Origin of the sequence: Gordonia caeni (assembly GCF_039537105.1) — a bacterium.
Lineage (GTDB): Bacteria > Actinomycetota > Actinomycetes > Mycobacteriales > Mycobacteriaceae > Gordonia > Gordonia caeni.
In genome coordinates, this window is sequence record NZ_BAAAZW010000004.1 from 111,716 (window position 1) to 225,247 (window position 113,532).

General features: G+C 70.3%; 108 protein-coding genes and 2 tRNA genes (2 of these 110 only partly in view). 42 read left to right on the forward strand and 68 right to left on the reverse strand.

Annotated features, from left to right (window positions below):
* Positions 1–280 carry the final stretch of a thiamine-phosphate kinase gene (locus ABD732_RS07590; RefSeq protein ID WP_344782241.1) on the forward strand. The gene continues 716 nt to the left of window position 1, outside the view, so the window shows 280 of its 996 coding nt (coding positions 717–996); its start codon lies off the left edge, out of view; the stop codon is at positions 278–280.
* A 15-nt stretch (positions 281–295) separates the two neighbouring features.
* Here the strand turns inward: ABD732_RS07590 and ABD732_RS07595 are convergent, their stop codons facing one another.
* Entirely contained in the window at positions 296–1,309 is a 1,014-nt protein-coding gene (locus tag ABD732_RS07595; RefSeq protein ID WP_344782243.1) for an NAD(P)H-dependent glycerol-3-phosphate dehydrogenase, read from the reverse strand.
* Between the two features lie 144 nt (positions 1,310–1,453).
* Here ABD732_RS07595 and cofC point away from each other — a divergent pair, with 144 nt between their 5' ends.
* From cofC to ABD732_RS07610, 3 genes are read left to right on the forward strand one after another with little or no spacing between them, the layout of a single operon-like run.
* Entirely contained in the window at positions 1,454–2,125 is a 672-nt protein-coding gene (gene cofC, locus ABD732_RS07600; RefSeq protein ID WP_344782245.1) for a 2-phospho-L-lactate guanylyltransferase, read from the forward strand.
* Positions 2,126–2,139: 14 nt separating this feature from the next.
* The gene (locus ABD732_RS07605; protein ID WP_344782247.1) at positions 2,140–4,332 is read left to right on the forward strand and encodes an RNA degradosome polyphosphate kinase; all 2,193 of its coding nucleotides are present in this window, start codon (positions 2,140–2,142) and stop codon (positions 4,330–4,332) included.
* On the forward strand, positions 4,329–5,264 hold the full coding sequence (locus tag ABD732_RS07610) for an NUDIX hydrolase (protein ID WP_344782249.1): 936 nt from the start codon (positions 4,329–4,331) through the stop codon (positions 5,262–5,264). Before ABD732_RS07605 ends, ABD732_RS07610 begins: the two co-directional genes overlap by 4 nt.
* Positions 5,265–5,303: 39 nt before the next feature.
* Here ABD732_RS07610 and ABD732_RS07615 read toward each other — a convergent pair whose 3' ends face one another.
* The 3 genes from ABD732_RS07615 to leuC form a co-directional block, all read right to left on the reverse strand.
* The gene (locus tag ABD732_RS07615; protein ID WP_344782251.1) at positions 5,304–6,149 is read right to left on the reverse strand and encodes an HU family DNA-binding protein; all 846 of its coding nucleotides are present in this window, start codon (positions 6,147–6,149) and stop codon (positions 5,304–5,306) included.
* Positions 6,150–6,357: 208 nt separating this feature from the next.
* Entirely contained in the window at positions 6,358–6,948 is a 591-nt protein-coding gene (gene leuD / locus ABD732_RS07620; RefSeq protein WP_344782253.1) for a 3-isopropylmalate dehydratase small subunit, read from the reverse strand.
* A 30-nt stretch (positions 6,949–6,978) separates the two neighbouring features.
* On the reverse strand, positions 6,979–8,421 hold the full coding sequence (gene leuC / locus ABD732_RS07625) for a 3-isopropylmalate dehydratase large subunit (RefSeq protein ID WP_344782255.1): 1,443 nt from the start codon (positions 8,419–8,421) through the stop codon (positions 6,979–6,981).
* A 99-nt stretch (positions 8,422–8,520) separates the two neighbouring features.
* On the opposite strand from leuC, the gene ABD732_RS07630 reads away from it, so the two are divergent.
* Both ABD732_RS07630 and ABD732_RS07635 read left to right on the forward strand, forming a co-directional pair.
* Entirely contained in the window at positions 8,521–9,222 is a 702-nt protein-coding gene (locus ABD732_RS07630) for an IclR family transcriptional regulator (protein WP_344782257.1), read from the forward strand.
* A gap of 10 nt (positions 9,223–9,232) precedes the next feature.
* A complete protein-coding gene (locus tag ABD732_RS07635; protein WP_344782258.1) occupies positions 9,233–9,757 on the forward strand; it encodes a PPOX class F420-dependent oxidoreductase in 525 nt (174 codons plus the stop codon).
* A gap of 66 nt (positions 9,758–9,823) precedes the next feature.
* Here ABD732_RS07635 and ABD732_RS07640 read toward each other — a convergent pair.
* From ABD732_RS07640 to ABD732_RS07660, 5 genes are all read right to left on the reverse strand, one after another.
* Positions 9,824–9,899 (reverse strand) — tRNA-Glu (locus ABD732_RS07640).
* 63 nt (positions 9,900–9,962) lie between these two features.
* Positions 9,963–10,034 (reverse strand) — tRNA-Gln (locus ABD732_RS07645).
* 133 nt (positions 10,035–10,167) lie between these two features.
* Complete coding sequence (gene gltX, locus ABD732_RS07650; RefSeq protein WP_344782260.1) at positions 10,168–11,655, reverse strand: glutamate--tRNA ligase; 1,488 nt, start codon at positions 11,653–11,655, stop codon at positions 10,168–10,170.
* 56 nt (positions 11,656–11,711) lie between these two features.
* The gene (locus ABD732_RS07655; protein WP_344782262.1) at positions 11,712–12,563 is read right to left on the reverse strand and encodes an alpha/beta fold hydrolase; all 852 of its coding nucleotides are present in this window, start codon (positions 12,561–12,563) and stop codon (positions 11,712–11,714) included.
* Positions 12,560–13,336, reverse strand: a complete 777-nt coding sequence (locus ABD732_RS07660) for a fumarylacetoacetate hydrolase family protein (protein ID WP_344782264.1) — start codon at positions 13,334–13,336, stop codon at positions 12,560–12,562. The genes ABD732_RS07655 and ABD732_RS07660 overlap by 4 nt, the downstream gene beginning before the upstream one ends.
* 100 nt (positions 13,337–13,436) lie before the next feature.
* Here ABD732_RS07660 and ABD732_RS07665 point away from each other — a divergent pair, with 100 nt between their 5' ends.
* Positions 13,437–14,690, forward strand: a complete 1,254-nt coding sequence (locus ABD732_RS07665) for an MFS transporter (RefSeq protein ID WP_344782266.1) — start codon at positions 13,437–13,439, stop codon at positions 14,688–14,690.
* Here ABD732_RS07665 and ABD732_RS07670 read toward each other — a convergent pair.
* Genes ABD732_RS07670 through serA form a run of 3 tightly spaced genes read right to left on the reverse strand, consistent with a single transcriptional unit; the run spans position 14,665 to position 18,297 of the window.
* A complete protein-coding gene (locus ABD732_RS07670; protein ID WP_344782268.1) occupies positions 14,665–15,678 on the reverse strand; it encodes a DUF1648 domain-containing protein in 1,014 nt (337 codons plus the stop codon). The genes ABD732_RS07665 and ABD732_RS07670 overlap by 26 nt on opposite strands.
* A gap of 16 nt (positions 15,679–15,694) precedes the next feature.
* Positions 15,695–16,705: a 3-isopropylmalate dehydrogenase gene (locus tag ABD732_RS07675; protein WP_344782270.1), complete on the reverse strand. Its 1,011-nt coding sequence runs from the start codon at positions 16,703–16,705 to the stop codon at positions 15,695–15,697.
* Complete coding sequence (serA, locus tag ABD732_RS07680) at positions 16,702–18,297, reverse strand: phosphoglycerate dehydrogenase (RefSeq protein WP_344782272.1); 1,596 nt, start codon at positions 18,295–18,297, stop codon at positions 16,702–16,704. Before serA ends, ABD732_RS07675 begins: the two co-directional genes overlap by 4 nt.
* 274 nt (positions 18,298–18,571) lie before the next feature.
* On the opposite strand from serA, the gene ABD732_RS07685 reads away from it, so the two are divergent.
* Complete coding sequence (locus ABD732_RS07685; protein WP_344782274.1) at positions 18,572–19,246, forward strand: chymotrypsin family serine protease; 675 nt, start codon at positions 18,572–18,574, stop codon at positions 19,244–19,246.
* 66 nt (positions 19,247–19,312) lie between these two features.
* On the opposite strand, the gene ABD732_RS07690 is transcribed toward ABD732_RS07685, so the two are convergent.
* The 6 genes from ABD732_RS07690 to ABD732_RS07715 form a co-directional block, all read right to left on the reverse strand.
* A complete protein-coding gene (locus ABD732_RS07690; protein ID WP_344782276.1) occupies positions 19,313–19,921 on the reverse strand; it encodes an MBL fold metallo-hydrolase in 609 nt (202 codons plus the stop codon).
* The gene (locus ABD732_RS07695; protein WP_344782278.1) at positions 19,921–21,036 is read right to left on the reverse strand and encodes an S-(hydroxymethyl)mycothiol dehydrogenase; all 1,116 of its coding nucleotides are present in this window, start codon (positions 21,034–21,036) and stop codon (positions 19,921–19,923) included. The genes ABD732_RS07690 and ABD732_RS07695 overlap by 1 nt, the downstream gene beginning before the upstream one ends.
* Before the next feature lie 117 nt (positions 21,037–21,153).
* The gene (locus ABD732_RS07700; RefSeq protein WP_344782280.1) at positions 21,154–21,594 is read right to left on the reverse strand and encodes an SRPBCC family protein; all 441 of its coding nucleotides are present in this window, start codon (positions 21,592–21,594) and stop codon (positions 21,154–21,156) included.
* Positions 21,595–21,750: 156 nt separating this feature from the next.
* Positions 21,751–22,764 carry a ketol-acid reductoisomerase gene (gene ilvC / locus ABD732_RS07705; protein ID WP_344782282.1) on the reverse strand — a complete coding sequence of 338 codons (1,014 nt, stop codon included), beginning with the start codon at positions 22,762–22,764 and terminating at the stop codon, positions 21,751–21,753.
* A gap of 75 nt (positions 22,765–22,839) precedes the next feature.
* Positions 22,840–23,340 (reverse strand): acetolactate synthase small subunit, encoded by a 501-nt coding sequence (ilvN, locus tag ABD732_RS07710; RefSeq protein ID WP_344782284.1) that lies wholly within the window; start codon positions 23,338–23,340, stop codon positions 22,840–22,842.
* A complete protein-coding gene (locus ABD732_RS07715) occupies positions 23,337–25,247 on the reverse strand; it encodes an acetolactate synthase large subunit (protein WP_344782286.1) in 1,911 nt (636 codons plus the stop codon). The genes ilvN and ABD732_RS07715 overlap by 4 nt, the downstream gene beginning before the upstream one ends.
* Before the next feature lie 218 nt (positions 25,248–25,465).
* Here ABD732_RS07715 and ABD732_RS07720 point away from each other — a divergent pair, with 218 nt between their 5' ends.
* The 3 genes from ABD732_RS07720 (at position 25,466) to ilvD (ending at position 29,286) form a co-directional block, all read left to right on the forward strand.
* Positions 25,466–25,927 carry a PH domain-containing protein gene (locus ABD732_RS07720; RefSeq protein WP_344782288.1) on the forward strand — a complete coding sequence of 154 codons (462 nt, stop codon included), beginning with the start codon at positions 25,466–25,468 and terminating at the stop codon, positions 25,925–25,927.
* Between the two features lie 45 nt (positions 25,928–25,972).
* Positions 25,973–27,310, forward strand: a complete 1,338-nt coding sequence (gene mgtE, locus ABD732_RS07725) for a magnesium transporter (RefSeq protein WP_344782290.1) — start codon at positions 25,973–25,975, stop codon at positions 27,308–27,310.
* A 131-nt stretch (positions 27,311–27,441) separates the two neighbouring features.
* Positions 27,442–29,286, forward strand: coding sequence for a dihydroxy-acid dehydratase (ilvD, locus tag ABD732_RS07730; RefSeq protein ID WP_344782292.1), 1,845 nt, complete (start codon positions 27,442–27,444; stop codon positions 29,284–29,286).
* A 77-nt stretch (positions 29,287–29,363) separates the two neighbouring features.
* Here ilvD and ABD732_RS07735 read toward each other — a convergent pair whose 3' ends face one another.
* Positions 29,364–30,491, reverse strand: a complete 1,128-nt coding sequence (locus ABD732_RS07735) for a DoxX family protein (RefSeq protein ID WP_344782294.1) — start codon at positions 30,489–30,491, stop codon at positions 29,364–29,366.
* A gap of 81 nt (positions 30,492–30,572) precedes the next feature.
* On the opposite strand from ABD732_RS07735, the gene ABD732_RS07740 reads away from it, so the two are divergent.
* A complete protein-coding gene (locus ABD732_RS07740) occupies positions 30,573–31,721 on the forward strand; it encodes a PQQ-dependent sugar dehydrogenase (RefSeq protein WP_344782296.1) in 1,149 nt (382 codons plus the stop codon).
* 24 nt (positions 31,722–31,745) lie between these two features.
* On the opposite strand, the gene gatB is transcribed toward ABD732_RS07740, so the two are convergent.
* A complete protein-coding gene (gatB, locus tag ABD732_RS07745; protein WP_344782298.1) occupies positions 31,746–33,251 on the reverse strand; it encodes an Asp-tRNA(Asn)/Glu-tRNA(Gln) amidotransferase subunit GatB in 1,506 nt (501 codons plus the stop codon).
* A 131-nt stretch (positions 33,252–33,382) separates the two neighbouring features.
* Here gatB and ABD732_RS18750 point away from each other — a divergent pair, with 131 nt between their 5' ends.
* On the forward strand, positions 33,383–33,655 hold the full coding sequence (locus ABD732_RS18750; RefSeq protein ID WP_425553014.1) for a PspC domain-containing protein: 273 nt from the start codon (positions 33,383–33,385) through the stop codon (positions 33,653–33,655).
* Between the two features lie 34 nt (positions 33,656–33,689).
* Here the strand turns inward: ABD732_RS18750 and ABD732_RS07755 are convergent, their stop codons facing one another.
* The 4 genes from ABD732_RS07755 to ABD732_RS07770 all read right to left on the reverse strand — a co-directional run bounded on the left by ABD732_RS07755 (position 33,690) and on the right by ABD732_RS07770 (position 37,549).
* Entirely contained in the window at positions 33,690–34,367 is a 678-nt protein-coding gene (locus tag ABD732_RS07755) for a DUF5701 family protein (RefSeq protein ID WP_344782299.1), read from the reverse strand.
* 2 nt (positions 34,368–34,369) lie between these two features.
* Positions 34,370–35,401: an ATP-dependent 6-phosphofructokinase gene (locus ABD732_RS07760; protein ID WP_344782301.1), complete on the reverse strand. Its 1,032-nt coding sequence runs from the start codon at positions 35,399–35,401 to the stop codon at positions 34,370–34,372.
* Positions 35,402–35,542: 141 nt separating this feature from the next.
* Positions 35,543–36,184: a response regulator gene (locus ABD732_RS07765; RefSeq protein WP_344782303.1), complete on the reverse strand. Its 642-nt coding sequence runs from the start codon at positions 36,182–36,184 to the stop codon at positions 35,543–35,545.
* Positions 36,185–36,193: 9 nt separating this feature from the next.
* The gene (locus ABD732_RS07770; protein ID WP_344782305.1) at positions 36,194–37,549 is read right to left on the reverse strand and encodes a sensor histidine kinase; all 1,356 of its coding nucleotides are present in this window, start codon (positions 37,547–37,549) and stop codon (positions 36,194–36,196) included.
* Between the two features lie 165 nt (positions 37,550–37,714).
* On the opposite strand from ABD732_RS07770, the gene ABD732_RS07775 reads away from it, so the two are divergent.
* A complete protein-coding gene (locus ABD732_RS07775; RefSeq protein ID WP_344782307.1) occupies positions 37,715–38,260 on the forward strand; it encodes a hypothetical protein in 546 nt (181 codons plus the stop codon).
* Positions 38,257–39,558, forward strand: a complete 1,302-nt coding sequence (locus ABD732_RS07780; RefSeq protein WP_344782309.1) for an alpha/beta-hydrolase family protein — start codon at positions 38,257–38,259, stop codon at positions 39,556–39,558. The genes ABD732_RS07775 and ABD732_RS07780 overlap by 4 nt, the downstream gene beginning before the upstream one ends.
* Here ABD732_RS07780 and gatA read toward each other — a convergent pair.
* Both gatA and gatC read right to left on the reverse strand, forming a co-directional pair.
* On the reverse strand, positions 39,525–41,012 hold the full coding sequence (gatA, locus tag ABD732_RS07785; RefSeq protein ID WP_425553007.1) for an Asp-tRNA(Asn)/Glu-tRNA(Gln) amidotransferase subunit GatA: 1,488 nt from the start codon (positions 41,010–41,012) through the stop codon (positions 39,525–39,527). The two genes, ABD732_RS07780 and gatA, sit on opposite strands and share 34 nt — an antisense overlap.
* A 5-nt stretch (positions 41,013–41,017) precedes the next feature.
* Positions 41,018–41,329, reverse strand: a complete 312-nt coding sequence (gene gatC, locus ABD732_RS07790) for an Asp-tRNA(Asn)/Glu-tRNA(Gln) amidotransferase subunit GatC (RefSeq protein WP_344782313.1) — start codon at positions 41,327–41,329, stop codon at positions 41,018–41,020.
* A gap of 92 nt (positions 41,330–41,421) precedes the next feature.
* Between gatC and ABD732_RS07795 the strand changes: the two genes are divergently transcribed.
* On the forward strand, positions 41,422–41,775 hold the full coding sequence (locus ABD732_RS07795; RefSeq protein ID WP_344782315.1) for a heavy metal-binding domain-containing protein: 354 nt from the start codon (positions 41,422–41,424) through the stop codon (positions 41,773–41,775).
* Between the two features lie 25 nt (positions 41,776–41,800).
* Entirely contained in the window at positions 41,801–42,466 is a 666-nt protein-coding gene (locus ABD732_RS07800) for an ACT domain-containing protein (RefSeq protein ID WP_344782317.1), read from the forward strand.
* Between the two features lie 5 nt (positions 42,467–42,471).
* On the opposite strand, the gene ligA is transcribed toward ABD732_RS07800, so the two are convergent.
* Positions 42,472–44,511 carry an NAD-dependent DNA ligase LigA gene (gene ligA, locus ABD732_RS07805; RefSeq protein WP_344782780.1) on the reverse strand — a complete coding sequence of 680 codons (2,040 nt, stop codon included), beginning with the start codon at positions 44,509–44,511 and terminating at the stop codon, positions 42,472–42,474.
* Positions 44,512–44,592: 81 nt separating this feature from the next.
* On the opposite strand from ligA, the gene ABD732_RS07810 reads away from it, so the two are divergent.
* On the forward strand, positions 44,593–44,994 hold the full coding sequence (locus ABD732_RS07810; protein ID WP_344782319.1) for an MmcQ/YjbR family DNA-binding protein: 402 nt from the start codon (positions 44,593–44,595) through the stop codon (positions 44,992–44,994).
* Positions 44,995–45,024: 30 nt separating this feature from the next.
* On the opposite strand, the gene ABD732_RS07815 is transcribed toward ABD732_RS07810, so the two are convergent.
* The 10 genes from ABD732_RS07815 to ABD732_RS07860 form a co-directional block, all read right to left on the reverse strand.
* Positions 45,025–45,879 (reverse strand): cytochrome c biogenesis CcdA family protein, encoded by an 855-nt coding sequence (locus ABD732_RS07815; RefSeq protein ID WP_344782321.1) that lies wholly within the window; start codon positions 45,877–45,879, stop codon positions 45,025–45,027.
* Between the two features lie 3 nt (positions 45,880–45,882).
* Positions 45,883–46,689 (reverse strand): DsbA family protein, encoded by an 807-nt coding sequence (locus ABD732_RS07820; protein WP_344782323.1) that lies wholly within the window; start codon positions 46,687–46,689, stop codon positions 45,883–45,885.
* Positions 46,690–46,793: 104 nt separating this feature from the next.
* On the reverse strand, positions 46,794–47,834 hold the full coding sequence (locus tag ABD732_RS07825) for a uroporphyrinogen decarboxylase/cobalamine-independent methonine synthase family protein (protein WP_344782325.1): 1,041 nt from the start codon (positions 47,832–47,834) through the stop codon (positions 46,794–46,796).
* A 68-nt stretch (positions 47,835–47,902) separates the two neighbouring features.
* Positions 47,903–49,801: an N-6 DNA methylase gene (locus ABD732_RS07830; protein WP_344782327.1), complete on the reverse strand. Its 1,899-nt coding sequence runs from the start codon at positions 49,799–49,801 to the stop codon at positions 47,903–47,905.
* Positions 49,802–49,847: 46 nt separating this feature from the next.
* Entirely contained in the window at positions 49,848–50,930 is a 1,083-nt protein-coding gene (mnmA, locus tag ABD732_RS07835) for a tRNA 2-thiouridine(34) synthase MnmA (RefSeq protein WP_344782782.1), read from the reverse strand.
* Positions 50,931–51,025: 95 nt separating this feature from the next.
* Positions 51,026–52,195 (reverse strand): cysteine desulfurase family protein, encoded by a 1,170-nt coding sequence (locus ABD732_RS07840; RefSeq protein ID WP_344782329.1) that lies wholly within the window; start codon positions 52,193–52,195, stop codon positions 51,026–51,028.
* Complete coding sequence (locus ABD732_RS07845; protein ID WP_344782331.1) at positions 52,132–53,052, reverse strand: lysophospholipid acyltransferase family protein; 921 nt, start codon at positions 53,050–53,052, stop codon at positions 52,132–52,134. The genes ABD732_RS07840 and ABD732_RS07845 overlap by 64 nt, the downstream gene beginning before the upstream one ends.
* A 2-nt stretch (positions 53,053–53,054) precedes the next feature.
* Positions 53,055–53,897 carry a GNAT family N-acetyltransferase gene (locus tag ABD732_RS07850; RefSeq protein WP_344782333.1) on the reverse strand — a complete coding sequence of 281 codons (843 nt, stop codon included), beginning with the start codon at positions 53,895–53,897 and terminating at the stop codon, positions 53,055–53,057.
* A 201-nt stretch (positions 53,898–54,098) separates the two neighbouring features.
* Positions 54,099–55,055 carry an electron transfer flavoprotein subunit alpha/FixB family protein gene (locus ABD732_RS07855; protein WP_344782335.1) on the reverse strand — a complete coding sequence of 319 codons (957 nt, stop codon included), beginning with the start codon at positions 55,053–55,055 and terminating at the stop codon, positions 54,099–54,101.
* Positions 55,056–55,110: 55 nt separating this feature from the next.
* Positions 55,111–55,896 (reverse strand): electron transfer flavoprotein subunit beta/FixA family protein, encoded by a 786-nt coding sequence (locus tag ABD732_RS07860; RefSeq protein WP_344782336.1) that lies wholly within the window; start codon positions 55,894–55,896, stop codon positions 55,111–55,113.
* Between the two features lie 198 nt (positions 55,897–56,094).
* On the opposite strand from ABD732_RS07860, the gene ABD732_RS07865 reads away from it, so the two are divergent.
* Genes ABD732_RS07865 through ABD732_RS07875 form a run of 3 tightly spaced genes read left to right on the forward strand, consistent with a single transcriptional unit; the run spans position 56,095 to position 59,665 of the window.
* Positions 56,095–56,895: a class I SAM-dependent methyltransferase gene (locus tag ABD732_RS07865; protein WP_344782338.1), complete on the forward strand. Its 801-nt coding sequence runs from the start codon at positions 56,095–56,097 to the stop codon at positions 56,893–56,895.
* Positions 56,892–58,424, forward strand: a complete 1,533-nt coding sequence (locus ABD732_RS07870; protein WP_344782340.1) for a 1,4-alpha-glucan branching protein domain-containing protein — start codon at positions 56,892–56,894, stop codon at positions 58,422–58,424. The genes ABD732_RS07865 and ABD732_RS07870 overlap by 4 nt, the downstream gene beginning before the upstream one ends.
* Entirely contained in the window at positions 58,421–59,665 is a 1,245-nt protein-coding gene (locus tag ABD732_RS07875; RefSeq protein ID WP_344782342.1) for a glycosyltransferase family 4 protein, read from the forward strand. The genes ABD732_RS07870 and ABD732_RS07875 overlap by 4 nt, the downstream gene beginning before the upstream one ends.
* 23 nt (positions 59,666–59,688) lie before the next feature.
* Here ABD732_RS07875 and ABD732_RS07880 read toward each other — a convergent pair whose 3' ends face one another.
* Positions 59,689–60,450: an acyltransferase gene (locus ABD732_RS07880; RefSeq protein WP_344782344.1), complete on the reverse strand. Its 762-nt coding sequence runs from the start codon at positions 60,448–60,450 to the stop codon at positions 59,689–59,691.
* A gap of 95 nt (positions 60,451–60,545) precedes the next feature.
* Here ABD732_RS07880 and ABD732_RS07885 point away from each other — a divergent pair, with 95 nt between their 5' ends.
* On the forward strand, positions 60,546–61,892 hold the full coding sequence (locus ABD732_RS07885; protein WP_344782346.1) for an outer membrane protein assembly factor BamB family protein: 1,347 nt from the start codon (positions 60,546–60,548) through the stop codon (positions 61,890–61,892).
* A 29-nt stretch (positions 61,893–61,921) separates the two neighbouring features.
* On the opposite strand, the gene ABD732_RS07890 is transcribed toward ABD732_RS07885, so the two are convergent.
* The 3 genes from ABD732_RS07890 to ABD732_RS07900 are packed head-to-tail and all read right to left on the reverse strand — an operon-like array spanning position 61,922 to position 64,964.
* Entirely contained in the window at positions 61,922–63,166 is a 1,245-nt protein-coding gene (locus tag ABD732_RS07890; RefSeq protein ID WP_344782348.1) for a THUMP-like domain-containing protein, read from the reverse strand.
* A 21-nt stretch (positions 63,167–63,187) separates the two neighbouring features.
* Entirely contained in the window at positions 63,188–64,162 is a 975-nt protein-coding gene (locus ABD732_RS07895) for a class I SAM-dependent methyltransferase (protein WP_344782350.1), read from the reverse strand.
* A 13-nt stretch (positions 64,163–64,175) separates the two neighbouring features.
* On the reverse strand, positions 64,176–64,964 hold the full coding sequence (locus ABD732_RS07900; protein WP_344782352.1) for an enoyl-CoA hydratase/isomerase family protein: 789 nt from the start codon (positions 64,962–64,964) through the stop codon (positions 64,176–64,178).
* Positions 64,965–65,042: 78 nt separating this feature from the next.
* Here ABD732_RS07900 and ligD point away from each other — a divergent pair, with 78 nt between their 5' ends.
* Positions 65,043–66,014, forward strand: coding sequence for a non-homologous end-joining DNA ligase (ligD, locus tag ABD732_RS07905; RefSeq protein WP_344782354.1), 972 nt, complete (start codon positions 65,043–65,045; stop codon positions 66,012–66,014).
* Between the two features lie 13 nt (positions 66,015–66,027).
* Here the strand turns inward: ligD and ABD732_RS07910 are convergent, their stop codons facing one another.
* The 3 genes from ABD732_RS07910 to ABD732_RS07920 all read right to left on the reverse strand — a co-directional run bounded on the left by ABD732_RS07910 (position 66,028) and on the right by ABD732_RS07920 (position 69,018).
* Complete coding sequence (locus ABD732_RS07910) at positions 66,028–67,182, reverse strand: phosphatase PAP2 family protein (RefSeq protein WP_344782356.1); 1,155 nt, start codon at positions 67,180–67,182, stop codon at positions 66,028–66,030.
* 103 nt (positions 67,183–67,285) lie between these two features.
* Entirely contained in the window at positions 67,286–68,113 is an 828-nt protein-coding gene (locus tag ABD732_RS07915; protein WP_344782358.1) for an NUDIX hydrolase, read from the reverse strand.
* Between the two features lie 65 nt (positions 68,114–68,178).
* Positions 68,179–69,018 (reverse strand): ABC transporter ATP-binding protein, encoded by an 840-nt coding sequence (locus ABD732_RS07920; RefSeq protein ID WP_344782360.1) that lies wholly within the window; start codon positions 69,016–69,018, stop codon positions 68,179–68,181.
* A gap of 82 nt (positions 69,019–69,100) precedes the next feature.
* Between ABD732_RS07920 and ABD732_RS07925 the strand changes: the two genes are divergently transcribed.
* Positions 69,101–70,114: an LLM class flavin-dependent oxidoreductase gene (locus ABD732_RS07925; RefSeq protein WP_344782362.1), complete on the forward strand. Its 1,014-nt coding sequence runs from the start codon at positions 69,101–69,103 to the stop codon at positions 70,112–70,114.
* Here the strand turns inward: ABD732_RS07925 and ABD732_RS07930 are convergent.
* Positions 70,077–70,814: a peptidyl-tRNA hydrolase gene (locus tag ABD732_RS07930; protein WP_344782364.1), complete on the reverse strand. Its 738-nt coding sequence runs from the start codon at positions 70,812–70,814 to the stop codon at positions 70,077–70,079. The genes ABD732_RS07925 and ABD732_RS07930 overlap by 38 nt on opposite strands.
* Before the next feature lie 35 nt (positions 70,815–70,849).
* Here ABD732_RS07930 and ABD732_RS07935 point away from each other — a divergent pair, with 35 nt between their 5' ends.
* Entirely contained in the window at positions 70,850–72,022 is a 1,173-nt protein-coding gene (locus ABD732_RS07935; RefSeq protein ID WP_344782366.1) for a polysaccharide deacetylase family protein, read from the forward strand.
* 4 nt (positions 72,023–72,026) lie between these two features.
* Here the strand turns inward: ABD732_RS07935 and serB are convergent, their stop codons facing one another.
* Together serB and ctaD are read right to left on the reverse strand one after the other, a co-directional pair.
* A complete protein-coding gene (serB, locus tag ABD732_RS07940) occupies positions 72,027–73,253 on the reverse strand; it encodes a phosphoserine phosphatase SerB (protein WP_344782368.1) in 1,227 nt (408 codons plus the stop codon).
* Positions 73,254–73,388: 135 nt separating this feature from the next.
* Positions 73,389–75,104 (reverse strand): aa3-type cytochrome oxidase subunit I, encoded by a 1,716-nt coding sequence (gene ctaD, locus ABD732_RS07945; protein ID WP_344782370.1) that lies wholly within the window; start codon positions 75,102–75,104, stop codon positions 73,389–73,391.
* Positions 75,105–75,340: 236 nt separating this feature from the next.
* Between ctaD and ABD732_RS07950 the strand changes: the two genes are divergently transcribed.
* From ABD732_RS07950 to ABD732_RS07985, 8 genes are all read left to right on the forward strand, one after another.
* Positions 75,341–76,387, forward strand: coding sequence for an ABC transporter substrate-binding protein (locus ABD732_RS07950; protein ID WP_344782372.1), 1,047 nt, complete (start codon positions 75,341–75,343; stop codon positions 76,385–76,387).
* 5 nt (positions 76,388–76,392) lie between these two features.
* Entirely contained in the window at positions 76,393–79,269 is a 2,877-nt protein-coding gene (locus ABD732_RS07955; RefSeq protein ID WP_344782374.1) for a DEAD/DEAH box helicase, read from the forward strand.
* A complete protein-coding gene (locus ABD732_RS07960; protein ID WP_344782376.1) occupies positions 79,269–80,063 on the forward strand; it encodes an SWIM zinc finger family protein in 795 nt (264 codons plus the stop codon). Before ABD732_RS07955 ends, ABD732_RS07960 begins: the two co-directional genes overlap by 1 nt.
* A gap of 102 nt (positions 80,064–80,165) precedes the next feature.
* Positions 80,166–80,714: a TetR/AcrR family transcriptional regulator gene (locus ABD732_RS07965; RefSeq protein ID WP_344782378.1), complete on the forward strand. Its 549-nt coding sequence runs from the start codon at positions 80,166–80,168 to the stop codon at positions 80,712–80,714.
* An 87-nt stretch (positions 80,715–80,801) separates the two neighbouring features.
* Positions 80,802–81,695 (forward strand): alpha/beta hydrolase, encoded by an 894-nt coding sequence (locus ABD732_RS07970; protein WP_344782380.1) that lies wholly within the window; start codon positions 80,802–80,804, stop codon positions 81,693–81,695.
* Between the two features lie 4 nt (positions 81,696–81,699).
* Positions 81,700–81,942: an SRPBCC family protein gene (locus ABD732_RS07975; protein WP_344782382.1), complete on the forward strand. Its 243-nt coding sequence runs from the start codon at positions 81,700–81,702 to the stop codon at positions 81,940–81,942.
* Positions 81,943–82,062: 120 nt separating this feature from the next.
* Positions 82,063–83,001 (forward strand): AurF N-oxygenase family protein, encoded by a 939-nt coding sequence (locus ABD732_RS07980; RefSeq protein WP_344782384.1) that lies wholly within the window; start codon positions 82,063–82,065, stop codon positions 82,999–83,001.
* Positions 82,998–83,678 carry a DUF4873 domain-containing protein gene (locus tag ABD732_RS07985; RefSeq protein ID WP_344782386.1) on the forward strand — a complete coding sequence of 227 codons (681 nt, stop codon included), beginning with the start codon at positions 82,998–83,000 and terminating at the stop codon, positions 83,676–83,678. Before ABD732_RS07980 ends, ABD732_RS07985 begins: the two co-directional genes overlap by 4 nt.
* 28 nt (positions 83,679–83,706) lie before the next feature.
* Here the strand turns inward: ABD732_RS07985 and ribA are convergent, their stop codons facing one another.
* The 3 genes from ribA to ABD732_RS08000 are packed head-to-tail and all read right to left on the reverse strand — an operon-like array spanning position 83,707 to position 86,615.
* Entirely contained in the window at positions 83,707–84,924 is a 1,218-nt protein-coding gene (ribA, locus tag ABD732_RS07990; RefSeq protein WP_344782388.1) for a GTP cyclohydrolase II, read from the reverse strand.
* On the reverse strand, positions 84,921–85,391 hold the full coding sequence (locus ABD732_RS07995) for a flavin reductase family protein (RefSeq protein WP_344782784.1): 471 nt from the start codon (positions 85,389–85,391) through the stop codon (positions 84,921–84,923). Before ABD732_RS07995 ends, ribA begins: the two co-directional genes overlap by 4 nt.
* 57 nt (positions 85,392–85,448) lie before the next feature.
* Positions 85,449–86,615 carry an LLM class flavin-dependent oxidoreductase gene (locus tag ABD732_RS08000; RefSeq protein WP_344782390.1) on the reverse strand — a complete coding sequence of 389 codons (1,167 nt, stop codon included), beginning with the start codon at positions 86,613–86,615 and terminating at the stop codon, positions 85,449–85,451.
* A 183-nt stretch (positions 86,616–86,798) separates the two neighbouring features.
* On the opposite strand from ABD732_RS08000, the gene ABD732_RS08005 reads away from it, so the two are divergent.
* A complete protein-coding gene (locus ABD732_RS08005; RefSeq protein ID WP_344782392.1) occupies positions 86,799–87,563 on the forward strand; it encodes a helix-turn-helix transcriptional regulator in 765 nt (254 codons plus the stop codon).
* A 106-nt stretch (positions 87,564–87,669) separates the two neighbouring features.
* Here the strand turns inward: ABD732_RS08005 and nrdF are convergent, their stop codons facing one another.
* Complete coding sequence (nrdF, locus tag ABD732_RS08010; protein WP_344782394.1) at positions 87,670–88,671, reverse strand: class 1b ribonucleoside-diphosphate reductase subunit beta; 1,002 nt, start codon at positions 88,669–88,671, stop codon at positions 87,670–87,672.
* Between the two features lie 300 nt (positions 88,672–88,971).
* Between nrdF and ABD732_RS08015 the strand changes: the two genes are divergently transcribed.
* Complete coding sequence (locus ABD732_RS08015; RefSeq protein WP_344782396.1) at positions 88,972–89,601, forward strand: LON peptidase substrate-binding domain-containing protein; 630 nt, start codon at positions 88,972–88,974, stop codon at positions 89,599–89,601.
* 31 nt (positions 89,602–89,632) lie between these two features.
* On the opposite strand, the gene ABD732_RS08020 is transcribed toward ABD732_RS08015, so the two are convergent.
* A complete protein-coding gene (locus tag ABD732_RS08020) occupies positions 89,633–91,681 on the reverse strand; it encodes a PhoX family protein (RefSeq protein ID WP_344782398.1) in 2,049 nt (682 codons plus the stop codon).
* A 238-nt stretch (positions 91,682–91,919) separates the two neighbouring features.
* Between ABD732_RS08020 and ABD732_RS08025 the strand changes: the two genes are divergently transcribed.
* Positions 91,920–92,444 carry a DUF6790 family protein gene (locus ABD732_RS08025; protein WP_344782400.1) on the forward strand — a complete coding sequence of 175 codons (525 nt, stop codon included), beginning with the start codon at positions 91,920–91,922 and terminating at the stop codon, positions 92,442–92,444.
* Between the two features lie 116 nt (positions 92,445–92,560).
* Here ABD732_RS08025 and nrdE read toward each other — a convergent pair whose 3' ends face one another.
* From nrdE to ABD732_RS08045, 4 genes are all read right to left on the reverse strand, one after another.
* Positions 92,561–94,807 carry a class 1b ribonucleoside-diphosphate reductase subunit alpha gene (gene nrdE, locus ABD732_RS08030; protein ID WP_344782402.1) on the reverse strand — a complete coding sequence of 749 codons (2,247 nt, stop codon included), beginning with the start codon at positions 94,805–94,807 and terminating at the stop codon, positions 92,561–92,563.
* 69 nt (positions 94,808–94,876) lie between these two features.
* Positions 94,877–95,323: a class Ib ribonucleoside-diphosphate reductase assembly flavoprotein NrdI gene (gene nrdI / locus ABD732_RS08035; RefSeq protein WP_344782786.1), complete on the reverse strand. Its 447-nt coding sequence runs from the start codon at positions 95,321–95,323 to the stop codon at positions 94,877–94,879.
* A gap of 94 nt (positions 95,324–95,417) precedes the next feature.
* Entirely contained in the window at positions 95,418–95,651 is a 234-nt protein-coding gene (locus ABD732_RS08040) for a redoxin NrdH (protein ID WP_344782404.1), read from the reverse strand.
* Positions 95,652–95,997: 346 nt separating this feature from the next.
* Positions 95,998–96,555, reverse strand: coding sequence for an NAD(P)H-dependent oxidoreductase (locus tag ABD732_RS08045; protein WP_344782406.1), 558 nt, complete (start codon positions 96,553–96,555; stop codon positions 95,998–96,000).
* A gap of 165 nt (positions 96,556–96,720) precedes the next feature.
* Between ABD732_RS08045 and ABD732_RS08050 the strand changes: the two genes are divergently transcribed.
* Positions 96,721–97,347 carry a TetR/AcrR family transcriptional regulator gene (locus tag ABD732_RS08050; protein ID WP_344782408.1) on the forward strand — a complete coding sequence of 209 codons (627 nt, stop codon included), beginning with the start codon at positions 96,721–96,723 and terminating at the stop codon, positions 97,345–97,347.
* A 45-nt stretch (positions 97,348–97,392) separates the two neighbouring features.
* Here the strand turns inward: ABD732_RS08050 and eccB are convergent, their stop codons facing one another.
* Positions 97,393–98,760 (reverse strand): type VII secretion protein EccB, encoded by a 1,368-nt coding sequence (gene eccB, locus ABD732_RS08055; protein ID WP_344782410.1) that lies wholly within the window; start codon positions 98,758–98,760, stop codon positions 97,393–97,395.
* 107 nt (positions 98,761–98,867) lie between these two features.
* Between eccB and ABD732_RS08060 the strand changes: the two genes are divergently transcribed.
* Positions 98,868–100,238 carry a type VII secretion protein EccE gene (locus ABD732_RS08060; protein ID WP_344782412.1) on the forward strand — a complete coding sequence of 457 codons (1,371 nt, stop codon included), beginning with the start codon at positions 98,868–98,870 and terminating at the stop codon, positions 100,236–100,238.
* Here ABD732_RS08060 and manA read toward each other — a convergent pair.
* Genes manA through ABD732_RS08075 form a run of 3 tightly spaced genes read right to left on the reverse strand, consistent with a single transcriptional unit; the run spans position 100,225 to position 103,136 of the window.
* Positions 100,225–101,478, reverse strand: a complete 1,254-nt coding sequence (manA, locus tag ABD732_RS08065) for a mannose-6-phosphate isomerase, class I (protein WP_344782414.1) — start codon at positions 101,476–101,478, stop codon at positions 100,225–100,227. The genes ABD732_RS08060 and manA overlap by 14 nt on opposite strands.
* 54 nt (positions 101,479–101,532) lie before the next feature.
* The gene (locus ABD732_RS08070) at positions 101,533–102,663 is read right to left on the reverse strand and encodes a hypothetical protein (protein WP_344782416.1); all 1,131 of its coding nucleotides are present in this window, start codon (positions 102,661–102,663) and stop codon (positions 101,533–101,535) included.
* A 29-nt stretch (positions 102,664–102,692) separates the two neighbouring features.
* Positions 102,693–103,136 (reverse strand): DUF3499 domain-containing protein, encoded by a 444-nt coding sequence (locus ABD732_RS08075; RefSeq protein ID WP_344782418.1) that lies wholly within the window; start codon positions 103,134–103,136, stop codon positions 102,693–102,695.
* An 86-nt stretch (positions 103,137–103,222) separates the two neighbouring features.
* Between ABD732_RS08075 and ABD732_RS08080 the strand changes: the two genes are divergently transcribed.
* Positions 103,223–103,717 carry a metallopeptidase family protein gene (locus tag ABD732_RS08080; protein WP_344782420.1) on the forward strand — a complete coding sequence of 165 codons (495 nt, stop codon included), beginning with the start codon at positions 103,223–103,225 and terminating at the stop codon, positions 103,715–103,717.
* A 42-nt stretch (positions 103,718–103,759) separates the two neighbouring features.
* On the opposite strand, the gene ABD732_RS08085 is transcribed toward ABD732_RS08080, so the two are convergent.
* The gene (locus ABD732_RS08085) at positions 103,760–104,047 is read right to left on the reverse strand and encodes a WhiB family transcriptional regulator (protein WP_344782422.1); all 288 of its coding nucleotides are present in this window, start codon (positions 104,045–104,047) and stop codon (positions 103,760–103,762) included.
* A 328-nt stretch (positions 104,048–104,375) separates the two neighbouring features.
* Between ABD732_RS08085 and cofD the strand changes: the two genes are divergently transcribed.
* Genes cofD through ABD732_RS08100 form a run of 3 tightly spaced genes read left to right on the forward strand, consistent with a single transcriptional unit; the run spans position 104,376 to position 107,319 of the window.
* Positions 104,376–105,383, forward strand: a complete 1,008-nt coding sequence (cofD, locus tag ABD732_RS08090) for a 2-phospho-L-lactate transferase (RefSeq protein WP_344782424.1) — start codon at positions 104,376–104,378, stop codon at positions 105,381–105,383.
* The gene (locus ABD732_RS08095) at positions 105,380–106,747 is read left to right on the forward strand and encodes a coenzyme F420-0:L-glutamate ligase (protein ID WP_344782426.1); all 1,368 of its coding nucleotides are present in this window, start codon (positions 105,380–105,382) and stop codon (positions 106,745–106,747) included. Before cofD ends, ABD732_RS08095 begins: the two co-directional genes overlap by 4 nt.
* On the forward strand, positions 106,747–107,319 hold the full coding sequence (locus ABD732_RS08100) for an NUDIX hydrolase (RefSeq protein WP_344782428.1): 573 nt from the start codon (positions 106,747–106,749) through the stop codon (positions 107,317–107,319). Before ABD732_RS08095 ends, ABD732_RS08100 begins: the two co-directional genes overlap by 1 nt.
* 34 nt (positions 107,320–107,353) lie before the next feature.
* On the opposite strand, the gene glgC is transcribed toward ABD732_RS08100, so the two are convergent.
* From glgC to ABD732_RS08135, 7 genes are all read right to left on the reverse strand, one after another.
* Positions 107,354–108,568 carry a glucose-1-phosphate adenylyltransferase gene (gene glgC / locus ABD732_RS08105; RefSeq protein ID WP_344782430.1) on the reverse strand — a complete coding sequence of 405 codons (1,215 nt, stop codon included), beginning with the start codon at positions 108,566–108,568 and terminating at the stop codon, positions 107,354–107,356.
* 115 nt (positions 108,569–108,683) lie between these two features.
* Positions 108,684–109,562, reverse strand: a complete 879-nt coding sequence (locus tag ABD732_RS08110; protein WP_344782788.1) for a methyltransferase domain-containing protein — start codon at positions 109,560–109,562, stop codon at positions 108,684–108,686.
* A complete protein-coding gene (locus tag ABD732_RS08115; protein WP_246991403.1) occupies positions 109,559–109,726 on the reverse strand; it encodes a DUF3117 domain-containing protein in 168 nt (55 codons plus the stop codon). Before ABD732_RS08115 ends, ABD732_RS08110 begins: the two co-directional genes overlap by 4 nt.
* 60 nt (positions 109,727–109,786) lie before the next feature.
* Positions 109,787–110,116 carry a DivIVA domain-containing protein gene (locus ABD732_RS08120; RefSeq protein ID WP_344782434.1) on the reverse strand — a complete coding sequence of 110 codons (330 nt, stop codon included), beginning with the start codon at positions 110,114–110,116 and terminating at the stop codon, positions 109,787–109,789.
* The gene (locus ABD732_RS08125; RefSeq protein WP_344782436.1) at positions 110,110–111,087 is read right to left on the reverse strand and encodes a glucosyl-3-phosphoglycerate synthase; all 978 of its coding nucleotides are present in this window, start codon (positions 111,085–111,087) and stop codon (positions 110,110–110,112) included. Before ABD732_RS08125 ends, ABD732_RS08120 begins: the two co-directional genes overlap by 7 nt.
* Positions 111,084–111,977, reverse strand: a complete 894-nt coding sequence (folP, locus tag ABD732_RS08130; RefSeq protein WP_344782438.1) for a dihydropteroate synthase — start codon at positions 111,975–111,977, stop codon at positions 111,084–111,086. Before folP ends, ABD732_RS08125 begins: the two co-directional genes overlap by 4 nt.
* A gap of 14 nt (positions 111,978–111,991) precedes the next feature.
* Positions 111,992–113,532, reverse strand: the 3' portion of a protein-coding gene (locus ABD732_RS08135; protein ID WP_344782440.1) for a long-chain-acyl-CoA synthetase. The gene runs 253 nt beyond the window's last position; the window shows 1,541 of its 1,794 coding nt (coding positions 254–1,794); its start codon lies off the right edge, out of view — the gene reads right to left on this strand; its stop codon occupies positions 111,992–111,994.

Here is a 113,532-nt window from a genome sequence, read left to right on the forward strand (position 1 = left end):
CACGATGGCCGGTGCGTCCGAGCTGGGCGTGGACGTGACATCGGCCGCCGTACCGCGCCCGGACGGGCTCGACGCGCTCGCCGCCGAACTCGGCGTCGACCCGGTGCGGTGGGCGCTGACCGGCGGCGAGGATCACGAACTGCTGGCCGTCTTCGCCCCGGGCGGGGTGCCGGACGGCTGGACCGTCGTCGGAGCGGTGACGCCGGGCCCGGGTGGTCCGACCGTCGACTCCGAGCCGGTGACCGATCTGCGCGGCTGGCAGTCGTTCAGCGAGGCCTGACCGCAGCTGCCGGGGTCAGCGGGCGGCGCCGTAGACCTCGGGCTTGGTGGTGCGGCCCAGGAGCATGCCGACCATGTCCTGCACGGGCAGACCCTCATGGCACACCTGGTACACGGCTTCGGTGAGCGGCATCTCGACCTCGTGCTGCTGGGCGAGGGCCCGCACCGATCGGCACGACTTCACGCCCTCGGCCACCTGGCCGTTGGTCGCCGCCTGCGCCTCTTCCAGCGATGCCCCCTCCCCCATGCGCGCGCCGAAGGTCCGGTTGCGCGAGAGCGGCGACGAGCAGGTGGCCACCAGGTCCCCGACGCCGGCGAGGCCGGCGAGGGTGGTGATGTCTGCGCCGAGGGCCACGCCCAGCCGGATGGTCTCGGCCAGGCCGCGGGTGATCAGGGTCGCGAGGGTGTTCTCCCCGAAGCCCATGCCCGAGGCCATGCCGCAGGCCAGCGCGATGACGTTCTTGGCCGCGCCGCCGATCTCGGTGCCGACCACGTCGGTATTGGTGTAGGGGCGGAAGTACGGGGCGGCGAACGCCTCCTGCACGCGCTGAGCGACGGCCTCGTCGGTGCAGGCGATCACCGTCGCCGCCGGCTGCTCCATCGCGATCTCGCGGGCCAGGTTCGGGCCGGAGAGCACCGCGACCTGGCTGTCCCCGAAACCGGTCACCTCCTTGATCACCTGGCTCATCCGCTCACCGCTGCTGATCTCCACGCCTTTGGCCAGCGACAGCAGCACCGCATCGGCGGGCAGGTGGTCGCGCCAGCCGTCCAGATTCGCGCGCAGCGACTGCGAGGGCACCGCGCAGACCACCAGTTCCTTGCCGTCGAGGGCCTCGGCGACCGACGAGACCGCCGTCAGCCCTGCCGGGAGCGTGATCCCGGGCAGGTAGTCCTGGTTCTCGTGGAGCGTGTTGATCTGTTCTGCGAGTTCGGGGCGGCGCGCCCACATCGTCACCTCGTTGCCGGCGTCGACGAGGATCTTCGCGACCGCCGTGCCCCATGACCCCGATCCCATCACTACTGCTCGCACCAGAGAACTCCTCGTCCCGACCGCCGTTGGATGGCCTCAGCCTAGTGCGCCCGGCGGCCCGGAGCAGTCGAATGGTCTGCCGGATCGCCGTGTTCGGCGATCCCCTCCCGGCGCCTCCGGGACGAGGGGTGCACCATGGTTCACATGTCCGACGGGATTCCCGTGTGCGAACCGATCACAGTGGTGCTGGCGCTCAAGGAGCTGCAGCACGCCAAGAGCCGTCTTGCCGCCGAGCCGGCCGCGCTCGGCGACCGGGCTGCTCTGGTCGCCGCGATGTTCGCCGACACCGTCGACGCGGTGCGCGCGGCCGGGGCGCAAACGATCGTCGTCGTGAGCCCGGACCCGCAGGTGCATCGCACCGCACGCGCCCTCGGAGCGCTCGCCCTGGACGAACCCGCCGGAGCCTCCGGGCTCAATGCGGCCCTGCGGCACGGCGCCGCCGCGGCGACGGGCGGGGTGGTCTATCTCCAGGCCGATCTTCCGGCGCTTCGCGCGGAGACCTTCGGCGCCGCGCTCGCCGCCGCGGCGGCGTATCCGGCGGCCTTCGTGGCCGACCGGCACCGGACCGGGACAGCGCTGCTGGCCGTCGGCGCCGGCATCGGCGTCCGCCCCGCCTTCGGCCCGGACTCGGCAGCGGCCCACCGGGCGGCCGGCGCCGTGGAACTGGATCCGCAGCAGCGGTGGTGGCCCGATCTGCGCTGCGATGTGGATACTCCCGGCGACCTGCGCATCGCGTCCGACCTGGGCGTGGGGCCGCGGACCAGGGCCGTGCTGTCGGTCCCCGCCTGCGACGCCGCGCACGATCGGGGCCGATAGGGAAGAATAAACTCGTGACCGCCACGGACGAGACCACCGAACACCCCACCCCGGCGCTGCCCGCCGCTCTTCCGGCCGAGACCGTCGATCCCGACGAGTCCGCCGACCTGCCCGCCGAACGCTATTTCAACCGTGAACTCGGCTGGCTCGACTTCAATTCCCGGGTCCTGGCGCTGGCCGAGGACACCTCGCTGCCGCTGCTCGAACGTGCCAAGTTCCTGGCGATCTTCGCCTCGAACCTCGACGAGTTCTTCATGGTCCGGGTCGCCGGTCTCAAACGACGCGACGAGACCGGCCTGTCGGTGCGCTCGGCCGACGGCCGTTCCCCGCGCGAGCAGCTGCAGATGATCGCCGCGCGCACCCAGAAGATCGCGGCCCGGCACGCCCGGGTGTTCATCGACTCGGTGCAGCCGGCCCTCGACGAGGTGAACGTGCGCATCGTCGGCTGGGACGATCTGTCGCAGATCCAGCAGGTGCGGTTGCGCGAGTACTTCCACAACGAGCTGTTCCCGGTCCTGACGCCGCTGGCGGTGGATCCGGCGCATCCGTTCCCCTACATCAGCGGTCTGTCCCTGAATCTGGCGGTGACCGTGCGCGACGTCGGCGAGGGCGGCGAGCACTTCGCCCGCGTCAAGGTGCCCAACAACATCAACCGCTTCATCCGCGTGGACCGTCTGATCCCGGACACCGATCCGCCCGGACCCGACGGCCATCACCCGGCGATCTTCCTTCCCCTGGAGAAGCTGATCGGCGCCAACCTGGAGTTCCTGTTCCCCGGCATGCAGGTGGTGGAGCAGCACGTCTTCCGCATCACCCGCAACGCCGACTTCGAAGTGGACGAGGACCGCGACGAGGATCTGCTGCAGGCCCTGGAGCGCGAGCTGGCGCGCCGCCGTTTCGGCTCGCCGGTCCGCCTGGAAGTGGGCGACGACATGAGCGAGCACATGCTCGAGCTGTTGCTGCGCGAACTCGACGTGAATCCGGCCGATGTGATCCAGGTGCCCGGGCTGCTCGACCTGACCGCCCTGTTCGAGGTGCACGCCATCGACCGGCCCGGCCTCAAGGAGCGCCCCTTCGTCCCGAAGACCCACCCGGCGTTCGGTGAGCGGGAGACTCCCAAGAGCATCTTCACCACCCTGCGCGAGGGTGACGTGCTGGTGCATCACCCGTACGACAGCTTCTCCACGAGCGTGCAGCGCTTCATCGAGCAGGCCGCCGCCGACCCGCAGGTGCTGGCGATCAAGCAGACGCTGTACCGCACGTCGGGTGACTCCCCGATCGTCGACGCCCTGATCGATGCGGCCGCCGCCGGGAAGCAGGTGGTGGCGCTGGTGGAACTGAAGGCGCGGTTCGACGAGCAGGCGAACATCCGCTGGGCCCGCAAGCTGGAGCAGGCCGGGGTGCACGTGGTGTACGGGCTGGTCGGCCTCAAGACCCACTGCAAGACGTGCCTGGTGGTGCGCCGCGAGGGTTCCACGATCCGCCGCTACTGCCACATCGGCACCGGCAACTACAACCCGAAGACCGCCCGACTGTACGAGGACGTGGGCCTGCTGACGGCCGCCCCGGAGATCGGCGCGGACCTGACCGACCTGTTCAACACGCTGACCGGTTACTCCCGGAAGAGCGAGTACCGGAATCTGTTGGTCGCTCCGCACGGCATCCGGACCGGGATCATCGAGCGGATCGAGGGCGAGGTGGCCGCGCTGCGCGCCGGGAACACCAGTGCCCGAATCCAACTCAAGGCCAACGCGCTGGTCGACGAGCAGGTGATCGACGCGCTGTACCGCGCCTCGCAGGCCGGGGTGCCGGTGGACATCTTCGTCCGCGGCATCTGTGCGCTCCGCCCGGGTGTGCCGGGCCTCAGCGAGAACATCACCGTCCGTTCCATTCTCGGCCAGTTCCTGGAGCACTCGCGGATCATGGTCTTCGGCGCTGCGCAGGAGTACTGGATCGGCAGTGCCGACATGATGCACCGCAACCTGGACCGCCGCGTCGAGGTGATGGTGCAGGTGCGGGACCGGCGGCTGGCCGCCGATCTGCAGGACATCTTCGACTCCGCGTTCGACCCGCGCACCCGCTGCTGGGAACTGCGCCCCGACGGCGGGTGGACGGCGTCGCCCGCGGCCGGTGAGGAGGTCCGCGACCATCAACGGAAGATGGTGACCCGCCGGCGGCGCCATTCGGATCCGGGATCGGGCACGTGACGTCGTCTTCTCGGACGGTCTGGGCGGCCGGCGGTGTCCTGTGGCGCACGAGGGCCCCGGGCTCTGATCACAAGCCCGGCAAGGTCGAGGTGGCCGTAGTCCACCGCAAGCGGTACGACGACTGGTCGCTGCCTAAGGGCAAGGCGCACGACGGCGAGCTGCTGGTGGCCACCGCCGCGCGGGAGATGTCCGAGGAGACCGGCTACGACAGCCGCATCGGCCGGCGGCTGGGCACGGTCAGCTACGACCTCAGACCGGGCGTTCGCAAGAAGGTCACCTACTGGTCGATGCAGGCGGACGGCGGACGTTTCGTCACCAATCACGAGACCGACGACATCCAGTGGCTGTCGGTGTCCGGGGCCGAGCGCACCGTTTCGTACGACGCCGACCGCAAGATCCTGAAGCGCTTTGCCGCGCAACCGGTTCGCGAACTGCACGAGCTCATCGTGATTCGACACGCCAAAGCCGGACGTCGTTCGCGGTTCACCGGCGACGACACGCAGCGGCCCCTGGACGCGGCGGGCACCGCCCAGGCCGAAGCGCTGGTGCCGCTGCTCGGACTGTACGGCGTGCGGCATCTGCACGCCGCCGACCGGCTGCGCTGCGTGGAGACGTTGGTGCCGATGTCACAGGAGTTGCGCACCGACATCGTGAACGAACCCGCGCTCACCGAGGAGGCCTACGCCGCCGACCCGGAAACCGCGTTCGCGCGCCTGACCGAGCTCGCCGCCCCGGTGCCCGGTGTACGAGCGGTCTGCAGCCAAGGCAGAGCCATCGCTCCCCTGCTGGAGCGTTGGGCGGGTGAGGCCGGCATCGACCTGCCCTCGTCGCGGTACCGCAAGGGCAGCGTCTGGATCCTCACCCTCCACGGGGACGCACTGGTGCAGATCGACCATCTGTCCAGCCCGTTGCCGGGCAAGAACGGCCACTGACCCGCCGCGAACGACGCGGCGGGTCAGTGGGGGTTCGGGCTACTTCGCGGTCTTCTTGGCCGCAGACTTCTTGGCCGGAGCCTTCTTGGCCGCAGTCTTCTTTGCCGGAGTCTTCTTGGCCGCAGTCTTCGTCGCCGCAGTCTTTTTGGCCGCAGTCTTTTTGGCCGCGGTCTTCTTCGCGGGGGTGGCCTTGGCGGCGGTCTTCTTGGCCGGAGTGGCCTTCTTGGCCGCCGTGGCCTTCTTGGCCGGAGCCGACTTCTTAGCCGCCGTGGCCTTCGTCGCAGCCGTGGTCTTCTTGGCGGCCGTGGTCTTCTTCGCCGGAGCCGACTTCTTCGCGGCGGTCGTCTTCTTGGCGGCCGTGGTCTTCTTCGCGGCCGTGGTCTTCTTGGCCGGAGTGGCCTTCTTGGCCGCCGTGGCCTTCTTCGCCGCCGTGGTCTTCTTCGCCGCCGTCGTCTTCTTGGCGGCTGTGGTCTTCGCGGCGGTCTTCTTGGCGGCGGTCTTCTTGGCGGCGGTCTTCTTGGCGGCAGTCTTCTTGGCGGCGGTCTTCTTGGCCGGTTCAGCCTTCTCGGCCGTTCGTTTGACCGCGGGCTCACCCGCCTTCAGCTTGCGGCGGCCCGCGACGATCTCCTTGAACTGCGCTCCGGGCCGGAATGCCGGGATCGAGGTGGCGCGCACCTTCACGGTCTCCCCGGTGCGCGGATTCCGGGCTACTCGCGGTGCGCGACGGCGCTTCTCGAAGACACCGAAGCCGGTGATGGTGACGCTCTCACCCTTGTTCACCGCCCGGACGATGGTGTCGATGAGGGTCTCCACCGCCTCGGTAGCGGTCTTGCGGTCGGCATCGAGGCGCTTGGTCAGCTCTTCGATGAGTTGGGCCTTGTTCATCGGTTCCTCCGCGTTTGTGTGGTTTCGCCAGCGGGGCCAGCTATTTCACACGGTAAACGGCGAAAGCAGAAATCGTGGGCGCAACACCGAATTCCTTACCACCCGAATCGGCACGGGCGGTAAGGAGTTCGATGAGCGTTTGTTCACATTCGGGTCGGTCGGACCCGATCGGCCGGGCCGTTCCCGGTCGCGACGAGACGCCCGCGGGTCACGGGAGGGTGACCGGCAAAAAGCCCGGGCGCTCCTTCTCGAACTCGCCGATGGCGTCCACTTCACGCAGCGTCAGGCCGATGTCGTCGAGGCCTTCCATCAGGCGCCAGCGGGTGTAGTCGTCGATCTGCAGCGGCACCACCAGGTCGCCCGCGGTGACCGTCCGGCTATCCAGATCCACGGTCAGCTCCAGGCCGGGCTCAGCCTCGAGCCGCTTCCAGATCAGCTCGACGTCGTTCTGATCCACCTGTGCCGCAACGAGTCCGGCTTTGCCGGAGTTGCCGCGGAAGATGTCGGCGAAACGCGCGGAGATCACCACGCGGAAACCGAAGTCCATCAGTGCCCAGACCGCGTGCTCACGAGAAGAGCCGGTGCCGAAGTCGGGGCCGGCCACCAGGACCGAACCCGAACTCCACGGCTCGTTGTTGAGGATGAAGTCGGGGTCGCCGCGCCAGGCCGCGAACAGGCCGTCCTCGAAGCCGGTGCGGGTGACGCGCTTGAGGTAGACGGCGGGGATGATCTGGTCGGTGTCGACGTTGCTGCGCTGCAACGGAACTCCGATGCCGGTGTGCGTGATGAAGGGTTCCATGATCGTTTCTCTCGCTGGGAGTCTCGCTGGTCAGTCCAGATCGGCGGGTGCGGCCAGCCGGCCGCGCACCGCGGTCGCCGCGGCGACGGCCGGCGACACCAGGTGGGTGCGGCCGCCCTTGCCTTGGCGCCCTTCGAAATTGCGGTTGGAGGTGGACGCGCACCGGTCGCCCGGTGACAACTGGTCGGGGTTCATGCCCAGGCACATCGAGCAGCCGGCCATCCGCCACTCAGCTCCGGCACCGGTGAAGATCTCGCCGAGACCTTCGGCTTCGGCCTGCGCGCGCACCTTCATCGAGCCGGGCACCACGAGCATGCGGACCCCGTCGGCCACCTTGCGGTCCTTGAGAACGTCGGCGACCGCCCGCAGGTCTTCGATGCGGCCGTTGGTGCACGAGCCGACGAAGACGGTGTTCACTTCCACCTCGCGCAGCGGGGTACCCGGGGTGAGGTCCATGTACTCCAGCGCACGCTCGGCGGCCAGGGCCTGCGTCTCGTCCAGGATGTCGGCCGGGTTCGGAACGTCCGCCCCCAGGGGCAGCCCCTGCCCGGGGTTGGTGCCCCAGGTGACGAACGGGGTCAGCGCGGAGGCGTCGATGTGGACCTCACGGTCGTAGACCGCTCCGGGATCGGTCTGCAGGCTGTCCCAGTACTGGACGGCCGCATCCCAGTCGTCGCCCTGCGGGGCGTGCGGACGGCCCTTCAGGAAGTCGTAGGTGATCTGGTCGGGGGCGATCATGCCGGCGCGGGCACCGGCTTCGATCGACATGTTGCAGATGGTCATGCGTGCTTCCATCGACAGCTTCTCGATCGCCGGGCCGCGGTACTCCAGGACGTGCCCCTGTCCGCCGCCGGTGCCGATCTCGGCGATGATCGCCAGAATCAGATCCTTGGCGGTGACGCCCGGCGGCAGTTCGCCGTCGACGTTGATGGCCATGGTCTTGAACGGGCGCAGCGACAGCGTCTGGGTGGCCATCACGTGCTCCACCTCGGAGGTGCCGATGCCCATCGCGATGGCACCGAAGGCGCCGTGCGTGGAGGTGTGGCTGTCGCCGCAGACCACCGTCATGCCGGGCTGGGTCAGCCCCAGCTGCGGGCCGACCACGTGGACGATGCCCTGCTCGTCGTCGCCCATCGGGTACAGACGCACACCGAACTCGGCACAGTTGCGGCGCAGCGTCTCCACCTGCAGCGCCGAGACCTGGTCGGCGATCGGGCTGAAGATGTCGGTGGTGGGGACGTTGTGGTCCTCGGTCGCGATCGTCAGGTCGGGACGGCGCAGCTTGCGGCCGGCCACCCGGAGGCCGTCGAAGGCCTGCGGACTGGTCACCTCGTGGACCAGGTGCAGGTCGATGTAGATCAGGTCGGGACCGGTCTCGCCGTTCTCGTCGACCCGGCCGGGGACCACCACGTGGTCGTCCCAGACCTTCTCCGCCAGCGTGCGGGGCGCGCTGGTTGCTGGTGACTGAGTCATGAGCACACTCGACTTTCGCGTCTTGCCGCCTCCACCGGCTTCGGGGCTGTCGCCTGCGTGGACTGGCAATCTCAATATATGGACAGTTAATATCGTCGTATGGGAAATTCTAGCGGAATCGGTGTCCTAGACAAATCGGTGCTGGTCCTGCAGACGGTCGCGCAGCGGCCGTGCAATCTCGCCGAGCTCACCGAGGCGACCGGACTCCCCCGCGCGACCGCCCACCGCCTGGCCGTGGGCCTGGAGGCCCATCTGCTGGTGGCCCGCGACGGCACCGGGCGCTGGATCCCCGGTCCGGGCCTACGACGGCTCGCCGCCGCCGCGCCGGACGCCGTCCGGGAAGCGGCACTGCACGTCTTGCCCGGCCTGCAGGAGGCCACCGGCGAGTCGGTGCAGCTGTACCGGCGCGAGGGCGCCGAACGGGTGTGCATCGCCGCCGTCGAGCCGCCCACGGGTCTGCGCAACACCGTGCCGGTCGGCATGCGGCTGCCGATGACGGCGGGCTCGGCCGCCCGCGTCCTGGCCGCGTTCGCCGACACCGAGACCCGGGAGTCGCTGTTCGGCGCGGCCGGCTTCACCGAGCGCGCTCTGGCCGAGATCCGCCGGCGCGGCTGGGCGCAGAGCGCCGGCGAACGCGCCGACGGCGTCGCAAGCGTCTCCGCCCCGGTCTACGACGGCGGTGGCGAGGTGGTGGCCGCGGTCTCGGTGTCCGGCCCGATCGAGCGCATGGGCCGCCGCCCGGGGGAACGATGGGCCGACGACCTTCTCACTGCCGCCCAGCGGATCGGCGCTCGGCTGTAGCGTCGGATCCATGGGAACCAACCAGCGCAATCAGATCGTCATGTCGGACACCGAGATCGCCGACTTCATCCGCCACAGCCGTACCGCCACCCTCGCCACCGTCGGCGCCGACGGCCAGCCGCACCTGGTCGCCATGTGGTACGGCGTCGTCGAACCCGCCGCCGATGCCGCCTCCCCGATTCCCGAGGTCTGGTTCGAGACCAAGGTGAAGTCGCAGAAGGCGGTGAACATGCTCCGCGATCCGCGCATCACCGTGATGATCGAGGACGGGCACACCTACGACACCCTCCGCGGAGTCGCCATCGAGGGCACGGCGGAGGTGCTCGACGACCCGGACAGCTGCCTGCAGACCGGGATCAGCGTCTGGGAGCGCTACAACGGCCCGTACAGCGAAGAACTGCGTCCGGCCGTGGACGCGATGATGCACAAGCGCGTGGCGGTGCGGGTGGTGCCCGGGCGGATCCGCTCGTGGGACCACCGCAAGCTGAACCTGCCCGAGATGCCGGTCGCCGGCTCCACCGCCCAGTACCTCTGACGCGACCAGTACCGCAGAATCCGAAGACGAAGCAGGCCCGCACCGGGAACGGTGCGGGCCTGCTTCTGGTAGCCCCGACGGGATTCGAACCCGCGCTACCGCCTTGAGAGGGCGGCGTCCTAGGCCGCTAGACGACGGGGCCCTAGAACTGCTCGGCAAGCGAGCTATTCGGTTTTGAGAGACACGGGTGACCCCGTATGACTCGCTGGGGTACCAGGACTCGAACCTAGAATGGCGGTACCAGAAACCGCTGTGTTGCCAATTACACCATACCCCAAGGGTTTTCCCGGATCTCGGCGGCGAGCTCATTCTCCGCTTCGTTCCGAACCGGAAGAAAGATTACCAAGACACCACCCCCAAACTACAAATCGCCTGGTCACAGGGCCGTAGGCCGCCGGGAAGCGGGGCCCCTAGCCCGCGGCTGCGGCCACTTCGCGGGCCTGCGCCAGCCGGCGCAGCGTGGTCTCGCGGCCCAGGATCTCCATGGATTCGAACAGCGGAGGGCTCACCGCGGCACCGGTGACACCCACGCGGACCGGCCCGTACGCCTTGCGCGGCTTCAGCTCGAGACCGTCGATCAGGGCGGCCTTGAGAGCCTCCTCCAGGACCGCGGTCTCCCACGTGTCGACCCCCTCGCACGCGGCGATCGCGGCGTCGAGGACTCCCGCCGCGTCGGCGCCCAGATTCTTGGCGGCCGACTTCTCGTCGAAGGTGAAGTCCTCGTCGGCGACGTAGGCGAACTTGATCAGGTCCCAGGCGTCACCGAGCACCTGGATGCGGGTCTGCACCAGGTCGGCGAGCGGTCCGAAGACGGCGTCGTCGACGGGCTCGGTGAGGTGACCGCGCTCCACCAGGTAGTGGCGCAGCCGGCCGGCGAAGTCGGCCGGGGTGAGCCGGCGGATGTGCTCGGCGTTGATCGCGTCGGCCTTGCGCTGGTCGAAGCGCGCCGGGTTGGAGTTCACATTGCGCACGTCGAAGGCGGCGATCATCTCGTCGAGCGTGAAGACGTCGTTGTCGCCGGACAGCCCCCAGCCGAGCAGGGCCAGATAGTTCAGCAGCCCCTCCGGCAGGAAGCCGCGGTCGCGATGGTGGAACAGATTCGACGCCGGATCCCGCTTGGACAGCTTCTTGTTGCCGTCGCCCATCACGAAGGGCAGGTGTCCGAACTCGGGCACCCCGTCGGCGATGCCGAGCTCGGTCAGCGCGCGGTACAGCGCGATCTGCCGCGGTGTCGACGGCAGCAGGTCCTCGCCGCGCAGCACGTGGGTGATCTTCATCATGGCGTCGTCGACCGGGTTCACCAGCGTGTACAACGGGTCGCCCGCCTCCCCCGGTGCGCCGGAGCGAGTGAGGGCGAAGTCGGGAACCGTCCCGGCCTTGATGGTGGTGGTGCCGCGGACGAGGTCGTCCCAGGTGATGTCCTCGTCGGGCATCCGCAACCGGATCACGGCGCCCCGGCCGGCGGCGGCGAACTCCGCGCGCTGCTCGTCGGTCAGGTCGCGATCGAAGTTGTCGTAGCCGAGCTTGGGGTCGCGGCCGGCGGCCTTGTGCCGGGCTTCGACCTCGTCGGGGGTCGAGTAGGCCGGGTAGGCGTAGCCCGCCTCCACCAGGCGGTCGACCACGTCGCGGTGCAGCTGCTTGCGCTCGGACTGCCGGTACGGCCCGTACGGGCCGCCCACCTCGGGCCCCTCGTCCCAGTCCAGCCCCAGCCAGCGCAGGGCGTCGAGGATGGCCTCGTAGCTCTCCTCGCTGTCGCGGGCGGCGTCGGTGTCTTCGATGCGGAAGACGAAGGTACCGCTGTCGTGACGGGCCTGAGCGAAGTTGAACAGCGCGGTGCGGGCCAGGCCGACGTGCGGGGTTCCGGTGGGTGACGGGCAGAAGCGAACGCGGACGGTCATGCAGGTCAGCGTAATGGGTCAGCGCCGGGCCCGATCAGCCAGGAGAGGCGCGGCGCTCACTCGCCCGCGACACCGCGCAGGAAGTCGATCAGCAGCTCGTTGACGGTCTCCGGGTGCTCCAGGTAGCCGAAGTGCCCGGCACGCTCCACCTCGGCGTAGCGCGACCCCGGAACCGCCTCGGCGACCTCCCGCGCCAGCTGCACCGGCAACGTCTGGTCGTCGGCGAAACCGACCACCAGGCAGGGCCGGTCGATGCCGGCGTAGGCGGCCAGCCGGTTCTCCTCGCGCTCGGGCAGGCTCAGCTGGGCACGCAGACCCGCCGACCGGGTCTGGCCGCCGAAGCCGATCACGTCGAGCCAGTCACGGGCGGCGCGGTCGTCGGCCAGGGTGTGCGGCGACAGATTCTGTTTCGCGGTGATCGCGGCGTGATAGTCGCCGGGCAGTTCGATGCCTGCGTCGATGAGGGCGAGCTCGCCCGCCGAGAACGCCGACACCAGCGGCGTCACCCGCCCGTAGGTGCCCAGCAGCGCCACACCGCGGACCAAGTCGGGCCGGCTCAGGGTCAACTCCTGCGCGATGCGCGCACCCAGCGAGGTGCCGACCACCAGCGCCGGCGCCCCCAGATGCTCGATCAGCGCGGCGGTGTCGTCCACCATGTCGGCCAGGGTGAAGCCGTCGGGGCACTCGCTGGTCGGCGGGATGCCGCGGTTGTCGAAGGTGACCACCCGGAAGCCCGCGCGGACCAGCGCGGGCACCTGGTGGGCCTGCCACACCCGCCCCGGGCTGCCGGTGCCCATGATCATCAGCACCAACGGCCCCTCGCCGGATTCGGCGTACGAGACGGTGATGCCGTTCAGTTCCGCGGTCGCCGGGCGCGGCGGAGCGGGGCGGCGGCCGGCGGCGGTCACTTGTCGACGACGGGATTGGCGAGGGTGCCGATCCCCTCGACGGTCACCGAGACGGTCTGGCCTGCGGTCATCGGCCCCACGCCCGCGGGGGTTCCCGTGAGGATCACGTCGCCGGGCATCAGCGTCATCACGCCGGAGACCCATTCGACGATGTCGCCGACGCTGTGGATCAGCTTGGAGGTTCGACTGGACTGCTTCACCTCGCCGTCCAGTTCGGTGCGGATGGCCAGATCGGACGGGTCGATCGCGGTCTCGATCCACGGTCCGAGCGGGCAGAAGCTGTCGTAGCTCTTGGCACGGGTCCACTGGCCGTCGTGGCGCTGCTGATCGCGGGCGGTGACGTCGTTGGCGATGGTGTAACCGAGGATCACACCCGCCGCCTGCGCGGCCTTCACGTCCTTGCACGGGCGGCCGATCACCACCGCCAGCTCTCCCTCGTAGTCGACGCGCTCGGAGGACGGCGGCCGCACGATGGGCACCCCGGGCCCGATGATGGAGGTGCTCGGCTTCATGAAGATCACCGGATCGGACGGAGCCTCGCCCTCGGGAGCCATCTCGGCGGCGTGCTCCGCATAGTTCTTGCCGATGGCGACGATCTTGCTGGCGAGGATCGGAGCGAGCAACCGGGTCTGATTCAGCGGCCAGCTGCGACCGGTGAAGGTCGGCTCCCCGAAGGGGTGCTCGGCGATCTCCCGCGCGACCTGTCCACCCTCGTCACCCTCGACGGCCACGAAGGCCATCCCGTCCGGCGTTGCGACACGAGCGAGTTTCATGCCGCCAGATTAGCGCAGCACCGCCCGGGGCCGCCGCGCACGGGTGTACTACACTCTGATACTTGAATATCACTATATGAGACAAGGCGGTGGGTAGAGCGTGAAACGGAGAACGGCGGCGGCGTTGCACGACCACCCCGCGGCCCCGACGCGGGCACGCCGCTGGGGCATTCTGGTCTGCTCGCTGATCGCCGCGATGACGGCCACCGCCGCCACCAGCGGATTCGCCTACGTGATCCCGGCTCTGCACGACGACGGCATGTCGCTGGGCACCGCAGCTCTGCTCGCCGCCGTGCCGACCGTGGGCATCACGGTGGCGATCCTCGCTTGGGGCTGGGCCCTGGACCGGTTCGGGGAGCGCCGGGTCCTGCTGATCTCCCTGCTGATCACGCTGGTCGGCACCACCGGAGCTGCCGCGGCCGCCGGAATCGGCGCGTCCGAGTGGGTACTCGGTGCCGCACTGCTGGTCGGCGGGGTGGGCTCGGGCGCCGCCAATGGGGCCAGCGGCCGGATCGTCATCGGCTTCTTCCCCGCCGACCAGCGGGGCACCGCGATGGGCATCCGGCAGATGGCGCAGCCGCTGGGCATCGCCGTCCTCGCGCTGTCGATGCCGGTGCTGGCCTCCACGGCCGGAGTGGCCGCGGCGCTGGCCGTCCCGGCCGCCGTGACGGCTCTCGGCCTGCTGACGGTGTACCTGGGCATCGTCGATCCGCCGCTGCCGGCGTCGGTGCTCGCCGCACAGCCGGACGGCAATCCGTATCGGTCGAGCACCTACCTGTGGCGGATCCACGCGTTCAGCGTGCTCCTGGTGATCGGCCAGAACATGTTGTGGACCTTCGTTCCGGCGTGGCTGATCATCGCCCAGGGGTGGACCCCCCTGGGCGCCGGCGTGCTCGTGACGGTGACGCAGGTGCTGGGTGCACTCGGCCGGATCGCCGCGGGACGGGTGTCCGACGTGTGGGGTTCGCGCATGCGGCCGGTCCGGGTGATCGCGGTGGCCGCCGCGGTGACGATGGCGGCGCTGGCACTGACCGATCAGTTCGACAGCGCCCTGGCACCGGCCATGATGGTGCTGGCCTCCATCGCCACCGTGGCCGACAACGGTCTGGCGTTCACGGCCATCGCCGAATCGGCGGGCCCGTTCTGGAGCGGCCGAGCCCTGGGGGTCCAGAACACCGCACAGTTCGTCACCATGGCGGCGGCGACTCCGATCCTGGGTGCGGCGATCGAGCGCCTCGGCTATCCGGCCGTCTTCGCGATCGTCGCGGCCGCTCCGGTCCTGGCACTGCCGCTGATCCCCGGTGACCCGCGTCCCCGGGAGGAAGAGGTCATTCCTCGATCAGGAGCGAGTTGATGGTCGCCGCGGCCGTCGCCGCGTCGTCGACCACCACCACGTCGCGGCGGAACGGCTTCGGCGCGTCGCCGGTGCGTACCACCACCAGGCCGGGCCCGGAGCGGAGGACGAAACCCGCCGCGCCCTTCAGCTTCGCGGAGAAGCCGATCCGGAGGCCCCAGCCGCCGAAGTCCTTCAGTGCACTGACCGGAACCACTTCTGCGCGCTCGATCTCGGCGAGCGGGATCAGCACGCGCGGCCGGCCCAGCGGACCGGCGAAACGCACCTGCTGGGCGGAGACGGTGACTCGCACCAGACCGGTGGCCACGGTCGCCACGGCGATCACCAGTGCCACCGGGAGCAGGATCGCCCACATCCCGACCACGACCGCGACGCCAAGCAGGGCCAGCACCGACGACGCCAGCACGATCATCGCGGTGGGCGCGTACGTGGTGCGGCCGGACCAGAGGACGCCGACGCCGGCCGGCGGCGCGGACACCGGGACCTCCCCCACCACCTGCGGCGAGTCGCCATCACCGGTGGCGGCGGGCAGTACGTAACCGGCCGCGACGCCGGTCAGCACACCGCCGGCGGCGGCGAGCAGGAACGCCCAGCCCGACAGCGGTGCGGCCGCCGAATGGGCCAGGTCCAGCTGCGCGCCGGTGAGGGCGACGATCAGCACGATGACGAAAACGGCGGTGCCGCAGAAAGTTCCGGCCAGGATACGGCGGGTGGTCGCCTCCACCCGCCGGACGAAGGTCACCAGACACAGCGCGGCCCCGACCGCGGCTGTGACCGCCACCGAGACCACTACGCCGTCGACGGACGTGAATCCGTCCGGCGTGCCGCCCGAGCCCCAGTGCGTGGCGACCGGATCGGGCAGCCGGACCCGCCAGCCGTCGACGAGCAGCGCACCGACCAGTCCGGCGAGCGCGACGATCAGCGCCGGCACGGCGCGCAACAGCGTGGCGCCGCGGTCGGACCGCCCGGGGTTCTCCGGATCGGTCACCACCGCACCGGCTCGGTCACAGCGATTCCAGGATCCGGTCCCCGACCTCGGTGGTGGATCCGCGCTGGTCTCCGCGCGCGGCCACGTCGGCCGCCACGGCCGCCTCGATGCGGGCGGCTCCGGCGTCGTCGCCCAGGTGACGCAGCAACAGCGCGGCCGACAGGATCGCGGCCGTCGGATCGGCCAGCCGGCGGCCCGCGATGTCCGGGGCGCTGCCGTGGACCGGCTCGAACATCGACGGGTTGGTGCCGGTGGCGTCGATGTTGCCTGACGCCGCCAGGCCGATACCGCCGGAGACCGCGGCCGCCAGGTCGGTGACGATGTCGCCGAACAGGTTGTCGGTGACGATCACGTCGAACCGGCTCGGGTCGGTCACCAGGTAGATCATCGCGGCGTCCACGTGGCAGTAGTCCACGCTCACCTCGGGGAACTCCGTGGCCACCTCGTCGACGGTGCGCGCCCACATGGAACCGGCGAAGGTCAGGACGTTGGTCTTGTGCACCAGGGTGAGCTTCTTCGAGCGCTGCTGGGCGCGGGCGAAGGCGTCGCGCACCACCCGCTCGATGCCGTACCGGGTGTTCACGCTGACCTCGGTGGCGACCTCGTGCGGGGTGCCCACCCGGATCGCACCGCCGTTGCCGGTGTACGGCCCCTCGGTGCCCTCGCGGACCACCACGAAGTCGATGTCCTGCTCGCCCGCCAGCGGCGAGGCGACGCCGTCGTACAGGACCGACGGCCGGAGGTTCACGTGATGATCGAGGAGGAACCGCAGCTTCAGCAGGAAACCGCGTTCGAGCACACCGGACGGCACCGACGGATCACCGATCGCGCCGAGCAGGATCGCATCGTGCTCGCGCAGGGCGGCCACGTCGTCGTCGGTGAGGAGTTCACCGGTCGAGTGGTAGCGGCGGGCGCCGAAGTCGAACTCGGTGGTCTCGACGTCGGGGTGCAGCTTCTCCAGCACGCGCAGCGCCTGCTCCACCACCTCGGGCCCGATGCCGTCACCGGGGATCACGGCCAGCTTCATGAGAAGTCCACCTGCTTGATCAGGGTGGCCGAGACTGCCTCGGCCACGGCGTCGAGGACGTCGTCGTCCACGGCGCGGTCGACGCGCAGGATGGTGGTGGCGCCCGGCCCCTCCAGGTCCTGCGCCAGGCCGGCGGCGACGATGTCGACGCCGACGTTGCCCAGCAGCGTGCCGATCTTGCCCAGGGTGCCCGGCTGGTCGGAGTAGCTGATGATCAGGTTCTTGCCCTCGGCGCGCAGGTCGAAGTTGCGTCCGTTGACGTTGACGATCTTCTCCACCTCGCGCGGCTCGGTGAGGGTGCCGGCGACGTTCACGTGGGAGCCGTCGGCGAACACCGCGCGCACGTCGATCATGCTGCGGTGGTTGGGGCTCTCGCTGGCGGTGACGACGTCGTAGCTGACGCCGCGCTCTTCGGCGACGCTCGGGGCGTTGACGAAGGTGACCGGCTCGTCCACGACGGCCGAGAACAGGCCGCGCACCGCCGACAGGCCGAGGACGTCGGCCGGGCGGGCGGCGAGCTCGCCGCGGATCTCGACGGTGACCCCGGTCGGCTGCGCCTCGGAGATCACGCCGACCAGCTGGCCGAGCTTGCGGGACAGGTCGAGCCACGGGGCGACCTCGTCGTCGACCGGTCCGCCGGTGATGTTGACCGCGTCCGGGACGAACTGTCCGGCCAAGGCCAGCTGCACGCTCTTGGCCACGTCGGTGCCGGCCCGGTCCTGGGCCTCGGCGGTGGAGGCGCCCAGGTGCGGGGTCACCACCACTTCGTCTAGGTCGAACAGCGGCGAATCGGTGCACGGCTCGGTGGCGTAGACGTCCAGGCCGGCGGCACGCACATGGCCGGACTTGATCGATTCGGCCAGTGCCGCCTCGTCGATCAGGCCGCCGCGGGCGGCGTTGACGATGATGGCGCCCTGCTTGGTGCGGGCGAGCTCGTCGGCGCCGATCAGGCCGGCCGTCTCCTTGGTCTTGGGCAGGTGCACGGTGATGAAGTCGGCGCGCTCGAGGAGCTCGTCCAGGCTCACCAGCTCGATGCCCAACTGGGCGGCGCGGGCCGCCGACACGTAGGGGTCATACGCGATCAGGTGGGTCTCGAAGGCGCCGAGGCGGGCGGCCACCAGCTGACCGATGCGGCCGAGTCCGACCACACCGACGGTCTTGTCGAACAGCTCGACACCGTTGAACGACGACCGCTTCCAGGTCTTGTCCTTCAGGGTGGTGTCGGCGGCGGGCACCTGGCGCGCGGCCGCCATGAGCAGCGCGATGGCGTGCTCGGCCGCCGAATGGATGTTGGAGGTCGGGGCGTTGACCACCATCACGCCGCGTTCGGTGGCCGCGGGGACGTCGACGTTGTCCAGGCCGACGCCGGCGCGCGCGATGATCTTCAGGTTCTTACCGGCGTCGAGGACCTCGGCGTCGACCGTCGTGGCCGAGCGGACCAGCAGCGCGTCGGCGCCGGCGACGGCCTCGAGCAGCTTGGGACGATCCGGCCCGTCGACCCACCGGACCTCGACGTCGCCGCCGAGCGCTTCGACGGTGGACGGAGCGAGCTTGTCGGCGATCAGGACAACAGGACGGCCGGATGCGGTCACTAGGGTTTCTCCAGATTTCATCGGTGCAGCATGCGAGGACACACGCGTCTGACGCGACTACCTTAAGCTCCGCCGGGCCCCCGGGCACACCCGGCTACCTGGCTATGTGGTGCGCGCCACGTGAGACCGGGTACATTCTTCCGAGGTGTCTCGTTTCTGTCACAGCTTGACCAGGCTGTGCCCTCCGCCCGCGGAGATCCATCGGGATCAGAATAGAGTGAGGCACGTCCACGGTTCGCGTGCGAGCCGAGAACAACACGAGCGGAGTTTGTACATGAAGAAGACCGCACTGGTCTTCGCGGCGGTGGTCGCCGCGATCCTGGCCCTGAGTGGAATCGGTGTGGGAACCTCCCAGGCCGCACCGAGCGTTTCCCTCGGCGGCGGATCGGGAATCCTGGTTCTCAAGGGCGGCAATTCTGCCGCCGCCTGCACCGTGACCACGGTCGGCCGACCGACCGCCGGCCCGAACCGCGGCAAGCTGATCGCCCTCACCGCCGGACACTGCGGCAAGCCGGGGCAGCGAGTCCTGTCCGAGCGCGCCCAGAACCGCGGCCCCATCGGCACCATCACTCAGAGCTACTCCGACATCGACCTCGCCATCATCGAACTGGATGCGGCCAAGGTCCGTCCGGTCAGCACCGTCGGCGGCGTCACCATCAAGCGGATCAGCAACAAGCCGGTCTCCTTCCCGACCGTCATCTGCAAGGAGGGCCGCACCACCGGTCACACCTGCGGCGTCACCTGGTTCTCCGACGGCGCTGCGCACTTCTCGCAGATGTGCGTGATCGAAGGCGATTCGGGCAGCCCCGTGGTGGTCGGCAACACGCTGGTCGGCATGGTGAACGCCTACTACTTCGTCTCGTGCATCGGACCGGAGACGGGCACCAACATGGGCACCATCACCAAGCGTCTCAACCGGGCCGGCTACAACAACTTCCGCCCGGTGTAAGCGGAAACCGATCGACAACGGCGAGGGCGCCCGGGGATCTCCCCGGGCGCCCTCGCCGTGTGTGGGTCAGCCCAGAGCGGCCTTCTCGGCGCCGATGGTGGTGTCGTCGCCGTGGCCGGTGTGCACCACGGTGTTCTCGGGCAGATCGTAGAGGCGGGCCCGGATGGAGTCCTCGAGCACCTCGCGGCTGGAGAACGACCGCCCGGTGGCGCCCGGTCCGCCCTGGAACAGGGTGTCTCCGGTGAAGACGCACCCCAGATCCGGCGCGTAGAGGCAGATCCCGCCGGGCGCGTGACCCGGCGTGTGGATCACCGTCAGGGCGATGCCACCGACCTCGATCTGCGCGCCGTCGGCCAGATCCTCGTCCCAGGCGCGCCCGGGGTGCGTCAGCTCCCACAGCTGGGCGTCGTCCGGGTGCAGCCAGATCGGGGCGCCGGTGGCCTCGGCCAGCTCGGGCGCATACCGGACGTGGTCGTCGTGCGCGTGCGTGCAGACGATCGCGGTCACGGTGCGACCGCCGACCAGGTCGAGGATCTTCTCGACCGAGTGCGGGGCGTCGATGACGATGCACTCGGCATCGTCGCCGACCACCCACACGTTGTTGTCGACGTCGAAGGTCTCGCCGTCGAGGCTGAACGTTCCGGAGGTGACGGTGTGATCGACCCGCGCGGTCATCAGATCACCACCACCGAACGCAGCACGTCACCGTGGTGCATCTTGTCGAAGGCCCCCTCGACGTCGTCGATCCCGATCTCCTCGGTGACGAAGGCGTCCAGATCCAGCCGGCCGTCACGGTAGAGGTCCACCAGCATCGGGAAGTCGCGGCTGGGCAGGCAGTCGCCGTACCAGCTCGACTTGAGCGCGCCGCCGCGTCCGAAGACGTCGGCCAGCGGGATCTCCGGGATCGTCATGTCCGGGTTGGGGACGCCCACCAGCACCACGGTGCCGGCCAGGTCGCGGGCGTAGAAGGCCTGCTTCCAGGTCTCCGGCCGCCCGACGGCGTCGACCACCACGTCGGCGCCCTCGGCGCCCGGGTGGTACTCGTCGCAGATCCTGGCGATCTCCTCGACCGGATCCACCTTGGACGAGTCGATGGTGTGCGTGGCCCCGAGCTTCTCGGCGGCCGCCAGCTTCTTCGGGTCGATGTCGACGGCGATGATCGGCATCGAGCCGGCCAGCGCGCCGCCGGCGATGGCCGCCACACCCACTCCGCCGCAACCGATCACGGCGAGCGACTTGCCGCGGCCGGCGCCGCCGGTGTTGATGGCCGCACCCAGTCCGGCCATCACGCCGCAGCCGAGCAGGCCGGCCGCAGCCGGCCGGGTCTCCGGGTTCACCTTGGTGCACTGGCCGGCCGCGACGAGGGTCTTCTCCGCGAAGGCGCCGATGCCCAGGGCCGGGCTCAGCTCCGTGCCCGCTCCCTCACCGTCGGCGATGGTCATCTTCTGCGTGGCGTTCCTGGAATCGAAGCAGTACTGGTGCTCGCCGCGCAGACAGGCGCGGCACTGACCGCACACCGCGCGCCAGTTGAGGATCACGAAGTCGCCCGGCGCCACCTCGGAGACGTCGTCGCCGACCGACTCCACGATGCCGGCGGCTTCGTGCCCGAGGAGGAACGGGAACTCGTCGTTGATCCCGCCTTCCCGGTAGTGCAGGTCGGTGTGGCAGACACCGCAGGTGAGGATCTTCACCACCGCCTCGCCGGGACCGGGATCGGGGATCGTGATGTTGACCGTCTCGACGGGCGCACCCTTGGCGCGCGCGATGACACCCTTGACGACCTGACTCATGAATTCTCTCCTTGGTATCGGATAGTTCCGCGGTGAACCGGGCTCTCGCCCGTCGATCATGCCGTGCCGCCGCGCTCGGAGCCAGTCTGTCCGGCGGCCGCGGGCCCGGACGGCAGATCAGCCTTCGACTGCGGCCTTGACCTTGGATTCGGTGTGCTTGACGGCCTGGTCGACGAACGGGCCCATCACTCCGCCGAGGACCTTGCCGGTCAGTCCGCCGGGCAGCACGTAGTTGAACTGCACGGACAGCTTGGTGGTGCCGGGCTCGTCGCCGTCGGCGAATCCCCAGCTGGTGTTGGCGCCGAATCCGGAGGTCGACTCGAGCCGGATCACCTCGTTCTCGGTCCACTCCACGCACTCGACCGTCGACTTGAGGTCCTTCGGGCCGATCTTGATCACGGTCTCGAAGATCGATCCCAGTCCGGAGGTGACGTCGGTGGTCGGCGTGAACTTGTGGACGCCGAACATGTACTCGGGGACGTTCTGATAGTCGTTGATGTACTCGAAGACCCGCTCTCGCGGAGCGTTGACGACTGCCTCGTGCCGGACTTCACCCATTGATCGATCTCTCCTCGTTCTCGCGGACGGTCTCGCTGCGCACAGCGCATCTCGCCGAATCGTATCGGAGTGGCCGCGCCCGGCGAGCCGGGATGCCGACGACCCCGCGTCCACCAGTGAACGCGGGGTCGTCGGAGATCAGCGAAGTGAGTGCGATCAGGCGGTTTCGGTGATCGGGCGATCCACCCAGCTCATCAGGTCGCGCAGCTTCTTGCCGGTCACCTCGATCGGGTGCTCGGCGTTCTCCTTGCGGAGGGCTTCGAGCTCGGCGTTGCCGTTCTCGACGTTGGCGACCAGGCGCTTGACGAAGGTGCCGTCCTGGATGTCGGACAGGATGTCACGCATGCGCTGCTTGGTGTCGGCGTCGATGACGCGCGGGCCCGACAGGTAGCCGCCGAACTCAGCGGTGTCGGAGACCGAGTAGTTCATGCGGGCGATGCCGCCCTCGTACATCAGGTCGACGATCAGCTTCAGCTCGTGCAGGCACTCGAAGTAGGCCATCTCCGGCTCGTAGCCGGCCTCCACGAGGACGTCGAAACCGGTCTTGACCAGTTCCTCGGTGCCGCCGCACAGCACGGCCTGCTCACCGAAGAGGTCGGTCTCGGTCTCTTCCTTGAAGTCGGTCTTGAGCACGCCGGCGCGGGTGCCGCCGATGCCCTTGGCGTAGCTCAGCGCCAGCGCCTGGCCCTCGCCCGTCGGATCCTGGTGCACGGCGATGAGCGCGGGAACGCCCTTGCCGTCGACGAACTGGCGGCGGACCAGGTGGCCCGGGCCCTTCGGCGCGACCATCGCCACGGTGACGTTGGCCGGCGGCTTGATCAGCCCGAAGTGGATGTTGAGGCCGTGGCCGAAGAACAGCGCGTCGCCGTCCTTGAGGTGCGGCTCGATGTCCTCGGTGAAGATCTTGGCCTGGCTGGTGTCGGGCGCCAGCAGCATGATGACGTCGGCCCACTCGGCGGCCTCGGCCGCGGTCATGACCTTCAGTCCCTGCTCGGCGGCCTTCTCGCGCGAGGCGCTGCCCTCACGCAGGCCGATGGCCACGTCGACGCCGGAGTCGCGCAGCGACAGCGAGTGGGCATGGCCCTGGCTGCCGTAGCCGATCACGGCGACCTTCTTGCCCTGGATGATCGACAGGTCTGCGTCGTCGTCGTAGAACTTCTCGACTGCCACGGTGAATTCCCTTCGTGTGCCCCACCGGAGCGGTGCGGCGTGGTGTGTTGTGTTGTCGGTTACTTGATTGTTGCGTCAGCGGTGGGCCGACATGCTCTTGGGTCCCCGGCCCAGGGTGACCCCGCCCGATTGGGCGATCTCCCGGATACCGTACTGGTCGAGCATCCGCAGGAGTGCCTCGAGCTTGTCGGAGGTGCCGGTGGCCTCGACGGTCACCGACTCCGGCGCGACGTCGATCACCTTGGCGCGGAAGAGGTTCACCACGTCGACGATCTCGGCGCGGTTGGTCGCATCGGTCCGCACCTTGATCAGCATCAGCTCGCGGGACACCGAGTTCTCCGGGTCCTGCTCGACGATCTTGATCACGTTCACCAGCTTGTTGAGCTGCTTGGTGACCTGCTCCAGGGGGAAGTCGTCCACGGAAACCATGATGGTCATCCGGGACATGCCCTTGAGTTCGGTGGGGCCGACGGCCAGCGACTCGATGTTGAATCCGCGGCGCGAGAACAGGCCGCTCACGCGGGCCAGCACGCCCGGGCGGTCCTCCACCAGGACGCTCAGCGTATGGGTGCTCACAGCGAGTCACTCCCTTCCGGTGCCTCGTCGCGCGGACGCAGCAGGGTTTCTGCGAGCTCGGGCGGGGTGTCGCCGGCCGACTCGTCGTCGTCGAACAGCGGCCGGATGTCCCGGGCCGCCATGATCTCGTCGTTGCCGCAGCCGGCGGCGACCATCGGCCACACCTGGGCGTCCTTGCCGACGATGAAGTCGATCACCACGGGGCGGTCGTTGATCTCGCGCGCCTTGGCGATGGCCTCGGCCACGTCCTCCTCGCGGTCCACCCGCATGGCGACGCAGCCCAGCGCCTCGGACAGCTTGACGAAGTCCGGGATCATCCGGGAATGGGTCGACAAGTCGGTGCTCGAGTAGCGCTGGTCGTAGAACAGGGTCTGCCACTGGCGGACCATGCCCAGGTTGCCGTTGTTGATCAGGGCCACCTTGATCGGGATGCCCTCGATGGCGCAGGTGGCCAGCTCCTGATTGGTCATCTGGAAGCAGCCGTCGCCGTCGATGGCCCAGACCTCGGCCTCCGGCGCGGCGGCCTTGGCCCCCATCGCCGCGGGAACCGAGTAGCCCATGGTGCCCAGGCCACCGGAGTTCAGCCAGGTGCGCGGCTTCTCGTACTTGACGAACTGTGCGGCCCACATCTGGTGCTGGCCGACACCGGCGCAGTACACCGCGTCCGGACCGGCGGCCTTGCCGAGCTCCTCGATGACGAACTCCGGCGACAGCGAGCCGTCGGACTGCTTGTCGTAGCTCAGCGGGTAGGTCTTGCGGATCCCGTCGAGGTACGTCCACCACGCGGACAGGTCGGCACGCCGGCCGCCGGTGGACTCGTCGTTGCGCAGTTCTTCGATCAGGTCGACGATCACGTTGCCGACGTCGCCGACGATCGGCACGTCCACCTCGCGGTTCTTGCCGATCTCGGCGGGGTCGATGTCGGCGTGGATCACCTTGGCACCGATGGCGAAGGAGTCCAGCCGGCCGGTCACCCGGTCGTCGAACCGCGCGCCCAGCGTGATCAGCAGGTCACTGCCCTGCAGCGCGGCGACGGCACCGACGCTGCCGTGCATGCCGGGCATGCCCATGTGCAGGTCGTGGCTGTCGGGGAAGGCGCCGCGCGCCATCAGGGTTGTGACGACCGGGATCCCGGTCAGCTCGGCGAGCTCACGCAGTTCCTCGGACGCCTCGGCCCGGATGACGCCGCCGCCGACGTACAGCACCGGCTTCTCGGCCTGCGCGATCAGGCGGGCCGCTTCGCGGACCTGCTTGCCGTGCGGCTTGGTGACCGGACGGTAGCCGGGCAGCTCGAACTGCGGCGGCCAGGAGAACGTGGTCTGCGCCTGCAGGATGTCCTTCGGGATGTCGACCAGGACGGCGCCCGGACGGCCGCTCTCGGCGATGTAGAACGCCTCGGCGATGACCCGCGGGATGTCCGCGGCAGTGCTCACCAGGAAGTTGTGCTTGGTGATCGGCATGGTGATGCCGGAGATGTCGGCCTCCTGGAAGGCATCGGTACCGATGAGGGCGCGCCCCACCTGACCGGTGATCGCGACCACCGGGACCGAGTCCATCTGGGCGTCGGCCAGCGGCGTCACCAGGTTGGTGGCGCCCGGACCGGAGGTGGCCATCATGACGCCTGCCTTGCCGGCGACCTGCGCGTAGCCGGTCGCGGCGTGGCCGGCGCCCTGCTCGTGCCGGACCAGCACGTGGCGGACCTTCGACGAGTCCAGGAGGGGGTCGTAGACCGGGAGTACAGCACCGCCGGGAATCCCGAAGACGACCTCGACGCCGAGCTCTTCGAGAGTTCGCACGACGGACTGAGCGCCGGTGACCCGTTCCGGGGGAACGATGGCGCCCGAGCGCAGAGATTCGGTGGACGGCGACTGCGGCCGAGCCGACCCGCGGGCTGTTGGAGTGCTCACTGCACGATCCTCATCCTGGTAGTCCTGACAAGAAAAAACCCCCGACAGCAAAGGCTGTGCGAGGGGCGCGTCGATGAAGTTCGAAAGGTCTGCGAAGTGACCGATCAGGCGTTGACGCGCCGACCGATTACTACGAGAAGATTCTGATTCATCACCGTCACAAGGTAAGGCAGCGGTCCGAGCCACGTCAAATCCGGTCCGGGTGCCACAATGGTGCCGTGTCCGAACCCACCCCCACCCGTGCCGAGCAACCGGAGTCCGCGACCTTCGTGATCTCGCGGCTGGCCTACCTGACCGTTCTGGTGACCCTGATCGTCGCCGTGATGATGATGGGCGTGTCGATCACCTGGTTCAGCTGGACGCTGATCCTGCCGATCGTGCAGATCTGGTGGATCCACCGGGTGCGGACCGTCGCCGACGCCGACGGGCTGACCGCGGTGGACACGTTCGGCACCACCACGCTGTCGTGGGACGAGGTGGCCGGCCTGCGCTTCCCGAAGTGGTCTGCGGTGCGCGCCGTGCGCACCGACGGCACGTCGGTGCGGCTTCGCGCGGTGGCCTTCGCCGATCTGCCGGTGCTGTCGGCGATCTCCGGCGGCCGGGTGCCCGATCCGTACGCCGCCGCCCGCGAAGCCGAAGCGGCCGCGCAGAGCACCGGATCGGCCGCCGACGACGACTGACCCGCCGGGCGCGACAACCCCGGACCGGTGGTCCACAATCGAGCCATGCCCGCAACCCCCACTCGCGCCCTGGATTCGGCCCTGCGCGAGAAGAATCTGACTGAGGCCTCGGCGATCCTGACGGCCCTCGCCCCGCAAGAGGCGGCGGCGCTACTGGAAGCGATGCCACCGCACCTGCGCACCATCGGCTTCCGGCTGCTGCACAAGGACCAGGCGGTCGAGGTCTTCGACGACTTCGACGCCGCCGCCCAGGCCGAACTGATCCACGAGCTCGGCACCGCCGACGTGGCCGAGGCCTTCGACAACCTGGAGCCCGAAGACCGCGCCGAACTGCTCGACGAACTGCCCGCGACGATCGCCAAGCAACTGGTGCGCAGCCTCTCGAGGGAGGAACGCGAGCTGACCGCCGTGGTGCTCGGATTCCCGCGCGGCTCGGTCGGCCGCCGGATGAGCCCGGAGTTCATTCACGCTTTCACCGACGAGAACGCCGAGCAGGTGCTCGACCGGGTGAAGGCGCGCGGCCACCAGGTCTCATCGATCTACATCGTGCCGGTGGTGGACCACTCCCGCCGGCTCGTCGGCGTCGTGAGTCTGCGCGACCTCCTCCTGGCCGGGACGGACGAGACGATCGGGCCGATCGCGAAGACCCCGATTTTCGCGCACGCCCTCGACGACGCGGAGACCACCGCCGAACGCTGCGTCGACCGCGGCATCTCGGCGATGCCCGTCGTCGATGCCGAGGACCGGTTGGTCGGTGTGCTCACCCTCGACGATGCGATCGAGATCGTCGACGCCGCGCGCGACGTCGACGAGGCGCGCGCCGGTGCCCGCGAACCGCTGCGCGAGTCGTACCTGTACGCGTCGATCTTCGCGATCACCCGGTCGCGCGTGGTCTGGCTGTTCGTCCTGGCGGTCTCGGCGATCCTGACGGTGAACGTCCTGGAGATCTTCGAGGGCACCCTGGAGCAGAAGGTGGCGCTGGCGCTGTTCATCCCGCTGCTGACCGGCATCGGCGGCAACACCGGGTCGCAGGCCGCCACCACCGTCACCCGCGCGCTGGCCACCGGCGAGGTGAGTCCGCGCGATGCCGGCCGGGTGGCCGGTAAGGAGATCCGCGTCGGCTTCACCATGGGCACCGCGCTCGGGGTGGTGGGGCTCGCAGTCGCCTCGGCGATCTACGGCCTGGACATCGGTGTGGTGATCGGTCTCACCATCGTCTCGGTGTGCACCATGGCCGCCACGGTCGGCGGCCTGATGCCGTTGCTGGCCAAGACCGTTCGCGTCGACCCGGCCGTCTTCTCCACCCCGTTCATCTCCACGTTCTGTGATGCCACCGGTCTGATCATCTACTTCATGATCGCCAAGACCGTCCTCGGTATCTGACCGGCGCACTCCCCGGACCCGCCGCCCGTGGGTCGCGCTGCCGGCCGCGCGTAAACTCGGGCCCGGTACCGATCTTTCGGTCCCAGCCCATCACTGCAAGCAGCCCCTTCACTGCGATTAGCGAGGTAACGATGCCAGCCCTGCGGTCTCGCACCACCACCGTCGGCCGGGAAGCCGCCGGCGCGCGCTCCCTGTGGCGCGCCACCGGCATGACCGACGACGACTTCGGCAAGCCGATCATTGCGATCGCGAACTCCTACACCCAGTTCGTGCCGGGCCACGTGCATCTCAAGAATGTCGGCGAGATCGTGGCCGAGGCGATCACGGAGGCCGGTGGCGTCGCCCGCGAGTTCCACACGATCGCCGTCGACGACGGCATCGCCATGGGCCACGGCGGCATGCTGTACTCGCTGCCGTCTCGCGAGATCATCGCCGACTCGGTGGAGTACATGGTCAATGCGCACACCGCCGACGCCCTGGTGTGCATCTCCAACTGCGACAAGATCACTCCGGGAATGGTGAACGCGGCCCTGCGCCTGAACATCCCCACCGTCTTCGTCTCCGGCGGCCCGATGGAGGCCGGCACCTCGGTGGTGATCAACGGCGTCGTCCATCCGGGCACCGACCTGGTGGATGCGATCATCGCGTCGGCCGACAGCTCCGTCAACGACGAGGAACTCCTCGAGGTGGAGCGGTCTGCCTGCCCCACCTGCGGTTCCTGTTCGGGCATGTTCACCGCCAACTCGATGAACTGCCTCACCGAAGCCCTCGGACTGTCGCTGCCCGGCAACGGCTCCACCCTGGCCACCCAGGTCGCGCGCCGCGAGCTGTTCCAGAAGGCCGGACGAGTGGTCGTCGAACTCGCCGAGCAGTACTACACCCACGACGACGAGTCGGTCCTGCCGCGCAACATCGCCAAGCGGGAGGCGTTCGAGAACGCGATGGCCCTCGACGTGGCGATGGGCGGATCGACCAACACCGTGCTGCACATCCTGGCCGCGGCGCAGGAGGCCGAGATCGACTTCGGCCTCGCCGACATCGACCGCATCTCCCGCAACGTTCCGTGCCTGGCGAAGGTCGCACCCAACTCCCCGGACTACTACATGGAGCACGTCCACCGGGCCGGCGGCATCCCCGCCATCCTCGGTGAGCTGAACCGTGCCGGCCTGCTGAACACCGATGTGCGCTCGGTGCATTCGGAGTCCCTCGCCCGGCATCTCGCCGACTGGGACATCCGCGGCGGCACCGCCACCGACGAGGCGATCGAACTGTTCCACGCCGCCCCCGGCGGCGTGCGGACCACCGAGCCGTTCTCCACGTCCAACCGGTGGGATTCGCTGGACACCGACGCCGCCGGCGGCTGCATCCGAGACCTCGAGCACGCCTACACGGTCGAAGGCGGCCTGTGTGTGCTGCACGGCAACATCGCCGAGGACGGCGCGGTGCTCAAGACCGCCGGTATCAGCGAGGACCTGTTCCACTTCCAGGGGCCAGCGCGCGTGGTGGAGAGCCAGGAGGACGCGGTCCACGCGATCCTGTCGAAGGAACTGCAGGCCGGCGAGGTGCTGGTGATCCGCTACGAGGGGCCCGCGGGCGGTCCGGGCATGCAGGAGATGCTGCACCCGACCGCGTTCATGAAGGGCACCGGCATGGGCAAGGTGTGCGGTCTGGTGACCGACGGCCGATTCTCCGGCGGCTCGTCCGGCCTGGTGATCGGGCACGCCTCCCCGGAGGCCGCGGCCGGCGGCGCCATCGGCTTGATCGAGGACGGCGACGAGATCCTGATCGACGTCGCCAGCCGTACCCTCAAGGTGCTGGTCGATGATCAGACGCTGGCCGACCGGCGCGCCAAGATGGAGGCCTCCGAGCATCCGTGGCAGCCGAAGGATCGGCAGCGCACGGTGTCGAAGGCGCTGCGCGCCTACGCCAAACTCGCCTCCTCCGCCGACAAGGGCGCTGTCCGCCTGGTCGAGTAGCCCCGCGGGCACCTGCGAACGCACTGCGCCCGCCCGGACCTGATGGTCTGGGCGGGCGCAACGCATCGCGGGTGCGGTCAGGTGGCGGCCAACGGGTTGGCCCCGTTGAAGACGATCCAGATCGCGATCGCGGCGGCGACGGCGATGATCAGCCAGGCGGCCGAGCCCCAGGCGGGCCGGCGAGACCAGCCCCACTGGCGGTCGATCGAGTAGGTGCCCGGTCCGCAGAGGATCAGCGCGATGGCCGCGGCGGCGAGCACGATCTCGAACTCGATGCCGCCACCGCCCTGCGCGGTGAAGAACCAGACGCCCCCGGCGAGGGTGGCCTTATAGGTCATAGCGACGATGATGACGCCGAGCACCGCCGAGCCCGCGATCGGCGTCAGCAGGCCGAGTATCAGCAGCGCACCGCCGACGGTTTCGGAGATGCCGCCCACGATGGCCAGCGTGCGGGTGACGTCGGGGTCGAAGCCCAGCGCGGCGTCGGCGCCGGCGGCGTTGTTGGCCAGGAACGCGGAGAACCCGTCGATTCCGGAGCCGTCGATCCACGACCAGGTGGTCAGCTTCTGCAGACCGTGGAAAAAGAAGACCAGGCCCACCACCACGCGGAGGATCAGCAGGCCCAGGTCGACGGTGCCGCGGCGGGCGGATTCGGCGACCGCCACGGCGGTGGCCGGCTCGTCGTCGTAGTGGTGCACGCCGCCGGGCACCTCCGAGTACGCCGCGGCCGGCTCGGACGGGAGGATCTCCTCGTCGGCGGCGAAGGGCGCGGTGTGCTGCCCGGTGTATTGCGGCTCGATGTAGGGCAGCGGGTCGGCGGTCAGATGCTCGGCCGCCCGCCGCTTCTGGGCCGCGGCCGTCTCGTCGGTGGCGTCCTCGTCCACGTCGACGAACGGCTCGGTCACCACGGCGTCGGAGCCCGAGCGCACGTCGGTGCGGGTGGCGCTCGACCTCGGCGCCTTGGCTTCGGCCTTCGCCGCCGGCTCGGGTTCGGGCTCGCCCTGATTGATCTGGACGGTCGGCAGTGCGTCGCCGTCGGACAGGATGACCGTCTCGGGCAGCACCGTCTCGTCGTTCTCGGCGCCCGCCTTCTCGCCGGCCTTGTCCCCGGTGACCGGCGCGGGGTTGCGCGCATGCTGGTCGTAGAAGGAATCCCGGTCGGGCTGCGGGCGCCGCGGCGGACGGGTGTCGTCTGTACTACTCACGTCTCCGACTGTAGGTGCGCCCGATCCCCGGTCGGGACATCGCCACCCGACGATTTGGTAACGATCGCATACTGTTGGGTCATGCCTCTGCCGTTCTCCCGGCCCGCTTCCGGCCGCGCACTCCTGGCCGCCGCCGTGGGCGCCCTGACCGTGCTGTCCGCGGCCGGCTGCGCCGATTTCAGTGACCAGGACCGCGCGGCGCGCGCCGGAACCTTCAGTTCGGTTCCCGATCGCGGAGGCATGCAGCAACCTCCCGCGCCACCTCCGACCAGCGAGGAAGACGAGCAGACGCCGCCCACCGGTCCGTGCGTCGATCCCAATCCGGCGGTGATCGCCACCTGCCTGGCCACCACCAGCGGGGTGCGTCCCGCCGATCCCGAGGGCAAGACCACCTATGTCGCCGAACGCACCACCGGCAAGATCATCATCTCCAAGCGGTACGGCCCGCAGCGCGTGGTGGCCACGGTGCCCGTCGACGGTGGCGGCGACGGCGGTCTGATCGACTTCGAGCTGTCCCCCACGTATCTGCAGGACCAGCTGATCTACGCGCTGATCAGCACCGGCTCGGACAACCGGGTGGTGCGGATCGCGCCGGGCGACTCGATCAAGCCGATCCTCACCGGCATCCCGAAGGGCGCGACGGGGAACATGGGATCGATCAGCTTCGCCTCCCCCACCGAGCTGCGGGTCGCGACCGGCAACGCCGGCGATCCGGCGGCCGCGGCCAATCCCGGTTCCCTGGCCGGAAAGCTGTTCACCATCGACCCGAACCTGGACGGACCGCGCCCGAAGGTCGTCGCCTCGGGTCTCGGCTCGAACGTGGCCCTGTGCCCCGATCCCACCAGCGGGCGCCTGTACGTGGCCGACAGCGGCCCGGAGGGCGACCGCCTGCAGCAGGTGGAACCCGCCGGGCTACGGAAGCTGTGGTCGTGGGCGGACCGACCGGGGATCACCGGATGCGGCGTCGCCGAGGGCATCATCACCGTGTCGATGGCGCGCGCCTTCCGATTCGACTCCCTGGCCGCGCCCACCAATGCGAGCCCGTCGGTGGGTCAGCCGCGCACGGTCGACTCCAAAGAGGACTTCGGTGCGGTCGGCCGGATGACCTCCTTCGGCCCGTCCCTGCAGATCGCGACGATCAACAAGTCGGTGCCGGGTGCGCCGGCGAAGTCGACCAACGACATCGTCTCGCTGTTCTCGCCCGAGTCGCCGGCGGAGAACAACGACTGAGCCGGCCCGGCGCGGGCCCTGCCTCTACTGGCAGGCGGCGAGCACCAGTTCCTTGACCCGGGCCGGGTCGGCCTGGCCGCGGGTGGCCTTCATGACGTCGCCGACGATCTTGCCGGCGGCCTGCACCTTGCCGCTGCGGATCTTGTCGGCGATGTCCGGGTTGGCGGCGAGCGCCTCGTCGACGGCCTTCTGCAGCGCCGAATCGTCGCGCACCACCTCCAGGCCGCGCTCGGCGACGATCTGGGCGGGCTCCCCTTCACCGTCGAGCACCGCGACCACCACCTGCTGGGCCAGTTTGTTGGTCAGCTTGCCCTCGTCGACCATGGCGATCACCTCGGCCACCTGCGCCGGTGTGATGGTCAGGCCGGCCAGCTCCACGCCCCGCGTGTTCGCTTGCTGGGCAAGGAAAGACACCCACCAGCTGCGGGCGGCGCCGGGTTCGGCGCCGGCTTCGGCGGTCTCGATGATCAGGTCGATCGCGCCCACGTTCACCAGGTCGCGCATCACTTCGTCGGAGACGCCCCAGTCGGTCTGGATGCGGGCGCGCCGGATCCACGGGAGTTCGGGCAGGGTGCCGCGCAGTTCGTCGACCCAGGTGGGTTCGGCGATCACCGGCGGCAGATCGGGTTCGGGGAAGTAGCGGTAGTCCTCGGCGGTCTCCTTGCGGCGTCCGGCCGAGGTGGTGCCGTCGGATTCGTGGAAGTGCCGGGTCTCCTGGATCACCTCGCCGCCGGCGGCCAGGATGGCGGCCTGCCGCCGCATCTCGTAGGTGACCGCTGCTTCGATGCTCTTGAGCGAGTTCACGTTCTTGGTCTCGGTGCGAGTTCCGAATTCGGTGGCGCCCTTCTCCATCAGCGACAGGTTGGCGTCGCAGCGCAGCGATCCCTGGTCCATCCGGACGTCGGAGACGCCGAGCGCGCGCAGCAGGTCGCGCAACGCCGTCACGTAGGCGCGCGCCACCTCGGGTGCGCGCTCACCGGCCCCCTCGATGGGCTTGGAGACGATCTCGACCAGCGGGACCCCGGCCCGGTTGTAGTCGAGCAGCGAATGACTGGCCCCGTGGATCCGGCCGGTGCTGCCGCCGACGTGCAAGGACTTGCCGGTGTCCTCCTCCATGTGCGCGCGTTCGATCTCCACGCGCCACGGCGTGCCGTCGTCGAGCACCACGTCCAGGTAGCCCTCGTAGGCGATGGGTTCGTCGTACTGGCTGATCTGGTAGTTCTTCGGCTGGTCCGGGTAGAAGTAGTTCTTCCGGGCGAAGACGCTCGATTCGCGGATCGAGCAGTTGAGCGCCAGTCCGATGCGGACGGCCGACTCGATGGCCTTGGCGTTGGCCACCGGCAGCGAACCGGGCAGCCCCAGGCAGGCCGGGCAGACCTGCGAGTTCGGGTCGCCGCCGAAGGTGGCCGGGCAACCGCAGAACATCTTGGTCGCGGTGCCCAGTTCGACGTGCACCTCCATGCCCATCACGGGGTCGAAGCGCTCCAGGCACGCGTCGAAGTCCATCAGATCGTCGGTAGCCACACTCATGCCGACCATCGTATCTGGGGGCCGATCTGGGGGATTGTCCCGATGGCACCGGGGCCGCGCCGCCGTAGTTTTGCAATCAGCGCCCACCGAGATGCGGTGCCGGCACCAACCGAGGAGGTAACGCCATGAGCATGCCCCAGCCCGACCCGAATCCGTTCACCCCGGACGCCGCCCCGTCGCCCGCGGCCTCGCCTCCCGCAGGTCCGGCGGCCGCAGAGGGTGCCGGACGCCGGCTGACCCGGTCGCGTTCGGACCGGATGCTGGGTGGCGTGTGCGGCGGCCTGGCCCGGTACTTCGGCATCGACGCCACTTGGGTCCGGATCGCCTTCGTCGTCTCGGTGATCCTGCCCGGGCCGCAGGTGCTGCTCTACCTGCTGCTGTGGCTGGTGATCCCCCAGGACTGAGCGTCCCGGGCCGGCGTGCCGGCCGCTCGGCGGATCACTCCGCGGTGCGGGTGCCGATCCGTCCGGCGGCCGAGGCGATGCCCAGCCAGGTGTGCCGGTTTCCGGCCCAGCACCAGCCGACCTTCGGTGCCCCTTTGGCCTCGGCGCCGTCGCGCCCGGTGCCCCCGGAAATCCAGACCGCCGGGGTGCGCGAGTCCAGCGTCCCGTCCGGTTTGCGGGCCCGGGAGCCGATCGCCATGAAGCAGTGATTGGGCTCCACCACCGCCGGTGTCTGCAGCGCCCAGGTGACCGCCTCGTTCAGCAGCAGCGGTGTGCGGCCCGCGGCGAGGATCTCCGGCAGCGTCTCGACCGGTGAACGGTCGGCGAACTCGTCGCCGCGGTCGGGGGCGGCCACCGCGTACAGGGGGCCCGCCGGCACGTCGATGCCGTCGATCGGCGCGAAACTGTCGACATCGGTCATGTCGGCGACGACGAAACCCGCTTTGCCGCCGGGCACACCGTGGCCCGGCAGCCGCATCAGCGGCGCGAGAACCGACGGCGGCGCCAGTGCCGGATCCACTGCGAGCAGCGACTCCGCCTGACCCGGGAACTCGAGTTCGGTGGCGCGCGAGACGAACTCGGCCGGACGCATGCCGATCAGGTCATGCACCCCCAGGTCGACGAGTGCGGCGGCCTGATCGGCGAGGGACGGCAGGGGCGGGCGCTCAGCCATTGTCAGCCGAACAACGCGCGGGTGCCGCGATAGAAGTCGAGCGGGACCTTCTTGGTGTGGCCGACGGCATCGGAGAACGGCACCCGCTCGATCTTGGTGCCGCGCAGCGCCACCATCTGCCCCCACGCCCCGTCGGCGATGACGTCGCTGATCGCCTGCCCGAAGCGGGTGCCCAGAACCCGGTCGTAGGCGGTCGGGACGCCGCCGCGCTGGATGTAGCCCAGCACCGTCGCCCGCGTCTGGATGCCGGTGCGCTCCTGGATGAGTGGGGCCAGGATCTCCCCTACCCCACCCAGCCGGGGACGGTTGAACTCGTCGAGGCCCTTGTTGGAGAAGGCATCGTCCATCTCCGGAAGGGTGAAACCCTCGGCCACCATCACCAGCGGCCCGCGGCCGCGGGCCCAGGTCTCGTTGACCCAGTCGCAGATCTGGTCGAGCGTCTCCGGTGCCTCCGGGATCAGCGTCACGTGCGCGCCCGAGGCGATGCCGGAGTAGATGGCGATCCAGCCGGCGTGGCGCCCCATCACTTCCAGCACCATGCACCGCATGTGCGAATCGCCGGTGGTACGCAGCCGGTCGGCGGCTTCGGTGGCGATCTCCACCGCGGTGGAGAAGCCGAAGGTGAAGTCGGTGGCTTCCAGGTCGTTGTCGATGGTCTTGGGCACGCCGACCATCGGGATGCCGTCTTCGAGGAGCCGGTTGGCCGCGGCCATCGTGCCGTCGCCGCCGATGGCGATCACCCCGTCCACCTCGAGGCGTTCGAGCACCTTCTTGATGTTCTCCGGACCGCCGTCGGGTTCGGAGTAGGGACCGAACCGGCTGGTGCCCAGAATGGTGCCGCCGTTCTTGGAGATGCCGCGCACCGCGGAACGGTCGAGTTGCATCACATCGCCGTAGACCAGCCCGCGGTAGCCGTCGCGGAAGCCGACGAACTCCTGGTCGTGCACCGTGGTGCCCTGCAGAACCGTGCCGCGGATCACTGCGTTCAGGCCGGGGCAGTCGCCGCCTGAGGTGAGAATTCCGTATCGGGCCATCTGCTCACGTGCTCCTGTGATCGAGTGCGGTGTGGTCGACCGGCGGTCGGTACTCCATTCGATCAGATCGGACACCACCCGGCCACCGGGACAAGCGAATCCGATCACGCCGGTCGCGCCCACGCACGGTTGCCCGGCGGGCTACTTGAGGCCGTTCTCGTAAGCGAAGACCACGGCCTGCGCGCGGTCACGCAGTCCGAGTTTGGTCAGCATCCGGCTCACGTGCGTCTTGACGGTCTCCTCGGAGACGTACAACTCGGCGGCGATCTCCGCATTGGACTTGCCGTCGGCGACCACGGTGAGCACCTCCCGTTCCCGCGGCGTCAGGACGTCGGCGGCGGTGCTGGGCTTGCGTCCCCGGCGGGCGGTGACCTCAGTGATCAGTCGGCGGGTGACCGACGGAGCGAGCAGGGCGTCGCCCGCGGCGACCACCCGGACCGCTCGCACGAGTTCGTCGGCGGGGGCGTCCTTGAGCAGAAATCCCGACGCCCCGATCGACAGCGCCTGATAGACGTAGTCGTCGATGTCGAAGGTGGTCAGCATGAGGACTTTGGTCGGCAGCCCCGCCTCGATGATCTGCCGGGCGGCCCACAGGCCGTCCCGGGTCGGCATCCGCACGTCCATGAGGACGACGTCGGGCCGCAGGCGGCGCACCGTCTCCACGGCGGAGGCACCGTCTTGGGCGTCGCCCAGCACGGAGATGTCCGGCGCGGCGTTGAGCAGGGCCGCGAAGCCCGCGCGCACCATCGCCTGATCGTCGGCGATCACCACGGTTGTCGGCACGGCTCAACCCTACTGTCGCGCGCCCGGATCCCCCGGCCCCTGATCCCCTGGATCGTCAGGTCGCTCCGGATGATCGTCGGTCTCAGTGCGCCCGGGAGGTTCAGCGTGCTCGGCGGCCGGGAGGACCGCGGTGACGGCGAAGCCCCCGTCGGTGGTGGGTGCGGCCTGCAGACTGCCGCCGAGGGCGGCGGCCCGTTCGGTCATCCCGCGAATCCCCAACCCCTCACCGTCGGTGCCTGCGCCGGCCGGTCCGCCGGTCGGCGCCCGGTTCACGACGGCGACGTGCACCGCTCCGGTCGCGGTATCCGGTTCCAGGGTCACCCGCACCTGGGCCTCCGGAGCATGCCGCGCGGCATTGCTGAGTGCCTCCTGCACGATCCGGTAGACGACCAGTCCGGTCGCAGCGCCGAGGCGGTCGTGGTCGAGCCGATCGTCCAGCTCGAGGTCCACACCGACCGCGCGTACCGAATCGACCAACCCGGCGAGATCGTCGATGCCGGGTGCCGGGTCCAGCGGCGCGTCGGCGCCGCCCGGGAGCCCGATGTCCTGGGTGCGCAGCACTCCGAGGAGGCTGCGGACCTCGTCGAGTGATTCCCGCGCGGCAGCGGCGATGGCCTCGAACTCGCCGGCCACCGCCGGCGATACTTCTTCCGACGGATCGGCGGCGGCCAGCCGGTAGCGCGCCGTCTGCGCCTGCACCACCACCATGGACATCCGGTGGGCGACGACGTCGTGCAGTTCGCGGGCGATCCGCGACCGTTCGGCGAGGACCTCCTCTCGTGCGAGGGCGAGTTCGGTCTGCTCGGTCTGCTCGGCGATCTCCCGGCGCGAACGCGCCCAGTAGCGCACGAAGGCGATCCCGATCGTGATCACGGTCAACCCGAAGATCCAGCCGACGGCGATGTCCCGCTGCAGACAGACCAGCAGGGTCAGCGCCGTGACCAGCCAGATCTCCGGAAGCTGTCGCAGCCGCTGGGTGCACAGGGCCGCCAGCGTCATCGCGATGAGGATCAGGAACTGCGGCACCGCCACCCGCAGGTCGGCGTGCCCCGGAGCGTGCGGCAGAGGCACGGTGGCGAGGGAGGCCAGAATGATGAGCACCCATCCCACCCGAACCGCACGGCCTCCGGCGGCGATCCCCAGCAGCGGCAGCGTCGAGGCGACCGCGAGGACGGGCAGCACATAGGCCGGGACGTCGAGTGTGTCGGCGAGCACCGGCCAGGTGATGGCGGTCATGATCACCGCCGCCAGCATCGCCAGCCAGTTCCACCGGTTGCCGAGGTAGGCCCGCAGCTGGGGATCGCTCACCCGGTCGACGGTCAGCAGGTCGCGACGGGCGGCGGCCAGACCTTCACGGATCTTCATCCCTCTCACGGTAGGCACCGAACCCCTCCGGTGCGTCCCCCGCTGGAGGGATCGCGCTCTCCCTCGCGGGAGCCAGGCGACCGCCCGGCAGCCCCCGGACGGCTACCCGAGATTCCCTCTCTGCCGGGATCCGCGCAGGTGGAACCGATTTCTAGCGTCAGCGTCATGACTAGATCTCCTCATCTCACCGACCGCCGCCGGCGCATTCTGTGGTGCCTGGCGCTCCTCCTCGCCGCCCCCGCCGCGCTGTACTTCGGGTACTCCGCGGCGGCCCCGCCTGTGGCGCCGACCGTCGCGGCTCCGACCACGCCGCCGGCCGGGTTCGCCGACCGCCTCGGCTATCACCCCGTCGTCGAGGACGGCCGCCCGGTGAATCCGGCCGGCTCGTGCTCGTCGCCGGTGCCGCTGCCCCGCAGCTTCGAAGGCGCATGCCGGGCCCACGACTACGGCTACGACCTGCTCCGCTATGCCGAGGCCACGGGCACCCCCGTCGCGGAAGGCGCACGGGCCCGCATGGATGCCGCCCTGATCGGCGACATGCACCGGCGGTGCACCAACCCGCTGTGCCACACGGCCGCCGAAGCCAGCCGTCTCGGGCTCGCGGTGAACACGTGGCGACAGCGCGGTGCGGCGCCGGTCGGCGAGAGCGGACTGCAGATCGCCGCCAGTCTGCTGACCCGTACCGCTGAGACGCTGGCGGGTCGACGATGATCGACCGCCGCCGGGCATGGGCCGTCACCGGTGCCGTCCTCGGCTGGTCGGCCGCCCAGACCCCCGGGGCACTCCCGAGGACCACACTGCTCTCGGCCGTCGTCGCCACCGCCCTCGCGCTCGTCGGCATGCTCGTCGGCCTGCTCGCCGCCCGGGCCTCCGGGGGTTCGCACACCCCCGACTCAGACGCCCCCGCCTCACGTGCCGCCGCCTCACGTGCCGCAGCCTCGCGACTCCCGCTGATCATCGTATCCGCGGTGGGGGCCGGTTCCCTGGCTCTCTCCTGCTGGTGGCAGGCCGGGCTCCGGGCGGCGATGGGCATGCCGCCGATCGGTCCCGCGTGGCTGGCCGCGACAGTGGTGATTCCCGCAGCGGCGGTGGCGGCTCTGCTCTGGATGCCTTTGCGGCGCACCGTCATCGCAGCGGCCGCCGGCGGACTCATCGTCCTGGGTGGGCCCGCGGTGCCCGCTCAGGCGGCAGCACCCGATGTGCCCGATTCGCCGCTGCTGCATTACGCGCAGCTCGACGGGCGCGACGATGCGACGCGCGCCGCCGGCCTGGTCGCCGACTGGGGGCGCACCGGAGGACTCGACCGGGAGGCGGTGGTGATCGCCGTGCCCACCGGCTCGGGCTGGGTGGACGGCGCCGCCGTCGAGGGTGCACGCCTCCGCTTCGGCGGCTCGGTCCGAGTGTTGGCGATGCAGTACAACGCGGTCCCGTCGTGGCAGGCCTACCTGCGCTCCCCGGACCGGGCGGGTGAGAGCGCGACCACCCTGCTCGCCGAGGTCTCCCGCGCCGTGCGGTCCGTCGCTCCGGACCGGCGGCCGCAGGTGTATCTGTACGGCCAGAGTCTCGGGGCGACCGGAGCCGAGGCCGCCCGCGACTGGGCCGTGATCCGTCGAATCGAGCTGGCCGGCACGGTGCTGGCCGGACTGCCGGGCGGGCGGGACGCCACTCGCGTTCCGCACCGGACGGTGCTCAACAACGCCAGCGATCCCGTCGCCGCCCTGACCCCCTCGCTGCTGTGGCGGCCGCCGCCGGCGCACTCCGGCGCGGGACAATCGGGCGAAAGACACTCCGGCGCTGGATATTCCAGCGCGGGGCACCCGTCACCGCAACCGCCGTGGATTCCCGGCCTGTCGCTGCTGGCGACGGTCGTGGACCTGGCCGGTTCGCTGGACGTACCGTCCGGTTACGGCCACCGCTACGGCGCCGAGCAGGGACTGGAACTGGGTACCGACCCGAGCACGGACGGCCCGTCGAGTCAGCCCTCGACGGGCCCGCGGGCTGCCTCGTAGGCCGCTCCCACGCGGTAGAGCCGGTCGTCGGCCAGCGCCGGTGCCATGATCTGCAGTCCCGCGGGCATTCCGGAGTCGGACGCCACACCGGACGGCACCGACATCGCGGCGTTGCCCGCCAGGTTCACCGGCAGGGTGCACAGGTCGAACAGGTACATCGACACCGGATCGTCCACCTTCTCCCCCAGCTTGAACGCGGTCTGCGGGGTGGTCGGCGAGACCAGGACGTCCACGTCGGCGAAGGCGGCGGCGAAGTCGCGCGCGATCAGGGTGCGGACCTTCTGCGCCTGGCCGTAGTAGGCGTCGTAATAGCCGGAACTGAGCGCGTAGGTGCCCAGCATGATGCGCCGCTTCACTTCGGGGCCGAACCCGGCCTCGCGGGAGAGCGCCATCACCTCGTCGGCGCTGTGCGCGCCGTCGCCGCCGATCCGCACGCCGTAGCGCATCGCGTCGAAGCGGGCCAGGTTGCTCGACACCTCCGACGGGAGGATCAGATAGTAGGCGCCGAGGGCGTACTCGAAGTGGGGGCAGTCGACCTCCACGATCGTGGCGCCCAGGCCGCGCAGCACCTCGCAGGCCTTCTGGAAGGACTCCAGCACGCCCGCCTGGTATCCGTCGCCCTGCAACTGCTTCACCACGCCCACGCGCACGCCGGTCAGATCACCGCCGGCACCCTCGCGGGCGGCGGCGACCACGTCCGGCACGGCCACGTCGATCGAGGTGGAGTCACGCGGATCGAAGCCGGCGATCACCTCGTGCAGCAGGGCAGTGTCGAGGACGGTGCGGCCGCACGGGCCGCCCTGATCCAGCGACGAGGCACAGGCCACCAGGCCGTACCGCGAAACGGTGCCGTAGGTGGGCTTCACGCCGACGGTCGCGGTGACCGCGGCCGGTTGGCGGATGGAGCCGCCGGTGTCGGTGCCGATCGCCAGCGGCGCCTGGTAGGAGGCCAGGGCCGCGGCGCTGCCGCCGCCGGAGCCGCCGGGGATCCGGTCGACGTCCCACGGGTTCCGGGTCACCTGGTAGGCGGAGTTCTCGGTGGAGCTGCCCATCGCGAACTCGTCCATGTTGGTCTTGCCGAGGATCGGCAGGCCGGCGGCGCGCAGCCGCGCGGTGAGCGTCGCGTCGTACGGGGCCGTCCAGCCTTCGAGGAACTTGGAGCCGCAGGTGGTGGGCGCGTCGACGGTGGTGAAGACGTCTTTCAGCGCGATCGGCACACCGGTCAGCGCCGACGGCGCCGACCCCGCCGCGATCGCCTGGTCGGCAGCGCGTGCGGCCTCCAGCGCGGCCTCGGCCCCGACGTGCAGAAAGGCGCCGAGCTGGTCGTCGACCTCGGCGATGCGGTCCAGGTGCGCCTGCGTCGCCTCCACCGAGGAGAGTTCGCGGTCGGCGATCTTGGCGGCCAGTTCGGCCGCGGTCAGGCCGGTGACCTCGTTCGAGGTGCGGGTGCTCACGGTGGTCATTCCTCCCCGAGGATCTGCGGAACGGCGAAACGGTCCTGCTCGACGGCCGGCGCCCCGGAGAGCGCCTCGGCGGCGGTGAGGCCGGGAACGACGACGTCTTCGCGCACCACGTGCCGCAGGTCGGCCGGATGGGCGGTCGGCGGGACGTCGTCGGCGGCCACCTCGGAGACCTGGGCGACGTGCCCCAGGATCGAATCGAGCTGGGCGGCGTACTGGTCGAGTTCGTCGTCGGTCAGCGCCAGGCGCGACAGCCGCGCCAGGTGGGCGACCTCGTCGCGGCTGATGGCCGGCTCGGACTGCGGAGACATCGGGCGTTCCTCTCGTACACGTGCGATGACACCAGCCTAGGGCCCGCCCGTGGGCTCGCGCGTCGCGGCCCTCACGTGAGTAGCGTGAGGCCATGATCATCGTCACGACGAACGAACTGCCCGGCTATCGGATCGATCATGTCTTCGGCGAGGTCTTCGGCCTGACCGTGCGTTCCCGCCACCTCGGTTCCAATATCGGCGCCGGGCTGAAGTCACTGGCCGGAGGTGAACTGCGGGGCATCACCCAGTTGCTGCACGAGTGCCGCGAGGAAGCCCTCGCCCGGCTCGCCGCGGAGGCACAGGGCAAGGGCGCCAACGCCGTCGTGGCCTTCCGCTTCGAGACCACCGAGTACTCCAACGGCGGCGGTGTGGAGGTCTGCGCCTACGGCACCGCGGTCGGTGTGAGGCCCCTGGGAAGCGGCGCGGCCCAGGCAACGGCGCCGTAACCGCCCGGCAATAAGGCTGCGAATAATGGAAAATGTGTCGTACCTCCTGCGCGTGACCCTGACCGATCGTCCCGGAAGCCTCGGGCTCCTCGCTGTGGAACTCGGTGCGCTGGGCGCCGATATCCGTTCCCTCGAGGTGGTCGAACGCGGTGACGGCTTCGCCGTCGACGACGTGGTGGTCGATCTGCCCGGCGGCGCCTTGCCGGACACCCTGATCACCGCGGCCGAAGCCGTCGACGGTGTGCGGGTGGACTCGCTGCGGCCGTTCACCGGCAAGCTCGACCTGCACCAGGAACTGGAGCTGATCGACGCGGTGGCCGGCGCCCGCGGCGACCGGCTGCAAGTGCTGTCCGATCTGGCCCCGCGCAGCCTGCACGTGTCGTGGGCGATGGTGGTGACGCGCTCCGGTGACGAGCCCGTCCGGCTGGCCGCCAGCGGCGGCGCCCCGGAGACGCCCCTGACGCGGGCGGACTGGCTGCCGCTGGACACTGCGCGCGACTTCGGCGACCGCGCCGACTGGATCCCGGGGCCCTGGCGCGAACTGGACACCACGCTCGCCGCGGCGCCGCTCGGCACCGGCACCAAGGCCCTGCTGCTGGGCCGCGTCGGCGGCCCCGACTTCCGGCCAAGCGAAGTGGCGCGGCTGGGACACCTCACCGGGATCATCTCCGGTCTGGTGCACCCTGCCTGAGCCGCTCAGGCCTCCGGATCGCCGGTGGCCAGCAGACGGGCGAAGGCGTTCTCATCCAGGATCGGGACGCCGAGTTGTTCGGCTTTGGCCGCCTTGCTGCCGGGTGAATCGCCGATCACCACGTAGTCGGTCTTCTTCGACACCGAGCCGGAGGCCTTGCCGCCGCGGGCGATGATCGCCTCCTTGGCACCGTCCCGGGTGAAGTCGTTCAGGGAACCGGTGACCACGATCGTCTTGCCCTCGAGGGTGCGGGGGGTGGACTCGTCCACCTCGTCGGCCATCGCGACGCCCGCGGCCCGCCACTTGTCCACGATCTGCCGGTGCCAGTCCACCTCGAACCAGTCGCGGATGCTGGTGGCGAGGGTCTCGCCGACGCCGTCGACCTGCGCCAGATCCTCCGGGCTCGCCTCGGCGACGGCCTCCAGCGAGCCCATCGCTCCGGCGAGGGCGCGCGCCGCCGTCGGCCCGACGTGCCGGATCGACAGCGCCACCAGCACCCGCCAGAGCGGAACGTCCTTGGCCGACTCCAGGTGCTGCAGCAGCCGCCGCCCGTTGGCCGAGAGCGCGCCGTCCTTGGTGGTGTAGAAGGCGGTGTTCGTCAGGTCGTCGGCGGTGAGGGCGAACAGGTCGCCCTCGTCCTCGATCACCTCACCGGTCAGCAGGGCGTTGGCGCCCTCGTAGCCGAGCGCGTCGATGTCGAAGGCGCCGCGGCCGGCCAGGTGGAACAGCCGCTCGCGCAGCTGCGCCGGACAGTGGTGGGCGTTGGGACAGCGGATGTCGACGTCGCTCTCCTTCTCCGGCCGCAGCTCGGCGCCGCATTCGGGGCAGTGCGTGGGCATCACGAAGGCGCGCTCGCTGCCGTCGCGCAGGTCCACCACCGGGCCGAGGACCTCGGGAATCACGTCGCCCGCCTTGCGGATGGTGATGGTGTCGCCGATCAGCACTCCCTTGCGCACCACCTCGGAGGCGTTGTGCAGGGTGGCGCGCGAGACCGTCGATCCGGCCACCTTGACCGGCTCCATCTCCGCCCACGGAGTCACGCGGCCGGTGCGGCCGACGCCCACCTTGATGTCGTGCAGCTTGGTGGTGACCTCTTCGGGCGGATACTTGAAGGCGATCGCCCACCGCGGGGCGCGCGAGGTGGACCCGAGACGTCGCTGCAGCCCGGCCTGGTCGACCTTCACCACCAGGCCGTCGATCTCGTGCTCGACCGTGTGCCGATGCTCGCCCCAGTAGGCGACGGTGTCTTCGATCGCCTGCGCGCCGGTGACCTTCGCGGTGTGCGCCGACACCGGCAGCCCCCAGGCGGCCAGCGCCAGGTAGACCTCGTGCAGCGAAGTGGGTCGCCAGCCGTCGATCATCCCGACGCCGTGGCAGATCATGTGCAGGTGCCGTTGCGCGGTGATCTGCGGATTCTTCTGCCGCAGCGAACCGGCCGCCGAATTGCGCGGATTGGCGAACGGCGCCTTGCCGGCCTCCACCAGCGAGGCGTTGAGCTTCTCGAAGTCGGCGACGCGGAAGAAGACCTCCCCGCGGACCTCGAGGAGCGCGGGCACCGGGTACTCCTCGGACGGCGTCAGCTGCAGCGGGACGTCGGCGATGGTGCGGGCGTTGAGGGTGACGTCCTCCCCGGTGCGGCCGTCGCCGCGGGTCACTCCGCGCACCAGTCGGCCGTTCTCGTACACCAGGGACAGCGCGACCCCGTCGATCTTGAGTTCGCAGAGGAACTCGCAGCCCGGGCCCGTCTCGGCTTCGGTGCGCGAGATCCAGGTGCGCAGCTCCTCGGTGTCGAAGACGTTGTCCAGCGACATCATCCGTTCGAGGTGGTCGACCGGGGTGAACTCCGTGGAGAAGCCGCCACCGACCAGTTTGGTCGGCGAATCGGCGGCCGCGAGCTCCGGATGAGCGTCCTCCAGCGCCTGCAGGCGCCCCAGCAGGCCATCGAACTCGGCATCGGAGACGATCGGCGAGTCCTTGACGTAGTAGCGGAACTGGTGGTCGCGGATCTCGTCGGCGAGCTGCGCCCACTGCTGCTCGGGTGCCATATCGGAATCGGTCACCCAGCAAGCCTAATGCAGTGCTGCGACAGTGGTTCTCCCCCGCGGCGAGCGCGTTACGCTGGGTCAATGCCGCCGCATCCGATCATGTTCGACCAGAAAGACCCCCTCCTGCTCCGGCTGCGCGAGATCGCCCTGGCACTGCCCGAAGCCACTGAGCAGATCTCGCACGGCCGGCCGGTCTTCCGCTGCGGAAGGATGTTCGCGCAGTACGGCGGCGGTGAGAAGGGCACGCGGGTCCGCCACGACACCGCGCTGCTGTTCATCCCCGACCCCGGCGAGAAGGCCGCACTGGAACAGGACGGGCGATTCTTCGTCCCGGCCTACCTGGGCCCGTACGGCTGGCTGGCCGTGGACCTGAGTGCCGACGGTGACTGGGACGAGATCGCCGAGCTGCTCGATGCGAGCTTCCGGCAGGTGGCGCCGAAGCGGGCCATCGCCCGGCTGCCGTCGGAACCCGAGCAGGCGTAACAGGATCGGTCGCGCTTCCTGCGCCGGCGGTCAGTCGCCGGTCCCGGCCGGCGGTTCCGGTGACGCCGTGCGGCGGCGCAGCACCCGCACCGCCTGCACCACCACCAGCACGGCCACCAGTGCCGCCACCATCTCCAGGTTCGAGACACGGCCGGCCCAGTCGGCGATCCCGGACTGCCAGCGCAGCTGGGTGTCGGCGCCGACCGGCGCGCCCAGCGAGGCGGTGCCCTCGGTGACCCAGATCAGCACGCCGATCGCGATCAGCGCGATCCCGGAGATCACCGAGGTGGTGTGGAAGGTGAAACGGCCCAGCCGGACGTCGCGGCCGCGCAGCACACGGCGGAACCGCGGGCCCAGGCGCGGCCACAGCGCGGCCAGCACCAGCAGCGGCATCGTCATCCCCGCCGCATAGGCCGCCATCACCAGGGCGCCGTAGACCGGTTGCCCGCTGGTGAGCCCCACCGTCAGGACCGCACCGAGCAGCGGCCCGGAACAGAATCCGGCGAAGGCGTAGACCGCTCCGAGGGCGATCGTCGACAGCGGTCCGGCCACCTGTACGCGGTCGGCGAGCCCGGACAACGGGCCGAAGCCGAAGCCGCGGCCGAAGATCATCGCCAGGCCGAAGACGATGATCACCACCGCACCGACCGCGGTGACGGTCTGCCGGTGCACGGTGAACAGCGAACCGAGTGCGGCCACGCCGGCGCCGAGCGGTGCGAGGACCGCGACCAGCCCCACGAAGAACAGTCCGGTGCGCGAGACCAGCGAGCCCACCCCGTCGTAGGTGAAGGCGAAGAACGACGGCAACAGCAGCGCCGCACACGGGCTCAGCAAGGCCAGGAGGCCGCCCAGGAAGGCTCCGGCGAGCCCGATCTGTCCCGCCATGCCTCAGCCGGCCGCCAGGTACTCGTCGATCACGGTCTCGAAGGTGGTGATCGGCCGGACTCCCACGATCGGCTCACCGTCGATCACGAAGGCCGGCACCCCGATGATCCCGTACTTCTGCGACGGCGCCAGGTCGTCGGCGACGTCGTCGTCGTAGGTGCCGTCGAGGGTTTCGCGCCGGAACCGATCCAGGTCGGCGACCCCGGCGGCCTCCGCGTGCTCCACCAGCACGTCGATCGGCAGATCCGGGTGCCCGGTGGCCGGTGCGGCCCCGTGCACGCTCTCGACGAACTGCCAGAAGCGGCCCTGCGCAGCGGCGGCCCACCCGGCCCGCGCCGCCAGCTCCGACTGGGCGCCGAACATCGGCTGGTCGCGCCATTCGATGCGGAGCAGCCCGTTGTCGACGTACTTGCGCACCAGGTCCGGCTCGATCTCGCGCGTGTACTCCGCGCAGAACGGGCAGCGGAAGTCGGAGAAGACGACCATCGTCACCGGGGCGTCCACGTCGCCGAGAGCGCGCGGATCCCCCTCGGTCCGTCGGGACAGGTCGCCCAGCGGACCGAGCATCTTGGTGGACTCACCGGTGGCCGGGCCTCCGGCGGCACCGTCCCGGCCGGGTGCAGCGGTGTCGCCGCCCCCGGCCCGTCCCACGACCACTGCGATCAGCAGACCGGCGAGCACCACCGCGAGCGCCACCAGAATCAGCAGGTCCCGCCGACCCCGCGGGCCGCGACCCGGCTGCTCCGACTCCGGCCGCTGCTCCGACTCCGGCCGCTGCTCCGGTTCCGGCTGCTGATCGTCCTCTGTCACTTCGCCAACTCTCTTCGTCTCGCCGCGCTGGTTTCACCCCGCCGGCCGCACCGCCCCCTTGGAGCTCGCGCTCGCGCACCCGACCATAGTGCCGCCGCGGCCGATCAGCTCGTCGCGATGCCTTCGGCCACCCGGGAGGCGACGGTCAGCGCGGTGCGTGCCCACTCCGGGGTGGCGCCGGCCAGCCCGCAGGTCGGCGTGATCAGGACCTGCTCGCGCAGCACGTCTCGGCTGAGCCCGATCCGGTCGACCAGGGTGCCCAGCCGCACGACGAGGTCGTCGACCAGCCGGCCGGGCTCGATTCCGGGGTCGGCGGGCGGGACCACGCCCGCCGCGAGCACGCGGCCGGCGTCGAGCAGTTCACCGAGCCGGTCCAGGTCCCGCTCGCGCAGCAGCGTCAGATCGATCGACACCGCGCAGGAATCCAGTCGCCCCAGCAGATCCCAGCGGGGCGGACTGCAGTCGTGCACCAGCACCGGACGGTGCAGCTGCTCCGCCAGTTCGGTGAGAGCGTGGGCCACATCGGCGACCGGGATCGGCGCGATCGGGTCCAGCCGGGTGAGCGGGGTGACGGTCCCGTCGATCACCGCACCGACCGACGGCTCGTCCAGTTGCACCACCACGCGCACGCCCAGGCGCCGTTCGAGTTCGGCGGTCTGCTCCCGCAGACCGGCGGCGAGCGAGCCGGTCACCTCGCGCAGGGCGCCGGCGTCGCGGACCAGTTTGTGGCCCCCGCGCAGTTCGGTGTGCGCGGCGAATGTGAACGGACCGCAGGCCTGCACCTTCACCGCGGGGATCTGCCCGCGCAGTCCCCCGGTCTCCCACACCTCCTCGAGCGCGTCGAGGTCCCAGCGAAGCCAGTCGCGGGCGCGGCGGGTCTCGGCGGTCGGTGCGGCGGCCAGCCGGTAGGTGCGATGCACGTAGTCGACGGGCAGATCCACCAGGAGCCCGGCGGTCCGGCCGATCAGGTCGGCACCGACCCCTCGGGCCGGCAGTTCGGGCAGGTGGGGCAGCCCGAGCTCGCCGACCACCACGGCCGCCGCCTCTCTCGGATCGGTGCCCGGCATCGACCCGACCCCGGTGGCCTTCCCGGCCGGGAAGGCATCCCGGCCGGCGCCGTCGTCTGCCGTCGGATGCGCACTCACGCCCGCCAGCCTAGAGGCTCCCGCCACCGGCGCCGTTTCCCGCTACCGGCGGGAACGGAGCGGGAGCCTCAGAGTTCGAAGGACTCGCCCTGGGTCGCCGCTTCGAGCTGAGCGAGCAGGAGATCACGCTGGGTGACCACGCGCTCGAACTCGCGCACCCGGCCGGTCCACGGACCGTCGCCGCCGAGCAGCGGGACCTCCAGCTCGAAGAGCCGCTTACCCAGGGTCCCGAGGGTGCTCTGCACGAAGACCAGGTCGCGGATGCGCAACCGCACCGACGGGAGGGTGAGCGCGAACATGAACGCGAACGGATCGAGCACACCGGCCTCCGGCGGGACCGTCACCACCCGGATGTGACTCTGCACCAGACTGCGGACGTTGCGCTGGGTGATCATGCCGCAGGTGCCGATGCGGTAGCGGCCGTCCACGACGATCAGGACGTCGCCCACCCGCAGGTCGATCGCCGCACGATGCTCCTCGTACACCGCCGCGCTCACCGATTTGGTCGGGTCGGTGGAGACCTCGAAGTTGCTGATGTCGGAGGTGCGGATGAACGGGATGTCGCCGGTGCCGTAGGCCTCCGATCCGGGTTCGCGTCCCTTGCGCACGTGGATCAGGCCCTCCTCGCGCAGTTCGCCCAGCGTCGCCCACTCGGCGCCGTCAAGCAGCGCCTGCTCGTCCGCACTGCGCGGCGACGGGTGCTCGAAGTACCGCGGCACCAGGTAGGTGCGGCCGGTCAGATCCACCGCCGTCCACCCCGTGCCGCCGGCGGCGCGGTCCGGATACCGCTCGGCCAGCGGGCCGAAGTCGTCCGGGTAGGGCTCGCCGGAGGCAGTGACCGCTTTGCCGCGCCGGTCGTGTCCGCAGCGCAGCGCCGAGGCGATCCACGTGGTGCCGGGGTCGCCGGCGGTCCCGCCGTTCTTGGTGAAGAACAGCACGTTGGTCTTGGTGTCGGTGCCGGGCTGGAAAGTGGTGCGCGGGCAGTCCAGGAGAGCATCGAGGGTGCCCTGGCTGCGCAGCCAAGTCCACACGAAGCCCGCTCCCAGATTGCCGAAGACGCCCTCGGGCAGCACGATTCCCATCCGGCCGCCGGGCCTCAGCAGCCGCACGCACAACTCGATGAACAGGAGCTGCGGATCGCGGCTCTTCTCCAGGGTCTCCCCCGGCGACCAACTGCCGTCGGCGCCGCGGCTCCAGGTATGCCCGAACCGATACTGCCCCAGAATCTCCGGATCGGTGATCCCGATGCGGGCGCCGAACGGCGGATTGGTCGCGACCACGTCGAACTGTTCGAGCTGCCCGTCGTCGCCGGTCCACTCCCGCAGATCCAGCGAGTTCCGGTGGAAGACGCGGGCACCGCGGCCCGCGGTCATCGCGGTCATGGCGGTCATCAGCCGGTACAGATCGAAATCCTTGTCGGCGCCGGTCACCCGCACGCGTTCACTGGCCGCGGCGGCGTGCGCGACGGCCTCGGCCAGGAAACCGCCCGAGCCGGCGGACGGATCCACCACCCGCTCACCCTCGCGGGGATCGAGGATCGCGACCATCGCCGCGACCAGCGTCCGCGGGGTGAAGAACTGCCCCTTCTCACCCCGGATGCGCGGGCCCAGCACCGCTTGGAAAGCCTCCCCGACCACGTGCGCAGGCGCCGCATCCAGGTCGACGCCGTCCAGGGCCGCCAGCGCATCGCGGATCACCGCCGGATCGTTGTGGAAGCTCTCGCCGGCGCCGATCGCGCCGGGGAACTCGCGGTGGGCCACCTCCAGCAGCCGGGCGGGGTCGCCGCCGTCGACGACGTCGCTCCACACCCGCGTGGTGCCTGAGCGTTCAGTCGCGAGTTTCACCAGCAGGGCCAGGGTCATGTCCTCGACGATGCGCTCGGCTCGACTGGTCTGCCCGTTCGCGTACAGGTGGTAGTAGAGGCGACGGAAAGCCTCCCCGATGTGCGGGTTCTGGGGCGCGGGCATGCCGCTCATCCTAGGACTGCGAGCGCAAGTGGCCGGGCGCGGCTCGTCAAGCGGCCGAGACGATGCGGCCCGAGCCGAGGACCAGATCACCGCGGGCGGCGTCCGGGGCGTAGAGGACCGCGGCCTGCCCGCGGGCGACACCGCGCAACGGCTCCCGCAGGGTGATCTCGATGCCGGGGCCGTCGGGCCCGGTGACCGGGGTGGCCACCGCCTCGGCGAGCCCGCCGTGGGCGCGCACCTGGACCGTGCACTCGACCGGACCGGACGGCGCCGCACCGGACGACCAGACGGCCTTGCCGGCGACGATGGAGTGCACCTCGAGGTCCTCAGCGGTGCCGACGGTGACCGTACCGCTGCCCGGGTCGATGGCGGTCACATAACGCGGTGCGCCGTCGGCGGCCGGGGCCTCGATACCCAGGCCCTTGCGCTGGCCGATGGTGAAGCCGTGCACGCCGTCGTGCTCGGCGAGACGTTCGCCGGTGCCCCCGTCGACCACGGCGCCGGGCCGCACACCGATGCGGGCGCCGAGGAAGGCGCGGGTGTCGCCGGTCGGGATGAAGCAGATGTCGTGCGAATCGGGCTTGCTCGCCACCAGCAGGCCGCGGCGCTCGGCCTCGGCCCGGATCTGCGGCTTGGGCGTGTCCCCGATCGGGAACATGGCGCGCGCGAGCTGATCGTGATCGAGGACGGCCAGCACATACGACTGGTCCTTGTCCGCGTCGACGGCGCGGCGGAGTTCACCGTCGTGCAGCCGCGCATAATGGCCGGTCGCGAGGGCGTCGAAGCCCAGCGCGAGGGCGCGTTCGGCGAGCGCCGCGAACTTGATCTTCTCGTTGCAGCTCAGGCACGGGTTCGGGGTCTCGCCCGCCGCGTAGGCGGCGACGAATTCGTCGATCACGTCCTCTTTGAAGCGATCGGCGAAATCCCAGACGTAGAACGGGATGCCGAGCATGTCGGCGACGCGACGCGCGTCGTCGGCGTCCTCGCGGGAACAGCAGCCCCGCGAACCGGTGCGCAGCGCCCCCGGCGCCGTCGACAGCGCCAGGTGGACGCCGACCACGTCGTGCCCGGCCTCCACGGCCCGGGCCGCGGCCACCGAGGAGTCCACGCCGCCGCTCATGGCGACCAGGACCCTTCGACGGGGCTCAGGGACCGCCCTTCGACGGGGCTCAGGGACCGCCCTTCGACGGGGCTCAGGGACCGCCTTCTGCTCTTGCGATGACATCAGCGCACCCCCGTCAGCCCCGCGGCGCGGGCCCGGTCGATCACCTGGGTGAGGGCGCCGGCGACGGCGTCGATGTCATCGGCGGTGTTGTCGGCGCCGATGGAGAAACGCAGCGAGCCGCGGGCAGCGGCCCGGTCCATGCCCATCGCCAGCAGCACGTGGCTGGCCGAGGCGACACCGGCGGTGCAGGCCGAACCGGTGGAGCACTGCACGCCCTGCGCGTCGAGGAGCATCAGCAGCGAGTCGCCTTCGCACCGGTCGAAACTGACGTGCACCACCCCGGGCAGACCGTCGGGCCCGGAATTGACGACGGTGCCGTCGAGCCCGGCCAGGGCGGACAGCAGCCGGTCGCGCAGGGCGTCCGCGGCGGCGGCGTTGCGGTCCATGCAGTCGACGGCCACCTGCAGGGCGGCGGCCATGCCGGCGGCCCCGGCGACGTCCGGGGTGCCCGACCGCAGGTCCCGTTCGTGGCCGCCGCCGTGCACCAGCGGCTGGGCGGCGACGTCACGGCCCAGCACCAGCGCACCGATGCCTTGCGGACCGCCGAACTTGTGGGCGGCAAGACTCATCGCGGACAGGCCGCTCGCCGCGTAGTCGACGGGCAGATGCCCGACCGCGGCGACGGCGTCGGAGTGGAGAGGGACGTCGAACTCACGGGCCAGCGCCGCCAGTTCGGCGATGGGCTGGACGGTGCCGACTTCGTTGTTGGCCCACATCACCGAGACGAGCGCCACCTCGCCGGGATGGGCGGCCAGCTCGTTGCGCAGGTCGGCCGGGTCCACGCGGCCCCGCCGGTCCACCGGCAGGATCACCAGGTCGGCGTCTTCGTGGTCGGCGAGCCACTGCGCGGGATCGAGCACCGCATGGTGTTCGACCGCGGAGATCACCAGGCGCCGGCGGCGTTCGTCGTCGGCCCGACGGGCACGGTAGATGCCTTTGAGCGCCAGATTGTCGGCCTCGGTGCCGCCCCCGGTGAAGATCACCTCGGACGGGCGGGCGCCGATACAGCCGGCGATCTTCTCCCGCGACTCCTCGAGGAGCCGGCGGGCCCGGCGCCCGGCGTCGTGCAGGGACATCGGATTGCCTGGACGACTCCAGGCGTCACTCATCGCCGCGAGAGCTTCGGGGACCAGCGCGGTGGAGGCGGCGTTGTCGAGGTAGACGGACATGATCGCAGTCCAGGATAACCGCGCGGCCGCCCTCGTTCCCAATGACGGCGGTCGGGGCGGATCAGGGCCTCGCAGTGCGCGGCGAGTTGCCGCCGGTCACCGGCGGGCGGCTGCGGCGGATGCACCTCGACGCGGACGGTCAGGCCGCGGGCCCGCAGGACCCGGCGGAAGGTGTCGCCGAGTTCGTCGTCGCCCAGGTATCCGGGCGTGGTGACCGGTCGACCGTCACGGTGATAGCCGATGTGAATGGGCAGGACGGGGGCGCCGGTGTCGAGGGCGGCCTGGAAGAACGCCGGCCGGAAGCGGCCGGCACCCCGCCCGCACCAGGTGGTGCCCTCGGGAAAGACCACCACCGGGCGACCGCGGCGCAGCAGGCCCGACACCCGCGCCAGGGTGGTCGGCAGTTCGCGGAGCGCTCCCCGGCGGTGCGGTAGCACCCCGAAGCAGCGCAGCAGCGGCCCGACGGCCCCCGAAGTCAGCACCTCGCGCTTGGCGACGAAGCGCGCCGGGCTGACCGCCGCCACGGCCAGAACGTCGAAGAAGGAAATGTGGTTGGCCACCATCAGTGCGCCCCGGATCCGGCGTGCACCGCGGGGCCTGCGGTCGACCAGGTCCAGGCGCAGGCCCACCGCCACCAGACCGCAGCGCGCGGTGAACCGCCAGTACCGCACGCGGACCGGCCGCGGGGTCGCGAGGGTGAGCGTCCCGGCGGGCAGCAGGGTCAGCAGTATCGAGGTCAGCGCGAACACCCGCCAGGCGACGCGCACCGTCCCGGCGCCGCGCCGTTCGGGCGGTACACAGGCGGGGCCGCAGCCGCTCACCGGAAGCCAGGGGTTGGCTCCTCCCCGGCCGGGCACCGTCAGCGGTCCGCCGGGCCGGTGGAGGCGGTGAGCCGGGACAGCGCGCCGCGCAGCCGGGCGAGGTAGCGGTCGTCGCCCTGCTCCCGGTCGATCACGGTGAAGAAGTCGCCGACGTCGAAGACCTCGTCGAAGGCGGGATCGCCGCATACGCGGGCACCGAGACGCAGGTAGCCGCGCAGCAACGGTGGCAGCACCGGCTTGTCGACCGCAGGCAGGTCGTTCAGGCCCGCGCCGTCGACGTCGACGTGCCGGTAGGGGTACACCTGCCACGCCGCCGCGTAGTCTTCCCGCACCAGGTCGCGAATGCCGCGCAGGGCCCGGCCGCGGTCGGGGCGCGGGCCCAGCGGCACCGACACGCAGCCCATCAGGTAGCGGTAGTCGCCGTCGTCCAGGTAGCCGAGGACCGCGGTCCAGAGCAGGCCGGTCACAGCCCCGCTGCGGTGATCCGGGGCCACCACGGCGCGACCCATCTCCACGGTCTGCGGACTGATCGCACCGAGTTCGGTCAGGTCGAACTCGCTCCCCGAATACCAGCCGCCGGCCGCGATGGCCCGCGCCGGCGGGAGGACGCGGGCGCAGCCGGCCAGGCGCCCGGTGGGCAGGTGACGGACCAGCAGGTGGTCGCAGAAGTCGTCGAAACGATCGGCGTCCAGACCCGAGGCCTGGTCGCCGATGGCGGCGGAGTAGCCCGGCTCGGCCTGAAAGACCTCGAACCGCAGGCGCTGGGCGGCGCGGATGTCGGCCGGATGCTCGCTGACGACCACGTCGTAGTCCCCGGCCGTGAACAGCACGCGCCGGGCGGGTGAGGAGGACAGTGGAGTGTGAATCGGGGTGACTGTCATACCTGCAGATGGAAGTCGCCGGGAACGACCGGCGGCCACCATCGGCGTGACCACCAACCGAGCGTCTGGTGAACGGCTTCCTACGCTCGACCACCGAAAGACGACGGTGGAACGAAGACACCCGCCCCGCGGCTCCGGTGCGGAGCGCGGGGCGGGTGGTCTCGACTGCCGTGGGCCGGTGAACTCACCGGCGCCGGGCGGTCACTTGCGCTTCTTGATCTCCTCGGTCAGCTGCGGGGCGACGTCGAACAGGTCGCCGACCACACCGAAGTCGCTGATCTCGAAGATCGGGGCCTCTTCGTCCTTGTTGACGGCCACGATGGTCTTCGAGGTCTGCATGCCGGCGCGGTGCTGGATGGCGCCGGAGATGCCCAGCGCGATGTACAGCTGCGGGGAGACGGTCTTACCGGTCTGACCGACCTGGAACTGACCCGGGTAGTAACCGGAGTCGACGGCGGCGCGCGAGGCGCCGACGGCGGCACCGAGCGAGTCGGCCAGGTCCTCGACCACCGAGAACTTCTCGGCCGAGCCGACACCGCGACCGCCGGAGACGACGATCGAGGCTTCGGTCAGTTCCGGACGGTCGCCGCCGACGTTCGGGGAGAAACCGGTCACCTTGACGGCGTTCTCGGCCTGCTCCGGGACGGCGACGTCGACGCGCTCACCGGCACCGGCGGACGGCACGGCGTCCACGGCACCCGGGCGGACGCTGATGACGGCGGTGTCGCCACCGGCCGCGGCGTCGACGGTGAAGGCACCGCCGCGGATCGACAGCACACCGCTGCCGCCCTCGCCGACCGCGATGGTGTCGACCAGCAGGCCCGAGCCCAGACGCACGGCCAGGCGGCCGGCGATCTCCTTGCCCTCGGCGTTGGCCGCGACCAGCACGGCGGCCGGGGTGTTCTCCTCGGCCAGGGCCGCGAGCACGTCCACCTTGGGGCTCACCAGGTAGTTGGCGACGTCGTCGGACTCGGCGACGTAGATCTTCTCGGCACCGGCCTCGGCCAGCGCGGCCAGGACGCCGTCGGCCTTGCCCGGGGCGTCGATGACGACGGCGGCCGGGGTGCCCAGCGCGCGGGCGGCGGTGATGAGTTCGTTGGTGACCTTCTTCAGCCCACCCTCGGGGTCCTGCTCAACGAGCACGAGTACTTCAGCCATGTTCTCTCTCCTGAATGTCTTTAAGCTTCTCGGCGAGTGTTCTCGGACGGGGCGATCAGATGATCTTCTGGCCGGCCAGGTACTCGACGACCTTCACGCCGCCGTCGCCCTCGTCGGTGACGCGCTCGCCCGCTGCGCGCGGGGGCTTCGGGGTCACACCGGTGACGCTGCTGCCGGAGTTGGCGACGCCCACGACGCCGTCCTCGATGCCCAGGTCGGCGACGGTGAGGACCTCGGGGGTCTTCTTCTTGGCCGCCATGATGCCCTTGAAGGACGGGAAGCGCGGCTCGTTGATCTTCTCGTTCACCGAGACGATCGCCGGCAGGCCGGCCTCGACGTTGAAGATGCCGTCGTCGGTCTCGCGCTCGCCGCGCAGGACGTCGCCGTCGATCTCCAGCTTGCGCAGGTGGGTCAGGTGCGGCAGGTCCAGGTACTCGGCGATCATCGCCGGCACGGCACCGGCGCGGCCGTCCGAGGACTCGTTGCCGGCGATGACCAGCTCGACGCCCTCGACGGTGCCGAGTGCGGTGGCCAGCAGGTAGGCCGTCTGAACGGCGTCGCTGCCGTGCACGGCATCGTCCTGGATGTGAATGGCCTTGTCGGCGCCCATCGACAGCGCCTTGCGGATGGCGTCGGCCGCCTGTGCGGGTCCGGCCGACAGCACGGTGACCTCACCGCCGTTGGCTTCCTTGATCTGCAGCGCCTCCTCGACGGCGCGCTCGTTGATCTCGTCGATGATGCCGTCTACGGCAGCACGGTCGAGCGTGTAATCGTCGTCGGAGAGCTTCCACTCGGCAGCGTAGTCCGGCACGTGCTTGATCAGAACAACAACGTTCGTCATGGGTCTTCGTCGACCTCCTGCATCGGTTTCGGCAACTTACCGGCCGGTAAGGCCATGGGTCATTGATACTGTAACCGCTGCCTCGCTGGTCGTGTACACCGCCCGAGGGAAACCAGGGTCGCCTTACTCACACTCGCTCGCCGGTGTGCTCCGCTGCGGTTGCGGGTCGGTCCGGCCCGATGCCTTAGTGTCGTGCAGATGAGCGATTCTCAGCCCGCGTCCGAGCGTTCTCTCGGCGTGGACCAGCATCTCGCCCTGACCGGCGAGCGCACGGTGCCCGGCATTCCGGCCGAGAACTACTGGTTCCGGCGGCACGAGGTGGCCTACGAGTACATCGAACCGCGCGGGGCCGGGCGGGACGTGCTCGAGGCCGGCTCCGGCGAGGGTTACGGCGCCGCGCTGCTGGCCCGGCGGGCCGCCTCGGTCACCTGCGTCGACTACGACGAGCAGGCGGTGGCGCACACCCGCCGCCGCTACCCGGAAGTGACTGTGCACCAAGGGAATCTGATCGATCTGCCACTGACCGACGGTTCGGTGGATCAGGTGGTGAACTTCCAGGTGATCGAGCACCTGTGGGATCAGCCGGGCTTCGTGACCGAATGCCACCGCGTCCTGCGCCCGGGCGGCGAGCTGCTCATGAGCACCCCGAACCGGATCACCTTCTCCCCCGGCCTGGACACCCCGCTGAACCCGTTCCACACCCGCGAACTCAACGCCGACGAGCTGACCGAGCTGCTGACCCAGGGAGGGTTCGAGGTGACGGCGATGCTCGGCGTCTTCCACGGACCGCGCCTGCGGGAACTGGATGCCAAATGGGGCGGCTCCCTGATCGACGCGCAGATCGAGCGTGCGCTGGCCGGCCGGGAATGGTCCGCCGAGCTGGTCGCCGACGTCGCCGGCATCGCCTTCGACGACTTCGAGATCGTCGACGCCGCTGACCGCGACATCGACACCAGCCTGGATCTGCTGGCGCTCGCCGTCCGTCGGCCGCGCCGATGACGACCAGCGACGCGGTGCCGGGCCAGTTCACGCTGGTCCTGCATTCGCATCTCCCCTGGCTCGCCAATCACGGGCGCTGGCCGGTCGGCGAGGAATGGCTGTACCAGTCGTGGGCGCACTGCTATCTGCCGGTCTACGCGGCACTGCGCCGCCTGGCCGACGACGGCCTGACCGATCAGCTGTCACTGGGCATCACCCCGGTGCTGGCCGCCCAGCTCGACGACCCGCACTGCACGGCGTCGATGTACGAATGGCTGGCCGACTGGCAGCTGCGCGCCATGGAAGCGGCCGTCGACGACGATCCCGATCGCCGCATCAGCGGGCACCGCGAATACCGCGCGGCCGCCGCGGCGCTGGCCGACTTCGAGCGGCACTGGCGCCACGGCGGCAGCCCGCAGATCCGGTCCCTGCTCTCCAGCGGCGTGGCCGAACTGCTCGGCGGTCCCCTGGCGCACCCGTTCCAGCCGCTGCTCGATGCGCGTCTGCGCCGCCTGTCGCTGTCTGAGGGACTAGCCGACGCACAGCTGCGCTGGGGCAGCACCCCGGCGGGCATCTGGGCGCCCGAATGCGCGTACACGCCCGGGATGGAGCACGAGTACGCCGCGGCCGGCGTCGGGCACTTCATGGTCGACGGCCCCACCCTGCACGGCGACACGGCACTGGGACGGCCGGTGGCCGGGACCGACGTGGTGGCCTTCGGCCGGGACCTGACCGTCAGCTACCGGGTGTGGTCGCCCAAGTCCGGGTATCCCGGGCACGGCGCCTACCGCGACTTCCACACCTACGACCACCGCACCGGTTTCAAACCGTTCCGGGTGACCGGCAAGAACGTCGCCGGTGAGGCCAAGAAGCCGTACGACCCCGAGCTGGTGGACGCCGTGATCGACGCCCACGTCGACGACTTCGTCGACTGCGTCCGGCAGCGGCTGATCGACGAATCCGCCCGGATCGGCCGGCCGGCGCTGGTGGTCGCCGCCTTCGACACCGAGCTCTACGGTCACTGGTGGCACGAGGGCCCGATCTGGCTCGAGCGCGTACTGCGCCGGCTCCCCGAGGCCGGGGTGACGGTGGGGACGCTGGCGACCGCGCGGCGCGACGGCTACGTCGGCGAGCCGGTGGACCTGGCGGACTCGTCGTGGGGGTCGGGCAAGGACTGGCGGGTCTGGGAAGGACCGCAGGTGCAGCACCTGGTTCAGCTGAACTCCGAGGTGACCGCCACCGCCCTGGAGAGCCTGGACCGGCGGCGCAGCGGCGGCGCCCGCGACGGCGTCGCCGACCAGATCCTGCGCGAGACCCTGATGACGGTCCAGTCCGATTGGCCGTTCATGGTCTCCAAAGACACCGCCGCCGGGTACGCGCAGGATCGCGCGTACAAGCACGCCCACGCCACGCGCGAGATCTGCGCGGCCTCCGACGCCGACCGGACCGAACAGGCGGCGCAGCTGGCTCGCGGCTGGCGTCACGCCGACAACCTCTTCGGCGCGCTGGACGCCCGTCGTCTGCCGATCAGCGACGGGAGCGGTCGATGAAGGTCCTGATGGTCTCGTGGGAGTACCCGCCGGTGGTGGTCGGCGGTCTCGGCCGGCACGTGCACCACCTGGCCGAGGCGCTCGCCGCGCACGGTCTGGACGTCACCGTGCTGACCCGGCAGCCGCCGGGCACCGACTCGTCCACCCACCCCACCACCGACACCGTCGTCAACGGGGTGCGTGTGGTCGCGGCCGCCGAGGATCCGCCGGAGTTCGACTTCGGCGCGGACATGATGGCGTGGACCCTGGCGATGGGCCACGGCTTCATCCGCACCGCGTTGCACCGACTCGGCCGCGACTGGCGGCCCGACGTGGTGCACGCGCACGACTGGCTCGTCGCCCATCCGTCGATCGCGCTCGCCGAATACTTCGACGTACCGCTGGTCGCCACCCTGCACGCCACCGAGGCGGGCCGGCATTCGGGCTGGGTCGCCGGGCACGTCAACCGGCAGGTGCATTCGGTCGAGTGGTGGCTGGCCAATTCGGCCGACGCCCTCATCACCTGCTCCACCTCGATGCGCGACGAGGTGCAGACGCTGTTCGGACCGGACCTGCCGCCGGTCACCGTCATCCACAACGGCATCGACCTGACCGCCTGGGGGTTCGGTGAGCGTCCGGTCCCGGACGTGCCGCCCGAACTGCTCTTCGCCGGACGCCTGGAGTACGAGAAGGGCGTGCAGGATCTGCTGGCGGCACTGCCGGTGATCCGGCGCCGGCATCCGGGGACCACGCTGACCGTGGCCGGCGAGGGCACCCAGCTGGCCTGGCTCATCGAGACGGCCGCCGACCACGGCGTCACCGGCGTGGTGACCTTCGTCGGCAAGCAGGACCACCGGGGGCTCGCGGCACTGATGGAGCGCTGCTCGGCCATCGTGCTGCCCAGCCGCTACGAGCCGTTCGGCATCGTGGCGCTGGAGGCCGCCGCGTCGGGCATCCCGCTGGTCGCCTCGGACGCGGGCGGTCTCGGTGAGGCCGTGCTCGACGGCGAGACCGGCCTGACCTTCCCGCCCGCCGACGTCACAGCACTGGCCGGCGCCGTCTGCGCCGCCCTCGACGATCCGGAGGCGGCGGCGCTGCGTGCCCGCCGGGCTCGCGCCGTGCTCACCGAGGAGTTCACCTGGCCGGTGATCGCCGAGCGGACCGCAGCCGTCTACCAGGTGGCTCCGCGCAGGCCGGACCGCACGCTGGCACGTCCGCACATCCCGGTGCGCCCGCTCCCCGACCGCGACCCCAACAACTGACCGGGCCCGGCCCGGGCCGGGCGTCAGTCCGCCGGGCGGGCGGCGGCGTCGGCCTGCGCCTTCTTGCGTTCGATGTCGGCCAGCGCCCGTTCCAGTTCGGCCCGCTGCTGTGCGCCGGCCTCCCAGGCCTCGCGCCGGTTCTTCACCACCCGGGCGGGGGCGCCGACGGCGATCGCATAGTCGTCGATCACGCCCTTGACCACCGAGTGCGCGCCCAGCACGCAGCCGCGGCCCACGATGGTGTTGCGCAGCACCGTCACCTTGGCGGCCACCCAGGTGTCCGCCCCGATCCGCAAGGGCCCCTTGACGATGCCCTGATCCTTGATCGGGATGCCGATGTGGTCGGTGACGTGGTCGAAGTCGCAGATGTAGCACCAGTCGGCGATCAGCGTGGAGCCGCCGATCTCGATGTCGAGGTAGGCGTTGACCACGTTGTTGCAGCCGAAGACGGTCTTGTCGCCGATCCGGAGGCTGCCCTCGTGGCAGCGAATCGAATTGCCGTCCCCGATGTGCACCCACCGGCCGATCTCCAGGCGGGCCATCTCGGGGGTCGCGTGGATCTCCACGTTCTTGCCGAGGAAGACCATGCCGCGCAGCACCACGTGCGGATTGGCCAGGCGGAAGCGCGCCAGCCGGTAGTACCGGACCAGGTACCAGGGGCTCCAGGCCCGGTTGCGCTTGATCCAGCGCAGTGAGTCCAGCGTCAGGAAGCGGACCTGCTCGGGGTCCCGCCGCCGCCCGGCGCGCCGGCGCGAACGGTACGACGCGTTCCACATGGTCGTCATGGGGACAAACCCTAATCGACGCGATTTCCGGACACGATAGAGTCTTGCCGGAACGGTTGTGGAGCCGTCGCGAACCGAAAGGCACACGAACGCAGATGCACCAGGCAGCTGGAGTACGTCGGCGGCGCGGCCGCACCGTCTGGTCCACCCTCGTCGTCGTCGCCGCGGCGTCGCTGCTTCTCTCGGCCTGCTCGGACGGCCACCAGGAGGTCCGTGCGATCCCCGCGGCCGGCTGGCCGGTGTTCGGCGGCGACGGCGCCAACGCGAACCACACCCCGGTCACCGTGCCCGACGACGTGGAGCTGGCGTGGACGCGCCCCACCGGCGGTCCGATCACCGCTCCCCTGACGGTCAACGCGCACGGCGACGTCGGGGTCACCGCCCGCACCGCCGCCGGCTGCAACACCTTCGTCTTCGACAACTACTCGGGCCGCAAGAACTTCTGCAAACGGATGGCCGAGGGCACCCAGTTCAACGCGATGGCCTTCGACCAGCACGGCCAGCCCTACCTCGGTGAGGCCGCCAACTTCCTGTCGTTCAACGGCGGCGGCGCCATCCGCTGGCGGATGCCCGTCATCGGGGTCGCGGTGTCGGCGAAGTTCGCCGGTCCCGGCCGGATCCTGACGGTGACCACCCAGGGCCAGATCCTGTTGCTCAACGCCCAGACCAATGTGTTCGAAGCCCCCGAGGTGCGGTTGCGCCCGGACGCCGATCCCGAGGATCCGCTGTTCGGCTTCGGCGACTGCATCACCGGCGGGCCGCTGTGCGCGGTCTCCGCGCCGCCCGCCGTGGACACCGACCACGAGCGCTTCTACCTCAACTTCCGCCCGACCGGCGCCGGCCAGTCGCGATTGAGTGCCATGAGCTACGCCGAGACCGTGACCGCGGCCGGCGACTCCCAGTCGGCGCCCGAACGGGTGATCGTCGAACGCTGGCACACCGAGGTTCCCGGGGGCATGGCCGGCCCGGCGTCGCTGTCCGCGGACGGGCAGACCGTCTACGCCTTCGGCCGCGACGGCCGCCTGTACGCCTACGACACCGAGGACGGCACCGAGCGCTGGAACCACGACCTCGGCGGTATCGGCTTCGCCACCCTGGCCGTCTCCCCGGACGGGGTGATCATCCCGACCGGGACCATCGGCGCCCCGCTGACCATCCTCCGCGACCGCGGCGACCGGGCCGAGACGGTGGCCCGGCGCACGGACCTGCAGACGGTCAGCCTGGCTACGCTGACCGGCCAGGACAGCGCCTGGACGGTGGTGCGCACCGGCACCGACCAGCACCTGGTCCTCACCGAAGTCAGCGTCGAGGACGGGGCCACGAAGCGGACCCTGGAGCTTCCGGACGCCACCGGGTTCGCCACGGGAGTCGCGGTGACGGCGGCGGGCAACGTGGCCGTCGCCACCAACCTGGGCGAGGTGTACTACTTCAGCCGGAGGTAGTGCCACACCCGCATCTATGCCCAGGAGATCTATGCCCCGGAACCTGCACCTCCGGCGCGCACGCCCGGCTCACAGAGGAAGGCGACGCCGGACCGCCCGATCCGGGTGAGGATCAGCGCGTAGGGTTCGGCGCCTTTGAGTTTGAGCCGCTTGCGGAGCCGGTCGGGGTCGGTGTCCAGGCCGCGCACCAGGATCTCCAGGCTGCCGCAGCCGCGGGCGGCGAGCGCACCGCGGAGGGCCCGGTCGTTCACCGGCAGCTGCTCGAGCACCCGGAAGCCGCGTTCCCCGGCGGGTACGGTGTCGCCGGTGAGATAGGCGATCTGCGGGTCGAGCTGCCGCAGCCCGTGCCGGTGCGCGTACTGGCGCACCAGACCGGCGCGCACCACCGCGCCGTCGGGGTCGATGATCCACTCCCCGACGCCCGGATCATCGAGATCGTCGGCGTCGTCGGAGGTCACCTCGTACAGCAGTGACCGGCCGTCGGCCGTGGTACGCAGCACACTGGCCCGGTTCTGCGGCGACCCGTCGACCTCGGTCCACAAGCAGGCCTCGCGCACCCCTCCGTCGAGCGAGACGATCTGCACCTGGCCGTCGAAACCGAAGCGGGTACGCAGATTCCGGTAGTCCAGGCCGGGAGAGCACTTCACGGCCAGCGTCCGCCCGGCGTAGACCGACAGCAGTTCCAGCAGTGGCGGGTCCAGCTGTTCCAGGCCGAAGACACGTCCCCGCGCGTTGCGCCGGCCGGGATCGGCGATCACCACGTCGGCCGTCGAGGTGGGAGTGAGCGCGTCGGCGCGCAGCAGCGTCGGACACGGCGCCCCACGCGCGCCGCTGACCTCCAGATTGTGCTGGGCCATCGCAAGACGTACCGGATCGACGTCCGAGCCGATCACGGCGGCGACCCCCGGCTCGGCGGCCAGAGCGGTCAGCTCCGAGCCGATCGAGCAGGTGAGGTCGTGCACCACCGCACCGGGACGGCGGGCGACGATGTCGGCGGCGCGGAGTGCGGCCACCGGCGACGGCGTCGCCTGCTGCACACTGGTCTGGTCGGCCAGCAAGAGGTCGGCGTGCCGGAGCTTGCCGGCGGCACGGCGCCGCGCCTGGACGGTCTCGGCGATCGCCGCGGCGTGCTCGGGATAGCGCGACCGCAGCTGCGTCAGGTCGGCGAGCAGCGTCGACGGGGTCAGCGCCAGCCCCGAGGCCGTCTGCAGCGCCTTACTGCCGTAGCGGGACCGCAGGAAGGCGACATCGTCGTCGCTGAGGTGGTAGCTCACAACGCGGCCGCGAGCAGCGGCTTACGGCTTCACGCCGGTGATGAGCACGTTGTAGAAGAACTGCGGCGGCACCACTTTCTGCAGCACCGTGTCGTCGAGCCAGGTCATCCGCTTCCAGCCGCCGAAGGCGAACCGGGCCCAGCCCCAGCCCAGCTTCTCGGCCGGCACCGCGGCCTCGAAGGTGCGCACCGGCCAGCCGAGCATGGCCGCGGCCAGTTCCTCGCTGGCCGAGGCGACCTCGACCGCCCCGGCCGCGGTGGCCAGGTCTTCGAGATCCTGCGGGGAGAAGGTGTGAATGTCCACGACGGCCTCGAGAGCGGCCGCGCGCGAGGACTCGTCGAGCTCTTCCTGCGGACGGCGCCACGACTGCAGCGGACCGAACTTGGTCAGGTTGGTGGTGGCCCACCACGTCGCGCGGCTCATCCAGCGCGCGTAGAAGTCGCCGAGGGTCGACGGCTCGCCGGCGAAGACGAACCGGCCGCCCGGCTTGAGCACCCGCAGCACCTCGCGCAGCGCCTGCTCGACGTCGGGAATGTGGTGCAGCACCGCGTGCCCGACGACCAGGTCGAAGGTGTCGTCGTCGTACGGGATCTTCTCGGCGTCGGCGACCCGGCCGTCCACGTCGAGCCCGAGGCCCTCCGCGTTGCGCAGGGCCACCTTCACCATGCCCGGCGACAGGTCGGTGACCGAGCCGGACTCGGCGACACCGGACTGCATCAGGTTCAACAGGAAGAAGCCGGTGCCGCAGCCCAGTTCCATGGCCCGCCCGTACGGCAGCGGGGCGTCGGGCACGATCCGGTCCAGGCGTCCGCGCGCATAGTCGATGCAGCGCTCGTCGAACGAGATCGACCACTTGTCGTCGTAGGTCTCGGCCTCCCAGTCGTGGTACAGGACCTGGGCGAGCTTGGTGTCGCTGCGTGCCGCCTCCACCTGTTCGGCGGTGGCGTGCGGGTTCGGCTGGGGGTCGCCCTGCTGGGCTCCGTCGATCGCGGTCATCTCAGGTGTGCTGCTACTTTCCGGTGAATTCGGCCTTGCCGGGGCCGTTCTCGATGAAAGACGCCATGCCGATCGCACGGTCGTCGGTGGCGAAGAGGGACGCGAAGACGTGCGCCTCGATCTTGAGTCCGGTCTCCAGGTCTGTGTCGAGGCCCTCGTCGATGGCCGCCTTGGCGGCTGCGATGGCCGCCGAGGCGGCACCAGCGAACCGGCCGGCCCAGCGCATCGCGGCGTTGTAGACCTCGTCGGGGGCCACCACCTCGTCCACCAGTCCGATGGCCAGCGCCTCTTCGGCGTCGACGAAGCGGCCGGTGAAGACCATGTCCTTGGCACGCGACGGACCCACCAGGCGAGCGAGGCGCTGCGTGCCGCCGCCGCCGGGGATGACGCCGAGCAGCACCTCGGGCACGCCCAGCTTGGCGTTGTCGCCGGCGATGCGCCGGTCGGCGCCGAGCGCCACCTCGAGGCCGCCGCCGAGGGCGTAGCCGGTGATGGCGGCGACGGTCGGCTTGGTGATCTCGGCGATCGCGCCGAGGCCGCGCTGCAGGCGGCGGGCCACCTTGGTCATGTCCGCGGCGGACATGTCGACCATCTCCTTGATGTCCGCGCCGGCCGCGAACACCTTCGGACCGCCGTAGACCACCACGGCCTTGATGTCGTCGCGGGTGTTCGCCTCGTCGGCCGCAGCCGCCAGCTCTTCCTGAACCTGACGGTTCAGGGCGTTCATCGGCGGGCGGTGCAGTTTGATGGTGCCGACACCCGGGTGTTCCTGCGAGGTCTCCAACGTCACGAACTCAGCCATGAGGGCAGGCTACCGGGTGGCGCGGCCCTGTACCCAACCGCACCCGGACACTACGCCCGCGCGCGTAGTGTCTCCGGCATGAGCGCCGATGCCGTCGAGCTCGTCGTCCCCGGCCCACCCGGTCCCGGCGGCGATACGACGCGCACCATCCGCCTCAGCAGTCCCGACCGCGTCTACTTCCCCGATGCCGGGCTCACCAAGGCAGACCTGGCCCGCTACTACCGGAGCGTGGGCCCTGGAATCGTCCGTGCCCTGGACCGGCGCCCGACCATGCTGCACCGCTTCCCCAAGGGCCTCGCCGGCCCCAAGGTGCACCAGAAGAAGCTGCCGGCGGGCGCTCCGGACTGGGTGCAGACGGTCGGCATCTACTTTCCGCGCTATCGACGCACCGTCGACGAACTCTGCGTGACCGAACTCGGGGCGGTGCTGTGGGCGGTGCAGATGTCGACCGTGGAGTTCCATCCGTGGAACTCCCGGCGCGGCGCGGTGGAGTTCCCCGACGAGTGGCGGATCGACCTGGATCCGATGCCGGACTGCGATCTGGCCCGGGTCCGGACGGTCGCCGCGGCCGCCGGAGAACTGCTCGACGAACTGGGCATCGTGGGCTATCTGAAGACGTCCGGCGGCCGGGGTCTGCACATCTACGTGCGGATCGAGCCGGAGTGGGGTTTCGCCGACGTCCGCCGCGCGGCCCGCGCCTTCGGTCGCGAGCTGACCCGCCGCCGCCCCGACGACGCGACCGTCACCTGGTGGCGCAAGGACCGCGACCCGTCGAAGGTCTTCGTCGACTTCAACCAGAACGCCCGCGACCACACCATGGCCGCGGCCTACTCGGTGCGATCGACCCCGATCGCGACGGTCAGCGCCCCGCTCACCTGGTCCGAACTCGAGGACGCCGAACCGGACGACTTCACGGTGCAGACGATGCCCGACCGTTTCGCCCGGGTGGGCGACCTCTTCGCGCCCATCGACGACGTCGCCTACCGGCTCGACACTCTGCTGGAATGGGCCGAGCGGGACGAGGCGAACGACGACGTCGCCGACGCCTGAGTCCCGGGCCGCACTACGGGGTGGCGGCGTACGCGGCCGCCAGGTCGATCCGGACCCAGCCGCCGTCGGCACCGGACTGATCGAGGGGGTAGCCCGGCTTGATCGCGGTCCGCCGCAGAATGTCCAGCCGCTGCGCGTCCGACAGCTGCGGGAACCGGGTCTTCAGGAGCGCCGCCGCGCTCGCCGGAATCGTGTTGTGCATCGCCGGGAACACCCGGTCGAATCCGTACGTCATGTCGGCGCGCTGACCGGCCAGGGCCTGCGCGGCGGAGGTGACGGTCCGATCGCCGGCGAGCGCGCGGTCGACGGGCTCCCCCAGGGTCTTCGACAACTGCGTGCGCAACTGGGTGCCGGCCTCCCGGATCAGCCGGGAGAACGCCGGATCGCCCAGCCGCGCGGCGGCGATGTCCAGGCCCATGATGCGCCCACCCATCACATCGAGCGGGTAGTGCACGCCGAGCACGATGCGGCTGCGGCCGATCTCCGCCGACCGGGAGACGATCTGCGTGCCGGCCTCCGGAAGCCAGGACGCCATCAGCGCGCCGGCCCAGTACCCCATCGCGGTATGCCCGGACGGGTACGAGCCCTGCCCCTTGACGTCGGCGTACGCCGTGCCGCCGGGCCGGTCGTAGCGCTTGATCCGACTGGACGCGACCTCGAAGGGGCGCGGGTTGTCGTAGTACTCCTTCTCGAGCAGGGTGGTGCCGAGCGGGAGCATCATGCGCGCCGTGTAGCCGCTGGCGAGCTGTTCCACCTTGGGAATCGCACCGTCGGCCAGCAGCGTGCGGAAGGCTCCGCCCACCCGGTCGCCGAGCGCATAGGTCAGCGAGACCAGACGGTCGTCGTAGTTGACCGCGATGGCGTCGCGCCGCTGAGCCGGCGTGGCCCCGTTGTTGATCTCGATCACCGTGGCGAGGTTCTGCTTGATCACCTTCGGGTGCTGATCGCGCAGGGTGGCGAAGCCGTCGAGGACGGGGATGTAGGTGCCGCCCGCCGGGATGTCGGACTCGAACGGGCCGGCCAGCTGGGCCGGGCCGAAGCCGGCCGGGGCCGCCTGGGCGGCCGGGGCCGCCTGGGCGGCCGGCGCCGCTACCGTGATCGAGGCGCTTCCGAGAAGCAGCGCGAGGGAACTGAACAGACTCAGGATGAGAAGTCGACTGCGGGTCACGACGATCAGATTCTCCTGATCGGGGCCGCCGCGCAACTTCTCACCCGGCGGCAAGGTTCCGGCCGCCTGCACGATGCCTGCCGGCCACCCGCGCCGCGCGCCGTCATACCTCGCGCAGCCGGTCCAGGCGGCCGTCGGTCAGCGCCTCGAAGTAGTCCCCGGAATCGGCGAAGCCGAGCCCCAGGATGCCGGCGCCGTCGGAGACCACCGGTTCGATCGGCGTGATGGTCCGCGGTGCGGCCACCAGCTCGGCGACGGTGTCGTACCCGGCGATGTCGCGCAACTGAGTCCAGGTCGGCGGGAGCAGGAAGCGCCGTCCCGCTTCCCAGTCGGCGAGCGCGGCGCGCGCGGTCCGCCATTCGGTCTCCTCCGCCTCGCTGGTCGCTCCGTCGGCGTCCTGCCCCTCCGGCAGCACTGCCAGGAAGAACCGGGTGTCGTACCGGCGCTTCTCGTTCTTCGGGGTGATCCAGTGCGCCATCGGCGCCAGCAGATCGGTGCGCAGCACCAGATCGTGGTCGGCCAGGAACTGGGCGACGGAGAGCTCCTTGCCCACCAGGGCCGCCCGCTCGGCCGAGAACACCGACGGGTCCGGGCACACCGCGTCGGCGGTGCCGGCCAGCAGGACGCCGCACTCCTCGAAGGTCTCGCGCACCGCCGCGGCCACCAGGGCTCGGGCGGTCTCGTCGTCGGTCGCCAGGCGCTCCGCCCACCACGGGGCTTCCGGTCCGGCCCAGCGCATCTCGGCGTCGCGGTCGCGGTGGTCCACGCCGCCGCCGGGGAACACCGTCATCCCGCCGGCGAAGGCCATCTGCTTCACCCGGTGCTGCAGGAAGACCTCGATGCCGCCGTCTCCGTCGCGTACCAGCACCACCGTCGATGCATCACGCAGCGGAGCTACCGCCCCGTCACCTGCTGCCACGTCACCGCTCATGTGCCTTCTCCTGCCCGGTCGATGAGCAAGCGCTCACTCGAGTGCTCCGGATGCGACTGTATCGCTCAGCGATCGGCGGCGCGCCGATGACCTCCGGCCCGGCGGGCCCGGCGCGCGAAGTAGCGGTCGTCGTCCTGCGTCAGCGCGATCGTCTGCCGGAAAGTGGTCGTCAGGTTCTCCGCCGTCAGGCTGCTCGCCAGCGGCCCCTGCACCGTCACCTCGCCCTCCGACAGCATCATCAGGTTGGTGAACCCCGGCGGGATCTCTTCGACGTGGTGAGTGATCAGCACCATCGCCGGAGCATCCGGATCCCGGGCCAGCATGCCGAGGCGCTCGACCAGTTCCTCGCGACCGCCCAGATCCAGGCCGGCCGCCGGTTCGTCGAGCAGGAGCAGTTCGGGGTCGGTCATCAGGGCGCGCGCGATCATCACCCGCTTGCGCTCCCCCGACGACAGCGTGCCGAAAGTCCGGTCGGCCAGATGTTCGGCACCCATCGACTCGAGCACGTCGGCGGCCCGTTCCCGGTCGGCGTCGTCGTAGTCCTCGCGCCAGCGCCCGAGCACCGAATAGCCCGCCGAGATCACCAGATCCGAGACCCGCTCGCCGTCCGGGATCCGCCCGGCGACCGCGGCACTGACCAGACCGATCCTGGTCGTCAGATCGCGAACGTCGGTGCGGCCCAACTGTTCACCGAGCACGAAGGCGGTGCCGGAGGAGGGGTGCTCGACGGCGCCGGCCATCCGCAGCAGCGACGTCTTACCCGCGCCGTTGGGCCCGATGATCACCCAGCGCTCGTCCAGTTCCACCTGCCAGTCGATCGGCCCCACCAGCGTCGTCCCGCCGCGCACCAGGCGCACGTCGGAGAAGTCGAGGATCAGGTCCGGGTCGGTCTGCACGTCAGTCACGCCCCCATGATGCCGGACGAGGCCGCCCGCCGGAGCGAGGCCCGCGGGAATACCCCGCGCGCCGCGCGCCTTGTACTCGAGTGTGAGTGAGAACAATCTGTCCGTACCGCTGTCGCTGCTCGATCTCGCGCAGGTGGGTCCCGGCGAGACGGTCCGCGAGTCCCTGGACCATTCGATCGCCCTCGCACAGCTCGCCGACGCCGCCGGTTACCGGCGGCTCTGGTACGCCGAGCACCACAACATGTCGGCCATCGCCTCGGCCGCTCCGGCCGTGCTGATCGCCCGGATGGGCGCCGCCACCGAGCGCATCCGTCTGGGCGCCGGCGGCGTGATGCTGCCCAACCATTCGCCGCTCGCGATCGCCGAGCAGTTCGGGACGCTCGCCGAGCTCTACCCCGGCCGCATCGATCTGGGCCTCGGCCGCGCACCGGGCGGCGATCAGGCCACCTTCGCCGCGCTGCGCCGCAGCCCGCAGGCTTCCGACCAGTTCCCGTCCGACGTCGTCGAACTCCAGAACTACCTGCGCGGGAATCCGCAGCAGTCCGGTGTGGTCGCCACCCCCGGCGCCGGCACCGACGTGCCGCTGTACATTCTCGGCTCCTCCCTCTTCGGCGCGCAGCTCGCCGCCTATCTCGGCCTGCCGTACGCGTTCGCCTCGCACTTCGCCCCGGCGGCGCTCGAACGCGCCATCGCCCTGTACCGCTCGGAGTTCCGTCCGGCGCAGGCCGACCAGGGCGGCCTCACCGAGCCCCATCTGATCGTGGCCGCCGGGGTGATCGCCGCCGACGACCCGGCACGGGCCGAGCAGCAACTGCATCACACCAAGCTGCAGCGCGCCAAACTCCTCTTCGGCCGCAACCCCAAGATGTCCGACGAGGAGGGCGAGGCTCTCCTGGCCGGTCCGGCCGGTCGCCAGGTGGACGAGATGCTGCGCTGTTCGGCCGTAGGCACGCCCGATCAGGTGCGCGAGCGGCTGCAGCTCTTCGCCGACCAGACCGAGGCCGACGAGCTGATCCTGGCGCCGATGGCCACCGATCGGGAGCTGTGGCTGGGCACCGTCAGTGCCCTGGCTCCGGAGGCCGCCAGGACGCGATGACCGTGCAGGAGCCGGGCGCCACCTCCGTGTAGCCCGCGTCACGCACCGCGACCGCCGAGCCCGCGGCCGCGTCGTCGAGCAGTCGCGTCCAGCGCGCGGGCTCGGCCTGCCGGACCGCGAGCGGACAGCCGGATGCGTACCACTCCTCGACCGTCTCGGCCGGGAGCAGCGGCGCCCCCAGCATCGACGCATGCGACACCTGCGCCGCCAGCTTCCCCACCGTCATCGGCAGCCCCGGCGCCCCCCACAGGCACAGACCGCCGGGCGGCTCGGCCGTGCGCAGGTCGCCCTCGACGTCGGTGCCCCCGATCTGCAGCCGGGTCAACCGGCGGTCGGCCTGCCCCACCGGCCCGGGGACGAAAGCGCGTGCCTGCGCGCCGCCGCAATCGACGGTCACCCCGTCCAGTTCCTGCACCGCCGCCCAATGCGCTCCGCGGGCGCGTCGTGCCACCTTCCGGATCCGGCCGGCGCACCAGGCGTCCAGCGCCGGAGCCCACGGCCCGCCGGGCTCGGCACGCGGATCCAGACAGGTCAGCACCGCAGCCCGGGCGACCGCCTCCAGCAGCGCCTCCCGGTCCGGCGGATCGTTCTTCTCGATCCGCAGCACCAGCGGCATGGCGAGCACCTGAGCGGGATCGTCCGGATCGGCGACGCGCGGCGAATAGCTCGTGCAGCGGGCAATATTCTGAAAGAGTGCCATCGGGCACAATGTAGCCCAGCGAATAAGGGGAGACGATGACCGCTGCGTGCATACTGCGGCGCTGGGCTGTACGCGGCGGCGTCCTGATCACCGGGGTCGTCATGATGCTCTCCACGACGTCCTGCGCACCAGAGATCCAGGGTCAGGCCCTGCGGGCGCCGGTGACGACCCCCGATCCGCCTCCCGAGCCCGTCCGGCTCGAGTCGAACGTGCCGATGACCAAGCTGGCGCCCGGCGAGAAGCCGCCGCAGTTCATCCTGTTCTCCTTCGACGGGGTGGGTGTCGGCGAGAACTGGGATCTGTTCCTGGAGACCGCCGAACAGACCAACGCCCGCTTCACCGCGCTGATGACCGGGCTGTACTTCCTCACCGACAAGGCACGCAAGAAGTACCGCGGGCCCGGGCACAAGCCCGGTGAATCGGCGATCGCCTTCGGGGGAACCAAGGCTGAGGTGGTCGAGGAGATCGAGTACCTCAACAAGACCTGGTACGCCGGACACGAGATGGGCACCCACTTCGTCGGACACTTCTGCGCCGGCACCAAGCATCCCGGCAAGGACTGGTCGACAGCGGACTGGAATCACGAACTGAACCAGTTCTTCTCACTGATGGTGAACTGGCGCAAGAACAACGGCATCACCACCGGTCCGGATCTGGCCTTCGGTCCCGAAGTGGTCAAGGGCGGCCGCACCCAGTGCCTCGAGGGCACCCCGAAGAAGCTGTTCCCCGCCTTGCGCAAGCACGACATGACCTGGGATTCGTCGATGGCAGCCAGCCAGCCGGGCATCTTCTGGCCGAGCAAGGAGCGCGGCATCTGGGAGTTCCCGATCCCGTACGTGTACTCCCCCGCGCTCAAGCATCGCCAGACGGCCCTGGACTACAACTTCTGGTACACCTACAACGGCGCCAAGAACCGCCCGAAGGATGCGCCGAAGATCCGCCGCGTGGTCCGGCAGAGCTACGAGTACATGTACAAGCGCGCCTTCGAGGGCAATCGGGCACCGCTGGTGATCGCCAACCATTTCAACGACTGGAGCGGCAACGCCTTCAACCCGGCGACGGCGGACTTCATGCGTGACACCTGCGCCAAGCCGGAGACCATCTGCGCCGGCCACCAGGACCTGATCGCCTGGATGGAGCTGCAGGACCCGCAGGTGCTCGCGGAGCTGCAGAAGCTCCCCGCCGTCGCCGTCGACGCCAGGCGCTGAGGCGTCAGGCCAGGGGTACCCGGCGGACGACGCCGTCGACCGCGTCTGCGGCCTCCACCTCGTCGCGGGTGACGCCCAGCATGTACAGCACGGCATCCAGGAACGGGTGATCCAGCGTCGCGTTGGCCACCTCGCGCAGCGCCGGCTTGGCATTGAAGGCGATGCCCAGACCCGCTGCGGCCAGCATGTCGATGTCGTTCGCACCGTCGCCGACGGCCACGGTCTGCTCCATCGGCACGCCCCGCTCGGCGGCGAAGGCCTCCAGCGCCCGTGCCTTGCCCGCCCGGTCCACCACCTCGCCGATCACCCGGCCGGTCAGCTTGCCGCCCACCACCTCGAGGGTGTTGGCGCGCACGAAATCCAGGTCCAGTTCCGCGGCGAGCGGCTCGATCACCTGGCGGAAGCCGCCGGACACGACGCCGCAGTGGTAGCCGAGACGATTGAGGGTGCGGATGGTGGTGCGCGCGCCCGGGGTCAGCTCGATCGCCTGCGCCACCCGGTCGATCACGGCCGCGTCGAGCCCCTCGAGGGCCCGCACCCGCTCGTGCAGCGACTGCGCGAAGTCCAGTTCGCCCCGCATCGCCGCCTCGGTCACCGCGGCCACCTCGGCTTCCCGGCCGGCCTCGGCGGCGAGCATCTCGATCACCTCGCCCTGGATCAGGGTGGAGTCGACGTCGAAGACGATGACGCGCTTGGCGCGCCGGGACAGTCCGGCGCGCTCGACGGCCACGTCGATCGGGTAGTGGGAGGCGACGGCACCGAGCGCCTTCTGCAGGGCCGTGTCCGCCTCGGCGTCCTCCCCCACCGACACCATCAGTTCCAGCCCGGTGAGCGGATAGTCGGCGACCCCGCGGATCGAGTCGATGTTGCCGCCCTGGCCGGCCAGGGCGGCCGCCACCGCACCGAACGACTCTGCCGAGACCGGACTCCCCAGGATCACGACGGCGTGGGTCGACGGGGCCCGCACGCGGCCCTCGTCGTCGTCGGCCAGCACCAGATCCATGCCGTGCTCGGTCATCGGTGCGGCCAGCGCGGCCCGCAACCGATCGACCGGCATGGCGGTCCGCACCAGCACACCGAGCGTCAGATGATCGTGGATCACCACCTGCTCCACGTCGAGAAGATCCACTCCGCACTCGGCCAGCACGGTCATCAACGACGACGTGACGCCGGGCTTGTCCGGCCCGCTCACCGTCAGAAGGACCGGCGGCTCATTCTCTTCGATACCCACCCCTGAATTATGGGGCCCCGTCCCGGCGCACCGTGCACCGGGCTCGGGCGCGGGCGGCCCGGGCGGCAGGTGCCGATGCGCCAGGCCCGCCCGAGGAGTCCTCGGGCGGGCCTGGCGCGTCTGGTGTTCGGCCGATCAGTGAGCGTCGGCGTGCTTGTCGCTGCCCCAGCCGACATGCGCTTCCGAACGCATGCGTTCGACCATGTGCGGGTAGTGCAGCTCGAAGGCCGGCCGCTCCGAACGGATCCGCGGCAGCTCGGTGAAGTTGTGCCGCGGCGGCGGGCAGCTGGTGGCCCATTCGAGCGAGTTGCCGAAGCCCCACGGATCGTCGACCGTCACGACCTCGCCGTAGCGGTAGCTCTTGAAGATGTTCCACAGGAACGGGAACATCGACAGCCCCAGGATGAAGGCACCCGCGGTGGAGACCATGTTCAGCGTGGTGAACCCGTCGCTCGGCAGGTAGTCGGCGTACCGGCGGGGCATGCCCTCGTTACCCAGCCAGTGCTGGACCAGGAACGTGAGGTGGAACCCGATGAAGGTGAGCCAGAAGTGCCACTTGCCCAGGCGCTCGTCGAGCATGCGACCGGTCATCTTCGGGAACCACAGGTAGATACCGGCGTAGGTCGCGAAGACGATGGTGCCGAAGAGCACGTAATGGAAGTGCGCGACGACGAAGTACGTGTCGGAGACGTGGAAGTCCAGCGGCGGGCTGGCCAGCAGCACACCGGTGAGGCCACCGAACAGGAAGGTGACGATGAAGCCCACCGAGAACAGCATGGGTGTCTCGAAGGTGATTCGGCCCTTCCACATGGTGCCGATCCAGTTGAAGAACTTCACGCCCGTCGGCACCGCGATCAAGAAGGTCATGAACGAGAAGAAGGGCAGCAGGACCGCGCCGGTCACGTACATGTGGTGCGCCCAGACGGCCACCGACAGCGCGGCGATCGCCAGCGTCGCGTAGACCAGACCCGAGTAACCGAACAGCGGCTTGCGCGAGAAGATCGGGAACACCTCGGAGACGATGCCGAAGAACGGCAGCGCGATGACGTACACCTCGGGGTGACCGAAGAACCAGAACAGGTGCTGCCAGAGGATCACACCACCGTTGGCCGGATCGTAGAGGTGGGCGCCGAACTGGCGGTCGACCTCCAGACCCATCAGGGCGGCGGTCAGCAGCGGGAAGATCAGCAGGATCAGCACACTGGTGACCAGGATGTTCCAGGTGAAGATCGGCATGCGGAACATGGTCATACCGGGCGCACGGAGGCAGACGACGGTGGTGATCATGTTGACCGCACCCAGGATGGTGCCCAGACCGGCGACACCCAGACCCAGGATCCACAGGTCGGCGCCGAGGCCCGGCGCGTGCACCGCGTCATTCAGCGGCGAGTAGGCGGTCCAGCCGAAGTCGGCGGCGCCGCCGGGGGTGAGGAACCCGCCCAGCGCCACCAGGTTGCCGAACAGGAACAGCCAGAAGCCCATCGAGTTCAGTCGCGGGAAGGCGACGTCCGGAGCGCCGATCTGCAGGGGCAGCACGAAGTTGGCGAAGCCGATGACGATCGGCGTCGCGTACATCAGCAGCATCACGGTGCCGTGCATGGTGAAAAGCTGGTTGAACTGCTCGTTCGAGAGGAACTGCAGTCCCGGGTGCGTCAGCTCGGCGCGCATCAGCAGGGCCATCAAGCCGCCCGCCAGGAAGAAGCCGAACGACGCCACCATGTACATCTGACCGATCAACTTGTGATCGGTCGTGGTGATCATCTTGTAGAAGAACGAACCCTTGCGCTGGTAGCGCTCTGGGTACGGACGAACCGGAGTCACCTCGGTCGTCGGTTGGTCTACCGCGGTCACAGATCCTCCTCCTGGGCGCCGGGCGACGCCTGGACTCTAACCCTGCAAGGCACCGAAACGACACGATGCCGCCAGCGCTCGCCTCTGATCGTAAACCAGAGCGGAGCCGTCCACCGCGCGGGTCCTACGATCTGTCGTACTCGAATCACTGTACCCCCGATATCCGCAGGTCGCGGCGGGCGTAGAACCGACGCGCCCGCCGCTTCGGGCCCCCTCAGTTCTGCTAGCGTAGGCGCGTGCTCGCATACTCGGAGACCGGATCGGCCCGCCCGCACCGTTCGCGGCGCCTGCTCACCGCAGCGGCCGTCGTCGCCGCCGCCTCGGTCGCGCTGACGGCCTGCGCCGAAAAGGACACCACCCTGCGGACCCCGGACGGCCAGGTGATCTCGACGGTCACCTCCCGGATCGCCGAGGCCAACATCGTCAGCGCCGGACGCGACTTCGCCGAGACCTGCCTGGCGCCGACCGCCCCCGACCCCGGCCGCACCGACGTCTCCCGCGTGATCGTGACCGACCCGGCGCTGCTCGATGCCGTCTGCGCCCTGGGCATCGGCCCGAAGGTGCGTGCGGTGACCGCACCGGACGGCTCGATCCCCGAGTACCTGGGCCCCGAGCTCGCCGCGGTCCCCACCATCGGCGACCGCCCCTCGCGCGAACAGGTGGCCCAGGCCGCCCCGCAGCTGGTGCTGGCGACCCCGGACACCGCCGGCGACGTGACCGGTCTCCGCGAGTCCGGCGCCCTCGGGTCCGCGCGGGTGGCGACGGTTTCGACCGACAGCGACTGGCGCACCACCTTCACCGAGGTCGCCGCGGCGCTGCAGCGCTCGGACGCCGCCGCCGAGCGGCTCGCGGAGTTCGACGCCGAGGCCACCCGCGTGGGCCGGGTGATGGACGCCCCGCACAGCCAGGTCTCGCTGGTCCGCTTCACCGCCCGCGCCGAGCTCCTGGAGGGCACCGGGAGCTTCGGCGCCTCGATCCTGGCGCAGGTGGGCGCGCAGCGCCCGGCGGCCCAGCGTGGAGCGGAGCCGGTCATCGTCACCGAGGAGAACTTCCGAGACGCCGACGGCGACCTCATCTATGTGAGCGGCGAAGGCGACGAAGGCATGCAGCGCGGTATCGACGTGCTCGAGAGCGACTCCTGGCAGGAGATGGGAGCGCCGAGCTGGCAGCGCGTGATGTGGGTCGACGACACGGTTTGGTACCGCACCTCCGGCCTCGCCGCGGCCTGGCTGGTCCTCAACGACCTGAAGAACTCGCTGAACTCCAGTTCCGCCGGCGGATAGCACCGTTGCACCCGCGTTCCGCGCTGGGGCTTCGGGCCCTGTGGCGTCCGGGGCTCGGGCTCGCTCTGTGGCCGGACGGCGAGCCGATCGGGCCGGACGAGACCCGGCCGCTCGGCGATCTGACCGACCTCCCCGATTCGGTGGCCGACCTGCTGGCGCGCCGGAGGCTCCGGCACACCGTCGACCACACCGGCCCGGACGGCGCCCGCAGTCTCCGGCGCGCCGTCGCCCTGGGCATCCCCACCGCGATCGAACTGCTCGATCGCTGCGAGTTTCTGGCCGTCGGCGGCGACGTCGCCTTCTACCGGTACCTGCTCGCGGGTGCGCGCGGTCTGCGCGACGCCGGCGCCGTCGCCCCCGGGATCCGGGCGGCCGGTGACGATCTCGCGGTCCAATGGTGCCCGCTGCCGGTCCCCGCCTTTCGGGGCTGGCAGACGGTGATCGCGGCCAGCGCTCCGCCGGCGCTGATCGCGCACGGCGGCGCGGGGGCGTTGACCGACTTCGTCACCGAGGTGGTCGACGCGGAATGCCGCCGGCTGCTGACCGCCGAGCGGGGCCGCTCCCGGATCCCGGTGATCGACGGTCTCGCCGCCGAGGTGGCCGTGCCCCTGCCGGCGGGCGCGAGTGCGGCGGCCGCGGCGTGGCAGAGCTGGCTGGACACCGGCGGCGCCGACGGCGCGACCCTGGTGCTGCGTCTGCACGAGCCCGACGACGAGCCGTCGGTGCCGCCCCCGCCCCCCGATCAGGTCCGGTGGCGCCTGCAGGTCTGCCGGCGACTCCCCGACGGCCGCACCGAACCGGTCGTTCCCCACCGCATGGGCGCCCACGAGCTGGATGAGCTCACCACCGAACTGGCCTCGGCCGTGCAGGTCTTCGGCGAGCTGTCGAGGGCCGAGACCGATCCGCAGAACCTCGACTTCCTGCTCACCACCTCCCAGGTGGCGGACTTCTTCGCCACCGGTGCCGATGCCGTCGGCGCGATCGGGGCCACGGTGCTGCTGCCGCGCACGGTGGCGGTGGTGGCACCGACGATCTCCTTGCGCGGCACGCAGGTTCCCGGCGGCGGTGCCCGCCCCGGCATGGTCGGCCTGGACGAGATCTCCGACTTCGAGTGGCGCCTGGCGCTGGGCGACGGCAGCGGCCCGCTCGGCCAGGACGACCTCGACGAGCTCGCCCGCCAGCACGGAGATCTGGTGCGGGTCCGCGGCCAGTGGGTGCGCGCCGAGGGCTCGGCGCTGAGCCGGGCCGCCGCCTTCCTCACCGCCCGGAAAGCGACCGGCGACGGCGACGGCCTGGATCTGGCCGAGGTGATGAATCTGGTGACGGCCTCCGACGACCGGCTGCCCGTTCCGGTCGGCAGCGTGCAGGGGCTGGGCTGGCTCGACGACGTCGCCGCGACCGGCGTGCTCCGTCCCGAACCGGTCGCACCGCCGGACTCGCTCACCGCCACGCTGCGCCCCTACCAGCAGCGCGGCCTGGACTGGCTGCACGCGCTCGGACGGATTGGCGCAGGCGGGGTCCTCGCCGACGACATGGGGCTGGGAAAGACCGTCCAGGTGATCGCCCTGATCGCGCGGCGGCGCACCGACGAGCCCACGGCGCCGCCCGCGCTGGTGGTGTGCCCGATGTCGGTGATCGGCAACTGGCAGCGCGAAGTGGAGCGGTTCGCGCCGGGGCTGTCGGTGGTGGTCCACCACGGACCGAAACGGGGCACCGCACGCTTCTCGCCGGGCACCGACATGGTGGTGACGACCTTCGCGACGCTGGCCCGCGATCGGGAGCAGTTCGCCGGTCTGCCGTGGGATCTACTGGTGGTCGATGAGGCCCAGCACGTCAAGAACGTTCGCACCGCGGCGGCCAAAGCCCTTCGCACACTCGACGTCCGGCGGCGGATCGCGCTGACCGGCACCCCGGTGGAGAACCGGTTGGAGGATCTGCGGGCGGTGATCGACCTGGTGAATCCGGGCCTGCTGGGCACGGCGTCGTCGTTCCGGTCGCGGTTCGCCGAACCCATCGAGCGCGAGCGCGATCCGCAGGCCCTGGATCGGCTGAACGCGATGACCCGGCCGTTCGTGCTGCGCCGGCTGAAGACCGATCCGGCGGTCGCCGCCGATCTGCCGGAGAAGACCGAGCTGATGGTGCGCACCAACCTCACCACCGAACAGGCGGGGCTGTACCAGGCGATCCTCGACGAGCTGCACCAGGCGCTGGCCGACAAACAGCACCACGGCCACCGCCGCCAGACCGTGCTGGCCGCCCTCACCCGGCTCAAGCAGGTCTGCAACCATCCCGCCCACTACCTGGGCGACGGCTCACCCATGCTGCGGCAGGGACGGCACCGGTCGGGAAAGGTGGAACTCCTCGCCGACATCGCCACCACGCTGGTCGATGAGGGCGACCGCGCCCTGATCTTCACCCAGTTCGCGGCCTTCGCAGACCTGCTGAGCCAGTGGCTGGCACCGATCCTGGGCCGCGAGGTACCGGTGCTCCACGGCGGCCTTTCGCGCACCGACCGCGACCGCTTGGTCACCGGATTCGCCGAGGACTGTGGTCCCCCCATCCTGGTCGCCACGCTCAAGGCCGGCGGTACCGGCCTGAATCTGGTCGCCGCCAATCACGTCATCCACGCCGACCGCTGGTGGAATCCGGCGGTCGAGGAACAGGCCACCGATCGCGCCTACCGAATCGGCCAGACGCGGGCGGTGCAAGTCCGCAAGTTCGTGTGCATCGGGACGCTGGAGGAACGGATCGACGAACTGATCGCCGCCAAGCGGGAGTTGTCGTCGCTGACGGTGGCTACCGGGGAGAGCTGGCTCTCCGATCTCGGCGACGACGCACTGCTGGATCTGCTCGCCCTGCGCGACGAGGCGGTGGGCGAATAGTGGCTCAGCGCAAGCGATCCCGGTCCCCGGTACGCGGATACGGCATCACCTCGTGGGGCCGCGCATTCGCGGCCGTGGTCGAAGCCGGGGCCGATCACCGGCATCTGACCGGCGCGCGGCGCTACTTCCGCGACCATCACGTCGACGGCCTGGCCATCGCCCCGGGACAGGTCACCGCCGCGGTCCGCGGCAGTCAGCTCGAGCCCTTCGAGGTGGCGCTGGTCCCACGCACGGTGGACGCGCAGACCGTGGTGGACCTGCTGCGCCGGACCGGCGACGTCGACGCGCTGCTGGCGCTGGCCCGCGGCGAACAGCCGGCCGCCCTCGGCGCCCTGATCGCACCCACTGAGTCCGCGGACGTCGCGTCGTCGTGCACATGCCCGGACGAGGCCCCGCGCTGCATCCACGTGCTCGCAGTGGCCTTCGAGGTGTCCGCGCAGATCGACAAGCAACCGGTCACCCTGCTGCGCGTGATGGGCACCGACCTGCCCGACCTGCTGGCTCTGGCGCAGGACCGCGAATCCACCGACCAGTCTGCGGCCGGGGAGGCCTCCCCCGGTGCACCGGCCACTCCGGCCGAACCCGCCTCATCGGTCGAGCTCGCCGAATCCTTCTACGGCGACCGCGTTCGGATCCCCCGACCGCCGACCTTCCCCCGCGTCGACGCGCTGTCCGAACTCGACGCGGCCGCGCTCCGCAGCGCGCTGCGCGCCTCCGGCGTCGGCGCCACCGCGATGGGCGAGGCCGTCGACGACCTCGCCGAGCTCTACGCGGTGTTGCGGGACCACCGCTGACGACCGGCCGTCTGCTCGCGAATCCGACGTTCAGGTGTCCGGCTCTGTCGCCGACTGCGACTACGGTGAGATCTCATGGCCGGACGACCGAGAAGCACGGCGGTGGATCGCGCACTGATCGACACCACCGCGCAGCTGCTCGTCCAGGGCGGCTACGCGGCGCTGTCACTCACCCAGGTCGCCGAGCGGGCGGGCGTGTCCAAGCCCGCCCTGTATCGCCGATACCCCAATCGGGCCGCGCTGGCCACCGCGGTGCTGATCGATCGATTCGGGCTCGATGTCAGCGGCGAAGACACCGGCGGCCTCGAGACGGACCTGCGTGCTCTTCAGCGTCACCAGCGAGATCTCTTCTGCGACCCGGTGCTCGGCGCCACCGTCTCGGGGCTGTTGGCCGACCTCGACGTCGATCCGGAGGCCACGGCCCGCTTCGCCGACACCTTCCTCATGCCGCGCCGCCGTTCCACCGCCGAGATCCTCGAACGCGCCGAAGCGCGCGGAGAGATCGCGGCCGGCTGGGACAACGAGTGGATCTGCGATCTGATCACCGGCCCGTTCCTCATGCGGGCCTGTCTGCCCGTTCTCGGGCGGATCGACGACGACTTGGTGGAGCACACCGTGCAGGCGGCACTGGCGGTGCTGGCCGGCCGATGAGGGAGATCGTCGTTCCCGCGCCTCCACTGCCGCGACGGCGGTAACCTCCCATTACGTGACACACTGTCACGTAATAGAGGAGTCGCCATGCCGTTCACCACTTCTTCCGTCGAGTTCGCCAGCCTCGGCACCACCCTCCGGGGCTGGTTCATCACCGGCGACGACAGCAGCCCACAGCCCACGATCGTGATGGCTCACGGGTTCGCCGGACACAAGGAGTGGGTCCGCCCGTTCGCCGAGGCCCTGGCGAACGCCGGGTTCGCATGCCTGGTCTACGACCACGCCTGCTTCGGCGACTCCGACGGTGAGCCGCGACAGGAAGTCGATCCCTGGCGGCAGGTCGAGGGCTACCGAGATGCCGTCACCTTCGCCGAGTCGCTTCCCGGCGTCGACGCCGACCGGATCGGCGTGTGGGGCACCAGCTTCGCCGGCGGCCACGCCATCGTCGTGGGCGCCGTCGACCACCGCGTCAAGGCTGTGGTCGCCCAGGTTCCCCTCACCGCCGGGGCTCCGACTCTCGAGCGGCTGATCCCGGCCCCCATGTGGCCGATCGTCGACGAGACGATCGCCGCCGACAGGCGCGCACAGTCGGCCGGAGCGGCTCCGCTCACCATCCCGTCCAGTTCGGCGGACCCGACCGAGATGGTCGCGATGCCCGGCGCCGACGTCTACGAGTGGCTGATGGCGAACGGCCCGCAGATCAGCACCTGGCGCAACGAAGTGACGGTGTCGAGCATCGACAAGGTGCGGACCTACACTCCGGAAGCCTTCGCCGAGCGTCTGGGCACCACACCGATCCAGTTCATCGTCGCCGACGGCGATGTTCTCACTCCCGTCGATCTCGCGCTCCGCGCCCACCACACGGTCGTGGGCCCCAAGCACCTGAAGATCCTGGGCGGCAGTCACTTCAGCGTCTACGAGGAGAACTTCGCCGAAGCAGCCGAGACCGCGGTCGCGTTCTTCTCCGACACTCTCGGGTGACCCCGTGGTCGCACCGCCTCCTCTTCACCAGCTCACCTACAGCTGGACCGACCTGCGCGGCGACCCGCCGGCGCGCTGGCTGGTCGACTGGCAGCTGCGACCCCAGGGAAGGGGCACCCGGATACTGCTGCACATCAGCGGCTTCGACCTGACCGACCGCCGTCAGAAGATGGCGCGCAACGCACTCGAGCGCGGCTGGAACAACACGGTGCTGCCACGACTCGCGGACGTCGTCGCCGAACCCTAGCGCCACGTGGCGCCTTCGGCACGACCGCCTGCCGCCACACACTCATTACCGATTGTGCCATTGACTGTTGACACCTTCCTCTTCCGGTCATAGAGTTCGGGAAAGACCGGAGGAACAGCCGTGACCAGTACCGATACCCGTCGACGTGGACACGCCGAACGGGGCGACTACGACCGTGACGCTCGCCTCGGAGTAGCCCGACGACTGCTGAAAGGCTCGTCGAATCGCTCCTACGACCCGATCGTCGACCTCGATTTCGATGCCCCGCTCGAGGAGGGGAAGTTCTTCCTGCCGCCGAAGGTGGTGACGCTGTACGGCACCGACCTGTGGGAGTCGATGACCACCGAGCAGCAGATCGAACTGTCCCGGCAGGAACTGGCGAACATCCTGTCGGTGGGGATCTGGTTCGAGAATCTGCTCAATCGGGCGCTGCTGATCCGCCTGATGCGGGAAGACCCGGCAGCGGCCACGTCGCATTACGAACTCACCGAGATGGGCGACGAGTGCCGGCACATGACCATGTTCGGCAAGGTGATCGAGCGGGTCGGTGCGCGCGCCTTTGCGATGCGGCGCTGGGAACGCGCCGTGATGCACGTCCTGCCGCTCACCATGCGAGGCACCATGCTGTGGGTGGTCACGCTGGTCGGCGAGGAGCTGTTCGACGCCCTGCAGCGCGTGATCAAGGACGATCCCGAACTCCAGCCGATCGTGGCGCGGCTGATGCAGATCCATGTGACCGAGGAGGCGCGGCACATCGGCTTCGCCCGGGACGGCGTGCTGCGCCGCATGCCGATCCGCTCCCGCACCGAGACACTGCTGTCGGCGAATCTGCACGGCCTCGGCGGCCCGGTCTTCCGGCGCCTGTTCACCAACCCGGAGATGTACCGGCGCGCCGGCCTGCCGAATCCGCGCGAGGTCACCCGGATCGCGCGCGCCAACCCCTACTTCCGTGAGTCGCAACTGTTGTCGTTCGCACCGTTGGCGGCCTTCCTCCGGCAGGCCGACCTGATGGGGCCGATCGGCGAACGGCTCTGGCGCCGCACCGGATTCCTGCCGTGACCACGATCGCCCTGACGGGTACCTCGTCCGCGATCGCCGCGGTGGCCCGCCGGTTGGAGCACTCGCCGGTGCCGTTCCGGATCGTGGAGTCGCCCGAGGACGCTGATCTGGTGGTCACCGACCGGCCGGCGCCGGCACCGAACCATCTGACGGTCGCGGCGACCCAGACCCCCGACGTCTTCTACTGCCGTGACGAGTCGGTGGACTACGTGGTGGCCGCGCTGACCGAAGCCCACCTGGGCGGCGCGTACGGGGTGCGAGTCCGGCCGCCGGTGCAGGCCCACCCGAATCCCGGTCCGCGCCCCCGCTGGTGGCGCCGCCGGCACGACCCGCTCGCCCACTTCGACGCCGGCGACTTCGACTGGGCCACCGCCGAATCGGTGGAGGTCGAGGTGTTCGACGACGACGTGCAGGTGGCCGTCGGCGATCAGGAGTTCACCGCGCGGCTGCGCGCCCGCGGCCGGGTCGACGGATACGACGGTCACTTCCACTGGGCCGGAATGCTTTTCGGCGACCGCGCTCCCCTGCTGAAGGCCGATGGCAAGAGCCGCGCGAGCGTACGGCTGGGCGACAGCGAGCCGGTGCCGGCGAAGCTGGCCGAGGTGACCCCGTGGGGCACCGTCCGGGTGACCGGGGTGGGCACACCCCCGTGGGCGGCGGCGCCGAGCCCGGCCTGACCCGCGGCCCTCGCCGACACCGGCGAGCTCACACGACTCCGGTCTCGGGCAGCCCGCCGAGAATGTGCCCCAGCCGATCACGTTTGGTGCGCAGGTAGGCGATGTTCCCGGGTCCGGGCGCCACCTCGATCGACACCCGCCGCGCCACCGGAATCCCGAACTCGGTCAACCGGTTCACCTTGTCCGGGTTGTTCGTGAGGAGCGCGACCTCGTCCACGCCGAGGTGGCCGAGGATCTGTCCGGCGACCGCGTAATCGCGCGCATCGACGGGTGCGCCGACCGCGAGGTTCGCATCGACGGTGTCCAGGCCCTCGGCCTGCCGACGGTAGGCGCGCAGCTTGTTGCCGAGACCGATGCCGCGCCCCTCGTGCCCGGTCAGGTAGACCACCACGCCGGCGCCTTCCCGAGTGATCAGCTCGATCGATGCGGCCAGTTGCTCGCCGCAGTCGCACGTCGCCGAGCCGAACAGATCACCGGTGAGGCACTCGCTGTGGATCCGCACCAGGACCTCGCGACGGCCCGTGATGTCGCCGTACACCATCGCGAGGTGCTCCACCCCGCCGCTGGCGAAGGCATGGGCGTGCGCCCGGCCGTGTGCGGTCGGTACCGGAGCGTTCCCGGCCGGCACCACCTGGAGATGGTCCTGGAGTTGCCCCACCGTCACCACCGGCAGTCCGCGGTCGCGGGCGAAGGCGACCGCGTCGGCGCCGCGGAGCATGTCCCGGCCGTCGGCGGTGACCAACTCACTGATCAGCGCCACCGGGACGCAGCGCGCGATACGGCAGAGCGCCACCCCCGCTTCGGTGTGACCGCCGCGCGCTGCCAGCCCGCGCGGGTGCTCGGTGAGCGGGAACATGTGCCCCGGCCGCAGAAACGCGTCCGGTCCCAGTCTCGGATCGGCCAGCGCGCGAGCGGTCGCCGCCCGCGCGGAGGCGCTGATGCCCGTTCCGGTGCCGGCCAGATCCACGCTCTGCAGGAAGGCGGTGCCGTGGGCGTCGGTGTTGTCGGCGACCATCGGTGCCAGTCCCAGCTCAACGGCTCGGGCCCGTTCCAGCGGCACGCACAACAGCCCCGAGGTGTGTTCGACGAAGAAGGCGACCGAGTCCGTATCGGCGAACTGCGCTGCCATGATGAGGTCCGCCTCGTCCTCCCGGTCCGCGTCGTCGAGGACCACCACCATGCCTCCGCCGGCGACGGCCGCAGCCGCGTCGGCGACCGTCGACAACGGTGATCGGTGACCGTTCATGAGGATTCCCCTCCCCGAGTGCCGCCCGGATGCGGCAGGTGGGTGCCGAAGGTGCGCGCGTGATAGGTCAGCGGCGGGCTGTCGTGAGCCCCGACCGCCACGACGCTGCCGAAGACGACCGTGTGATCACCGCCGGGGACCAGCTCGGTCACCTCGCAGGCTACCCACCCGGCGACCCGATCGATCACCGGCACACCGGAGGATTCGGTCCACACGGTGCCGTCGAACTTCGCGGCGCCCTTGCGCGCGAACGCCATCGCGACGTCGTGCTGACCGGACGAGAGTACGTTCACCCCGAATCGCCGGTGCCGCTTGACGATCGACAGCAGGTCGGAGTGCTGGTCGAGGGCCACCGCGATCATCGGCGGATCCATCGACAGCGACATGAAGGCGGACACCGTGGTGCCGTGCGGCCGGTCGCCGTCGCGGGAGGTCACGACGGCGACCGGGCTGCACACGCCGGCCATCGCAGCCCGGAACCGGGTACCGAGCTCATCTTGAATCTGGTTGACGGTCACGGGTGCTCAGGCCTTGGCGGCCAGTTCCTTCTCATACTTCTTGGTCATGTGCTCCACCGCGGCGACCTGCTTGGCGCTGTAGCCCTCCTGGACCAGGCGGGCCCGCGCCGCCGCGTCGAGGGTCGGCTGAGCCTGGCCCTGGAAGTACGGGAACACCTGCTCGGCGAAGAGCTGCGCCGAGCGCCGCGAGTCCCGCGGCGTCGCCCAGTCGTGCGCCATCTGCAGCATGGAGCCGAAGCCGCCCGACTGGTCCCACAGGCGCTGGATCTGGTCGCGCGCCTGCTCCGGGGTACCGATGACGCCGATGCCGCCGTCCTTGACGAAGTCGATCATCTCGTCGATGCGGTCACCGGACACACCCATCTGCGGGAACGCAGCGACGTTCTGGAAGTAGTCGAACCACTGCTCGATGCCGTGGCGGACCTGGCGGCGCGCCTCGTCCTCGGTCTCGGCGATGTGGAACAGGCCGACCAGGGTCCAGTCGCGGCGATCGACGCTCTGACCGTGCTCGGCGGCCCGTTCCTGCATGATTCCCCAGTGATGACCGAGGGCATCGAAACCGTCCGCCGACAGCGTCGCGCCGATCGATAGCAGACCCACCCCGTGGGTGCCTGCCAGTCGAGGACCGGTCGGCGAGGCGACCGCCGCCACGGAGACCGGGATGCCGTTCTCGTTGTACGGGGCCAGTTGCAGCCGGGCATTGATCAACTCGTGGGTGCGCGTCTTGGCCGTCACCTCTTCACCGCGCAGCAGCCGGACGGCGATGTCCAGGTTCTCCTGCAGCAGTTCGCGGGTGTCGATCGGGTCGAGGCCGATCATCATCGAATCGGTCGGCAACGATCCCGGGCCGACGCCGAAGATGACGCGCCCGCGGGTCAGGTGATCGAGCTGCATGATCCGGTCGGCCGCCCAGAGCGGATTGTGGTACGACAGCGAGGTCACGCCGGTCCCGAAGGTGATTCGCGGCGCGCGATGCGCGGCGGCGGCGATCATGAGTTCCGGGGAGGCGAAGATCTCCGAGCCCGCCGAGTGGTGCTCACCGAACCAGGCCTCGTCGTAGCCGAGCTGGTCGAGGTATTCCACCAGGCTCAGGTCGCGCTCCATCAGGGCGGCCGGGCTGTGTCCGGCGGGATGGAACGGGGCCATGAAGTAGCCGAAGCGAAGTCGTGTCATGGGAGTCTCCCTCATCAGTGGGTGCGGATCCGTCTCAGACAATGGCCGGTGACGGTGAACTCACCGTAGGATCTCTGTGAACTGGCGCACAGTGCACCAAAGTGGAGTCTTCGGTCCGTCCGGCGCTCGGGCGGACCATCCGGGGGATAGAAACACAACGTCGGACTCAGGAAGGAGACCAACGTGCAGCGGCGACCCCGGACCGCGCTGTCGAGCGCGGAGTACGACGCGATCTTCGCCGTCCTCGACGATTGCGCAGACGCCACCGACCTCCCGGACTTCAAGCTCCGGCTGATGGACGCGCTGCACGCGCGCTACCGGTTCCCGAACACGACTTTCCTCACCGGGCCCACGTTCCGCGGGGCTTTCCGCGACCCCTCCCCGGTCACCACGGGCCGCATCCCCGGGATCATCGACGAGTACCACTCCGGCTGGTACCTCGACGACATGTTCTCCACCCGGGAGTCGTTCGCCGCGCTGGGGCGCACCCGCGCCATCTCGCATTCGGCGCTGCGATCGCTCCCCTCAGAGGCCGTCGACTACCTGGAAGGCTTCCTGTACCGCCATCGGCTCCGCAGCGCGTCAGTGCTGCACCTGAGTCTGGCGAACAACGCACACGCGATGGTCGGCATATTCGACGACGAGGGCAAGGAAGTCGTCGGCGAACGCCTCGCAGGCTTGAGTCTGCTCGCCCGGCAGTTGTCGGTCTTCGCGCAGACGCTGCCCGGCGGTCCGCAGCGGTCCTGGCGCAGCCGGCTCACACCGCGCCAGCGGGAGCTGGGCGAACTGGTCGCCGACGGCAACACCAACGATGAGATCGCGGCGGTCCTGCAGATCCAGCCGGACACGGTCAAGAAGCACGTCAGTCAGATCCTGGCCACCACGGGCGCGCGCAACCGGGTGGAGTTCGCGAAGATGGTGCTCACCGAGAAGCTGACGGCCGGCTGACCCTCCCGCGGGCGTCCAGCATCGACGAACGCCTCGGCCCCGGACCGGCGGCGCAGGTTCGCCGCCCTGTCCGGGGCCGAGGACTATTCACTTCCGCGGATCGAGGTCAGAAGTCCCAGTCCTCGTCTTCGGTGTTGACAGCCTTGCCGATCACGTACGAACTGCCCGAGCCGGAGAAGAAGTCGTGGTTCTCGTCGGCGTTCGGCGACAGGGCCGACAGGATGGCCGGGTTCACGTTGGTCTCGTCCTTCGGGAACATCGCCTCGTAGCCCAGGTTCATCAGGGCCTTGTTGGCGTTGTAGCGCAGGAACTTCTTGACGTCCTCGGTCAGTCCGACCTCGTCGTAGAGCGACTCGGTGTAGTCGGACTCGTTGTCGTACAGCTCGAAGAGCAGCTCGAAGGTGTAATCCTTCAGCTCGGCACGCCGTTCGGGGGTCTGAACCTCCAGTCCGCGCTGGTACTTGTAGCCGATGTAGTAGCCGTGCACGGCCTCGTCACGGATGATCAGGCGGATCAGGTCGGCGGTGTTGGTGAGCTTGGCGCGCGAGCTCCAGTACATCGGCAGATAGAAGCCCGAATAGAAGAGGAACGACTCGAGCAGGGTGGAGGCCACCTTGCGCTTGAGCGGGTCGTCGCCCCGGTAGTAGTCCATGATGATGCGCGCCTTGCGCTGCAGGTTCTCGTTCTCCTCCGACCAGCGGAAGGCTTCGTCGATGTCGCGCGTGGAGCACAGCGTGGAGAAGATGGAGCTGTAGCTCTTGGCGTGCACCGACTCCATGAAGGCGATGTTGGTGAGCACCGCTTCTTCGTGCGGGGTGGTGGCGTCCGGGATCAGCGATACCGCGCCGACGGTGCCCTGGATGGTATCCAGCAGCGTCAGGCCGGTGAAGACCCGCATCGTCATCTGCTTCTCGTAGTCGGTGAGCGTGCCCCACGACGGGATGTCGTTGGACACCGGCACCTTCTCGGGCAGCCAGAAGTTGCCGGTCAACCGGTCCCAGACCTCGGCGTCCTTCTCGTCCGGAACACGGTTCCAGTTGATCGCGCTGACGCGGTCGACCAGCTTGATCGGCGCGCCTTCGGCAGGGCTGTGAGCGGACGCAGACATGGCACCTCGGGTTTCATGAATGTCAGGTGAAGCAGAACGACTCCAACACTACGCGTTGCGTCCGAGAGCCTCTGCGACCACAAGATGGTGTGTCTCACCCGGCCTCGGCGTGTCGCCGCTTTCGGGTCGCCGGGCGTGTCGGGACGCTCGCGACGACCCCGGCGGACGAGCCGTCCACGGGGCACGCATCGCCGTGCTCGCGGCCCCACGGCGGCAGCAAGTCGAGGGGTGACTCGCCGGTACCGGCGCGTCACCGCCGGTTGACGCCGAATTCCCAGGTTGCGGGGGCATGCTGATGCCATGACGGTACTGCCCATGTTTCCCCTTGAGCATCCACTGCTGCCCGGGGAGCCTCTCGGGCTGAACGTCTTCGAGCCGCGCTATCGCACGCTGGTGGCCGATGTCCTGGCCGGCGACGGCCGCTTCGGCGTGGTGCTGATCGCCCGCGGCAGCGAGGTCGGCGGCGGCGACGAACGCTGCGACATCGGCACCGTGGTGAACCTGGTCGGGCACCGGGTGCGAGCCAGCGGGCAGATCCACCTCGCCTGCCGCGGCACCGACCGGCTGCGCGTCGTCCGCTGGCTCGACGACGACCCGTACCCGCGCGCCGAGATCGAACTCTGGCCCGATGAGCCGGCCGGCACACCGCACGAGTGGGCCGTCGCGCGCACCCCGTTCACGTCCGTCCTGGACGAGGCGCAGGAGATGTACGACCAGATGGCCGCTCAGCGGGGGCGCCCGGTGGTGAAGCTCGGCGCACCGCCAGACCTGCCGCCGACCGAGTACACCTACATCACCGCGGCCAATCTCCCGCTCGGCGCCGCCGACCGGTACACGGTCCTGACCGCACCCGGGCCCCGCGATCGCCTGGACGCGATGATCCGCGCCCTCGACGACGTCCTGCCGATCCTGCGCGCCCGCCTCGACTGACCCGCGCGCTCCCCCACTGGACGCCGGATGATCACATCCCGATCGCGCCGTCGCCGTCCTTCCACACCGCGACCACCGAGGGCCGCGGCTGCGCGGTTCCGCCGTCCGGCCAATGCGAGAACGGCTTCTCGACGGTGGCGTCGTCGTCCTCGCCGGGGTGCTGGACGCACACCACCACGCGCTTGTCGGTGATGATCGGACCACAGGTCTCGGCGCCACGCGGGACGGTAAGGAACTGCTTGGTCTCCCCGCGCCGGGGACCGTCGAGCGCGACCGCGAACAGACCGTCGTTGCTCTTGAGCGCGTTGCCGTCGGTGGAGATCCACAGGTTGCCGTGCGGATCGAAGGCGACGTTGTCCGGGCAGGAGATCGGGCTGACCCGAGTCTTGTCGAAGCCGCCGTAGTAGGTGTCGGCCGCTGCCGGATCACCGCACACCAGCAGCAGATCCCACGAGAACTCCTCACCGCTGTGGTCGTCGTCGATCTCCAGGATCTGACCGTTCTTGTTCTCGTTGCGCGGGTTGGCCGCGTCGGCGCCGGGTTCGCCGTCGGTGCCGCGCTTGTCGTTGTTGGTGAGCGCGCAGTACACCTTGCCCGTGGCCGGGTTCGGCTCGATGTCTTCCGGGCGGTCCATCTTGGTGGCGCCGGCCTTGTCCGCGGCGAGCCGCGTGAACACCGCCACCTCCGCCGGGGTCATGCCCTTGATGTGCGAGGTGGCCGCACCGTCGGCATCGACGGTCAGCAACTTGTGCCAGCGCCCGGAGCCGGCCGCACCGGTGACGGTCGGCGGCGCATCGCTGGAGAACGAGGCCACGTACAGCGTTCCCTCGGACAGGATCCGCAGGTTGTTCCGGCGGGCCTCGGCGGAGTCGCCTTCGCTGATCTTCCGGCTGGAGACGAACTTGTAGATGTACTCGAAACGCTCGTCGTCGCCGGTGTAGGTCACCACTGTGCCGGCTGCCGGACCGTCGGGCACGACGTAGACGTTCGCCGACTCGTGCTTGAGTCGTCCGAGCGCGGAATGCTTGAGCGGCACCGATGTGGGATCGTGCGGGTCGACTTCGACGATGTATCCGAATCGATTGGCTTCGTTGGGTTCCTGTGCGAGATCGAAGCGCTTGTCGAATCTGCCCCACTGGTGGTAGTCGCCGTCGTCTTCGAACCCGTAGCGCTCCAGGCGATCCGCCGTGGGCTGTTCGGTGACGGCGCTCGCGTTCATGAAGTAGTTGTTGTAGTTCTCTTCGCCCGACAGCATGGTGCCCCAGGGAGTGATGCCGCCCGAGCAGTTGGCGATGGTGCCGAGGACGGTTCGTCCACCCGGATCCGCCGACGTGCGCACCAGCTCGCTCCCAGCGGCCGGACCGGTCAGCCGGAACGGAGCGGACGCGGTGAGCCTCCGGTTGCGCTGCCCGACAATCGGTTTCAGGGATCCATCGGCGTCGTTGGCCGCCACCTCCAGCACGGTGATCCCGTGGGCGGCCATCGCGATGCGTGCCTGCTGCTCGGTGAGCTCCTTCTCCTGGTACCCGCGGAACATCAGTTCCTCGGTGGTGTACTCCTGATTGACCACCAGGTAGAAGCGATTCGGTTCGCCGATGACGGGGATCAGTCCCGCGTAGTCGTTGTTGAAGCCGAACTGCCCCGCCTGCGCCTCGGGCGTCTGATTCTCGAAGTCGAACTCCGGAGCGCCCGGGACCACCGGATCGCCCCAGCGGATCACCACCTGCTGGCGGTAACCGTCCGGGATCTTCAGCGCGTCCTCGGTGTTGGGTTCGATGACGTCGAACCGCATGCCCTCCAGCGGGCCCGCCGATCCCGGCTCGCTCGCGGGGGCGTCGTCGCCGCACGCAGTGAGCACCGAGCCGGCGCCCACCGCCACCGCCGCGGCGAGCGATCCGGTGAGCACCCTCCGGCGCGAGAGCGCGGTCCGCGCGACGTCACGGAAGTACTCGTTGTCGCTGGTATTGCCGGGGTTGTGCCAGCACGCCTCACCACACTTGTACCGACAGGTCATCCGCGAGCGCGCCGAACGACCGGCCGCCGAGCCGACGGAACTGAACAACTGCAGGGGAATGCGCACGGGAAGGGGCCTCCGGGGGGTCGGGACGGCCCGGGGCTGCGGGCCGATACGCGAGTCACGCTAAGCAGAGCGGGTCAACGCGCGCCGACGTCGTCGTGAACGGCGGCAGAACGACGGGCGAGCGGCACTCGACCAGCGGGCGATTCGGACGGTATTTCGCATCCTCGGACAGCCGCCGCGCGATGCCGGGTAATCCGCTTTCGCCACGGTGAGCACGCCGGGTCCCTAGCATCTGTACATGTACTCTGGATTCCTCATCGGCTGCTTCGTCGTCTTCCCAATCATCTCGATCCTCATCGAGCTTTCGGTGCGACGCCGGCGCGGCGAGGATCCCGACGTCCTCGGCCTCATCCTGCGATGGTTCACCTTCTGGATCGCCGGCGTGCGCCTGCTGATCGATGGCCTCACCCAGGCGATCCGCCCGGAGTTCACCGCAGAATCGATCTTCGACACCACCGACCCGACGGTGCTGCCGTTCATCTCCGAACTCGGCTACTCGAACATCGCGATCGGCGTGATCGGTGTGCTCAGCATCCGGCTGTGCTCCTGGACGGCGCCCGCCGCCCTCGCGGGCGCGATATTCCTGGGGCTCGCCGGCATCCGCCACCTCGTCGACGGCGGCTCGTTCACCACCGACCGCGCCGTCGCGGCCGGCACCGATATCTTCGCGGTCGTCATCCTGATCGGCGCCCTGATCGCCGTGGCACTGCGCGCCCGGCGGAACGACGCGGTCTCCTCCCCAGACCGCGGCGCGACGCCGTAGACAACGCCGCCGGACTCCGCACGTCTGCCCCGCACCGTTCGTCCGGTGAGTGCCGAACGGCCCGGCCCCTCCGGAGAGGGCCGGGCCGGACAGTCAGGTGTTACTGCGCCTGAAACTCACAACATGCAGCTGACGCAGCCCTCCACCTCGGTGCCCTCCAGCGCCATCTGGCGCAGACGGATGTAGTACAGCGTCTTGATACCCTTGCGCCAGGCGTAGATCTGCGCCCGGTTGACGTCGCGGGTGGAGGCGGTGTCCTTGAAGAACAGGGTCAGGCTCAACCCCTGATCGACGTGCTGCGTCGCCGCGGCATAGGTGTCGATGATCTTCTCGTAGCCGATCTCGTAGGCGTCCTGGTAGTACTCCAGGTTGTCGTTGGTGAGGTACGGCGCCGGGTAGTAGACGCGGCCGATCTTGCCTTCCTTGCGGATCTCGATCTTCGCCGCGACCGGGTGGATCGAGCTGGTCGAATGGTTGATGTAACTGATCGAACCGGTCGGCGGCACCGCCTGCAGGTTCTGGTTGTAGATGCCGTCGCGCTGCACGGCCGCCTTCAGGTCTCGCCAGTCGTCCTGCGTCGGGATCGCGATGCCCTGATTGGCGAACAGGCCGTCGTCCTTGCTGCCGGCGTTGGCGAACAGCTCGCGCACCCGCTCGGTGGCCGGCTCCCACGCCTGATCGATGTACTTGTCGAAGAACTCGCCGCTGGCGTACTTGCTGTCCTCGAAGCCGGCGAACGGGCGGCCCTTCTCCTTCGCGAGCTTGTTGGACGCGCGAAGAGCGTGGTACAGCACCGTGTAGAAGTACATGTTGGTGAAGTCGATGCCCTCCTCGCTGCCGTAGAAGATGCGCTCGCGGGCCAGGTAACCGTGCAGGTTCATCTGCCCCAGCCCGATCGCGTGCCCCTCCTCGTTCGCGCGGCGGATCGACGGCACCGAATCGATCGAGGTCTGATCGGCGACGGCGGTGAGGCCGCGGATCGCGGTCTCGATGGTGTGTCCCAGATCCGGCGAGTCCATCGCCTGGGCGATGTTCATCGACCCCAGGTTGCAGGAGATGTCCTTGCCGATGTGCGAGTACGAGAGGTCGTCGTTGAAGGTCGACGGCGTCGAGACCTGCAGGATCTCCGAGCACAGGTTGGAGTGGGTGATCTTGCCGGCCACCGGGTTCGAGCGGTTCACCGTGTCCTCGAACATGATGTACGGGTAGCCCGACTCGAACTGCAGCTCGGCGAGGGTCTGGAAGAACTCGCGCGCCTTGATCTTGGACTTGCGGATCCGCTTGTCCTCGACCATCTCGTGGTACTTGTCGCTCACGTTGACGTCGGCGAAGGGCACCCCGTAGATGCGTTCGACGTCGTACGGGCTGAACAGGTACATATCGTCGTTGTTCTTGGCCAGCTCGAAGGTGATGTCGGGGATCACCACACCCAGCGACAGCGTCTTGATACGGATCTTCTCGTCCGCGTTCTCGCGCTTGGTGTCCAGGAACCGGTAGATGTCCGGGTGGTGGGCGTGCAGGTACACCGCTCCGGCGCCCTGGCGGGCACCGAGCTGGTTGGCGTAGCTGAACGAGTCCTCGAGCAGCTTCATGATCGGGATGACACCCGAGCTCTGGTTCTCGATCCGCTTGATCGGGGCACCGTGCTCACGGACGTTCGACAGCAGCAGGGCGACGCCGCCGCCGCGCTTGGACAGCTGCAGCGCCGAGTTGATCGACCGGCCGATCGACTCCATGTTGTCCTCGATGCGCAGCAGGAAGCAGGAGACCGGCTCGCCGCGCTGCTTCTTGCCCGAGTTGAGGAAGGTCGGGGTGGCCGGCTGGAACCGGCCCTCGATGATCTCGTCGACCAGGTTGCGCGCCAGCGCGGTGTCACCGGCGGCCAGAGTCAGCGCCACCATGCAGACCCGGTCCTCGAAACGCTCCAGGTACCGCTTCCCGTCGAAGGTCTTCAGGGTGTAGCTGGTGTAGTACTTGAACGCCCCGAGGAAGGTCGGGAAGCGGAACTTCTTGCCGTAGGCGTGCCCGAAGAGCAGCTTCACGAACTCCCGGTCGTACTGGTTCAGGACCTCGGGCTCGTAGTAGCTCTCCTTGATCAGGTAGTCGAGCTTCTCGTCCAGATCGTGGAAGAAGACCGTGTTCTGGTTGACGTGCTGCAGGAAGTACTGCCGCGCGGCCTCCCGGTCCTTGTCGAACTGGATCTTGCCGTCCTCGTCGTACAGGTTGAGCATCGCGTTGAGCGCATGGAAGTCCAGGTCGCCCGGGTCGTGCCCGGCGGGACCTGAATGCACGCCGGAGACGCTCGCCGACACGGTGGGATCGGCGGCGGGGACGTCGGACACGGGAACTGCGGTAGGCGACAAGACCACTCCTGGTTAGCGAGATGAAATGAAGTAGAAGTAGAGAAAGAGACTCTGGCCGTGCGCGAACGCTCAGCGACGGTAGGCCGGGCCCGCGGCGAACTCGGTGAGTCCGGCGCGCACCCGCTCCACGTCCTCGGCGGTGCCCATCAATTCGAAGCGGTAGAGATAAGGCACCTGGCACTTGGCAGAGATGATGTCGCCCGCCATACAGAACTCCTCACCGAAGTTCGTGTTGCCGGCGGCGATGACTCCGCGGATCAGTGACCGGTTGTCCTCGTTGTTGAGGAACCGGATCACCTGCTTGGGTACGTAACCGCCACCGGCGCCGGCTGCCGGACCGCCGGCGTCGCGGGCTTTGCCGCCCCCGTACGTCGGACTGATCAGCACGTACGGCCGATCCACCCGGAAGCTGCCGTCGCGATCGATCAGCGGAATCCGCCGCAGCGGCGCACCGAGCTTCTGCACGAACCGGTGAGTGTTCTCCGAGACCGACGAGAAGTAGACGATCAGCGGCAGCCGAGCCCCGGCATCGTCCGCTCCCCGGCTCGAGGAGCCGGTGGGCGCGGCGGCCCGTGGAGAGGAGAGGACGGACACGACGACTGCCCTCCGCTCACGCTGCGCGGGTGGCGACGGCTTTGATGCGATCGGGACGGAAACCCGACCAGTGCTCATCACCGACGACGACGACCGGCGCCTGCAGGTAGCCCAGCGCCATCACGTAGTCACGAGCCTCGTCGTCGAGACTGATGTCGACCACCTCGTAGTCCAGACCGTGCTTGTCGAGCGCCTTGTAGGTGGCGTTGCACTGAACACAGGCCGGCTTGGTGTAGACGGTGATGGCCATTGCGGTCTCCTTGGAAGCGAGGTCGGATTCTTTGTCTCCGGTAGCCGTCCCCCGAGGGAATCACCGGAATGTCATTCGGTGCTCCTGGCACCTGCTGCGCCCCGCGGGACGTTCTCCCCGTTGGACACCTTGAACACTACACCTTGTGTCTGACATTTCGAGTGACCACAAGAACTTGTGAATAACATTCGTGAAAGTCCCAGGTCGATCTGCAGTAGTCCACAGCGTATCCGGCGTGTCCCGGCGTGTTGGGCGTGTCGGTCTCCACACCCCTGCACAGGCCGTCCACACCCCGTCCACACGCCATGCACAACCCTGTCCCCAGGTTCGCCGCGGCGGCTGTGGATCAGGCGCTGACGCCCACCGCCGAGGTGAGCCGGTCCAGCGCGGCAGTGACCTGCTCGACGAGCTCGGGCGCGCGGGTCCAGTCGCCCTCGAGACCGGCGGTCGGCAGTCCCAGATCGATCTCCTCGATCACCTCGGCGCCGGCGATTCCGGCCGCTTTGCGGACGTCGTCACGCGCCCAGGTGCCGGCGTAGCGTCCCAGGGCGGCACCGATCACGCCGACCGGGAGTCCGCCCAGTGCGCCGGCCCCGTACGGCCGGGACAACCAGTCGATGGCGTTGCGCAGCACGGCCGGCGATCCCCCGTTGTACTCCGGGGTCACCACCAGCAGCGCGTCGGAGGCACCGACGGCGGCGCGCAACTCCTCGACGGCGGCACCGCGCTGGTCGTCGGCATCGATGTCCTCGTTGTAGAAGGGCAGCAGGTGCAGGTCGTCGACGATCTGCACCCCGACTCCCTCGGGCGCGTGCGCCACCGCGAGCTCGGCGAGGCGACGGTTGACGGAGTCGCGGCGCAGGCTTCCGACGAGAACGGTGACGCGCAGTGGGCGATTCGGCATGAAAGGGAGCTCCTCGGGGATCGATTGGGTCGACCTCCATTCAAACGGCGGGGGCGACGCGGACAATCCTCCAGCGCGCGGTGATTCCAATCACCGACACACCGGTGCCGCCGCTCCGATCAGTTCGAAACCGGCCCTCGGACGGGCACCGACTATCGTTGAACCATGACTTCCGATCCCGGTTCCATCCTGGCGCTGCAGATCGTGCCCGATGCGGCTGCCGGTTCCGAACGCGCGGATGCCGCCCGCAACCGGCAGTTGCTGCTCACCGCCGCCAAACAGCTGATCGACGATCACGGCGCCGCGGCCGTCACCATGGACGCGGTCGCGCGCGCCGCCGGGGTGGGCAAAGGCACGGTCTTCCGGCGCTTCGGCAACCGCACCGGCTTGATGATGGCGCTGCTGGATCACTCCGAGCGCGATCTGCAACAGAAGTTCCTGTCCGGGCCCGAACCGCTGGGGCCGGGTGCCCCGCCGCTGGAGCGTCTCATCGCCTACGGCCGTGCACGCCTGAAGATGACCGTCGACCACCTGGACATCCTGCTCGAGGCCGGCGCTGACGACCCGAACCGGCTCAGCCACCCGGTCTGGGCGATGTCGACCATGCACGTCCAGCATCTGCTCGGCGAGATGGGCTACTCCGGACGGCTGGACACCGTCGCCGTCGCCGTGCAGGCCCCCCTCGAGGCGATCGCCGTCCGGCACCAGCTCGACATGGTCGGGATGACGCCGGAGGAGTTGGCCGACGATTGGGAACGCCTGGTCCGGATCCTGGCCGACGGTCTGGCCTGAGCGCCCATCCGCTCCTGTTCGCCGCCTTTTCCCGACGCCCGCCGATCACCGCGGGAGATCACGCGCCACCAGGGCGCTCTCCCGCGCGAGCTGCGGTCCGGCGGGCAGCAGCGAGAGCACCGGCCACGGCGCCGGCCGCGCCGCGCCGGGCAACCCGAGGATCTCCCCCACCTGCACATCGACCAGCCGGTACCGCACGCCCGCATCGGTGACGTAGTACTCGCCGCCGGGCACCGCCACCCGCTCGGCGGTCCCCGGCCGCACGTACACCCCGTCCAGACCGGGACCGTCGCCGTCCGCCGACCCGAGGGTGACCACCCGGGCACCGCCGGGCAGCGGCAGATGCGCGGACACCACCATCGATTCGCGTGCCGGGCCCGGGCCACCCGCATGGGACCACGACCGGCAGAGCACCTCCCCGGCGTCGGCGAGCTGCGGCGGCGCCGCCGGGAAATGGTCCAAGGCCAGCCGGTGCACCACCGGAACGGCCGTGAGGACCCCCGGTGAGACCTGCCGCACCGCGCCCGGCGAGGCGACGTCCGCCCCGCGTACGGCTTCGGCCGCCGGCGCCGACAGCGGCTGCACGCCGTCGCGCAGCACCACGAAGTAGGAGGGGCGGTCGTCCACGCCGAGCGACCGGATCACCGTGCCGACCGGCAGTTCACGCAGCGGCCCCGGCCCCGGAGCACCACTGCCGGTGATGTCGGGAACGCTCAGGTCCGGTTCGGCGGGAAAGGCGTTGAGCAGCGCCTGGCTGATCGGGCGCGCGGGGGCGCCGTCGAGTCCGAGTGCCCGCCGCACCGCCACCTCGTCGGCAGCGAGCCGGGCTCTGACCGGAGTCTGCCGACCGTCCCGTTCGCGGTGGTAGAGCAGCCACTTCCCCGCCGACGTGGCCACCAGCGCCGCCGCGCGCGGCACGGCCGGCTCCGCCGACGGCGGTCCGGCGAGCACGGCGGTGCCGGCGGCGGGGTCGTCGCACACCGTCCACACCGATTCGCGTTCGTCGGCGGGGCCGGGCAGCGAGGCAGGCGCGCCGGGGATCCCGAGAGCCGGTCCGCGCGGATAGCTGCTCACCGACCGCTGGGCGACGGTCTTGGCCGGCAGCGGAGCACCGGCCACCAGCCGGGCCGACGCCAGATTCGGCACCGGATGCATGACGTCGTCGACCAGCACGAACAGCCCGCCGGTGTCGGCGGCCACGATCCGCGCGTCGGCCACCGACGGCGCCGGCCGGATCACGCCGTAGATGCCTGCCCCGGCCACCAGCAGGACCGCCAGTACGGCCCCGGCGATCACGGCCCGGAACTGGGCACGCATCGGATCGTGCAGCATCCGCGCATCCCGGCGGACCAGCGCGTGCTCGGCCCGCGCCAGCCCGAACCGATAGCCGCTCACCTGCGCACGCGTCGTCAACTGTCTCGACACTCGACCCCCCGATCAAATCCCGTGAAAGACACCGTAGCGGCGCAGTAGGGTGTCGCCAGGTGCTTTTGGGGGAAAGTGCTCGGGGGGAGTCGCACATGAGGATGCGTCGCGCGCACCGGACTCGGCCGGCGTCGGCGCCGTTCGACGTGCCGTACGGGGACGGCTATCTGGGGGTGCGGCACGACGCAGGGACTCTGCTCACCGTGCTGGCCCTCGGTCCCGGCCCGTCGGGCCCGGTGCGCCTGGACCGGCCGTGGCCGCAGACCGTCCCCGGTGCGGGCCTGTCGTGGAATCTCCTGTCGCAGTGGATGAGTGGGGCCGACGCCGCGGCCACCGAGCTCACCGTGCTCACCCACGGCAGCTCCGGCCGGGGCGCCGGTCCGGCCTGGTCCGCCTACCGGACATTGATCGGACCGCTGTCGGTCGCGGCGCACCGCTCGGTACATCTGGCGATCCGGTTCGCTCCCCTGGCTCACCCCGGACTGGTCGCCCGGTACGGGGACGGGACGGCGGCGGCGCTGCGCGCTTGCCTGTCGGGCACCCGGCGCCTCGCCGACCGGCTGGCGGGCGACGGGCTCACCGCCGCGCCGCTCAGCGCCGCCGAGCTCACCCGGCTCACCGATCAGCTCACCGCCGGCACCGAACGGTCGGCCGCCTACGCCGTCGATCCGGCCGATCCGGCGGGCCTGCCAGCAGCCCTGGAGGCGGCGTGGCGCGCAGGTGCGGCGGCCACGACCGCTCTCCGCTGGCGCTCGGGTGCCGCAGGTCCCGAACTGACGGCTCTGGCGCGGATCGATCAGCCGGCGGCGCCCGCACCGGCAGGATGGGTGGCGCTGACGGGTGAGGATCGCGGCGCCCCCACGGCCGCCCTGGGCGCCGCGGCGCCCCTCGTCTCCGGTCCCGGCCCGTTACCGGCTGGGACCCTCGCCGCCCTGGAACCGGCGGTCCTGCCCACCGGTGGCGCCGGGGTGATCGTGGGCGCCGACGCCGCCGGCTGCCCGGTGGGTCTGCGTCTGACCGGTGCCGAGATCCCGCTCGCCGAGATCAGCGGCGACCTGCTGCTCGCGCAGCGCCTCGTCGTGCGTCTGGTGGCCCTCGGCACCTCCGCCGCCGTGTTCACCGACCGCCCGGAGCACTGGACGGGACTGATCGACGCGGTGGCCGACCGGCGGCTCCTGCATCCGGCCGCCGACGGCGCGGCCGAGGTGCTCATCGACGACCGTCCGGGCGGGCGCCTGGGCCCGCTCGACGGCCACACCGTGCTGCGTCTCCGTCCCGCCGACGAGGACGGGCCGCCCGCCCCGGGCGGCATCCGCGTCCGACAGGATCGCGAGGAGCCCGGCTCCGCGGTGCTCACCGGCGCGGGCCGCGAAGTCCGGGTGCGCCTGGTCGCCACTGGCGCCGAGGACGCTCTGGTGGGCCCAGCCCGGCCCGGAACCGCCGTGGGCGGACTCAGTTCGCGGTGACCTGCTCCATCGACAGCGGCACCCGCGACCGGAAGAAGACGGCGTGGGACGACGCGGCATGCACGATCACGTCCGGATCGTCGTCCGACAACCACAGCGCCTCACCGCATTCCACGACGCACCGCTCACCGTCGGGGATCACCGCTTCGATCCGCCCGGTGGTGACCGTGAGGATCTGCGGGCCCGGCATGTCGAAACTGATGCTCCCCGGATTCCGCAGCCCCGTGCCGTCGAGTTCCACCCGGGAGAGCTGGAATTCCGGCGCGGGGGTCCTGTAGATCCGCTCGGCGCCCAGCGCCTCGACCGTCGGCATCAGTTTGTCGCGGGACACCGGCTGGAAGTCCAGGACCCGCAGCAACTCCGGCACGTCGATGTGCTTGGGTGTCAGGCCGCCGCGCAGGACGTTGTCGGAGTTCGCCATCGCCTCCACGGCGGTACCGTGCAGATAGGCGTGCAGGTTCCCGGCAGGCAGGTAGATCGCCTCCCCGGGCTGGAGCACCAGATAGTTCAACAGCAGCGCCGCCAGCACGCCCGGGTCGTTCGGGTACGCCTCCCCGAGACCGAGGACGGCGCGCAGTTGGCCCGCGAAACGGGACTCACCGCGGCCGAGCACTTCCACCGCGCCGCTCAGAACCTGCGGGATCAGTTCGGCGATCACCCGGTCGGGCAGCGTCAGCCAGGTGGTGAAGACCGCACGCAACCCGTCCGCGTCGGGCGACCCTGCCAGCATGCCGAGAGCCGAGTCGAGTCCGGGCACCTGCAGGGTGCGGAGCAGGTCGACGGTCTCCGCCGGGTCGCGGAAACCGGCGAGCGCTTCGAAGTCCTCCCCCAGCGCCACGACGATCTCCGGCTTGTGCCAGGAGTCGCGGTAGTTGCGGCGCGGATCGTCCGCGGCGAGGCCGGCCCGATTCTCCGCGGCGAACCCGATCCTCGCCTGCTCGGCACTGGGATGCGCCTGAAGGGACAGCGGCTCCTCGGCGGCGAGGATCTTCACCAGAAACGGCAACCGCCGCTCGTACGACTGCGCGGTCGGTTCCCCGAGCGCGGCCACCGGATCGGCGTCGATCATCGCCAGCAGGTCGCTCGAGTCGCCGTCCAGGCGCGCCGGCGAGGCGGGGTGCGCCCCGAACCACAGTTCGGCCTCCGGATGCGGCGACGGCGACGGCCGGCCCTGGAACTCGGCGATGGCCGTCCGCGAACCCCATGCGTACGGGCGCACCTCGCCCTTGAGCACCTTCATTGCGTCTTCCTGTTCCTTGTCGCATCCCCCCAGAGACCTCTCACGGGATGTGCTTCAACCATCATCCCCTGCCAGCGCCAGATAGGCGGCCGCGAGCTGGGAACGGACCACGACGATGAGATACGCGGCCAGGTCGGCGGGCGTATCGGTCAGCGCCTCGAGCGCGCCGGCCGGGCGCACCGGCGCGGGATCGTCGTCGTCGCCGGCCCGCTCGGTCACCACGTCGACGTCCCGGCCGCCGATCCGTTGCTCGGCGAACCAGGACCGCGCGGCCGTGGTCACCACGAACAGGCGCAGCGGGTCGGCCGCCGGGGGTCCGTCGAACTCGGGGTCGTAGAACAGTGAGGCCGCCGGATCGGCGGCGCCTGCACCGGCGGTCAGCGCGGCCAGCGCCCGCGCCTCATCGGCGACGGCCGCCGGGGTACCGGCGATCTCGAAGAAGGCCGCAGCCGCCTGGGCGGCCACCGCCACCGCCGCCGGGGTGTCCCCGGCCCACGACAGACGATGTCCGGTGGCCCGCAGCGCCAGCAGCTTGGCCCGGTTGTGGAAGCTCTCCTGCCCGGGGTGGTCGGCGGCTGCCTCGGCGTCGAGCCGATCGGCGATCTCGGCCAGCGGCGGCGCCTTCGGCGCCAGCCGCACCGCGGTGAGTCCGGCCAGCACGGCCACCAGTGCGGCGACGTGGCCGGTGAACCGGAATCGCGGGTCGACGGGCAGCCGCGGGGACAGATCGATCAGCGGCACCGCCCCGCGCAGGCCCACACCGGCCGCCTCCCGCAGTGGACCTTCCAGCGGGGCCACGACGACGATCTCGGCGCGGCGGCGTGCGGCCCGGGACAGGGCATCGGTGAGCAGCGCGTCCCCGGCGTCCTCACCGGCCACCACCACCAGGTCCAGCGGGCCGATCCATCCGGGCAGCACCGGCCCCACCGTGATCGGGACGTCGATCCGCCCGGCGAAGGCCGCGACCACCAGTGCGGCCGCACGGGCCGGCAGCAGCGCGGCCCCGGTCACCACCACCACGGCGCGCGGGCTCAGCGCGGCGAGCGGCGCCAGCACTCCCTCGGCCTGCGCCTCGGCGACCGCACGCACCTGGGCACCGGCCATCGCGGCCGAGTGCAGGAGACCTTCACGGTCGGCGGAGTGCAGGGACTCCACGTCGTCGAGGTCGTCGATGATGACGGGCATAGCTCACACGATGCGCGACTGCGCTCGTTTCAGTCAACCGGATCCGGCAGGACCCGCAGGTGCCCGCGACGGCCTGGACGAGGGGCGGCCGACGATGCCGCCGGCGACCGGTGCGGTTCGGCGCGATGGCGCCCCCCGATCGGCGAGTCCTCGACGTCGGTGCGCGCGGTGAACGACGGCAGCGGAGGCAGGCCCGAACGGGTGCTGCCGCCGACCTCGCGCACCATGTCGGCCAGCGCGGTCAGCTCCTGGTCCTCGGCGGGCTGGACGAACTCGCGCTCGCTGCGCAGCAGCTCCCATCCGCGGGGCACCGTGATGCGGTCGGCGTGTTCGGAGCACAGATCCCAGGAGTGCGGCTCGTCGGCACCGGCCAGCGGACCGATCACCGCGGTGGACTCGGCATAAACGAAGGTCAGGGTCGCCACGGCGAGGCGCGAGCACCCGGGACGGCAGCACTGACGGGGAGAGTTCACACCGGTCAGCCTAACGCGCAGCGCTCCGGGACCGGGCATCGACACGCGCGCGGCCGGGCCGGGCCCGAGCACCTAGACTGCACCTCATGCGTTACCGCCCCGCCGAGCCCCGTGAGCTTCTGACGCCGCGGCCCCGGACCCGTGACCGCCGCGGCCGCGGTCTGCGGGGGCAGCTGCTGCCGCCGGGGCTGCCCGCGCACCGCACCCGTTCGGACCGCTTCGATCACGCGGCGATGGTGGCCTTCGCCGAGATCGACGGCCTCTGGCACGACCGGCTCACCGAACTGGATCTGGCGGTCGACGACATTCCGCGGATGCTGCCGCGCGATGCCGAGTCGGTGCAGTGGCCGCCCGAAGTGACCGCCGACGGTCCGGTGCCGCTGGCCCGGCTGATCGATGCGGGCGTGGATGCCCGCGGCAGGCCGACGCGGGCGCAAGTGATCTTGTTCCGGCGGCCGATCGAACTGCGGGTGCGCCATGACGAGGAACTGCCGGAGATTCTGCGGGAGGTGCTGGTCCAGCAGGTCGCGACCTATCTGGGGGTGGACGAGGAGACGGTGGAACGCGGCCCGCAGGGATGACTGCCGGCGGTCCGCCTCACCCCATGGGGCCTGCCGATCGGGTCAGATGATGCCGCGCTTGAGGCGCCGGCGCTCACGCTCGGACAGTCCGCCCCAGATACCGAAACGCTCGTCGTTGCCCAGCGCGTACTCCAGGCATTCGGCCTTGACCTCGCAGCCGTGGCAGATCCGCTTGGCTTCACGCGTGGAGCCGCCCTTCTCCGGGAAGAAGGCCTCCGGGTCGGTCTGAGCGCACAGGGCGCGGTCCTGCCATTCGTCCTCGACGGCGTCGAACAGCGCTTCGAAATCGTTGGGCACCACCGAAAGATGGCTGCCATTGCTCGTGAACACCGACGGAGAGGACGAGGTCCCGAACTGTGCTCCGTTACCCGCAGACGTCATACGTCGCCTCCCTGCTCGATGATCAGTGCGGTCCATCTGGTGATCCCCGACGGCGGTACGGCTGAAGGCCGCTCTGCCGAATCACACTGTTGTGATTACACACGCAGTCGGGCGTCGCGGTCAAGCGGAAGGCGAAGATTCCTTGATAGCACCTCGCACCCGCAGCTTCGGGGACCACACGCCATAGCATGAGCACACTCGGCGTGTCGCCCGAACATGGGACGGCGCGATCCGCCCGCGCACGCGCCGCAGTCAGCGTCGTCGTAGGGTGATCGCTGTGAAGGTCACGGTACTGGTCGGAGGCGTCGGCGGCGCCCGGTTTCTGCAGGGTGCGCGCGAACTCTTCGGGCCGACGCCGTTTCCCGGCGTCGACGGGGACGCCGCCGGCCCGAACACCGTCACCGCGGTGGTCAACGTCGGCGACGATGCCTGGATGCACGGCGTGCGGATCTGTCCCGACCTGGACACCTGCATGTACACGCTCGGCGACGGCATCGACACCGAACGCGGCTGGGGGCGCCGGGCCGAGACCTGGCACGCCAAGGAGGAACTGGCCGCCTACGGCGCGGACCCGGACTGGTTCGGTCTCGGCGACCGCGACCTGGCCACCCACCTGATCCGCACCCGGATGCTCGACGCCGGCTTCCGCCTGTCCGACATCACCGCGGCACTGTCCAAGCGCTGGCAGCCGGGCGTGCGCCTGCTGCCGGTGAGCGACGACCGGCACGAGACCCACGTTCTGATCGACAAGCCCGACGGTGAACCCGGCGAACGGCTCGCCATCCACTTCCAGGAGTGGTGGGTGCGCTACCGCGCACAGGTGAAGACCCACGGCTTCGCTCAGGTGGACGGCAACGCCGCGCCCGCCCCCGGGGTGGTGGAGGCGATCGCCGAGGCCGACGTGGTGCTGCTGGCCCCATCCAATCCCGTCGTCAGCATCGGCGCCGTCACCAGCGTGCCCGGTCTGCGGTCTGCGCTGCGCAACACCGCCGCACCGGTGGTGGGGATCAGTCCCGTGATCGACGACCGGCCGCTGCGCGGGATGGCCGACGAGTGCCTGTCGGTGATCGGCGTCGAAACCACCGCGCGCGCCATCGCCGAGCACTACGGTGCCCGCAGCGGCAACGGACTGCTGGACGGCTGGCTGGTGGCGCCCGGCGATCCCGCCGTGGCCGACCCGGTCCCCGGGATCGCGACCGCCGCGGCCCCGCTGCTGATGACCGACCCGGCGGCCACCGCCGAGATGGTGCGCGCCGCCTGCGATCTGGTCGGGGTGCGGGTGTGAGCACACCGGCCGCCGACCGCCCCGCCCGCACGGACCACCGCGCTGCCGGCGGACTGTCGATCCTGCCGGTCACCGGACTCGGCGAGTTCGGCCCCGGCAGCGACCTGGCCGGCGAACTCCTGGCCGCCGCCCCGTGGCTCGCCGACGACGACGTGCTGGTGGTCACCAGCAAGGTCTTCTCCAAGATCGAAGGCCGGATGGTGACCGCACCGGCGGATCCGGCCGCTCGGGATGCCCTGCGCCGCAGCCTGATCGAGGACGAAGCCGTCCGGATCGTGGCCCGTCGCGGCGAGTTGACGATCACCGCCAACCGCAACGGGCTGGTGCAGGCGGCGGCCGGCATCGACGGCTCCAATGTGGCCGCCGACCAACTGGCCCTGCTACCGGCGGACCCGGACGCCAGCGCAGCCCGCCTGCGTGCCGCCCTGGCCGAACACGGGCGGCGGGTGGCAGTCCTGGTCACCGACACCATGGGGCGCGCCTGGCGGGCCGGCCAGACCGACGTGGCGATCGGAGCGGCCGGTATCGCCGTGCGGCACGGCTACGAGGGCGCGGTGGACGACCACGGCAATCCCCTGCGCGTCACCGACATCGCGGTGGCCGACGAGTTGGCGGCCGCCGCCGATCTGGTCAAGGGCAAGCTGGCCGGGGTACCGGTGGCGGTGGTCCGCGGACTGACGCCGCGCGACGACGGCAGCTGCGCCCGCGACCTGGTCCGCGACACCGACGACGACCTGTTCCGGCTGGGCACCGACGACGCCCTGGCCCAGGGGCGCCGCGAGGCCCTGCTGACCCGGCGCTCGGTCCGGCAGTTCGCTCCCGGCGCGGTGGACCCGCAGGAGATGCACGCAGCCTTCGCCGAGGCGCTCACCGCACCGGCACCGCACCACACGCATCCGGTCCGCTTCCTGTGGCTGCGCGACCGCGGCCGCCGCGACGCGCTGCTGGAGGCGATGTCCGCGGACTGGCAGGCAGACCTGACCGCCGACGGCAAGTCCGCCGAGTCCATCGGCAAGCGCATCGCACGCGGCCAGATCCTTTACGACGCTCCGGAACTGGTGATCCCGGTGCTGACCGGCGAGGGCATGCACCACTATCCCGATCAGCGCCGACGAACGTGCGAGGAGACCATGTTCACCGTCGCCGCCGGGGCTGCGGTCGGCGGCCTGCTCGTGGCCCTGTCGGTCCGCGGGCTGGGCAGTTGCTGGGTGGGATCGACGATCTTCGCCGCCCCCACCGTGCGCCGGACCCTGAAGCTGCCCGGGGACTGGGCACCGCTGGGCGCGGTCGCGATCGGACACCCCGCCACGACCTCCGGACTCCGCGGACCGGCGGCGACCGAAGGCCTGGTGATGGAACTGTGATGACGGCAGCGACACGGAGCACCCTGACCGACTGGGCGCCGCCGGATGCCGAGCAGGATGCGCTCCGGCACACTTTTCTGGCATTCGTCGACGCCGTCGCCAATCCGTGCGAGAGAGCCTGTGTCCCAGGACATATCACGGCATCGGCGATCGTCTTCGACGCCACCGGCGAGCACGTCCTGCTGACCCTGCATCCGCGCGTGGGCAAGTGGTTGCAGCTGGGCGGGCACTGTGAGGCCGGCGACGCCGGGATCGCGGGCGCGGCCCTGCGCGAGGCCACCGAGGAATCCGGTCTGGCCGGACTCACACTGTCCCCGGGCCCGGTGCAGTTGCACACCCACCCGATCACCTGCTCACTCGGACAGCCGACGCGGCACCTGGACGTGCGCTACGCCGCGGTCGCACCGGCGACCGCCGACGGCCGCCCGCCGGCGCCGGTGCGCAGCGAGGAGTCGGTGGACCTGGCGTGGTGGCCGGCGGACGGGCTGCCGGCCGAGGTGGACGCCGAGTCGGTTCCCTCACTCATCGCCGCCGGCCGCACGGCGCTACAGCGCGCCGGACTGCTCGCCTGAGCGATGCGCCCCGTTTCGGGGCCCGATCACCGAGTCAGATCACGTCGTTCTTGGGGACGGCGACGATCCCGCCGCTGCTCACCGTGAACCGCTCGCGGTCGTGCTCCAGGTCGACGCCGACCTGCCCCTCTTCGCTGACGTAGACGTTCTTGTCCAGTATCGCGTTGCGCACCACCGCGTTCCGCCCGATGCGGACACCGGGCATCAGGACGCTGCCCTGCACCACGGCACCCTCTTCGATCACCACGTCGGTGCTCAGCACCGAGCTGTGCACCATGGCTCCGGAGACGATGCAGCCCGCGCCGACCATCGAATCGTGTGCGGCCCCGCCCCGGATGAACTTGGCCGGCGGCAGGTGCGAGTTCTCGCCGCGGATCGGCCAGCGTTCGTTGTAGAGGTTGAACGCGGGCCGGGCCGACACCAGGTCCATGTGCGCCTCATAGAACGCGTCGATGGTGCCGACGTCGCGCCAGTAGCCCTTATCCTCCGGGGTCTCCCCCGGAATCACGTTGTCGGCGAAGTCGTAGACGTAGGCCTCGCCCTTCGCCACGAACGCCGGAATGATATCGCCGCCCATGTCGTGGTCGGAGTCCGGGTCGGCCGCATCCTGCCGCAGCATCTCCACCAGCGCCTCGGTGCTGAACACGTAGTTGCCCATCGAGGCGAAGGTGACGTCCGGGTCGTCCGGCGTGCCGGGCGGATCGTTCGGCTTCTCCAAAAAGCTGGTGATCCGGTTGTCGGCGTCGGAGTCGATGCAGCCGAAAGCCACCGCCTCGGCCCGCGGCACCCGGATGCCCGCCACCGTCACCGCGGCGCCGTTCGCGATGTGCTCGGCCACCATCTGCGACGAGTCCATCCGGTACACGTGGTCGGCACCGAAGACCACGATGTAGTCGGGTTTCTCGTCGAAGATCAGGTTCATCGACTGGTAGATGGCGTCGGCGCTGCCGGTGTACCAGCGCGGCCCGAGACGCTGCTGCGCCGGGACCGGGGTGATGAACTCGCCGTGGAAGCCCGACGACCACCACGTCTGCGAGATGTGCCGGTCGAGCGAGTGCGACTTGTACTGCGTCAGCACGCAGATCCGCTCGTAACCGGCGTTCACCAGGTTCGACAACACGAAATCGATGAGCCGATACGAGCTGCCGAACGGGACCGCGGGCTTGGCGCGGTCTTTCGTCAGGGGGTAGAGCCGCTTGCCCTCGCCGCCTGCGAGGACGATTCCGAGCACCTGCGGTTGAGATCTCACACGTCCAACATATCCGGATCGGCTGCGCCGCGGGCGGTGGCGGCCGGAGATGGGGTCCTTCGTCCGACACCGGCCGGCCCCGAAGCACCGCGGCAGCACCCCTTCGCCATCTGCTTCACGACCGCTCGACGGCCACGGTCAGGGTGACGTCGACGGTGACCGGCACGCGGACGTCGCCGGGCGCGAGCGCCTGCGCCGCCGCCGCCAGTTCGTCCGGCGTGCGGTGGAATCCGGCCGGGCCCATACCGGCCAGATCGGCCAGTTGCCCCGCGGCCAGCTCCGCGGTCGCGGTCACCGGAACCGTCTCGGCGACGGCGAAGCCGCCGTCGGCGAGCTCGTCGTGCAGGCGTTCCAGCTTGTCTGCGCCGATGCCCAGCATGCCCAGCGACTCGCGCACCTGCGCCAGATGATCGGGGGCGGGGGTCACCAGCAGCCAGCGGCCGCCGGGAGCAAGGATCCGCGCGGTCTCGGCCAGGTTGCGGGGCGCGAAGATCGACAGGACCGCGTCGGCGGCACTCGAGGCGATCGGGAGCGTGTCCCACAGATCGGCGACCACCGACAGGGCGCGCGGATGGGCGCGCGCGGCGGCCCGCGCACAGTACTTGGACAGATCGCAGCCGATGCCCAGCGCCGCGGGGGCGGTGTCCAGGGCGGCGGACAGATAGTGGCCGGTGCCGGCCCCGGCGTCGACGATCACGTCGGCGGCGGGGTCGAGTCGCGACGAGACTGCGGCGGTCACCGGATCGAAGATCCCGGCGTCCTGAATGCGTCTGCGGGCCGCCACCATCGGCGCGGTGTCGCTGCGATGGCCGCGGGTGCGGCCGCTCAACAGCGCGACGTAGCCCTGCCGGGCGCGATCGAAACGGTGTCCCGACGTGCAGAGCAGCCCCGCGGGGGTCACCTGGGTGGGCGGCCGGGGAAACGGGGCCGCGCAGACCGAGCAGCGCAGGGCGTGTACCCCGCGCTGCCAGGGGTCCGGTGCGACTTCGGTCAGGCCACGACCTCGCGCAGCACCTCACCGAGGGCTGCAGCCTCTTCGTCGTTCAACTCGACGACCAGACGGCCACCGCCGTCGATCGGAATGCGCACCACGATGCCGCGCCCCTCCTTGACTGCCTCCAAAGGACCGTCACCCATCCGGGGCTTCATCGCTGCCATTCTCGCGCTCCCTTCACAGACACACGTCGAACGGTTCCATGATACGTGGCGCAGATCTCGTCACCGACGCCGGGACGGATCATTTCGCTCCGCGACCTCCGCATCGCGCGCCGACAGGTCCTGGACCACCGCGCGCAAGTCGTCGATCTCGCGGGCGAGTTTCTCCAGCGCCCAGTCCACTTCGGCGGGCTTGTAGCCGCGGGTGGTCTGCGCGAAGACCAGGGCGCGGACGTCGTCGCCGGTCACCTGGGAGCGGGGCAGCCGGGTGAGCGTGGTCCCCTTCTGCAGCGGCGGCAGGTCTTCGCCCCGCCCGAAGGCGAACCAGACCACCGCGAAGACGACCGCCACGACGACGGCCAGGCCGATCACATACGAGCCGATGGTCACCACGGTTTCAGCCTAGCCGCAGTCGCCTCCGCCACCGGTGGGCGCTCGTCGGCGGTCACCTCGGTCAGGTGCGGGGTGAAGGTGCCGTCGGCGCCGGGCACGAACTGCGTCAGCCCCACCCCCGAGTCGGTGAGCCCGCAGCGCTGCAGCAGGGTCGCGATGATCTGCCGGCTCATCACGGCCAGCTCCGACAGCGGACGGTTGCGGTGCGCGCGGACCCCGAGGTTCACCTGCCCGATCCCGGTCAGCCCGTAGCGGTCGTAGGTGTCGATCAGCAGACCGATCTCGACGCCGTAACCGGCGGCGAAGGGCACCGAGGACAGCAGTTCCCGGGTGCCGGCGTACTCGCCGCCCAGCGGCTGGATCACCTCGCCCAGTTCGGGTTTGAGAGCGGTGAGCAGTGGGCGGGCGAGCAGTTCGGTCACCCGGCCACCGCCGTCGGCCACCTGTGTGCCACCGGCACGCAGCGGACGCCGGTAGTAGCCCTTGACCAGGTGGATGCCGGGGTCGAACAGCAGGGGACCCAGCAGCCGGGGCACGAACATCGGGTCCGGATCGATCAGGTCGGCGTCGACGAAGGCGATGAGGTCGCCGGTGGTCGCGGCCACCGACCGCCACAGCGCCTCGCCTTTGCCCGGCCGCGGCGGCAGCTCGGGGAAGACCTCGTCGCGGGCCACGACGCGGGCCCCGGCGGCGGCGGCCTTCTCTGCGGTGGCGTCGGTGGACCCCGAGTCCAGCACCACCAGTTCGTCGACGAGGGTGCCCAGCAGCGGCCGGATCGAGGCCACCACCGCGCCGACGGCGTCCTCCTCGTCGAGGGCGGGCAGCACCACCGACACGGTGCGTCCGGCCTTGGCGGCGATCAGGTCGTCGACCGTCCACGGCGGGCGGTCCCACGCGTGGGTGTGGGACCAGGGCGCCTGCGCTCCCGGGGTGGTTCCCCCGGCGCTGTCCCCGGGGGAAACCTCGCTCATGCCAATCCTCTGACCGTCCGGGCAGGCGGTCGCGTGCCGGCTATCGATGCGACCATGTCCAGCACGCGGCGGGTGTCGGCGACTTCGTGCACCCGGAACACCCGGGCACCCGCGGCGGCGGCCAGGGCCGTCGCCGCCAGAGTACCGGCCACCCGCTGGTGCAGTTGCACCCCCAGCGTCTCGCCGATGAAGTCCTTGTTGCTCAGCGCCATCAGCACCGGCCAGCCGGTGTCGGTGAGCCGGTCGAGGTGACGCAGCAGGGTGAGTCCGTGGTGGGTGTTCTTGCCGAAGTCGTGGGTCGGGTCGATCAGGATCCCGTCGCGGCGCACCCCGGCGGCCGCGGCGCGTTCGGCGGCCGCGGTCAGTTCGTCGACCACCTCGCCGACCAGGTCGTCGTAGCGCACGCGATGCGGCCGGGTCCGCACGCGCGCACCGCCGGTGTGCGAGCAGACCAGTCCGGCGCCGGCGTCGGCGGCCACCTGAACCAGCCCGGGATCGGTGCCCGCCCAGGTGTCGTTGATCAGGTCGGCGCCGGCCGCACAGGCCGCCGCGGCCACCTCGCTGCGCCAGGTGTCCACGCTGATCAGGACGTCCGGGTGCCGTTCGCGGATCCAGCCGATCATGGGCACCACCCGCTGCGCCTCGGTGGCGGCGTCCACCTCTTCGCCGGGACCGGCTTTGACCCCGCCGATATCGACGATGTCGGCGCCCTCGGCGATCACCGTGTCGATCCGCGTCATCGCGGCCTCGTCGGTGAAGGAGGACCCGCGGTCGTAGAAGGAATCGGGGGTGCGGTTGACGATCGCCATGACCAGTGCCCGGTCCGCGGCCACCGGTCGCCCGCACAGGGTGACCGGCGCGGGGAGAGGCTGCGGGTTCGAGACGTTCATGCCGGGTGTTCGCGTCAGCGCGGGGCCTTCGCGGCCGCCACTTCCTCGAGGTAGCCGTCGTAGAACCGCACATAGCCGTCGCTGCGGCCCTTGAGGACCCAGACCTCGTCGTCGCCGACGTCGCTGAAGCCCTCCTCGCGCAGCTCCACCTTGCGGGTCTTGAACGTGGTGGTGGCCTCGATGTTGTCGACCATCCGCAGGAACAACGGCATCGAGTAGCCGGGCAGCTTCTCGTAGAGGTGGGCGGCCAGCGCCGCACCGTCGAACTCGGCGCCCTCGCGGAGGGTCAGCGCGGCCATGCCGGCGCGGCCGTCGCAGCCCGGGACGGCGACGCCGTAGACCGCGGCCTGCTCTACCGCCGGGAAGGTGCCCAGTGCGCTCTCCACCTGGGTGGTGGCCACGTTCTCGCCCTTCCACCGGAAGGTGTCGCCGAGGCGGTCGACGAAGGCGATGTGCAGGAAGCCCTGCTGACGGACCAGGTCGCCGGAGTTGAAGTAGGAGTCCCCGTCCTTGAAGGCGTCGCGGATCACCTTCTTCTCGGTCTCGCGCTGATCGGTGTAGCCGTCGAGCGGGACGCGCTCGCTGATCTCGGCGACCAGCAGGCCCGGCTCCCCCTTGGGCACCTCGCGCAGCCGGCCGTCGGCGCCGCGCTTGGCACTGCCGTCGGCCTCGTACTCCACCACCTTGAACGGCAGCGGGCAGAAGCCCGCGGTGCGCTTGGCGTTGAAGGCGTTGACGAACGCCAGGTTCATCTCGCTGGCGCTGTAGAACTCGACGACGCGGTCGATGCCGAAGCGCTCGGCGAACTCGTCCCAGATCTCCGCGCGCAGACCGTTGCCCACGATCACGCGGACCGCGTGCTGCCGATCGGTGGACTTCTCCGGCTGGGACAGCAGGTAGCGGCACAGTTCACCGATGTAGCAGAAGGCGGTGGCGCGGTTGGCGATCGCCTCGTCCCAGAAGCGCGAGACCGAGAACTTGCGCCCGATGGCGATGCAGGCGCCGCCGGCCAGCACGGCACCGAGCGACACCGACAGGGCGTTGTTGTGGTACATCGGCAGCGGCACGTACATGGTGTCGCTGGGCCGCAGGCGCACCGCGAGGCCGCCGATGCCCGAGTAGTTGGCCAGCCAGCGGTTGTGGCTCATCAGGCTGGCCTTGGGCAGCCCGGTGGTGCCGGAGGTGAAGATGTAGAAGGCGGTGGTCGACGCCGGAAGCTCGGGGGTGATCCCCGGGTCGGCGTCCGGCTGGCCCTCGGCCGCGGCATCGAGCTCGTCGAAGTCCAGGACGAACTCGGGGTGGCTCTCCGGACTCATCGTCTCCCACGCCTGCTTGCACTGCGGATCACGCAGGAGCACCTTGGCCCCGAGCAGCGACATGCTGTGGTCGATCACGTGGCCGTGCTGGTTGTAGTTCAGCATGCCGGCGACGGCACCGAGCTTCACCGTCGCCAGGATCGCCAGCAGGTCGGTGGTGCTGTTCTCGGCGAGGATGCCGACCACGTCTCCGATGCCGACGCCGCGCTCGGCGAGCACGGCTGCGTAGCGGTTGGCCA

Coding starts and splice junctions, on each gene's coding strand:
- gatB (WP_344782298.1), bottom strand. CDS start 33,251: ATGAGTGTGGCTACCGACGATCTGATGGACTTCGACGCGTGCCTGGAG.
- ABD732_RS07830 (WP_344782327.1), bottom strand. CDS start 49,801: ATGCCCGCGCCCCAGAACCCGCACATCGGGGAGGCTTTCCGTCGCCTC.
- ABD732_RS07780 (WP_344782309.1), top strand. CDS start 38,257: ATGATCGACCGCCGCCGGGCATGGGCCGTCACCGGTGCCGTCCTCGGC.
- manA (WP_344782414.1), bottom strand. CDS start 101,478: ATGAAGGTGCTCAAGGGCGAGGTGCGCCCGTACGCATGGGGTTCGCGG.
- ABD732_RS08050 (WP_344782408.1), top strand. CDS start 96,721: ATGACTTCCGATCCCGGTTCCATCCTGGCGCTGCAGATCGTGCCCGAT.
- ABD732_RS07685 (WP_344782274.1), top strand. CDS start 18,572: ATGAAGAAGACCGCACTGGTCTTCGCGGCGGTGGTCGCCGCGATCCTG.
- gatC (WP_344782313.1), bottom strand. CDS start 41,329: ATGTCTCCGCAGTCCGAGCCGGCCATCAGCCGCGACGAGGTCGCCCAC.
- ABD732_RS07970 (WP_344782380.1), top strand. CDS start 80,802: ATGCCGTTCACCACTTCTTCCGTCGAGTTCGCCAGCCTCGGCACCACC.
- folP (WP_344782438.1), bottom strand. CDS start 111,977: ATGAACGTCTCGAACCCGCAGCCTCTCCCCGCGCCGGTCACCCTGTGC.
- ligD (WP_344782354.1), top strand. CDS start 65,043: ATGAGCGCCGATGCCGTCGAGCTCGTCGTCCCCGGCCCACCCGGTCCC.
- ABD732_RS07760 (WP_344782301.1), bottom strand. CDS start 35,401: ATGGCCCGATACGGAATTCTCACCTCAGGCGGCGACTGCCCCGGCCTG.
- ABD732_RS07795 (WP_344782315.1), top strand. CDS start 41,422: ATGATCATCGTCACGACGAACGAACTGCCCGGCTATCGGATCGATCAT.
- ABD732_RS08100 (WP_344782428.1), top strand. CDS start 106,747: ATGACGGCAGCGACACGGAGCACCCTGACCGACTGGGCGCCGCCGGAT.
- ABD732_RS07770 (WP_344782305.1), bottom strand. CDS start 37,549: ATGAAGATCCGTGAAGGTCTGGCCGCCGCCCGTCGCGACCTGCTGACC.
- ABD732_RS07935 (WP_344782366.1), top strand. CDS start 70,850: ATGACCGCTGCGTGCATACTGCGGCGCTGGGCTGTACGCGGCGGCGTC.
- ABD732_RS07740 (WP_344782296.1), top strand. CDS start 30,573: ATGCCTCTGCCGTTCTCCCGGCCCGCTTCCGGCCGCGCACTCCTGGCC.
- ligA (WP_344782780.1), bottom strand. CDS start 44,511: ATGGCACCCGAGCAGCAGTGGGCGCAGCTCGCCGACGAGATCCGCGAC.
- ABD732_RS07840 (WP_344782329.1), bottom strand. CDS start 52,195: ATGTCCGTCTACCTCGACAACGCCGCCTCCACCGCGCTGGTCCCCGAA.
- ABD732_RS08025 (WP_344782400.1), top strand. CDS start 91,920: ATGTACTCTGGATTCCTCATCGGCTGCTTCGTCGTCTTCCCAATCATC.
- ABD732_RS08015 (WP_344782396.1), top strand. CDS start 88,972: ATGACGGTACTGCCCATGTTTCCCCTTGAGCATCCACTGCTGCCCGGG.
- ABD732_RS07660 (WP_344782264.1), bottom strand. CDS start 13,336: ATGAAACTCGCTCGTGTCGCAACGCCGGACGGGATGGCCTTCGTGGCC.
- ABD732_RS07900 (WP_344782352.1), bottom strand. CDS start 64,964: ATGGCTGAGTTCGTGACGTTGGAGACCTCGCAGGAACACCCGGGTGTC.
- ABD732_RS08000 (WP_344782390.1), bottom strand. CDS start 86,615: ATGACACGACTTCGCTTCGGCTACTTCATGGCCCCGTTCCATCCCGCC.
- ABD732_RS07675 (WP_344782270.1), bottom strand. CDS start 16,705: ATGAAGCTGGCCGTGATCCCCGGTGACGGCATCGGGCCCGAGGTGGTG.
- ABD732_RS07690 (WP_344782276.1), bottom strand. CDS start 19,921: ATGACCGCGCGGGTCGATCACACCGTCACCTCCGGAACGTTCAGCCTC.
- ABD732_RS07915 (WP_344782358.1), bottom strand. CDS start 68,113: ATGAGCGGTGACGTGGCAGCAGGTGACGGGGCGGTAGCTCCGCTGCGT.
- ABD732_RS07930 (WP_344782364.1), bottom strand. CDS start 70,814: ATGGCACTCTTTCAGAATATTGCCCGCTGCACGAGCTATTCGCCGCGC.
- ABD732_RS08070 (WP_344782416.1), bottom strand. CDS start 102,663: ATGCCCGTCATCATCGACGACCTCGACGACGTGGAGTCCCTGCACTCC.
- ABD732_RS08125 (WP_344782436.1), bottom strand. CDS start 111,087: ATGAGCGAGGTTTCCCCCGGGGACAGCGCCGGGGGAACCACCCCGGGA.
- ilvD (WP_344782292.1), top strand. CDS start 27,442: ATGCCAGCCCTGCGGTCTCGCACCACCACCGTCGGCCGGGAAGCCGCC.
- gltX (WP_344782260.1), bottom strand. CDS start 11,655: ATGACCGTCCGCGTTCGCTTCTGCCCGTCACCCACCGGAACCCCGCAC.
- ABD732_RS07815 (WP_344782321.1), bottom strand. CDS start 45,879: ATGGCGGGACAGATCGGGCTCGCCGGAGCCTTCCTGGGCGGCCTCCTG.
- ABD732_RS07865 (WP_344782338.1), top strand. CDS start 56,095: ATGAGCGATTCTCAGCCCGCGTCCGAGCGTTCTCTCGGCGTGGACCAG.
- ABD732_RS07885 (WP_344782346.1), top strand. CDS start 60,546: ATGCACCAGGCAGCTGGAGTACGTCGGCGGCGCGGCCGCACCGTCTGG.
- ABD732_RS07875 (WP_344782342.1), top strand. CDS start 58,421: ATGAAGGTCCTGATGGTCTCGTGGGAGTACCCGCCGGTGGTGGTCGGC.
- ABD732_RS07895 (WP_344782350.1), bottom strand. CDS start 64,162: ATGACCGCGATCGACGGAGCCCAGCAGGGCGACCCCCAGCCGAACCCG.
- ABD732_RS07810 (WP_344782319.1), top strand. CDS start 44,593: ATGCCGCCGCATCCGATCATGTTCGACCAGAAAGACCCCCTCCTGCTC.
- ABD732_RS08045 (WP_344782406.1), bottom strand. CDS start 96,555: ATGCCGAATCGCCCACTGCGCGTCACCGTTCTCGTCGGAAGCCTGCGC.
- ABD732_RS07995 (WP_344782784.1), bottom strand. CDS start 85,391: ATGGCCGGCGTGTGCAGCCCGGTCGCCGTCGTGACCTCCCGCGACGGC.
- ABD732_RS07755 (WP_344782299.1), bottom strand. CDS start 34,367: ATGGCTGAGCGCCCGCCCCTGCCGTCCCTCGCCGATCAGGCCGCCGCA.
- ABD732_RS07855 (WP_344782335.1), bottom strand. CDS start 55,055: ATGGCTGAAGTACTCGTGCTCGTTGAGCAGGACCCCGAGGGTGGGCTG.
- ABD732_RS07695 (WP_344782278.1), bottom strand. CDS start 21,036: ATGAGTCAGGTCGTCAAGGGTGTCATCGCGCGCGCCAAGGGTGCGCCC.
- ABD732_RS07700 (WP_344782280.1), bottom strand. CDS start 21,594: ATGGGTGAAGTCCGGCACGAGGCAGTCGTCAACGCTCCGCGAGAGCGG.
- mgtE (WP_344782290.1), top strand. CDS start 25,973: ATGCCCGCAACCCCCACTCGCGCCCTGGATTCGGCCCTGCGCGAGAAG.
- cofC (WP_344782245.1), top strand. CDS start 1,454: ATGTCCGACGGGATTCCCGTGTGCGAACCGATCACAGTGGTGCTGGCG.
- ABD732_RS07800 (WP_344782317.1), top strand. CDS start 41,801: ATGGAAAATGTGTCGTACCTCCTGCGCGTGACCCTGACCGATCGTCCC.
- ABD732_RS08115 (WP_246991403.1), bottom strand. CDS start 109,726: ATGGCAGCGATGAAGCCCCGGATGGGTGACGGTCCTTTGGAGGCAGTC.
- ABD732_RS07870 (WP_344782340.1), top strand. CDS start 56,892: ATGACGACCAGCGACGCGGTGCCGGGCCAGTTCACGCTGGTCCTGCAT.
- ABD732_RS07635 (WP_344782258.1), top strand. CDS start 9,233: ATGGGAACCAACCAGCGCAATCAGATCGTCATGTCGGACACCGAGATC.
- ABD732_RS07615 (WP_344782251.1), bottom strand. CDS start 6,149: ATGAACAAGGCCCAACTCATCGAAGAGCTGACCAAGCGCCTCGATGCC.
- ABD732_RS08060 (WP_344782412.1), top strand. CDS start 98,868: ATGAGGATGCGTCGCGCGCACCGGACTCGGCCGGCGTCGGCGCCGTTC.
- ABD732_RS07850 (WP_344782333.1), bottom strand. CDS start 53,897: ATGACAGTCACCCCGATTCACACTCCACTGTCCTCCTCACCCGCCCGG.
- ribA (WP_344782388.1), bottom strand. CDS start 84,924: ATGAACGGTCACCGATCACCGTTGTCGACGGTCGCCGACGCGGCTGCG.
- ABD732_RS07630 (WP_344782257.1), top strand. CDS start 8,521: ATGGGAAATTCTAGCGGAATCGGTGTCCTAGACAAATCGGTGCTGGTC.
- ABD732_RS18750 (WP_425553014.1), top strand. CDS start 33,383: ATGCCCCAGCCCGACCCGAATCCGTTCACCCCGGACGCCGCCCCGTCG.
- leuC (WP_344782255.1), bottom strand. CDS start 8,421: ATGACTCAGTCACCAGCAACCAGCGCGCCCCGCACGCTGGCGGAGAAG.
- ABD732_RS07880 (WP_344782344.1), bottom strand. CDS start 60,450: ATGACGACCATGTGGAACGCGTCGTACCGTTCGCGCCGGCGCGCCGGG.
- ABD732_RS08040 (WP_344782404.1), bottom strand. CDS start 95,651: ATGGCCATCACCGTCTACACCAAGCCGGCCTGTGTTCAGTGCAACGCC.
- ABD732_RS07860 (WP_344782336.1), bottom strand. CDS start 55,896: ATGACGAACGTTGTTGTTCTGATCAAGCACGTGCCGGACTACGCTGCC.
- ABD732_RS08080 (WP_344782420.1), top strand. CDS start 103,223: ATGCGTTACCGCCCCGCCGAGCCCCGTGAGCTTCTGACGCCGCGGCCC.
- ABD732_RS07775 (WP_344782307.1), top strand. CDS start 37,715: ATGACTAGATCTCCTCATCTCACCGACCGCCGCCGGCGCATTCTGTGG.
- leuD (WP_344782253.1), bottom strand. CDS start 6,948: ATGGAACCCTTCATCACGCACACCGGCATCGGAGTTCCGTTGCAGCGC.
- nrdF (WP_344782394.1), bottom strand. CDS start 88,671: ATGTCTGCGTCCGCTCACAGCCCTGCCGAAGGCGCGCCGATCAAGCTG.